At 29.4% G+C, this 103743-nt stretch carries 122 protein-coding genes and 1 riboswitch; of the genes, 111 read left to right on the forward strand and 11 right to left on the reverse strand.

Annotated elements, in window-relative coordinates:
• Positions 1-268 precede the first annotated feature (268 nt).
• Positions 269-406, reverse strand: coding sequence for a hypothetical protein (locus tag KQI38_RS03065; RefSeq protein ID WP_201259725.1), 138 nt, complete (start codon positions 404-406; stop codon positions 269-271).
• Between the two features lie 740 nt (positions 407-1146).
• The gene (locus KQI38_RS03070) at positions 1147-1353 is read right to left on the reverse strand and encodes a hypothetical protein (RefSeq protein WP_216555605.1); all 207 of its coding nucleotides are present in this window, start codon (positions 1351-1353) and stop codon (positions 1147-1149) included.
• A gap of 446 nt (positions 1354-1799) precedes the next feature.
• On the opposite strand from KQI38_RS03070, the gene KQI38_RS22775 reads away from it, so the two are divergent.
• The 3 genes from KQI38_RS22775 to KQI38_RS03085 all read left to right on the forward strand — a co-directional run bounded on the left by KQI38_RS22775 (position 1800) and on the right by KQI38_RS03085 (position 4136).
• Complete coding sequence (locus tag KQI38_RS22775; protein WP_420857127.1) at positions 1800-1898, forward strand: DUF2688 domain-containing protein; 99 nt, start codon at positions 1800-1802, stop codon at positions 1896-1898.
• A gap of 204 nt (positions 1899-2102) precedes the next feature.
• Complete coding sequence (locus tag KQI38_RS03080) at positions 2103-2606, forward strand: hypothetical protein (RefSeq protein ID WP_216555610.1); 504 nt, start codon at positions 2103-2105, stop codon at positions 2604-2606.
• Positions 2607-3218: 612 nt separating this feature from the next.
• Positions 3219-4136, forward strand: coding sequence for a helix-turn-helix domain-containing protein (locus KQI38_RS03085; RefSeq protein WP_216555612.1), 918 nt, complete (start codon positions 3219-3221; stop codon positions 4134-4136).
• A 318-nt stretch (positions 4137-4454) separates the two neighbouring features.
• Here KQI38_RS03085 and KQI38_RS03090 read toward each other — a convergent pair whose 3' ends face one another.
• Positions 4455-4880, reverse strand: a complete 426-nt coding sequence (locus KQI38_RS03090) for a hypothetical protein (protein WP_216555615.1) — start codon at positions 4878-4880, stop codon at positions 4455-4457.
• A gap of 276 nt (positions 4881-5156) precedes the next feature.
• Between KQI38_RS03090 and KQI38_RS03095 the strand changes: the two genes are divergently transcribed.
• On the forward strand, positions 5157-5897 hold the full coding sequence (locus KQI38_RS03095) for a hypothetical protein (RefSeq protein WP_216555618.1): 741 nt from the start codon (positions 5157-5159) through the stop codon (positions 5895-5897).
• A gap of 709 nt (positions 5898-6606) precedes the next feature.
• The gene (locus KQI38_RS03100) at positions 6607-6777 is read left to right on the forward strand and encodes a hypothetical protein (protein ID WP_216555620.1); all 171 of its coding nucleotides are present in this window, start codon (positions 6607-6609) and stop codon (positions 6775-6777) included.
• A gap of 961 nt (positions 6778-7738) precedes the next feature.
• Here the strand turns inward: KQI38_RS03100 and KQI38_RS03105 are convergent.
• Complete coding sequence (locus KQI38_RS03105; protein ID WP_216555623.1) at positions 7739-8443, reverse strand: YhcN/YlaJ family sporulation lipoprotein; 705 nt, start codon at positions 8441-8443, stop codon at positions 7739-7741.
• Between the two features lie 183 nt (positions 8444-8626).
• Between KQI38_RS03105 and aroE the strand changes: the two genes are divergently transcribed.
• The 99 genes from aroE (at position 8627) to KQI38_RS03600 (ending at position 93290) form a co-directional block, all read left to right on the forward strand.
• Entirely contained in the window at positions 8627-9493 is an 867-nt protein-coding gene (gene aroE, locus KQI38_RS03110; protein WP_216555626.1) for a shikimate dehydrogenase, read from the forward strand.
• Positions 9494-9528: 35 nt separating this feature from the next.
• Positions 9529-11211, forward strand: coding sequence for a GspE/PulE family protein (locus KQI38_RS03115; protein WP_216555629.1), 1683 nt, complete (start codon positions 9529-9531; stop codon positions 11209-11211).
• 11 nt (positions 11212-11222) lie between these two features.
• Entirely contained in the window at positions 11223-12275 is a 1053-nt protein-coding gene (locus tag KQI38_RS03120) for a type IV pilus twitching motility protein PilT (protein WP_216555631.1), read from the forward strand.
• Positions 12276-12286: 11 nt separating this feature from the next.
• Complete coding sequence (locus KQI38_RS03125; RefSeq protein WP_216555634.1) at positions 12287-13489, forward strand: type II secretion system F family protein; 1203 nt, start codon at positions 12287-12289, stop codon at positions 13487-13489.
• A gap of 112 nt (positions 13490-13601) precedes the next feature.
• A riboswitch (cyclic di-GMP riboswitch) is annotated at positions 13602-13693 on the forward strand.
• A gap of 218 nt (positions 13694-13911) precedes the next feature.
• Positions 13912-14328 (forward strand): type II secretion system protein, encoded by a 417-nt coding sequence (locus KQI38_RS22230; RefSeq protein WP_216555637.1) that lies wholly within the window; start codon positions 13912-13914, stop codon positions 14326-14328.
• 381 nt (positions 14329-14709) lie between these two features.
• Positions 14710-15165, forward strand: coding sequence for a hypothetical protein (locus KQI38_RS03135; RefSeq protein WP_216555640.1), 456 nt, complete (start codon positions 14710-14712; stop codon positions 15163-15165).
• A 22-nt stretch (positions 15166-15187) separates the two neighbouring features.
• Positions 15188-16792 (forward strand): prepilin-type N-terminal cleavage/methylation domain-containing protein, encoded by a 1605-nt coding sequence (locus KQI38_RS03140; RefSeq protein ID WP_216555642.1) that lies wholly within the window; start codon positions 15188-15190, stop codon positions 16790-16792.
• A gap of 18 nt (positions 16793-16810) precedes the next feature.
• Positions 16811-19222, forward strand: a complete 2412-nt coding sequence (locus tag KQI38_RS03145) for a prepilin-type N-terminal cleavage/methylation domain-containing protein (protein ID WP_216555645.1) — start codon at positions 16811-16813, stop codon at positions 19220-19222.
• A gap of 45 nt (positions 19223-19267) precedes the next feature.
• Positions 19268-20029: a prepilin peptidase gene (locus KQI38_RS03150; protein ID WP_216555648.1), complete on the forward strand. Its 762-nt coding sequence runs from the start codon at positions 19268-19270 to the stop codon at positions 20027-20029.
• A 52-nt stretch (positions 20030-20081) separates the two neighbouring features.
• On the forward strand, positions 20082-21146 hold the full coding sequence (gene pilM / locus KQI38_RS03155; protein WP_216555650.1) for a pilus assembly protein PilM: 1065 nt from the start codon (positions 20082-20084) through the stop codon (positions 21144-21146).
• A 2-nt stretch (positions 21147-21148) separates the two neighbouring features.
• Positions 21149-21727 carry a PilN domain-containing protein gene (locus tag KQI38_RS03160; RefSeq protein ID WP_216555653.1) on the forward strand — a complete coding sequence of 193 codons (579 nt, stop codon included), beginning with the start codon at positions 21149-21151 and terminating at the stop codon, positions 21725-21727.
• Entirely contained in the window at positions 21696-23084 is a 1389-nt protein-coding gene (locus KQI38_RS03165) for a LysM peptidoglycan-binding domain-containing protein (protein ID WP_216555655.1), read from the forward strand. The genes KQI38_RS03160 and KQI38_RS03165 overlap by 32 nt, the downstream gene beginning before the upstream one ends.
• Before the next feature lie 12 nt (positions 23085-23096).
• Entirely contained in the window at positions 23097-25142 is a 2046-nt protein-coding gene (locus KQI38_RS03170; RefSeq protein ID WP_216555658.1) for an S-layer homology domain-containing protein, read from the forward strand.
• Positions 25126-25602 carry a prepilin-type N-terminal cleavage/methylation domain-containing protein gene (locus KQI38_RS03175; RefSeq protein ID WP_216555661.1) on the forward strand — a complete coding sequence of 159 codons (477 nt, stop codon included), beginning with the start codon at positions 25126-25128 and terminating at the stop codon, positions 25600-25602. The genes KQI38_RS03170 and KQI38_RS03175 overlap by 17 nt, the downstream gene beginning before the upstream one ends.
• Before the next feature lie 14 nt (positions 25603-25616).
• Complete coding sequence (locus KQI38_RS03180) at positions 25617-26042, forward strand: type II secretion system protein (protein WP_216555664.1); 426 nt, start codon at positions 25617-25619, stop codon at positions 26040-26042.
• Positions 26008-26577, forward strand: a complete 570-nt coding sequence (locus KQI38_RS03185) for a PilW family protein (RefSeq protein WP_246565557.1) — start codon at positions 26008-26010, stop codon at positions 26575-26577. The genes KQI38_RS03180 and KQI38_RS03185 overlap by 35 nt, the downstream gene beginning before the upstream one ends.
• A 15-nt stretch (positions 26578-26592) precedes the next feature.
• Positions 26593-27624, forward strand: coding sequence for a hypothetical protein (locus KQI38_RS03190; RefSeq protein ID WP_216555669.1), 1032 nt, complete (start codon positions 26593-26595; stop codon positions 27622-27624).
• Positions 27625-27640: 16 nt separating this feature from the next.
• Positions 27641-27907 carry a late competence development ComFB family protein gene (locus KQI38_RS03195; RefSeq protein WP_216555670.1) on the forward strand — a complete coding sequence of 89 codons (267 nt, stop codon included), beginning with the start codon at positions 27641-27643 and terminating at the stop codon, positions 27905-27907.
• Between the two features lie 12 nt (positions 27908-27919).
• A complete protein-coding gene (locus tag KQI38_RS03200; RefSeq protein ID WP_216555673.1) occupies positions 27920-28441 on the forward strand; it encodes a shikimate kinase in 522 nt (173 codons plus the stop codon).
• Between the two features lie 52 nt (positions 28442-28493).
• The gene (gene aroQ, locus KQI38_RS03205) at positions 28494-28928 is read left to right on the forward strand and encodes a type II 3-dehydroquinate dehydratase (protein WP_216555675.1); all 435 of its coding nucleotides are present in this window, start codon (positions 28494-28496) and stop codon (positions 28926-28928) included.
• Between the two features lie 19 nt (positions 28929-28947).
• On the forward strand, positions 28948-29505 hold the full coding sequence (efp, locus tag KQI38_RS03210) for an elongation factor P (protein WP_094900261.1): 558 nt from the start codon (positions 28948-28950) through the stop codon (positions 29503-29505).
• A gap of 43 nt (positions 29506-29548) precedes the next feature.
• A complete protein-coding gene (locus KQI38_RS03215; RefSeq protein ID WP_216555678.1) occupies positions 29549-29878 on the forward strand; it encodes a CD1247 N-terminal domain-containing protein in 330 nt (109 codons plus the stop codon).
• 182 nt (positions 29879-30060) lie between these two features.
• Positions 30061-31047, forward strand: a complete 987-nt coding sequence (gene spoIIIAA / locus KQI38_RS03220) for a stage III sporulation protein AA (RefSeq protein ID WP_216555681.1) — start codon at positions 30061-30063, stop codon at positions 31045-31047.
• A complete protein-coding gene (spoIIIAB, locus tag KQI38_RS03225) occupies positions 31031-31573 on the forward strand; it encodes a stage III sporulation protein SpoIIIAB (RefSeq protein WP_338114437.1) in 543 nt (180 codons plus the stop codon). The genes spoIIIAA and spoIIIAB overlap by 17 nt, the downstream gene beginning before the upstream one ends.
• A 13-nt stretch (positions 31574-31586) precedes the next feature.
• Complete coding sequence (spoIIIAC, locus tag KQI38_RS03230) at positions 31587-31781, forward strand: stage III sporulation protein AC (RefSeq protein ID WP_094900265.1); 195 nt, start codon at positions 31587-31589, stop codon at positions 31779-31781.
• Positions 31782-31804: 23 nt separating this feature from the next.
• Entirely contained in the window at positions 31805-32191 is a 387-nt protein-coding gene (gene spoIIIAD / locus KQI38_RS03235; protein ID WP_216555684.1) for a stage III sporulation protein AD, read from the forward strand.
• Between the two features lie 11 nt (positions 32192-32202).
• Positions 32203-33363 (forward strand): stage III sporulation protein AE, encoded by a 1161-nt coding sequence (gene spoIIIAE / locus KQI38_RS03240; protein WP_216555687.1) that lies wholly within the window; start codon positions 32203-32205, stop codon positions 33361-33363.
• Positions 33364-33371: 8 nt separating this feature from the next.
• A complete protein-coding gene (gene spoIIIAF / locus KQI38_RS03245; protein WP_216555689.1) occupies positions 33372-33998 on the forward strand; it encodes a stage III sporulation protein AF in 627 nt (208 codons plus the stop codon).
• 1 nt (position 33999) lies between these two features.
• On the forward strand, positions 34000-34584 hold the full coding sequence (locus KQI38_RS03250; protein ID WP_094900269.1) for a sporulation stage III protein AG: 585 nt from the start codon (positions 34000-34002) through the stop codon (positions 34582-34584).
• 14 nt (positions 34585-34598) lie between these two features.
• A complete protein-coding gene (locus KQI38_RS03255) occupies positions 34599-35237 on the forward strand; it encodes a SpoIIIAH-like family protein (RefSeq protein ID WP_216555692.1) in 639 nt (212 codons plus the stop codon).
• 73 nt (positions 35238-35310) lie between these two features.
• Entirely contained in the window at positions 35311-35706 is a 396-nt protein-coding gene (locus tag KQI38_RS03260) for an Asp23/Gls24 family envelope stress response protein (RefSeq protein WP_094900271.1), read from the forward strand.
• Positions 35707-35765: 59 nt separating this feature from the next.
• Positions 35766-36314, forward strand: a complete 549-nt coding sequence (gene amaP, locus KQI38_RS03265; protein WP_216555695.1) for an alkaline shock response membrane anchor protein AmaP — start codon at positions 35766-35768, stop codon at positions 36312-36314.
• A gap of 14 nt (positions 36315-36328) precedes the next feature.
• A complete protein-coding gene (locus KQI38_RS03270; RefSeq protein ID WP_216555698.1) occupies positions 36329-36565 on the forward strand; it encodes a DUF2273 domain-containing protein in 237 nt (78 codons plus the stop codon).
• A 36-nt stretch (positions 36566-36601) separates the two neighbouring features.
• Positions 36602-37009: a transcription antitermination factor NusB gene (gene nusB, locus KQI38_RS03275; RefSeq protein ID WP_216555700.1), complete on the forward strand. Its 408-nt coding sequence runs from the start codon at positions 36602-36604 to the stop codon at positions 37007-37009.
• Positions 37010-37027: 18 nt separating this feature from the next.
• Complete coding sequence (gene xseA / locus KQI38_RS03280) at positions 37028-38251, forward strand: exodeoxyribonuclease VII large subunit (protein ID WP_216555703.1); 1224 nt, start codon at positions 37028-37030, stop codon at positions 38249-38251.
• A complete protein-coding gene (gene xseB, locus KQI38_RS03285; RefSeq protein ID WP_216555709.1) occupies positions 38241-38474 on the forward strand; it encodes an exodeoxyribonuclease VII small subunit in 234 nt (77 codons plus the stop codon). Before xseA ends, xseB begins: the two co-directional genes overlap by 11 nt.
• A 2-nt stretch (positions 38475-38476) precedes the next feature.
• On the forward strand, positions 38477-39337 hold the full coding sequence (locus KQI38_RS03290) for a polyprenyl synthetase family protein (protein ID WP_216555712.1): 861 nt from the start codon (positions 38477-38479) through the stop codon (positions 39335-39337).
• A gap of 712 nt (positions 39338-40049) precedes the next feature.
• A complete protein-coding gene (locus KQI38_RS03295) occupies positions 40050-40646 on the forward strand; it encodes a hypothetical protein (RefSeq protein ID WP_216555715.1) in 597 nt (198 codons plus the stop codon).
• Positions 40647-40666: 20 nt separating this feature from the next.
• Positions 40667-41464 carry a TlyA family RNA methyltransferase gene (locus KQI38_RS03300; RefSeq protein ID WP_216555718.1) on the forward strand — a complete coding sequence of 266 codons (798 nt, stop codon included), beginning with the start codon at positions 40667-40669 and terminating at the stop codon, positions 41462-41464.
• A 30-nt stretch (positions 41465-41494) separates the two neighbouring features.
• Positions 41495-43195, forward strand: a complete 1701-nt coding sequence (gene recN, locus KQI38_RS03305; RefSeq protein ID WP_216555721.1) for a DNA repair protein RecN — start codon at positions 41495-41497, stop codon at positions 43193-43195.
• A gap of 166 nt (positions 43196-43361) precedes the next feature.
• A complete protein-coding gene (spoIVB, locus tag KQI38_RS03310; RefSeq protein ID WP_246565541.1) occupies positions 43362-44642 on the forward strand; it encodes a SpoIVB peptidase in 1281 nt (426 codons plus the stop codon).
• 108 nt (positions 44643-44750) lie between these two features.
• Positions 44751-45560 carry a sporulation transcription factor Spo0A gene (gene spo0A / locus KQI38_RS03315; protein WP_094900282.1) on the forward strand — a complete coding sequence of 270 codons (810 nt, stop codon included), beginning with the start codon at positions 44751-44753 and terminating at the stop codon, positions 45558-45560.
• Positions 45561-45692: 132 nt separating this feature from the next.
• Positions 45693-46658: a tyrosine-type recombinase/integrase gene (locus KQI38_RS03320; protein WP_216555724.1), complete on the forward strand. Its 966-nt coding sequence runs from the start codon at positions 45693-45695 to the stop codon at positions 46656-46658.
• A gap of 12 nt (positions 46659-46670) precedes the next feature.
• Positions 46671-46886, forward strand: coding sequence for a hypothetical protein (locus KQI38_RS03325; RefSeq protein ID WP_216555727.1), 216 nt, complete (start codon positions 46671-46673; stop codon positions 46884-46886).
• Positions 46887-47556: 670 nt separating this feature from the next.
• Positions 47557-47694, forward strand: a complete 138-nt coding sequence (locus KQI38_RS03330; protein WP_216555730.1) for a hypothetical protein — start codon at positions 47557-47559, stop codon at positions 47692-47694.
• Positions 47695-48589: 895 nt separating this feature from the next.
• Positions 48590-48772, forward strand: coding sequence for a helix-turn-helix domain-containing protein (locus KQI38_RS03335; protein ID WP_216555732.1), 183 nt, complete (start codon positions 48590-48592; stop codon positions 48770-48772).
• Positions 48773-48857: 85 nt separating this feature from the next.
• Complete coding sequence (locus KQI38_RS03340) at positions 48858-49298, forward strand: hypothetical protein (protein ID WP_216555734.1); 441 nt, start codon at positions 48858-48860, stop codon at positions 49296-49298.
• Positions 49299-49373: 75 nt separating this feature from the next.
• The gene (locus KQI38_RS03345) at positions 49374-50201 is read left to right on the forward strand and encodes a phage major capsid protein (protein ID WP_216555738.1); all 828 of its coding nucleotides are present in this window, start codon (positions 49374-49376) and stop codon (positions 50199-50201) included.
• A gap of 86 nt (positions 50202-50287) precedes the next feature.
• Positions 50288-50509, forward strand: coding sequence for a helix-turn-helix domain-containing protein (locus KQI38_RS03350; protein WP_276515539.1), 222 nt, complete (start codon positions 50288-50290; stop codon positions 50507-50509).
• A gap of 86 nt (positions 50510-50595) precedes the next feature.
• Entirely contained in the window at positions 50596-51498 is a 903-nt protein-coding gene (locus KQI38_RS03355) for a hypothetical protein (protein WP_216555743.1), read from the forward strand.
• A gap of 20 nt (positions 51499-51518) precedes the next feature.
• On the forward strand, positions 51519-51710 hold the full coding sequence (locus tag KQI38_RS03360; protein WP_216555746.1) for a hypothetical protein: 192 nt from the start codon (positions 51519-51521) through the stop codon (positions 51708-51710).
• Positions 51711-51763: 53 nt separating this feature from the next.
• Positions 51764-51940: a DUF5659 domain-containing protein gene (locus tag KQI38_RS03365; RefSeq protein WP_216555749.1), complete on the forward strand. Its 177-nt coding sequence runs from the start codon at positions 51764-51766 to the stop codon at positions 51938-51940.
• Positions 51941-51962: 22 nt separating this feature from the next.
• On the forward strand, positions 51963-52145 hold the full coding sequence (locus KQI38_RS03370; protein WP_216555752.1) for a hypothetical protein: 183 nt from the start codon (positions 51963-51965) through the stop codon (positions 52143-52145).
• Between the two features lie 43 nt (positions 52146-52188).
• Positions 52189-53226 (forward strand): hypothetical protein, encoded by a 1038-nt coding sequence (locus KQI38_RS03375; RefSeq protein ID WP_216555755.1) that lies wholly within the window; start codon positions 52189-52191, stop codon positions 53224-53226.
• 403 nt (positions 53227-53629) lie between these two features.
• Entirely contained in the window at positions 53630-53965 is a 336-nt protein-coding gene (locus tag KQI38_RS03380; protein WP_216555758.1) for a hypothetical protein, read from the forward strand.
• The gene (locus KQI38_RS03385) at positions 53965-54366 is read left to right on the forward strand and encodes a hypothetical protein (protein ID WP_216555761.1); all 402 of its coding nucleotides are present in this window, start codon (positions 53965-53967) and stop codon (positions 54364-54366) included. Before KQI38_RS03380 ends, KQI38_RS03385 begins: the two co-directional genes overlap by 1 nt.
• Positions 54353-55927, forward strand: a complete 1575-nt coding sequence (locus tag KQI38_RS03390) for a phage terminase large subunit family protein (protein WP_216555764.1) — start codon at positions 54353-54355, stop codon at positions 55925-55927. Before KQI38_RS03385 ends, KQI38_RS03390 begins: the two co-directional genes overlap by 14 nt.
• Before the next feature lie 166 nt (positions 55928-56093).
• A complete protein-coding gene (locus KQI38_RS03395) occupies positions 56094-57392 on the forward strand; it encodes a phage portal protein (protein WP_216555766.1) in 1299 nt (432 codons plus the stop codon).
• Positions 57393-58202: 810 nt separating this feature from the next.
• Entirely contained in the window at positions 58203-58439 is a 237-nt protein-coding gene (locus tag KQI38_RS03400) for a zinc-ribbon domain-containing protein (protein WP_216555769.1), read from the forward strand.
• 20 nt (positions 58440-58459) lie between these two features.
• Positions 58460-58822, forward strand: coding sequence for a hypothetical protein (locus KQI38_RS03405; protein WP_216555772.1), 363 nt, complete (start codon positions 58460-58462; stop codon positions 58820-58822).
• A gap of 215 nt (positions 58823-59037) precedes the next feature.
• A complete protein-coding gene (locus tag KQI38_RS03410) occupies positions 59038-59376 on the forward strand; it encodes a hypothetical protein (RefSeq protein ID WP_216555775.1) in 339 nt (112 codons plus the stop codon).
• Positions 59377-59390: 14 nt separating this feature from the next.
• Positions 59391-60620, forward strand: coding sequence for an Ig-like domain-containing protein (locus tag KQI38_RS03415; RefSeq protein ID WP_216555778.1), 1230 nt, complete (start codon positions 59391-59393; stop codon positions 60618-60620).
• 609 nt (positions 60621-61229) lie between these two features.
• Positions 61230-62351, forward strand: a complete 1122-nt coding sequence (gene steA, locus KQI38_RS03420; RefSeq protein ID WP_216555780.1) for a putative cytokinetic ring protein SteA — start codon at positions 61230-61232, stop codon at positions 62349-62351.
• A gap of 11 nt (positions 62352-62362) precedes the next feature.
• Positions 62363-63232 carry a copper transporter gene (locus KQI38_RS03425; protein ID WP_216555783.1) on the forward strand — a complete coding sequence of 290 codons (870 nt, stop codon included), beginning with the start codon at positions 62363-62365 and terminating at the stop codon, positions 63230-63232.
• Positions 63233-63248: 16 nt separating this feature from the next.
• Positions 63249-63941: a glycosyltransferase family 2 protein gene (locus KQI38_RS03430; RefSeq protein WP_216555786.1), complete on the forward strand. Its 693-nt coding sequence runs from the start codon at positions 63249-63251 to the stop codon at positions 63939-63941.
• A gap of 4 nt (positions 63942-63945) precedes the next feature.
• A complete protein-coding gene (locus KQI38_RS03435) occupies positions 63946-64761 on the forward strand; it encodes an MraY family glycosyltransferase (RefSeq protein WP_216555789.1) in 816 nt (271 codons plus the stop codon).
• Between the two features lie 9 nt (positions 64762-64770).
• Complete coding sequence (locus KQI38_RS03440) at positions 64771-65841, forward strand: DUF3866 family protein (protein WP_246565543.1); 1071 nt, start codon at positions 64771-64773, stop codon at positions 65839-65841.
• Between the two features lie 16 nt (positions 65842-65857).
• Positions 65858-66400 carry an NUDIX hydrolase gene (locus KQI38_RS03445; RefSeq protein WP_216555793.1) on the forward strand — a complete coding sequence of 181 codons (543 nt, stop codon included), beginning with the start codon at positions 65858-65860 and terminating at the stop codon, positions 66398-66400.
• A gap of 66 nt (positions 66401-66466) precedes the next feature.
• The gene (spoIIM, locus tag KQI38_RS03450) at positions 66467-67090 is read left to right on the forward strand and encodes a stage II sporulation protein M (protein ID WP_216555795.1); all 624 of its coding nucleotides are present in this window, start codon (positions 66467-66469) and stop codon (positions 67088-67090) included.
• A 35-nt stretch (positions 67091-67125) separates the two neighbouring features.
• On the forward strand, positions 67126-68016 hold the full coding sequence (xerD, locus tag KQI38_RS03455) for a site-specific tyrosine recombinase XerD (RefSeq protein ID WP_216555799.1): 891 nt from the start codon (positions 67126-67128) through the stop codon (positions 68014-68016).
• Between the two features lie 10 nt (positions 68017-68026).
• The gene (locus KQI38_RS03460; protein ID WP_216555802.1) at positions 68027-68845 is read left to right on the forward strand and encodes a purine-nucleoside phosphorylase; all 819 of its coding nucleotides are present in this window, start codon (positions 68027-68029) and stop codon (positions 68843-68845) included.
• 14 nt (positions 68846-68859) lie between these two features.
• Positions 68860-70170, forward strand: a complete 1311-nt coding sequence (locus KQI38_RS03465; protein ID WP_216555805.1) for a pyrimidine-nucleoside phosphorylase — start codon at positions 68860-68862, stop codon at positions 70168-70170.
• 95 nt (positions 70171-70265) lie between these two features.
• Positions 70266-71426, forward strand: coding sequence for a D-alanyl-D-alanine carboxypeptidase family protein (locus tag KQI38_RS03470; protein ID WP_216555808.1), 1161 nt, complete (start codon positions 70266-70268; stop codon positions 71424-71426).
• A 92-nt stretch (positions 71427-71518) separates the two neighbouring features.
• Positions 71519-72106, forward strand: a complete 588-nt coding sequence (locus tag KQI38_RS03475; RefSeq protein ID WP_094900293.1) for a site-2 protease family protein — start codon at positions 71519-71521, stop codon at positions 72104-72106.
• Between the two features lie 11 nt (positions 72107-72117).
• Positions 72118-72864 (forward strand): segregation and condensation protein A, encoded by a 747-nt coding sequence (locus tag KQI38_RS03480; protein ID WP_216555811.1) that lies wholly within the window; start codon positions 72118-72120, stop codon positions 72862-72864.
• Positions 72865-72867: 3 nt separating this feature from the next.
• Positions 72868-73413, forward strand: coding sequence for an SMC-Scp complex subunit ScpB (scpB, locus tag KQI38_RS03485; protein ID WP_216555814.1), 546 nt, complete (start codon positions 72868-72870; stop codon positions 73411-73413).
• A 91-nt stretch (positions 73414-73504) separates the two neighbouring features.
• Positions 73505-74056: a DUF2953 domain-containing protein gene (locus KQI38_RS03490; protein ID WP_216555817.1), complete on the forward strand. Its 552-nt coding sequence runs from the start codon at positions 73505-73507 to the stop codon at positions 74054-74056.
• On the forward strand, positions 74010-74441 hold the full coding sequence (gene ytfJ / locus KQI38_RS03495; protein ID WP_094900297.1) for a GerW family sporulation protein: 432 nt from the start codon (positions 74010-74012) through the stop codon (positions 74439-74441). Before KQI38_RS03490 ends, ytfJ begins: the two co-directional genes overlap by 47 nt.
• Before the next feature lie 85 nt (positions 74442-74526).
• A complete protein-coding gene (locus KQI38_RS03500; RefSeq protein WP_246565545.1) occupies positions 74527-75630 on the forward strand; it encodes a D-alanyl-D-alanine carboxypeptidase family protein in 1104 nt (367 codons plus the stop codon).
• Between the two features lie 79 nt (positions 75631-75709).
• Entirely contained in the window at positions 75710-76417 is a 708-nt protein-coding gene (locus KQI38_RS03505; protein ID WP_216555821.1) for a pseudouridine synthase, read from the forward strand.
• Positions 76418-76434: 17 nt separating this feature from the next.
• Entirely contained in the window at positions 76435-76839 is a 405-nt protein-coding gene (locus KQI38_RS03510; RefSeq protein ID WP_216555825.1) for a GNAT family N-acetyltransferase, read from the forward strand.
• A complete protein-coding gene (mnmM, locus tag KQI38_RS03515; protein WP_216555827.1) occupies positions 76826-77410 on the forward strand; it encodes a tRNA 5-(aminomethyl)-2-thiouridylate-methyltransferase MnmM in 585 nt (194 codons plus the stop codon). The genes KQI38_RS03510 and mnmM overlap by 14 nt, the downstream gene beginning before the upstream one ends.
• A 1-nt stretch (position 77411) precedes the next feature.
• On the forward strand, positions 77412-78812 hold the full coding sequence (locus KQI38_RS03520; RefSeq protein WP_216555830.1) for an oxaloacetate decarboxylase subunit alpha: 1401 nt from the start codon (positions 77412-77414) through the stop codon (positions 78810-78812).
• A 176-nt stretch (positions 78813-78988) separates the two neighbouring features.
• On the forward strand, positions 78989-79189 hold the full coding sequence (locus KQI38_RS03525) for a 4Fe-4S binding protein (RefSeq protein ID WP_216555833.1): 201 nt from the start codon (positions 78989-78991) through the stop codon (positions 79187-79189).
• A gap of 1 nt (position 79190) precedes the next feature.
• Positions 79191-80327: a 2-oxoacid:acceptor oxidoreductase subunit alpha gene (locus KQI38_RS03530; RefSeq protein ID WP_216555836.1), complete on the forward strand. Its 1137-nt coding sequence runs from the start codon at positions 79191-79193 to the stop codon at positions 80325-80327.
• A gap of 1 nt (position 80328) precedes the next feature.
• The gene (locus KQI38_RS03535) at positions 80329-81150 is read left to right on the forward strand and encodes a 2-oxoacid:ferredoxin oxidoreductase subunit beta (RefSeq protein ID WP_216555839.1); all 822 of its coding nucleotides are present in this window, start codon (positions 80329-80331) and stop codon (positions 81148-81150) included.
• Positions 81151-81152: 2 nt separating this feature from the next.
• Positions 81153-81716 (forward strand): 2-oxoacid:acceptor oxidoreductase family protein, encoded by a 564-nt coding sequence (locus tag KQI38_RS03540; RefSeq protein WP_216555842.1) that lies wholly within the window; start codon positions 81153-81155, stop codon positions 81714-81716.
• Positions 81700-82572, forward strand: coding sequence for a MurR/RpiR family transcriptional regulator (locus KQI38_RS03545; protein ID WP_216555846.1), 873 nt, complete (start codon positions 81700-81702; stop codon positions 82570-82572). The genes KQI38_RS03540 and KQI38_RS03545 overlap by 17 nt, the downstream gene beginning before the upstream one ends.
• Positions 82573-82803: 231 nt before the next feature.
• Positions 82804-83421, forward strand: coding sequence for a histidine phosphatase family protein (locus tag KQI38_RS03550; RefSeq protein WP_216555849.1), 618 nt, complete (start codon positions 82804-82806; stop codon positions 83419-83421).
• A complete protein-coding gene (locus KQI38_RS03555; protein ID WP_216555851.1) occupies positions 83418-84638 on the forward strand; it encodes a BaiN/RdsA family NAD(P)/FAD-dependent oxidoreductase in 1221 nt (406 codons plus the stop codon). The genes KQI38_RS03550 and KQI38_RS03555 overlap by 4 nt, the downstream gene beginning before the upstream one ends.
• Before the next feature lie 119 nt (positions 84639-84757).
• A complete protein-coding gene (gene aroH / locus KQI38_RS03560; protein WP_216555857.1) occupies positions 84758-85126 on the forward strand; it encodes a chorismate mutase in 369 nt (122 codons plus the stop codon).
• 47 nt (positions 85127-85173) lie between these two features.
• On the forward strand, positions 85174-85836 hold the full coding sequence (gene cmk, locus KQI38_RS03565) for a (d)CMP kinase (RefSeq protein WP_216555860.1): 663 nt from the start codon (positions 85174-85176) through the stop codon (positions 85834-85836).
• Between the two features lie 4 nt (positions 85837-85840).
• Positions 85841-86437 (forward strand): lysophospholipid acyltransferase family protein, encoded by a 597-nt coding sequence (locus KQI38_RS03570; RefSeq protein WP_216555863.1) that lies wholly within the window; start codon positions 85841-85843, stop codon positions 86435-86437.
• Entirely contained in the window at positions 86437-88401 is a 1965-nt protein-coding gene (locus KQI38_RS03575) for a bifunctional 4-hydroxy-3-methylbut-2-enyl diphosphate reductase/30S ribosomal protein S1 (RefSeq protein WP_216555866.1), read from the forward strand. Before KQI38_RS03570 ends, KQI38_RS03575 begins: the two co-directional genes overlap by 1 nt.
• Positions 88402-88491: 90 nt before the next feature.
• The gene (locus tag KQI38_RS03580) at positions 88492-89268 is read left to right on the forward strand and encodes a CheR family methyltransferase (RefSeq protein ID WP_216555869.1); all 777 of its coding nucleotides are present in this window, start codon (positions 88492-88494) and stop codon (positions 89266-89268) included.
• Positions 89269-89306: 38 nt separating this feature from the next.
• Entirely contained in the window at positions 89307-90362 is a 1056-nt protein-coding gene (locus KQI38_RS03585; protein ID WP_216555873.1) for a M42 family metallopeptidase, read from the forward strand.
• Positions 90353-91372 (forward strand): M42 family metallopeptidase, encoded by a 1020-nt coding sequence (locus KQI38_RS03590; RefSeq protein ID WP_216555876.1) that lies wholly within the window; start codon positions 90353-90355, stop codon positions 91370-91372. The genes KQI38_RS03585 and KQI38_RS03590 overlap by 10 nt, the downstream gene beginning before the upstream one ends.
• Complete coding sequence (locus KQI38_RS03595) at positions 91372-92370, forward strand: M42 family metallopeptidase (protein WP_216555879.1); 999 nt, start codon at positions 91372-91374, stop codon at positions 92368-92370. Before KQI38_RS03590 ends, KQI38_RS03595 begins: the two co-directional genes overlap by 1 nt.
• Before the next feature lie 323 nt (positions 92371-92693).
• Positions 92694-93290 (forward strand): MerR family transcriptional regulator, encoded by a 597-nt coding sequence (locus tag KQI38_RS03600; protein WP_216555882.1) that lies wholly within the window; start codon positions 92694-92696, stop codon positions 93288-93290.
• A 182-nt stretch (positions 93291-93472) separates the two neighbouring features.
• Here KQI38_RS03600 and KQI38_RS03605 read toward each other — a convergent pair whose 3' ends face one another.
• Both KQI38_RS03605 and KQI38_RS03610 read right to left on the reverse strand, forming a co-directional pair.
• Entirely contained in the window at positions 93473-94789 is a 1317-nt protein-coding gene (locus KQI38_RS03605; protein WP_216555886.1) for a pyridoxal phosphate-dependent aminotransferase, read from the reverse strand.
• A gap of 279 nt (positions 94790-95068) precedes the next feature.
• On the reverse strand, positions 95069-95206 hold the full coding sequence (locus tag KQI38_RS03610) for a hypothetical protein (RefSeq protein ID WP_158220210.1): 138 nt from the start codon (positions 95204-95206) through the stop codon (positions 95069-95071).
• Between the two features lie 672 nt (positions 95207-95878).
• On the opposite strand from KQI38_RS03610, the gene KQI38_RS03615 reads away from it, so the two are divergent.
• Both KQI38_RS03615 and def read left to right on the forward strand, forming a co-directional pair.
• A complete protein-coding gene (locus KQI38_RS03615) occupies positions 95879-96115 on the forward strand; it encodes a helix-turn-helix transcriptional regulator (protein ID WP_216555889.1) in 237 nt (78 codons plus the stop codon).
• Complete coding sequence (def, locus tag KQI38_RS03620) at positions 96116-96565, forward strand: peptide deformylase (protein ID WP_216555892.1); 450 nt, start codon at positions 96116-96118, stop codon at positions 96563-96565.
• 1061 nt (positions 96566-97626) lie between these two features.
• Here the strand turns inward: def and KQI38_RS03625 are convergent.
• From KQI38_RS03625 to KQI38_RS03635, 3 genes are all read right to left on the reverse strand, one after another.
• Positions 97627-97794: an aspartyl-phosphate phosphatase Spo0E family protein gene (locus KQI38_RS03625; RefSeq protein ID WP_216555895.1), complete on the reverse strand. Its 168-nt coding sequence runs from the start codon at positions 97792-97794 to the stop codon at positions 97627-97629.
• Between the two features lie 483 nt (positions 97795-98277).
• Positions 98278-98664, reverse strand: a complete 387-nt coding sequence (locus KQI38_RS03630) for a DUF2513 domain-containing protein (protein WP_216555898.1) — start codon at positions 98662-98664, stop codon at positions 98278-98280.
• A gap of 464 nt (positions 98665-99128) precedes the next feature.
• Positions 99129-99269, reverse strand: coding sequence for a hypothetical protein (locus tag KQI38_RS03635; RefSeq protein ID WP_216555900.1), 141 nt, complete (start codon positions 99267-99269; stop codon positions 99129-99131).
• Positions 99270-99803: 534 nt separating this feature from the next.
• On the opposite strand from KQI38_RS03635, the gene KQI38_RS03640 reads away from it, so the two are divergent.
• Positions 99804-99953 (forward strand): hypothetical protein, encoded by a 150-nt coding sequence (locus KQI38_RS03640; protein WP_216555903.1) that lies wholly within the window; start codon positions 99804-99806, stop codon positions 99951-99953.
• A 176-nt stretch (positions 99954-100129) separates the two neighbouring features.
• On the opposite strand, the gene KQI38_RS03645 is transcribed toward KQI38_RS03640, so the two are convergent.
• Positions 100130-100339: a hypothetical protein gene (locus KQI38_RS03645; protein ID WP_216555905.1), complete on the reverse strand. Its 210-nt coding sequence runs from the start codon at positions 100337-100339 to the stop codon at positions 100130-100132.
• Positions 100340-100710: 371 nt separating this feature from the next.
• Between KQI38_RS03645 and KQI38_RS03650 the strand changes: the two genes are divergently transcribed.
• The 3 genes from KQI38_RS03650 to KQI38_RS03660 all read left to right on the forward strand — a co-directional run bounded on the left by KQI38_RS03650 (position 100711) and on the right by KQI38_RS03660 (position 102575).
• A complete protein-coding gene (locus tag KQI38_RS03650; RefSeq protein ID WP_216555908.1) occupies positions 100711-101130 on the forward strand; it encodes a putative ABC transporter permease in 420 nt (139 codons plus the stop codon).
• Between the two features lie 323 nt (positions 101131-101453).
• Positions 101454-102194, forward strand: a complete 741-nt coding sequence (ymfI, locus tag KQI38_RS03655; RefSeq protein WP_216555910.1) for an elongation factor P 5-aminopentanone reductase — start codon at positions 101454-101456, stop codon at positions 102192-102194.
• Positions 102195-102323: 129 nt separating this feature from the next.
• The gene (locus KQI38_RS03660; RefSeq protein WP_216555913.1) at positions 102324-102575 is read left to right on the forward strand and encodes a hypothetical protein; all 252 of its coding nucleotides are present in this window, start codon (positions 102324-102326) and stop codon (positions 102573-102575) included.
• A 253-nt stretch (positions 102576-102828) separates the two neighbouring features.
• On the opposite strand, the gene KQI38_RS03665 is transcribed toward KQI38_RS03660, so the two are convergent.
• On the reverse strand, positions 102829-102969 hold the full coding sequence (locus KQI38_RS03665) for a hypothetical protein (protein WP_216555916.1): 141 nt from the start codon (positions 102967-102969) through the stop codon (positions 102829-102831).
• Between the two features lie 251 nt (positions 102970-103220).
• Between KQI38_RS03665 and KQI38_RS03670 the strand changes: the two genes are divergently transcribed.
• The gene (locus tag KQI38_RS03670) at positions 103221-103577 is read left to right on the forward strand and encodes a hypothetical protein (protein ID WP_216555919.1); all 357 of its coding nucleotides are present in this window, start codon (positions 103221-103223) and stop codon (positions 103575-103577) included.
• The last annotated feature ends 166 nt before the right edge of the window (positions 103578-103743 follow it).

Below are 103743 nucleotides of genomic sequence, written 5' to 3' on the forward strand. Positions count from 1 at the left end.
TAAAAAGAAGAATAGTAGGGAAGTATCCATACCACATTCTCCCTCGCATCCTCTTCTGCCGAATAAGCCACCCATAAATACACCCCCATTCAGTTGAGATTTAGTACTCTTACAATAGGGTATGAATGGGAGTGGCAAAGTGTTCATTATTATTTCTAGGGGTAGAGAATGAAGTTATAGGTTGAATAGACAAGGATTGATAGAAATACTTTATAGGAACAATAGATAAAAAAGGAATCGGGGATGAGCCCCGATTCAATATGGAGATTTAGCACCTTCTACCAAAAAAACCATCACAGTTACAGAAAAGAATTACTAAAAGTAAAAAGAAGAACAATAATGAAGTATCCATACCACAGCCACACTCTTCGTCAAAGCAATTTGTACGTATTTCATTGTCAATCATAATATATACCTCCTATGCAGTAATAAAGTTAGATTTTTTAAAAAAAGCCGTACTACTAGTTACAGAAGCAGAAGAATAAAAGAATTAATATTAAGAATATGAATATGATTGATTCATCAAAACAACCGCCAAAAAATCCACATTGTTTCTCAGCCATAACAGCACCTCCTTAATGTATTAGTAATTGAGAATTAAATATAAGAAAGAATTATTAGGAGAGGGTTTTTTAAATCCTAATATACAATATGAAAGATGATAGTAGATTGTTAATTATTATTTTTACAGAGTTGATACGTTAAATAAAGATCAAATAACAGCAGTGGCAGAATCCAACATGAAAATATTATGATTATATTAGAAAAGCTAAGGAAATGATTAGTAATGACAGAATATGAATATATCTTAAAACTAGAAAGTATTTCATAGAGAGAATGCAAAGAGAGTAAATAATAGTATTAATTTATCATGAACTAAGACATATTGAAAAAGATGGAGACATGGTCAAGCACGATATAGAAGATTAAATAGCATTATAGCAACATTAGGGACTGATTGGGCATCAACTCAAGCAAAAATAAAGAATCTTCTGGAAGAAGAAGTACTTTGGAGAGAGCTAGAACCACTAGCGAAACAGATTGATATATTCAGTCTAGAAGAATTCAGCAATTCATAGATGGGAAAAAGAAAAAATAAATTTAAAATCCTAAATAAAAAAGTATTGAAAATATTCTCTCAATACTTTATAAGGAAATTATTCCTAATAAATCGGCAACTCCAATACCTACTAATAATATACCTATAGTTATATATAGTATAGAGGTAGCGGTACTGCCTATTAATTTTATAAGTCGTGTTGCTTTACGACTTTCCCAATAAAATGCTGGTTTCAAAACAGTGCAAATAATTGCAAATAAACCTACTACAATAAGAAAAATAGGAATAAACATTATGACACCACCTTTATAAGAGTAGGAAATACAAATAATTATAACAGAAAAGATAAATACATTCATATAGTTCTAAAGTACTATTGGTATAAAAACTGAAATATTCTCCTAGGAGGAGGGAAAATAGTGAGTGTGATTTTAATAGAATTTAGGGATTTTAAGGAAAAGATGTCTATGACTAAACAATATTGTGGACGAGCTAAGATGTGCAGATATTTGAAAAATAAGTATATGTGTATTTTGTAATGCAGGGTAAGCAATATGAATGATAGATAGAAGGTAGCTATGAAGAAAATAAGATGTATTAAATGTGGCAGGTTACGAAGGTAAAGGCGAAACTATATGTTCTAGATGCAAGACTAATAATAAATATGATACTAAAGGAAATATCTAGGATAGATAGTGTTATTTAGAAAGGAGAATGAACAATAGCAAGAAGAATATCAATGGTCATGACTACTTGTAAAAGATGTGATAAGCAAATAACAATAGGTAGTAGGTCATTATATGGATTCGATAGTCTAAAGATACGTACTAGCATTTGAAATTAGTCGCATAATACTACCTATATGATGTAACTATTAAACCTTGAAAACCGAATAATACGGTATTGAAAAGTAAGGTATTACTATAAGTTCATTGGTATTATATGGTACGTATGCTATAATTGGCATATAACCAAATTGTAATAATAGAAAACATGATATATGAATTATTTATAGACTAGAATTTGAAAGGAGTAAAGAATGATGCTATTAATAGTTGAATGTATTATAGCTTGCGCCATATTTACATTAATAATATTACCGCCGCTCTATAAGGATCCAATCAGTCAAATTATGTCTTTTCCACCAGAGATTCGCAGGCGTGTTGAGAGTTTACCTCAGTATAAAGTGAATATTGATACTAAGAAGAAACGTCATATAACCATAAAAATCTTTTCAATATTTATATTTGCTATTATGTTAGCATTCGTTGCTTATTATTCTGGAGCAAGAAGTTTTGTTCAGGCATTCAGACATGTGTTTATCATATTTTTTACCATTAACCTTTATGACTTATTTGTCTTGGATATAGGACTGTTCTGCCATAGTAAAAAAACGAGGATTTCTGGTACAGAAGATATGGATGAAGCATATCGAAATCCGAAGCATCACATCAGGGGAGCAATAATTGGAACTTTTTTAGGTATTGTAGTCGCTTTGCTTTCTGGTGGACTTATTCATTTATATAGATTTATTTACAGGATTTAAGATAGATAGTATTATATTATATAGGTAATTTGTAATAGTAGATTAAGACGACAATCTTTATCTTGATAATTAATCTTGTACCACCTTGAAGTAGCCGAACAATCCAAATAAACCAAACAGATTCGTATTGTTTGTAAATAACCCTAGTAAACCTAGTAATCTTAAATAGCCTAGCTTATTCACTTCATTAAACTTTTTCTCATAAATAATCCTCCTTTATTATATTATAGGCTTATATTTATGTCGGATAATTTATATTTAAGGTCATGATTGAAAAAATAAAATGTTTCATTGAAATACCGTATTATTTAGAAAAGAATCTTACGGTATTTTTATTTCGTATTTCAAGTATTTTAAGCAACTAAAGTTATAGATACGACTTACTATTGAAAATGAAGATGTGAATACTGAACCTTGAAAACTGAATAGCATGGTATTGAAAAGGTATAAAATCAATATATAATATAAGAAAATTCCCTAGAAATATACTATAATCGTAGATATAGATTGTACACTTTTATTATTATTTCTTATCTATGGCAAGAATGGAAAAGAAATTTAGCCAAAAAGTATATATATTATAATTACCACGTGGCAAAGAAGGTGAAGAATTTGAAATTAGAAACTATTATATTTGATAGCTTAAAATATATCGAGGAAAATGTTAATGAATCTATAATTATAGAAGATGTAGCAAAAAACTCAGGATATTCATTATATTATTTTTCAAGAATGTTTAAAAAGCAAATGGGATTATCAATTATGGAATATGTAATAGAACGAAGACTGATTAAGGCCTCAGAAGAAATAGCAAGTGGAAAGAAAATAATTGATGTTGCATTAAATTATGGCTATCAATCACATAGTGGTTTTACAAAAGCATTTAAAAATAAATTTGGTTTTTCACCGATACTTTTAAGAGCGTTTAGCTTTCAAATTAATTGTTTAGGAGGTAATTGTAATATGAGTCATGTATTTATGAAAAACACAGCTGTTCATGCTACAAAAGAGGAGCTATACAGATTATTAATAACGAATATAGATGAGAATACACTGGAATTTGACAAGGGAAAGATTAAGAAGGCATATGAATTTGCTTGTAGAGCACATAATGGGAAAAAGAGATATTCAAATGATGATTATGTAACTCATCTGATTAATGTTGCAATTCTTTTAGCAGAAATGGAGGCAAGCGAGGAGACAGTAATAGCAGGCTTGTTGCATGATATTATTTCAGAGAAAGCTAATATACCCCTTGAAGAAGTGAAGAAGGAGTTTTCAGACGGAGTTGTAAATATTATTAAAGGTGTAACAGAATTTAATGGAGATAGTGATATAATAGATGAAGATGTAATAATGGTTAAATTAGCTGAAAGACTTCATAATATGAGAACAATTGAGTTTATGGATGAAAATTGTTGGAAAGAGAAAGCAAAAGAAACATTAGAAATATTTTTACCGATAGCGGTAAATTTGAATAATGAAAAGATAATGGCAGAATTAAATGACCTATCAGTAAAGTATATTTAAAATTTTACCAAAAGATATAACTCTAAAACTGAACAATATGTTATAAAAAATAAAAATGTTTACTATAATATCTCCAATAAATTTATTATATATGCCATAATATTCACATAAGTAATTCATAACAGTAGAAAATGCGAAATAAAATTTGATTTAAATACCGTATTATTCAGAAATGAATAATACGGTGTTTTATGTGGCATGGCAAATTTTAGTGTAACTTATGTTATCCATGCGAAATAACCATTAAAAATGAGGCTGTAAACATTATACACACAGTATTTAAAAATAAAAACATCTACATATAAAATAATATTCGTCTTACTTTAGTTTGAAATCCAAAACATTTGATAATGTACTTATTTGGCTATCAAATGGAAAGCATATCAATCTGTCTTCTGTTTCAAAAACCATAAAAAAGGGTGGATCATTTTCTGGAATTATAAGATATACTTCTCTTACAGTTGTATTTAGCCATTTATTTTGCACTTGAATGGTAGGATCAAGTGGGAATCTAATGGCGTAACCATCATTCTTTATAGGATCAATTTTTGCATAGACTCTATCTATTCCGTTTATCCAACCTACAACCATAGCATTGATTTCTTTGTTTGTTTGAACTGTTTTAACTACTTTATCTTGTTTAGGGTCAAAGATTTCAATGTATTTATACTCTTCAGCATGAATAACTTGTAGATGAAGAAGTATGATAACTAAAAATACTGTTGTTAAAATTTTTTTAATCATAATATATCACCCATAGTTAGTATTCCCATAACAATTTTGAAATTTACTAGGGATAAATTGGTGTATTATATTTATATTAAACGTAGTGATTGCTAACGCTAAATATCTCTATATTGAACTATAGTATTTAATATTATTTATATAAAGTATTTTAGCAAATAGTGGAGATTAATATATAGTAAACATAATATATATGATATAATTTTCATATAAGTAATTCATAGAATTAAAATAGTATGACGTAAGAACTATTTATATTAAAATAGGAGGTAAGATATGAGAAAATCAATAGCATTATGTTTATACTTTATTTTAGCTCTTTTTATCCTTACTTCTTGTAAGGATAAACAAGATGTTGTTCATATGGGAGTAAATGCAGAAATTCTAGAAATTTCCGAACAAGAAAAAACTATGTTAGTGAAAGGTCTAGATGAAAATAGTATCTTAGGTGACAAATGCTATGTGAAATGTGAAAATGCTTACTTTATTGAAGTTATTGATGGCAAACCTATTGATATTACATTTGATGATTTTTCCGTAAAAGATAAAATAACGGTTGATGTAATTGAGGTTTTAGAAACCTATCCATCATCGACAATAACAGAACGTGTACAGTTAATTCAAAGGAATGATACAAACTATGATAAAATAAGTGCGTATATGGAGGAAGAATGTAAAAATGTTTTTTCTCCATACTATGAGTTATTAGATTTTCAAATATCAAATTATCAGGAAGAAGTTGTGAATGAAAATGTCGAAGCTACTTTTTTCTATAAGGTAATACACAAAAATTATGATAAAGATCCAGATACAGTAGGATATATTAAAGAAGCGAAGGAACGTGGTGATAGCAACTATCAGAAAATGTATGATGAATACTTGCAACCAAAGGAAATGAATTTTGAGTTAAAAGCTATTATTGATAAAAATGATTTAATAACTTTATATTCTAATATTTCTCCAAAAGGAATTGAATGGGAAGAAACGAAAATGTCTGATTTTATTCTGAGTAAATAGAAGTGATTTTAAGTATAAGGTTATTACTGAAAGTAGAGTAAAGGGTTATCTAAATAAAGATATTTAAGCACTACACAATATTTATATTAGGCACATTATTAATTTTAAACGTTATGATTACTAAAACAGAATATTAATCGAAATACCGTATTATTTATAAAAAATTTTACGGTATTTTTATAATTATAGCAAATATTAGATATAGTTTTATGCTATTTATGTGACTTAAATATTGAGAATAAAGATAAAAATATTGTACATTGAAAACTGAATAATACGGTATTGAAAAGTAAAACATTTATTAAATAATGGTTGCTAATATATAGTAAATATAATATATATGCTATAAATTTTATATAAGTCTGAGTTATAGAAAAATGTGAATTAAAAATATTTAAAAAAATGAGGTGAAGACTTAAATGGAGACAATGGATAAACATATTAAGCAAATATTAGAGAAAGCAGAAAGTATACCTTAAGGAATATCTAAAGAAGGGTAATGAGGATAAGTATATCCAAACAGTAAGTTTTCAAAAGTAGATGGAAAAGCTATAAATTAAATTTAACTAGGTGTAGTGCTTGGCCTTTTTCTTGGCAAGTTTTTACATGGGAAATATAATTAAATTAATGTATAATCTAGTTATATTTATTTGTAACGGTAAAAATGTATGTAATAAAGAATCGTTTGTATTTTATAAGGAGGCATGAAATGAAGGGGCTGAGTTTAATTAATATTGGATTTTTCATTTTTATTATTTTGCATGTGATTAATCGATTTGTTATAAAAGTTTCAGATCCAATTTATGTGGCTATAATGATACTAGCAAATGCTTTTTTGTTCGGTGGTATGTTAAAGATTAGAAAAGAAGGGAAAAGATAAGTGTAGCTTGTAATTAAGACATCTAATTCTTAGTTTGCGCAATAATCGGAATTAGATATGTTAAATAGAATTGAATATATTTGATGTTAGGACTCTAGAGTAATCTAGGGTATTATTTTATTTATACATAAAAAAGAGACCCCCTTGGAGGTCTCTGCATATATCGAATATGATTGTCTTTACTATTAGCAAAGGAGGAAGGGTAACATAGCTGAGTATAGATAAAAAAGAGATACCCAATACTATTATACTCAATTGATGAAATTATGTGAGAAAAATATTTGTAATATTAATAGATGTTAGTATAGTATTTTTATTTTAAATAAAAATAGCAAATAGACTTTTGGTAGATCTATTTGCTATGATACATGTATTAAGGAGGGAACTAGAACTATAAATAAAATACTTAATATTATTGTACTAAATTATATAAGTTTATTATAATATTTATTACAATAATATTATATATAATTATATTTTCTTATTAATTAATTCACTATGCTTATCTTAAAAAATTATTATTCTTTTTTCATAAAATATAAATTGAAATCAGGAAGAATATGAACAGGGATCATTTTTTTGCATTCCATTGATAAAGAGACATTAGATTAGAAATTAATTCTGATCTTTTTTGTTTAAAAATTTTTAAAAAAAGAAGGAGTTTTGATTTTAATATAGACTTATATAAAAGGTTATAAATAATTGTAGAGGATTTATTATTTATAGTTAGAGATTTATTAAATCAATTAAAGCCTTTGAGTTTCTTACAAATTGAAAGCAATTATATAAGTAGGTTTGATAGATGGCAGTTGTAAGATACAGAGAGAAATTACTGCTATGTTGTATATGTCTAGATTTTATATGTCAAAAATCGAAACAAGAACAGTAAACAAATTAAATAAAACTTTAATGAGTAAATAAATTAATCCAGGTAATTTAATCCTGGATTAATTTACTATACTTATCTAGCGGGAGTTGTTCTAACGGGAGCAGTTATTCTATTAAGAATATCTTCTATATCTCTAGTAAAATTAGATATAGGATTACCATTGTTTATATTTGTACTCATAGTCCTTATTCTAGTGTAAAGAGTAGGGTCTGAAGTTATAGATATATTTTTTATGTTTCTATCAGCAGTCTTTACAGCAGCTTCTACCTTTTGTCTAAGATTAGAACTTATTTCATTAGTCGCACTACCTTTTACGTCACATCCAACAATAGCTGTATCCCCATTGATTACTACAGAAGCTTTATTTACTTCTGGTAGAGCAGCAACTCTATTAGCGATAGCTGTTGCCCTAGTTGATAGATTATTGTTTGTTATATTACCATTATCAGTGGTTCCAGGGATTAAATTGTTACCTCTTAGACTATCATAAGTCATTGGAGTGTTTCTAAGCGCATTGTTGTTAAGATTAGTGTTATCTCTAACCATACCATTGTTGAGATTAGTGTTATCTCTAACCATACCATTGTTTAGATTAGTATTTAATCTATCCCTAGTATTATAAGGTGTATTAGTCATCCAACGATTATTCAAGTTATCGTTATATAGTCTAGTTTGTGTAGACATATTTCTCATATTTGTATTCGCTGGACGACAGCCAGCCATTGCTACTAGTAAAACTATAGATAATCCTAAAATTTTGATTTTATTTTTTTTCAAATCATCCACCTCCTACAAATAGTTTTGCACGGAATAGTTTTTTTATTTAGACTAGTTTTTATCCAATTTGTATAATCTAGCCATATTTAAATTTTTTTGCTTTTATTATTAGATATATAGACAATCATAATATTAGCAGATTGGCTTTTATGGTATAATGGAATTAATGATAGGAGGTAAATAATGGAAATTACTTGGAATACAAAACTTTATTGTTTAATAGGAAAACCAATAAATAAATCTCTATCACCAATAATACATAACAATATTTTTAGCCTTTTAAATAAGAACAGTATTTATTTCGGATTTAATATAGAAGAAACTGATTTAAAAACTACAATTGATGGATTTAAGGCAATGAAAATAGAGGGCTTTAATGTAACTATTCCATATAAGAAATCTATAATTAAATATCTAGATGATATTACTTCAGAAGCCAAAGCTATGGGAGCAGTTAATACTGTAAAAAATAATAATGGAAGATTCATTGGATATAATACAGATGGTGATGGTTTTTTACAAACTTTTCATGATAATAAAATAGATATAAAAGGTAAAAATATTTTGATTATAGGTGCAGGAGGAGCTGCATATGCGATTGCAAATGCATTGGTGAAGAAAGACATATATAGTATAACTATTGCTAATAGAACCTTAGATAACAGTTTCTTATTGCAAAAAAAGATAAATGCAATAAAAGATAAAATTTTAATAGAAATAACGGATTTAAATCTAGATAATATAGATAAAAAAAATATAGATATTATTATTAATTCCACATCCATAGGTATGTATCCTTTAGAAAATATGACACCATTGGAATTAAGTGGATTTTCTACTAATACTATTGTTTATGATATAGTATATAAACCATATGAAACTAAATTAATAAAAGAGGCTAAAGCTAGAGGTATGAAATCATTTAATGGAATATCTATGCTCTTAAATCAAGCTATTTTTAGTCAAAATATTTGGGAGAATTTAGATAAAAAAATAAATTTGGAAATATTTAAAAAAATAGAAGGAATTTTGACTAATTATATAGAATAATACAACGAAGGATAATAATACTTGAAGGTGATGGAATGATAAATAAGAAATTAAAACTGGGAGAATTATTACTATATGCTGGAAAGATAACTGAAACTCAACTTAAAAATGCTTTAGATATACAGAAAAAATCAGGGAAAAAGTTAGGAGAAGTTATTGTTGCTGAAAAATTTACTACTGAGGATGATATCATTGAGGTATTAGAATTTCAGCTAGGAATACCACATGTAGATTTAGATAAATATCAAATAAATTCATCTGTAGCCACAATCATTCCAGAAAATATAGTCAGGCGATATGAACTCATAGCAATAGATAAAAGAGACAATATTCTTATAGTAGCTATGGTTGATCCATTGAATATTTTTGCTTTAGATGATGTTAAAATTTTCGTTAAATCAGAGATTCAACCAGTTATTTCAACAAAGGAAAAACTGCTAAAAGCAATAGATAGATTTTATAGTGGAGAAACTACAAAAAAGGTCTTAGAAGAATTTGAAGAAAGCTTTTCAGCTATTATGACAGAGGATGTAGAGGATTCTGAGTTATTAGAAGTAACTACTGCTCCAATAGTAAAGCTTTTGAACTCTATAATTGAACAAGCTGTACGGGAAAGAGCATCTGATATACATATAGAGCCCTATGCTGAAGACATAAGGGTGAGATTTCGTATAGATGGAGATTTAAGAGAGGTTATGATACTTGCTAAAGGTAGTCTCTCAGGTATAGTTACTAGAATTAAAATTATCGGTAAAATGAATATTGCAGAAAAGAGAATACCTCAAGACGGTAGAGTAGAAACTAAAATAAATGGTAAGGAAATAGATATGAGAATATCTACTTTGCCAACAGTATATGGAGAAAAGATTGTAATAAGATTACTAGATAGGTCTAATTTTATGTTTACCAAGGAAGCATTAGGTTTTAGTAAGGATGACTTAGAAATATTCAATAAGATTTTAGCTCAACCCTATGGAATGATATTAGTTACAGGGCCTACAGGGAGTGGAAAGACTACTACATTATATACTGTTCTTCAAGAGTTAAATCAAATAGAAAAAAATATAATCACTATAGAAGACCCAGTAGAGTATAAATTAAATGGAGTCAACCAAGTACAAGTAAATACAAAGGCTGGACTAACCTTTGCTTCTGGACTTAGATCTGTACTTAGACAAGACCCAGATATAGTAATGGTAGGAGAAATAAGGGATAGCGAAACTGCCGAGATAGCAATTAGGGCAGCAATTACTGGACATCTAGTTCTTTCGACTTTACATACTAATGATAGTCCTTCTACCGTTGCAAGGCTTATTGATATGGGGATAGAATCATATTTAGTATCATCAGCTATTATAGGAGTAGTATCTCAAAGATTAGTAAAATTACTTTGTCCAAAATGTAAGATGTCTTATGAGGCTGGATATTTAGAGAAGAAAATTTTGGGCATGGAAGAAAAAGATAAATTGATATTAAATAAATCCGTGGGATGTAGTTTTTGTAACGATGGATATAAAGGGAGAAGAGCAGTACATGAATTGATGCCAATTAATGAAAATATTAGACAACTTATAGATAAAGGAGCTAATATAGATGAATTAAGGACACAAGCTATAAAAGATGGAATGCATACATTATTACAATCAGCAGCAAATTTAGCAATTAGAGGAGATACTTCCTATGATGAAGTATTAAGAGTAGGATTTACATTGGGATAGGGGGACATACAATGAATATAATTGAACTTGTGAACATAGCTACTTCTAAAAAGGCATCTGACATTCATATAACAGTTGGAATGCCTCCTGTTTTAAGAATAAATGGTCAGTTGATAAACTTTGGTGAAGAAAAATTAAGGCCAGACGATACAAAAACTTTAGTTTACGAAACTTTGAGTGAGCATTTAATAAAAGAATTAGAAGAAAATGGTGAAGTAGATACTTCTTTCTCTAGTCCAGGAATAGGTAGATATAGAGTAAATGCATATAAGCAAAGAGGATCTTATGGTATGGCATTAAGGATAATTCCGTTAGAAATACCTAACATAGATGACTTGGGACTTCCACCAGTGGTGAAAGATTTAGCTAGATTACCTCGTGGACTTATTTTAGTTACTGGTCCTACAGGAAGTGGAAAATCCACAACCTTAGCTACTATGATAAATCAAATAAATAATGAAAGAAAATGCCACATACTAACTCTTGAAGATCCTATAGAATATTTACATAAACATAATCAAAGTATAGTAAATCAGAGAGAAATAGGTACAGATTCTAGGTCCTTTGCATCAAGTCTTAGGGCTGCTTTAAGGCAAGATCCAGATGTTATATTAGTTGGAGAAATGAGGGATTTAGAGACGATATCTATAGCGCTTACTGCAGCTGAAACAGGTCATCTTGTGTTATCAACTTTGCACACCAATGGAGCTGCAAAGACTATAGATAGGATAATAGATGTGTTTCCACCACATCAGCAGCAACAAGTGAGAGTACAGTTCTCATCAGCTATTCAGGCAATAATATCTCAACAATTATTGCCAAAGTCAGATGAATCTGGAAGAGTGGCTGCCTTTGAAATAATGGTAGCAACATCAGCCATAAGAAATTTAATTCGAGAAGATAAGATTCATCAAATAGATACAGCGATACAGACAGGAGCAAAATATCAGATGCAGCCTATGGATTCATCATTACTTGAGCTCTATAAAAGAGGATTAATATCTAAAGATATAGCTTTAATGCAGGCGATAAATCAAGAAAATATTAGAAAATATATTATTTAGGATGTGACCTTATGATATATAAGTATAAAGCAGTATCTCAAGATGGAGAAATGATAGAAGGATATTTTGAAGGAAATGAGAAGTCGGATGTATTAGCAATGCTAAAGGGAAATAACTATCTGACGGTTTCAATAGAGAAGGACATAGAGGCTGAAGCACAGATAGATATCTTTTCTAGCAAAGTTAAAAAGAAAGATCTAGCAGTATTTTGCAGACAGTTTTATACAATGTTAGATGCTGGTATTGGCATAGTAAAATGTATAGAAATATTAGAGAAACAATCTGAAAATAAAAACTTAATTAAGGCATTAGGAGCATTATATGAAAATGTTCAGAAAGGGTTTACCTTATCTGAAGGAATGAAAAAACATCCCAAGGTATTTCCAGCACTCCTTATAAATATGATTGAAGCAGGAGAAGTCAGTGGAAACTTAGATACAATAATGGAAAGAATGGCAGTACATTATGAGAAGGAAAACAAATTGGAAAACAAAATTAAATCAGCTTTAATATATCCAATAGCATTAGCAGTAGTTTCCATTGCAGTGGTTATATTCTTATTAGTAGCTGTTATGCCGACTTTCATAGGTATGTTTGAATCTAGCGGACAAGCATTACCAGTTCCTACGCAGGTTTTACTTAATATAAGTAGTTGGCTAACAAATTTCTGGTATATATTTATAGTAATAGTTATAGGAATGATAGCAGGATTTGCCACTTTTAAGCAAACACCTATTGGCAGGAATTTTTTAGATACATTAAAGCTCAAAATCCCAATAGTAAAAGATACAAATGTAAAAATAATTACATCAAGATTTACAAGGACTTTATCAACTCTAATATCTAGTGGTATTCCTTTACTTCAATCCATAGATGTGGTAGCTAAAGTGGTGGGAAATAAAGTAATACATGATAGATTAGCAATAGCAGCTGAAAATGTAAGAAAAGGAGTTGCTTTGTCTAGAGCAGTTAACGAAGTGGGAGTATTTTCACCAATGGTAGATTCCATGATAAAAATAGGAGAAGAATCAGGTTCTCTTGATGATATATTATACAAGACAGCAGATTTCTACGATGATGAGGTAGAAGTAGCTCTGCAAAGAATGACTAGCTTAATGGAACCTCTTATGTTAGTTGTTATGGCAGTGGTCATTGGGTTTATAGTTATAGCTATGGCAATGCCAATGTTTGATATGGTGAATACCATACAATAATAAATAATTGAAAATGAACAGTTCACAATTAAAGTGAATTATTAATTTACCAAATATTGACAATACAAAGGGATTATTATAATATAAAATAAATTAAATTAGCGAAAAATGAATATTTCCTCGGCAAAGTTAAGGAAACTTAGCGACGCAAAGCTTGAGTCTAAGGTTATCCAATAGGATAATGATGATCGTTCAGCTGCATAAATAGTTGTATTATTTATGCAGCTTTTTTGTACGATAAAACTGTTTTGATAAATTAAACTTGTAAATTTCTTTGTTTACAAATGAACAGAGTCTGCAGATTTTAAATTGTACATTGTATACTGAGCATTGTGAATTGATAGAATGGTGGTGATTTAGGAAAGAGATCATTGTTGTAATTATATAATTATTTTTAAAATAAAAATTAAGGGGGAAAACAAATGTTGAAATGGATTAACAAGAAAAGAAACAGAAAAGGATTTACTTTAGTTGAGTTAGTGGTAGTTATTGCAATATTAGGGATATTGGCAGCTATAGCTGTACCTAAATTAGGTAAGTCAAGGGTTAATGCAGCTATTGCGGCACATAATGCTAATGTTAGAACACTTGAGTCAGCAGCTACAATGGCGGTAGCAGATAATAAAGTTCAAGAAGAAGAATCTTGGAATGGAACAAAGGATGAAGGGTCTGAGGATTATATGCAAGAATGGCCTAAGATATCTGAACAGTTAAAAGGTAAATCAGTCATATTTGAAGACGGAACTGATAATACGGTTGGAGATGAATATACAGTTACTTTTAAAGATGATGGTTCTTTTATAGTTTCACCTGGAAAGATTAAAGAATTAAAGGAGTAAATAGCATCAATAACAGAACTTATAAAATATGGAAATATAAATTGTACTGCAATAAATATTTACTAACTATTTAAATTCGCACAACAAAATAAGCTAAATAAATAACCATGATAATTTGTATATACGGACTACTAATAGATTCATCTTAAAAGGTATGCATATATGAGTGTACTGCAGGGGCATTCCCTTACTCCTATTATCCTAAATGTAGTACAATCCTTAAATGGTATGACTTAGTACTTTATAATTCTAAAGGGAAAATACAGATATTGTAGGGAGATTTTCTCCCTACAGTGTCAAACTACTGTGCTATGTAACGAGATGTCTAAGGACATTTGGTTAGATAGTATAGATGATATAAATTGATTAAAAGGTGATAGGATGAATTATATAAATAAGAACCTAAAAAGAGTTAAAGGTTTTGTATTGCCAGTAGTTTTAATGGTAATGGTAGTATTGTCAATTTTATTTATTTCGATTATAACAATTGCCCAATCAAATACTAAGCAAGTTACAACTCAAGAAGATAATTTAAGAGCATATTATTTAGCTAGATCAGGTATAGATATAGCATATGCGGCTTTGATGGAGGAAAAAGATGGTGATTTAAAGATATATAAGTTTATAAAAGATACGAAAGATACCTTGACTCATAAAAAACTTGCTTTACCTAATGAGATAAATCCTGTTGGATATGTAGATATAGAAATCTCAAAGGAAGATGATGAAATTAAAATTCATGCTGCTGCCAAAACAGCAAAGGGATCTGGAACTTCATCTTTATCACTTTATATTGATAAGAATAATCTTAGTAGGACTAGATGGATAAAAGAATAATATAAGATCAAGAGGGATCTGTATGAATAAAAGAAAAGGATTTACTTTAATAGAATTGATTATAGCAATAGGTATAGGATTTATGGTAATGATTATTGCCTATAATATCTTATTTATAGGAATAAGAGGACATTCGAGTACATTTAAATCCTTTGAAAATCAAGCTGACATCAGATATGCCATTGAAACCACTAATAATGCCATAAGATTTTCAACAGTGGGGTTTATGATAACTGAAGATGATTTCAAACCAATCGTTGAGAATGGTGATATAAAAGGGTTAGTTAAACCTTGGAATTATATAGGATTAGGACCTGATAAAAAATCAATTGTACATTATAAATATGTATCCATTGATGGTAAAACAGGTTATTATAAGATGGATGTTTTAACCAATGGATTAGAAGATTTGATATATGATCTGAAGTTTACTAAACCGAGAGAAACTCAAGAAGATAAAATAATTAGATATATTCTTAATGTCAGTAATAACAGGAAATCTGATACTATAGCTACTGAAGTTGAGGCTATTAATGCACTTCACATTATAGATTGGGGAGATGCAAAGAAGCCAGCCATTGCATTAGCTTATAGAACAGAGGAGACACCGGAAATCCATAAAAGGCCTGTTGCTGCAATATCTATGGTACTAGATACATCAGGAAGTATGAATTGGGGCATGAATGGTGAAGGAACTACAACTACAGGGATAAATGGAAATAATCCCGTTAGGTTAAATCTTTTAAAGAATACATTAAATGATCCAAATGGAGGCTTGTTTTCTATATTTGAAGAATCTGATGTATATGTAAGTCTAGTCCCATTTTCTTATAATGCAAATATGCCACATAGTAACTATAACAGTAAAGATGTAAACAGAATAGATCTATCTAGTTTTTATAATGTTAAAGTCAATGATGAAAAAAATAAATTACAGACTATGGTCAATGCCTTAACTGCAGATGGTGCTACTAATACTGGAGACGGTATGAGGAGAGCATATTATCAATTAAAGAAATTTAATGAAAATAAAAGTAGTTATGGATTAAATTCTAAACAGCAAGTGAAGAACTACATGGTAGTTCTTGTAGATGGTGTAACAACTGCAGGAAGTGCAAATATTAATATCAGAAGGAATGGCTATGGATATTTTGATAGCTTTCTCACTAGTATAGAAGATATAGGCATATTTTATACGAATAATAGAAATTTAAGTGGATATGGCTGGTTAGCAGGCAAACATCCTAGTGGATATAGTTATTATTTAACAAATCAAAAACATTCAGTAGGAAATGGAGTGTCTTTAGACATTACCTATGGTGAGCCATATGTACAAAAAATTGGAGAAATGATACAAGGTTCAAAGACTATAGATCAAGCCTTTATCATTGGATATTCAAATTCTAAGGACAGATATGGAAAATTCTACGAATTAGAAAGCGTGATAAATATAGCTAGATCTTTTGGAATAACTGTAGGAGATAATGAAGCAAATGAAAAGTTTATAAACAATGATTTTGTTTTTGTAGCAACAGATAGAGAAAGCTTAAGGGAAGCGTTTGAAAATATTGGTGGATATATTAATGAGGAATTATGGCAAATAGACGGTCCAAAGTTAAAACCTTAGTAGGGGGCTGGTGAAGGAATGATAAAAAATAAAAGAAGTGGTCTCACACTTATTGAAGTTATTTTAGCAATGCTTATTTTATCTATACTCTTAATCACCTATATTACTGCATTTGGTCAAGGTTCTATTATTGTAAATAAGGGAAAGGGTATTACAAAAGATACCTTTAGTTATCAGGAAATAATGGAAAACCGTATAATTGATAGCAAACGAAATTTTATAGAAAATGATGAAGCCGAAGATTATAAGATAGGGATATTTACAGATTATGGGGATTATAAGACAGCTGTAGATGTAAAAGAAATTAGGACAGACATAAGAGGCAATCGTCAGTATGTATCTTATGTAACTAACTATCAAATTAAAGAACCAGAATCGCCTAAGATAGAGCCGTTTTCTGTAGGAGTTTATGATTCTAAGGGCAATAGAGTTTTTCCATGGTACGATGATGATATTAGAATTAGAGCAAGTTATACGTTACAACCTACTCCATTAATCTTTGAAAATCGTATAAGATGGTATCGATCAAAGGAAGGAATTTCTAATCCGGTTTTTTCAAGTGACTATGATATGGTTTTTGAAGAGATACAAAAAGAACCAAATGCTATAAATTATATAAAAGAATTAACAAAAAACAATAATTTATTATCAAAAAGGTTTTATTATTTTGAAGCTAGACCATATACCTTAGCTGGACGATTAGAACATTTTAGAAATGAAGACCGTATATTGATTTTAAATAGAGCTGGTAGTGAGGAATGGCAGGATTTTCTAGAAGACATTTATTTCAATAGAGAGGCTGTAAAAATATTTGATAAAAATAGCGAAGAAATATATTTAGATATTATGCAAAACCCAGAATATCCTACCCTTAATTTAGATTGGTCTAATAATAAAGATCCTCAAGGTGCATTGATAGCAATGAAGGTTCCAGATATTTATTCTAATACAAACTTTGAAACTAGAGTGAACTTCAGAATAGACCCTAAAGCATCAGTAGAAGTAAGTGACTTATTAGGAATAGGTATTGGATTAATAAATATTAATAATAATGGAATTATGGTGGACCTTGATATATTGAATAGTTTAATAAGTATTAATCAAATTGAAAATGGAGTGTATAAAAAACTAATTGAAAAAAGTAATTTAATAGACAGTTTAGAGTTTAAAAATCTTATAAATGAAAATACAAATAAATTTGATTGGGCTAAAGAATATACGTTGATTTTTCAATACTTAAAAAATAATAATAAAATGAAAATTAGACTAGAGGATAAAGAGGTTTCCAGTGATTTCATTGAAATAGATTTACAAGGATATAATATTTTTCCAAACTATATTGGGCTTAAATCCTATTCTGGTGTAGACTATAAGCCAAATACAAAATATGAAATAATAAGTAAATATGATAGAAATTATTCATCTCATTTTTATGATGTAAGATTTAGTAAAATAAATCTTGATGATAAGCCTATCTTCTTTATGTTTGGTGGAGGTTTGAATATTTCTGCTTCTAATATTATAGGGAAGAATAAAAGTATTTATTTTGATTCAAATCTCAATTTAGAAAATATAAAGAACAATGGACATATAAAAGTAAGTAACATATATGTAAAAGAAAACTTGGAATTTCCTAAAGGTTCACATGAGTTGGGATCTAGTGAAGAACCTGGTGAAATACATGTGAATGGAGATTTTATTGAGATGGGCAATAGAAATATTTACGGTGATTTATTTATTGGCGGCAATTTCATTTCTAAGAGTTCGTCGTCTTCAATATATGGTAATCTTCACGTAGGGAAAGATCTAACTTTATGGGATGGCAGTATGAATATATATGGTGATATATTCGTTAATGGAAACTTTAAATTAAAAGATGCAAGAATTCATAGAAATGTTTACGTAAATGGCAATGTAGAATTAGGTTGGACACCTTGGTTGGGAAATAATTCTAAAGTTTACTATACAGGTACATTAACATATCCTAATAATTATAATCAAGATATTTTAAATAGACTAATAAAAGTAAATGGTGTAGAAGAACCGAAAAAACCTAATATACCTGAACTCAAATATCCTAAATTAAAAGAAGATTCTTGGTATTTAAATAATGGATATGTATCAGGGGGGAAATTAAAAGACAATATTAAAATATATACCAATTCTTATGTTCAAAGCAGTTGGACACAAAGTGTAGAAGACATAATAATTGTAGCTAAAACAGGAGATATTAGAATAGAGAATTTTGGTGGAAGTACCATAAAAGGAATATTGTTTGCTCCAAATGGAAAGGTTTATCTAAATGGTGGAAGTTTTGAAGGTTTAATTATAGCAAAGAACGGAATAGATTATGTTCAAGGTGGAGGGAATATAACGATAAAAGATATTGACGAAATAATAAAAGATTCTAGCAATTATCCTTTTAAATAATGATTTTAAATAATTATAAGTCTAGGACCAAAAAGGAGTATCATAATGCAAATAATAATTCTTATATATGGTTTAATAATAGGTTCATTTTTAAATGTATGTATATATAGGATACCAAGGGAGGAAAGCATTATTTTTCCTTCCTCCCATTGTCCTAATTGTGGTACAAGCCTTAAATGGTGTGACTTGGTACCAGTATTTAGCTTTATAGTCCAAAGGGGGAAATGTAGATATTGTGGTGAAAAAATTTCCTTACAGTATCTTAAAATTGAACTATTAAATGCTATTATATATTTATTTATATATATACAATTTGGATTTACATTAAAGTTTCTTTTCTATACAGTTATTTTTTCTTTATTAATTGTGATTACTGTAATCGATTTACAACACATGATAATACCAGATATTCTTATTATATTTATTTTAACTTTATCTATAATTTATAAAATCTTAACATTTTTATTATATAATAATTCTCTTGATTTATTAAATAGTATTGGAGGACTAGTTTTAAGTGGTTTGCTATTTACTTTGATCATTATATTATCTAGAGGTGGGATGGGAGAAGGAGACGTTACTTTAATAGCTTCATTAGGATTTATTTTAGGTATAAAAAAAATATTTCTTACAATTTTCTTATCATTTATATTTGGTGCAATTATATCAATATTTTTATTGATTATGAAAATTAAAGACAGGAAAGATCCTATACCCTTTGGCCCATTTATTATTCTAGGATTTTCAATAGTGGTTTTTTGGGGGGAACAATTGATAAATTGGTATAAGAACATTTTTTTCACTTAATAAAATAAATACTATATTAATATTCTTATTAACATAAAAGGAGGCAATACCATTGAAATTACCATCAATTTCAAGAAAAGTCCTATCCATAGATTTTGGATCAAAAGAAATTAAATTAATAGAAGGTAGATATACAAAAAATAATATCCAAATATTTAAAGCTATTACAATACCAGTAGAGTCTCATTTCTATAAAGATGGGGAAATTTTAGATAAAGATATATTAGTTACTATGTTAAAAAATGCATTGAAGGAAAATAAAATTTCTACTGACTTAGCTTATGGGATTATAAATAGCTCCAGTATCATAACTAGAGAAATTACAATACCAAAGGTTTCTGAAAAGGAAATAGCATCTATAATAGAATATCAATTAAGTGATTTTCTTCCGATAAATCCTGAAAATTATGTAGTAGATTATCTTCTAATGGGAAATAAAATAGAAGGTGAAGTAGAAAAACTAAATATTCTTTTAATAGGTATACCTAAAGATATGGTTATAAGCCATCTAGAGTTAATAAAGCAATCGGGACTTGAACCACAAATTTTGGATTATCAAGGTAATACAATGGCTAAGCTATTAAAATTTAATGGATTAGTTAATGAATTCTATAATACTAGAGACTTGTCAATAGCTTCAATAGATATGGGATATAGTAGTTCAAAACTTACCATAATAAAAAATGGAAATATTGAAGTAACCAGAATAATAGACGTAGGAGCAGAAACTATATATGAAAATTTATCATCATTTTTTGATTATTCTTGGGAAGATATAGAAAATAAGGTTATAGAAATTGAAGATGTATCTATAGTTAAGGAAGAGTTTACGGATTATTATAGAATGCTTAATATTGTAAGAACGACAATAGCTGATCTAATGGAAAAAGTTGAGATGGTATTTAGATATTATTTAACTCGTGAAATTGGAAATATTATAAATTTTATTTTACTCCAAGGAAGTTTATCAAATATAAAAGGAATGGACAACCTATTTTCAAACTATTTTAATATACCTGCTGTTAAATTATCTAATTTAGATAGGGTAAAGTGGTCTGGAGATTTAAGTAAATTTTCTAATGCAATTGGTGGACTAATTCGTTTTGATGAGGTGTAGACATGAGAGATTTAAACTTTTTCCAAAATTATATAGAGAAAAACGAGTTTAAAATAGATAAAAAAATTATATATTTTACAGTGATAACCTTTATCTTTTTATCTTTAATAGCTTATACAGTATATAATGAAATAATCATAAGACAAGAGAAAAGAATCGTGGTGAGCCTCAGAGAAACTGCTGAAGATCCTAAAACTTTGAAAAAGGTGGAAGAAATTAGAATTAAGGAAGTAGAGGTAAATGAGTTTAAGGAATCTGTAGATAAAATTAAGTTGCTAGATAAAAATATTGAAGAAAGAGATATAGTAGATGAAGCTTTGTTAGATAAAATAAATGATAATATTCCCGAAGAACTATTTCTTACATCCCTAAGTATTCAGGGGGAAGAGATTCATATAGTTGGTATATCAAAAGATAAATGGGCTATTGCAGAATTTCAAAAGGGATTAGAATGTATAGATAATTATGATGAAATCTTTGTATCAAATATATCAAAACAAGAAGATTATTATAATTTTAGTTTAAATATTACATTAAGGGGTGTGAGCGATGATACAGAAGATATGGAAGAAGGAAATTAAGATTAGAGAATTAACTAAAAATGAGAAAATTCTTTTAACCCTTTTAGGTATTATTATATTTATATGGGTAGGTTATAGGTTTATCATCACACCACAAGCTGAAAAAATGGAAAATTTAAGTGAACAAAAGCGGGAGTATCAGGGGAAAATAGATGAAATTAATGAAGTGCTTAGAAAGGAAAGCAGCATTAATAAAGAGTGGGATAGATTACATAAAGAAAAAGAAGATATAGTATCTAGGTATTTCCCCAAATTAGATCAGGCACAGATAATATATCTGCTAAATAATCTTCTGGAGCAAGAGTCAGTATCTGTTGTAGATATGAACTTTAATAGACCAAGCTATGAAGATATAGGAGGTTTTCAGGTAAAGAATATGGACATATCTGTACCATATAATGGCCCCTATGTTGGAGTTATAGATATTATAAAATCATTGAAAAGTAGCCAAAGGAAGATATTATTAGATAGTGTGTCTATGGATAGGGATGCTGATGGAAGGCTAAATGGAAATATGTCTCTAAAAGTATATAGTTTAGAAGGTATCACTGATACTAATTCTGATGTTGTATATATAGATATTGCAAAGAAAGAAAGTAAAAATACTCCTTTTGCTTCTTTTGAGGAGTATAAGAATAACAGTGAAGATGGAGAAGAAGCTAGTGAAATAACGGAAACAAAGCCTTATATAGAGGAAATCTTATTAGATTTTGAAAATGAAAATAGTTATTTTCTACCTTCTCAAGAACTTGTGAAAGGTTTTGTTTCCCAGTCTACTAAAGCAAAATCAAAGAAATATTCCTTAAGGTTTGAATATAATATTGTGGCTATTGAAGAAGAAAATCGTGGATTTATAGATGTTTCTAAGAATAATATACTGCTAAAATATCCACCAAATACTATTGGGATTTGGATTTATTCCTACGACTATTCCCCTGCTACTGTAGGTATTCTTTTCCGTGATCAGATGGGTGAGGAAACTTATGTTCCTCTTGCTGAAGGTATAGGATGGACTGGCTGGAAATATATTGAAACGATTCCTCCAGAGGATTTGAAAATTTATCCTCTTAAGCTGGAAAAATTATATGTAGAAATTCCTAAGGATAGAGATAATTATGGAGTACTTTTAATGGATAGGCTTGAAGCTATATATACTAGAAATATTGATGAAGATGGTAATGATATGAGTGTGGGGGATTATATATTCCATGTAGTAGAAAAGGGCGATAGTGTTGAGAGTATTAGTATTAAATATTATGGAAGTAATAAATATAAAAATGAGATATTAAAGCTTAATGAAATGAAAGCTAGCGATACACTTCCTATTGGTAAAGTTCTTGTACTAAAAAAGCGATAAGAAGGTGAAATGATGGGGAAATATAGATTAATATTGATTGTGTTGATGATTACAATGATTTTAAGCAGTATCTATGTACATGCAGATGAAATCAGCATTGATTATAAAAATGGTTATAATGATGGGATGCAAAAAGGAAAATCTGATGGAACTTCTACTGGAAATTATGATGCTCAAAACAAGACTAATACAATGAGGGAAACTCTAGAAAGTAATATTGATGATTATGAGAGAGAGCTAAATCTTAAGGGAAGATCTAAAGATTATATTGATGGTTTTAAAACGGGATATGAAACAGCTTTTAAAGAAGCATATTATGCCGCATATAGATTAGAAGATAAAGAAACCATACTTATTTATGGTGCAGAAGATTTTGGTACTATAATGGGAAGGATAGATGGCTATATTGCATATAATTCTGGAAATAGAAATAATTGGGAGAGATATGTCCCTAGCGATAGAAAATTAAGCGATATGTTTGAGTTAAATAAGGAATCTAGGGAATATAGAAATGGCTTTATAGAAGGCTTTAGAAGGTCATATAAATTATCTTTTGAAGCTGCATTTCAGGTGGCAAAATTAGGAGAAAAACATAATTCTTATGAACAAGGGTTAGAAGATGGAGATGAATATGCTAGAGATTTGGCTGAGTTAAATGGAAGGAAAGATTATTTACTAGGACTTAGCAATGATTACAGGAGAAATATACCTTCTGACAAAGAGATTATAGATATGTTCAATTTAAATAATGAATCTAATGAATATAAAGATGCGTTTTTGGCAGGATTTGAATTTGGAAAAGACGTTAAAACCACAGAAGGTAAAACGGATGGAGGATATATGCTTTACTATAATGAAGCATATAGAAGGGCAAATAAAGAAAGTATAGAGACACCTGATTTAAATGGTGAAGAAGGTGGAAGGACCATAGGGAAAATGAAGGGTGAATATGCAGCTATTATAGATATTACATTAGGCAAATCTAACTCATGGACTAGCCACAAGGTTGATGATAAAAATATTGTAGATGAATATGGTCTTCAATTTCAGTCTGAAAATTATAGAAATGCTTTTATAATCGGTTATTGGGATGAATTTATGAAGTCATATAATGAAACCTATAAAAAACTTCAACAGGATAGCAATAGAGTTAAGACTCATACAGAAAAGATTTCAATAGATGGTAAGAATAGCATTGGAATACCCGAAGATGATAAGTTCTTAGTAGATATTGAGGCTGGAACATATTACAATGATGTAATTGTAACCATAGATAGTATTCCTACATCCTATGTGAATTCTAACTCTTCAAGACATACCCAAGCTTCAGGAGTATATGGACTAAAGATTATGAACTTAGCAGGCACATTTGATAAGAATAAAAAAATTACTATTAAATTTAAATCTTATGGAAAGGATGTTAAATATGGTATATACAAGTATCATTATAATAAATGGATTTATATACCATCTAAACAAGATGGAGACTATTTAGTTGCAGATATAAATTTAAGTAACATAAATGTGATGGGAAATATTTATGCTGTAAGAGTTGATAACGAGCTGCCAATTTTTCATGAATCTAGGGGACATTGGGCCAAGGATGAAATAAATACTTATGTTAAGAGAGAAATTATATATGGATATCCTGATAAATCCTTTAGACCGGATAAAGAGATTTCAAGAGGAGAATTTGTAACTATGCTAAGTAGATTATATGATTGGTATCCTCCATATGATTCTACAAATGTGACTCAGTTTAAAGATTATAAGGAGTTTGGTTATGCAGAAAAAGCTATATCTTATGCAACTTATTATAAAATAGTAAATGGATATTCTGACAATAATTTTAAACCTCACAATCCAATTACCTATAAGGAGGTAGAGATTATAATGTCTAGGGTATTAAATGATAAAGGTTTTAAATGGGATTATTTTGCTGATAAGATGCTTTATGAGAAAAAGATTCGTTCCAGTAGTAAAGATAGTATGAATAATAAAATAACTAGGGCAGAATTCACATTTCTGCTGCATCAATTAAATGAATGGCAATATTGATAATAAAAATTGTAATAGCGAATATGGCTATACTCTAATTGAATTATTAGTTGTAATAGCACTATTTGCTATTGTTTTATCCATAGGAATACCTAGTACAAAAATTATCTTTAATACTCGTGAGAAAAAAGAATTAATGGAGTTTAAAAGAGATATAATCTTTGCGAGAAATAGCGCAGTGGTGGAGAATTGCAATTACATTTTATATGTTTATGTTGATAAGAATAGGTATAAAATTGCTAAGGAGAATGGATTAATTGTTACTATTATAAAAGATATTAAATTTTGTAATGGAATAATTATCAAAGGAAATAATTTTAATAGTATTATGAAATTTCACCCAAATGGTACACCAAACAACGCTGGAAGGATTTTACTTACTAATAGTAAAAAAGAGAATATAGAAATAACCATAACACCAGCTACTGGTAAAGTTAATCTTTATATTAATAGTAAATGAAACGAGGGGTTATCATGAGCAAAAAAGGATTTACTTTAGTTGAAACTGTATTAGGGTTATTTTTATTAGGGTTGATAGCTGTTACTGTTTTACCTATAATTAACTCATCTTTCATTAGATTAAGAAACAACAAATTAAGAATGGAAATGATATATATTGGGGAAATGGCTGTAGAAAAAATTAAGGCTTTTGACAAAGATAAGGCTTCTTATGATTTTATATACGATACAGATATTGTAGAATTAATAGGGTTATTTAGAGCTCATAATTCTGTTGAAGTTACTATACCTAAAAAAGAAAGTAATGAAAAATATTATTTAAAAATAAAAAAGAATCAAAAGTCAGACTTATTATGGGTGATTTCTATTTTTGTATATCATAATATAGAGGGGAGTAGTGTTGGACATGTGGAGTACAATACATATCTACCACAAAAATAGAGGGTTTACATTAATAGAAATAATTTTATCATTGGCTATTTGTTCATTAATTATTATACCTATTTTTAGTATTTTAGATATTTCTATAGAAGCTTGCACTATAGGAGATGAAAAAGATCAGCTAATGATGAATGGCAGATATGCAATTGAATATATAAAAGGAGATATTAGGGCTGCAGATAAAATTATATCTTCTGATAAGATTAAAGATCTAAAAAAGAAATTTCCTACTAATATTGGATTTATTATTATGATAATTGAAGAAGAGAAGTCTAAAAATATATACAGATATATTACATACCATAGGAAGAACGATAAGCTTGTCAGGATGGCATGTAGTAGAGTAGATGATAAATACCCACTATATACACATTTTGATGGAAATAATGATCTTTGCGAATTTGTAGATAATATTGAAGATACAAAATTTGATACTGAGAATTCTATAATTTATTTAGACTTAAAATTCAAACATAATTATGAGAAATTAGATTTAAAATCTGATATCTATATTAGATGTCCTATAGATTATTAATGGTTTGGAGGACTTATGAAAGCTAGAGAAGGATTTATTTCTATAATATGTTTAATTGTTATGCCTGTATTGATGATTATGATATTGTATCTTGAACATACTACTAGATTAGGGCATTTAATATTGAGATCAACTGAAAATAATATTCAATCCTATTACTTAGCTGAAGGAAAGATTTATATGACCCTCCATGAAGATAAATATTATTCTAACCAATTGTATCCAGCTTTAGCAGAATATTTTAGAAATCTACCTTTTTCCAAGCAACCTAAGGATATAATAATAAATAAGGAAGATTTAAAGTTAGGAGATGAATTAGATAAAGTTAGAGTAATTTTAGTAGACAAAGATAATAAAAAAGAATTGCAACTTGTTGCAAAAAGTAATTTTAATGGATTAATAACTACAGTAACATCCTATATAGAACTGATTAATGAGATTTTTGAAGCAGAAAATCCAATTCTTGATGTAAATTCTATAGAAAATAAATATAAAGAGGATTTAATGGATTTATTATTAAAGATATCAAAGGATATTAATATAAATAACTGTAATAAACCAGAGAATATCTATGGCATGGAATCTTTGAATTTTAACCATATTACTCTAGATAAAAAAGATAACACTTATTTTGAGATAATCTCTTTTAGAGAATCAATGACTTTGCCTTATATAGAAAGATTCAATAATAAAGAAGTGTTTATTATTATAAGAGAATTTGGAGAAAATCCTGTCGATTTCTATATAGGCAACTTAAATACACCAAAGGAAACTATAAAGCTTTCTGGACTAATATATATTGAAGGCAATATAACCATATCTAAGGATTTTGAATTTACTGGTATAATAATAGCTAGAGATGGAGAAATAAAAATTGATGAAAATATAAGAACTAATATCAAGGGAATAATGATTACTAATAACATAATTAATAATGATTTCATTGAAAGAGACGATATTATATATAGTAGACATTCTGTCTATAAATATGGAACGTATTTACCTGGATTTATTGAGCCAAATCTATATTTAATAAAAAGCGACTAATATGAGGGGGATTATTATGGAACTATATAATTTAATGGAGAATGAGGTTTTAAATGCTATTGATAGCATACAAAAAGAAGTAGAAATTAAATGTCAATGTGAAAAATGTAGATTAGATATAGCAGCTATTGCGTTAAATAATTTAAATCCTAAATATGTTGTAACTGAGAAAGGTTATTTATATGCTAAAGTTAATAATATGAACTATCAATTTAACACCGATGTAATAACTGCTGTGACAAAGGCTATTGAGATGGTGTCTGAAAACCCTAAACATGATTAATAGGTGTTAGATATGAAAAATATTGTTTTAATAGGAATGAGTGGAGTAGGAAAAACAACTATTGGTAAGGCATTATCTAAAGTTTTAGATAGAAGATTTGTAGATACTGATGAGCTTATTGAAAGGAAAATGGAAACAGATATAGAGAAAATTTTTTCCTTATATGGAGAACTCTACTTTAGGAAACTAGAGAATCAAATTATTGATGAATTATATCAAGAAGAAAATCTAATAATATCTACAGGTGGAGGTATAGTATTAAATGATAATAATATAGTTAGTCTTAAAAAAAATGGAGTATTAATATTGTTGGAATCTTCAATAGAAAATATAGTAAATAACATTAAGAAATCTAAAACTGTTAGACCGCTGTTAAATGACGAAAGAGACCTATATATAAAGACAAAAATCATGTGTGATAGTAGAAAAGAATTATATTTATCTGCTGCTGATTTTATAGTTTGTGTAGATGGCAAGTCAATCGATGAAATTATCTATGAAATTTTGAGAAAATGTGTTAAAATTAACTCTTGAGGTAAATAATAGAGACTGATATAATAAAGTGGAAAGTAGAGGATATATGATTATGAGAATACTTATTATTCATGGTCCAAACCTAAACCTTTTAGACAAGAGAGATCGTTCTATCTATGGTGAAGAGTCTCTAGAACAAATTAATAGACTTATTGAAAATAAGGCTATAGAGTTAGGTATGGAAGTTGAAATCTTTCAATCTAATCATGAAGGTAAGATTGTGGACAAAATTCAGGAGATTATGAAATCTGGGTATGCAGGACTAATTATTAATCCTGCAGGATTTACGCATTATAGTATAGTTATTAGAGATGCTATAGAAATACTAGGAATACCTGTAATAGAGGTTCACTTATCTAATATTTATGGAAGAGAAGATTTTAGAAAAGAGTCTGTTATAGCTCCTGTTTGTACAGGGCAAATATCAGGTTTAGGATCTATCAGCTATTTAGTAGCTATGGATGCCTTAAAATTATTGAATAAGTAGAATATAGGAGGGTAAAGATATGATATCAGCAAGTGATTTTAGAAAAGGCATAACATTTGAAATGGATGGAGATGTATATCAGATAATTGATTTCCAACATGTTAAGCCTGGAAAGGGAGCAGCATTTGTTAGAACAAAAATAAAGTCCGTAATGTCTGGGGGAACTAAAGAAGTTACTTTTAACCCAACAGAAAGATTTCCAAAGGCACAAATCGAAACTAAGGAAATGCAGTACTTATATAATGATGGTGAATTATTTTATTTCATGGATACTGAAACCTATGAGCAGTTACCTTTAGAGAAGGATGCAGTGGAAGAAGCTATGGTATATTTAAAAGAAAATGATAATGCTACTATTAGGTTTTATCATGGTAAGGCTTTTGAAGTAAATGCACCAAACTTTGTTGAATTAGAGGTTACTGAAACTGAACCAGGCGTAAAGGGTGATACTGCTTCAGGTGCTAATAAACCAGCTACTGTAGAGACAGGTGCTGTTATAACAGTTCCTTTATTTGTAAATATAGGAGATAAAATAAAGATAGATACAAGAACTGGTGAGTATTTATCCAGAGTTTAGGTAATAATGTTTTTTAGAATACAAAATATTAGGAGGGATAAGAATGGAATATTTAATGCAAAAAGTATCTTATTTAAGAGGATTAGCTGATGGCTTGGGAGTTGATGAGAGTTCAAAAGAGGGTAAATTATTACTTCAAATAGTAGATGTACTAGAAGAATTTGCTGATGTATTAGATGAAACTATTGAAAATCAAGAGGAATTAGAGGAATATGTAAACTTCATCGATGAAGATCTAGCAGATGTAGAAGATGAGATTTATGGAACAGATGATGAAGATTATGATTATGATGAAGACTTTGATTTTGATGATTTTGACGATTATTGCGATGACGAAGACTGTTGCTGTCATTTTGATGGAGAAGATGAATAATAAAGTAATTAAAAAAAGTTCTAAGGTTATTTAACCTTAGAACTTTTTTTAATTACTGATTAATAGAGAAAGCTGCTTGTACAATTGTAAGTTAATAATTTAAAAATAAAAGCCTTGGCTTTTATTTTTTTGGAATATATAGATTGTAATTTCATAGAATTGATATAAGGGAGGGACAGGTTGTGTTAAAAAATTCTAGGATATATGACTATGTGGTTAAAAATTTATGCGAGGAATTAAATATAATATTAACTCAAATTCCTTCTATTTATAAGGAAAAAGCAGAGGAAATAAGGCTCCGAAATGGGGGACCATTAACGATTTCATATGGAGCCAGGGATTATTTCATATCTGCAAATGGCAATATTAGCTGTGATCCATCTAGAGCAGTAGTTATTAGAGAAGAGCATATTAAGAATACATTTCAGCTAATTAGTAATTATTCTGTATATGCTTATGAAGAGGAAATCAAGAATGGATATATAACTATAAAAGGCGGTCATAGAGTAGGAATCGGTGGCAAAGTTATATATGGCTCTAATGGAGTTGAAACTATAAAGAATATTTCTTCATTAAATATAAGAATAGGGAGAGAAGTTTTGGGGGTTTCTGATAATATAATTTCCTACTTAGTTAAAAAGCCTAGAATATTTTACAATACTTTAATTATATCGCCGCCTCAATGCGGAAAAACAACATTGTTACGAGATATAGTTAGAAACTTAAGCAATGGATTTGGATCGTTAGACTCTCAGGGATTTAAGATCAGTGTAGTTGATGAAAGATCAGAAATAGCTGGAATGTATAAGGGAATGGCCCAGAATGATATAGGAATCAGGACAGATATTTTAGATGGATGCTTAAAGTCTGATGGTATTATGATGGCGATTAGATCTTTATCACCAGATATAATAGCTGTAGATGAAATAGGTAATAAAAGGGATGTAGAGGCAATTAACGAAGCTTTGAGAGCAGGTATAAAGCTTATAGCTACAATTCATGGAAGCAGCCTAGAAGAAGTAAAGAATAAATCTAGTATGAAAGAGTTATTTGAAGAAAATATATTTGAAAGATTTCTTATACTTGATAGATCAAAGGGAGTCGGAACAATAAAGGAAATAATAGATGGTTTTAGTTTTAAACCTATTTACAGTGGAAAGAGTGATTAAAATGATTTTATTAAAGTTAATATCTGCACTATTGATTTTCCTAACTTCTAGTACTATAGGATATCTTTATGGAAAGACTTTTTCATCGAGATTAGAAAATCTAATATATTTTGAGCAGTGCATTAAGATGTTGGAAACAGAAATAGTATATGGAGCGACACCACTACCAGAGGCCTTATCCAATGTATCTAAAAAAGGAAAAAGTAAAGTTTCTTATATATTTGAAGAGATAAAAAGTGATTTACTACTAAATAAGAGGGAGGGTGTATATTACAGTTTTTTATCAGTTGAGGACAAATTATATGAAGATTTTCATTTAATAAAAGAAGATGTAGAAATATTCTTAGCTTTAGGTAGAGTTTTGGGAACGTCCGATAGAACTGATCAGCAGAAAAACTTTATACTGATTTTAAATCAGATAGCTGCTCAAATTTTAGAGGCAAGAATTGAAAGAAATAAGAATGAGAAATTATATAGAAGCCTAGGAGTCATAACTGGAGCAGGAATAATAATTTTACTGATATAGGGAGGAAAAGGGTATGGAAATAGATCTAATTTTCAAGATTGCGGGACTTGGAGTAGTTATAGCTGTTTTAAATATGATATTGGATAAGTCAGGAAAGGAAGAATATGCTTTTTTCACTACCTTATTAGGGGTAGTCATTGTCTTAGGTATTGTAATAAATCTAATCAGCAAGCTCTTTGATAATGTAAAAGTATTATTCAGATTGTAATACTGTTATAAGGGGAATATGAGATGGAAATTATTAAAATAGTAGGTATTGGAATCGTGGCTACAGTATTTATCATTATTTTAAAGAGTACAAGACCAGAATTTGCTTTATATATAAGCCTATTAACTGGTGTAGTTATTTTCACCATGATTTTAGGAGAATTATCTTATGTAATCCAAACTTTAAATACTTTAGCTAGAAGAGTAAATATAGAATTTGCATATTTTTCTACAATTCTCAAGATAATTGGAATGGCTTATATAGTTGAGTTTGGAGCACAGATATCGCGAGATGCTGGAGAAGATAGTATTGCTATGAAAATTGAACTAGGTGGAAAAGTTATAATTATGGTTCTTGCAATTCCTATCCTTTTAGCTCTTATGGAGTTAATTATAAAAATACTTCCGTGAAGGTGAAACATATGAAAAAAACCTACATTATTATTTTTATTATATATTTACTAATATTTGGAGGTGCAGTTTATGCTGATAATGGTAGTTCATTTATTATGGATGAACAAATAGATATTTTAAATATTGGTGATTTAGAAAAAATTGTAGAAGATACAATGAAAGAAAATGAACTTTTGCCAAAGTTCAATACCAAAGATTTTTTACTAGGTTTAATAAAAGGTGATGTGAAATTTACTTTTAAAGATATCGTTAAAAATATTGGATTACTATTTTTTAAGGAACTGAGAACATCATTAATTTTATTAGCTAAAATTCTTATTATTACACTAATTTCTTCAATATTGACTAATCTTCAATCAACTTTTGAGAATGCTTCTGTTGCAGAATTAGCAAATTACATTTCATATGTTTTAATTGCGATCTTGGTAATCAGTAGTTTTACTCAAGTAATGGAACTTGCAAAGGAGACAATAGATAGAATGGTTGGGTTTATGCAAGCAATTCTTCCAATTTTACTTACTTTACTCACTGCAGCATCAGGACCTAATACCAAAATGCTGTTTCATCCAATGATACTTATGACGGTAAATCTTATTGGAATTTTAATAAAAACTATAATTCTACCTTTGATTTACTTCTCATTTATTATAAGTATTATAAGCAATATATCAAATAGAGTAGAGTTTAGTAAGCTATCTGAATTAGGTAGACAAGTAATAACCTTTATAATCTCTGGTGCTCTCACTTTATTTATAGGAATAATTACTATCTATGGTTTAGGAACAAAAATAGATGGATTAACTATAAGAACAGCAAAATTTGCTGTAGATAAACTAATACCTATTGTAGGAGGCTTTTTATCTGATGCTGTTGAAGCTGTAGTAGGTTGTTCTGCAATATTAAAAAATGGTCTTGGATTTATTGGACTTCTAGTCTTATTATTTATATGTATTTTACCTGTTATTAAGATTTTAGTATTGTTGTTTACTTATAAATTAATAACAGTAGTTATACAACCAATAGGGTCTAGTAATTTAGTTGAATTTTTTAATCAAGTAGGAAAATCTTTGCTACTTATTCTAGTTAGTCTTATTTCTACTGGAACAATGTTTTTTATTACTATAACTATTATTGTTGAGGCAGGAAATAATTTACTAATGTTAAGGTAGGTGAATATATGTATGCAATATCTTTTATAAGTACATGGTTAAAGGATATAGTAGTTTTATTTATACTTATTTCAATTGCAGAGCTTATAATGCCTAAGGGGAATATGAAAAAATATATTAATATGGTAATAGGTTTGCTAATCATATTTACAATTATCAGTCCATTTGCAAAACTTTTAAAATTGAATTATAACTTTGAACAATCAGTATTTAACTACTCTAAGCCAAATATTTTTGATAATGAGCAAGATAATGAACTTTACACCCAGCAGGAGAAACAAATAGAAAAAATATACAAAGAAAAAATATCAAAGGAGATAACAGGATTGATTGAAGAAAAAACTGATTACAGAGTAGTAGATATTGTAGTCGGAATAATAGAGAAGGAAGAAAATTATGGAGAAATAGACCATTTAAATATTCTTGTAGGGGAAAAGGAACAGATTACAGATAAAAGTAAAATTTATGTTGAAAAAGTAAAAACTATTGAAATACAAAACAATATAAAGGATACAAAATCATTAGATGAAGATCATAAAGATTTAACAGACTTAAAAGATTTAATATCTAACAACTATTTAGTGGATAAGGATAGGATAAATATAGAAATAGATAAAAAGGGGAAAGGTGAATAAAATGAACGAAATATTAGATAAAATAAAAAAATATCTAGAAAAAATGAATAATAAAAAGTTTATTAATAATTTATTCATAATACTGCTTATATCCATCATATTTTTAATTGTGGCTAATGTTTTTCTAGGTTCTAAAACTGAAGAAATTGATAACAGTAATGATCAATATCTGAAGGAGACTGATTATAACTTAGAATCAGATTATAGTGGATATCTAGAAAGAAAATTAGTTACTATTCTTAGCAAGCTAAATGGTGTAGGGAAAGTAAGTGTCATGGTAACTTTAGAAAATAGCATAGAGAAAATAACTGCTGCTAACACCACAAAGACTACAGAAAATACTGTAGAAAATGATTCAGAGGGAGGGACTAGGGAGGTACATAGGGAAGATATAACTACTCAAGTAGTAACTAGGGGGAATGATGGTTCACTGTTAGTAGTTAAAGAAATCAAACCCACTGTACAGGGCGTTATTGTAGTTGCAGAGGGTGCAAATGACCCTGAAATAAAAGAAATGCTTTATGATGCTGTGAAAACTGTATTAGGAATAAAGGGGAATAAGGTTCAAGTATATTCAAGTAAATAAGGGGGAGAATAATTATGTTTAAAATTAAAAGACCTGCAATTATTGGATTACTAGTTGTATTGTTAGTATTTACAGGATATTTAAATCATCAATTAACACAACAAGCTCAACGTAAATCTTCAAAAGATTATCAAAATCATGAATTAATGGAATTAGCTAAAAATGAAAAATATCAAGAGGATGTAGAAACAGGTATGACTGAGTTAAATATTGACCCTGCTGAAGAAGTAGATATAATAGATTCAACAAAGACTGAGGGAAATGATGCACTTGAAACAATGTATACAGAAGCTAGTAAAAACATTAAAAATTATTTTGTTGAGTATAGACTATCTAGGGATAAGCTAAGAGCCTCTTTAGTTGATAGATTAGATATAATCGTTAATAATAAAAACACATCTGAAGATGTAAGAAAAGAGGCTCAAATGGAAATAATGAAACTTGGAAACAACTCGGAAAAAGAACTTCAAATTGAAGGGCTGATAAAGGGTAAAGGTTTTGATGATGCAATTGTGTTTTTAACGGATAAGGATATAAAAATAGTTGTATCAAGTGCAGAACTAACAGAGCAAGATATGGTAAAAATCCTGGATATAGTAAAATCAGAGACGGATTATGATAATAATAATATTAAAATAATGAAAAAGCAATAGAAATGTTTGTAAATGATATTATCCTCTGATATAATAGCCTTAAGAACTTATAGTTGTATGGAGGTGTTTAATTTTGGCTGATAATTATAATGATGAGAATATTGAACATGGTACAGTAAGAATCTCAGATGATGTTATTGCAATCATTGCTGGAGTTGCTGCTACTGAAGTTGATGGTGTAGCAGGTATGAGTGGTGGTATTACTGGCGGAATTACTGAGATGTTAGGTATGAAGAACTTATCTAAAGGTGTTAAAGTAGAAGCTGGTGAAAAAGAAGCTGTCATAGATTTATATATTATTGTAGAATATGGTTCAAAAATCTCTGAACTTGGTAAGAATGTACAGGAAAATGTTAAAAATACAGTAGAAACTATGACAGGCTTAAATGTTGTAGAAGTAAACGTAAATATTCAAGGTGTAAATATTCCAAAGGAAAGAAAAATAGAAGTAGAACCAAGAGTAAAATAGTATATTTACCCTCTGTAGACCAGAGGGTAATTTTAAATACTAGGAGAGGGGATATACTGATGAAGATATTAGATAGGTTAATTATTGCTTTATTTGCTTTATGTATATTAGTATTGTCTTTTTGCATTATTGTAATTCCTTTTAATATTTCTGGGCCTTTATCTATAAATAGTATTATTAATATGGTTGCTAATATGAATAGAAACTATTATTATACTTTGGCAGGGATAGTTTTACTTATTGCTAGCATAAGAATTATTTTTTCTGGTTTTTCTAGAAAAGATAATAAAACTGAAGGTTCATATTTAGTTACAACAAATGAATATGGTGAAATTATTATTTACTCTAACACAATAATTGGACTAGTACAGAATGTAGTTGATAAGTTTTCAGGGATGAATAATATTAAAACTAGTGTAAATCTTTTAGAAGGACAAATTAAAATTGAGCTTATGGGAGATGTTTTACCAGAGATTAATATTCCAGATGTTACCAAAGAGTTACAAGCTATGGTGAAAGAACATATTGAAAATGCAACTGGGGCAAAGGTAGCAGAAGTAAAGGTAAGAGCAAACAATGTAGCGGCACCTACTAGGGTTGTAAGGTAAATGGGGTGTTGTATATGGGTAAACAAATGTTAAATGACCTTTTAGAATTAATTAGTAATAATAAAGGAAAATTTTTTGGTGCTTTATTAGGATTCTTGTTAGGTGTTGTAATTCTTATTATTGGTTTTTTTAAAACTATGTTTATTTTTATATGTACTTGTATAGGATATACTTTAGGAAGCAAATCTTATAAAAATATTAACTTTAGAGAATTGTTGGAAAAAGTACTTCCTCCAGGTGGCAGAAGTTAATATATTATTATAGTTTTAGATTTGTAGGAGGGAAAAATGGGAAGAAAGCAAGCAAGAGAAGGAACAATGAAGATACTCTATCAAATGGAAATAAATGAGGATTTTTCTGATGAAGCATTAGAACTATATTTTAATAATTTTTCTTTTGATGAATTGGAAAAGGAGTATATTTTAGATGCGATGGCTAAAATAAAAGAAAATTTAGAGTCAATTGATAAATATATTGAATTATATTCAGAAGGATGGAATTTAAATAGACTAGCAAAAATTGATTTAGCAGTTTTACGCATAGCTGTATATGAAATCCTATATAGAAAAGACATACCAATAGAAGTGTCTATTAATGAAGCCATTGAAATTGTAAAAAAGTATAGCACAGAGGAATCTTTTAAGTTTATCAATGGAGTATTAGGTGGATTCGTTAGGAATATTGATAAAAAATAAATACTATGGAGGTAAGATATGGATATACGGCCTCTAAAGGTAAGTGAAGTAAATTCTTATATCAAAAGAGTATTTCTAGGAGATATGATTTTATCTAATTTAAGTGTTGAAGGTGAGATATCAAATTTTAAACATCATTACAGCGGACATATGTATTTTAATCTTAAAGATGAAAAGGGTAAAATCAAAGCTGTTATGTTTAAAAGTGATAATGAGAATTTAAAGTTTAATCTTGAAGATGGGATGAAGATTATAGCAACAGGTTATGTTTCTTTATATGAAAAAGAAGGAGATTATCAACTTTATATTAGACATATTAAGGAAAGTGGATTAGGGAATTTATATAAAGCTTTTGAGGAGCTAAAGAAAAAATTAGAATCTGAAGGAATGTTTTCAGAATCTGACAAGAAGCCTATTCCATTTATGCCAAAGAAAATAGGCGTTGTTACTTCGTCTACTGGTGCTGCTATAAGAGATATAATTACTGTAATTAAAAGAAGGTTTCCACCATGTAATATACTTATATATCCATCTTTAGTACAAGGCTCACAAGCACCTATGGAAATTTGCAAGGGCCTTAATTATTTAGATAGTAGAGAAGATATAGATCTTATTATAGCGGGCAGAGGTGGAGGCTCTATAGAAGAACTTTTTGCTTTTAATGATGAAGAAGTGGCTAGAACAATTTATAAATTAAGGACTCCTATTATATCTGCTGTAGGTCATGAAACAGATTTTACTATAGCAGATTTTGTTGCTGATTTAAGAGCACCTACGCCATCAGCAGCGGCAGAACTTTCGGTACCAGATATTTGCCATTTAAATAGCGAATTGGAAAGCAAATACAATAGATTAACTAAGTTAATGCTTAATCTTATAGAAGATTATAGAATAAAGATCAAACATTTAAATACAAATCTTAAGTTCTATAATCCTATGAATCAGCTAAGAGATAAGAGACAAGAAATAGATAGTTTATTTAGAGATTTAAATTATATAGTAGAAAAAAAATTTATGGATAAAAAATCAGAGCTATTAGGCTTGAAAAATAGTCTTGATTTGTTAAATCCACTTTTAGCTTTAGATAGAGGCTATGGTATTTTAATTGATAACCAAGGGAATTTAATTAAATCTATTGATGATACTACAATAGATGAAGAAATTAATATACTACTGAAAGATGGGAAAATAAGGTCCATAATAAAGAGTATTGATAAGGGGGAGCTCGTAGTTGAAAAATAAGGATTTAACTTATGAGGAAGCTATTTTAAAATTAGAGTCTATACTAAAAGAATTAGAGGAAGAGAATTGTACTCTTAATGATTCCTTAGATAAATTTAAGAAAGGCATGGATATATATAATTATTGTAATGAGTTATTGTCTAAGGCAGAAGGTGAGATTAAAATTTTATTAAAAGATGATAATGGGAATATTGTAGATGTTGAGTTCCCTGTGGAGGGATAAATATGGAAAATGAACTAAAGAATTTAATTTCAATTATTGATCAGGAACTTAGGAAAAGATTTAAAGATAGAAATGGTTATCAAAAGAGAATCTTTGAAACTATGGATTATAGCTTATTTACAGGAGGTAAAAGGCTAAGACCTATAATGGCTATTAAATCCTATGAGATGTTTGGCAAAGATATTGAAGAAATATTACCCTATGCAATAGCTATTGAGATGATACATACATATTCTTTAATCCATGATGATCTTCCAGCTATGGATAATGATGACTTTAGGAGAGGAAAACCAACTAATCACAAGGTATTTGGTGAAGCTATGGCAATACTTTCTGGTGATGGTTTGCTGAATTCTGCTTTTGAGACTATTGCAGATTATATGGAAGAACTTAAAACTATAGATAACTATAAAAAACATATAAGGGCATTTAAAGAGATTAGTAGATATGCAGGTGTATATGGTATGATAGGAGGACAAGTTGTTGATTTGTTTGCCAATCATGATACTATGGCAGAAGATAAACTAATGTTTATGTATAAAACAAAAACTGCCGCTTTAATTCAATCTGCTTTGGTTACAGGTGCCATTATTGGAGAAGCTAAAGAAGAGGAAATTGAATCCATGAGAGAGTTTGGATTAAATCTTGGATTAGCTTATCAGATTAGAGATGATATTTTAGATATGAATCAGGATAAAGATATAAAAAAACTAACATATTTAACATTTCATGACATTAATAAGGCTAGAATTGCCGCCCGTGAATATAGCAACAAGGCTATTGATGCTCTAATGACATTAAAAAATAGAGATATTAATTTTTTCGTTGATTTAACAGAAGGACTGGTTAAACGTGATAATTAGTATAATCTCAATTGAATTTTAGGATAAATTATGCTATAATATTTTTAGCTTGAGTGGTACAGTATTCTAGTCAGCACAACTATTCTAGAGGGCGGGGCTAAAAATCCGTCGAAGGGCATATCGATGAAGTTCTTTGTTTCGGCTCGCGACGCCCAGTCGTGGGTCCTTACAGGGAGTAAGAGGGATGGGGCGATCTGCAATGGCATGCAGGCGATGACCCTACTCTCGTGGAGACATGATATTCCATATTTTAAAAGACATATCATGATAAACCTGCTATGTATATATTACTAGAAGCAGAGTAGCCTGCCTTGAGTGAAGTATGGCGGATGATAAGTTCAACTTAAGATATTAAAGGGCCCGATATATCCTAAGTTCTGTTATCGAAACCTATTTTGCAAAAGAGGCTAAGGAATAGAATGGCTGTAGAGGAAAACTCCTAGACTGTTCTAAAAGAGGTAAGTTGTGGATTACAGTGCGGACTAAGTGGCAATCCAGTTTTATCTTTGGCGACAAGATGATAATAGAATTAAAGGGAAACCGCTGTTATGGCGACAGACAGTTTTTATTAGGGAAATCCTGCTGGACCTAAAGCCGTAAGATTTACACAGTTTACTACCACTCTTATAGCTGATAGCTTGTAGCTATCAGCTTTTTGTGTATATACTGTTATTAGTTTTCGTATAAAGGGTCATGGAGGGAACACTAATATATGAATAAAAAAGAAGAAGAAGGAATTTTTACTAGATATAATTTAAAATGGGTGTTTTTTATAAGTATATGGACTTTTATTATGTCTATTATTGTTTCGGTTATTACTGAGAATTTAGTTACAAATTTAGATATTGTAGCAGCATTCATCGTTTTAATTGTTATTATTTTAATAGGAATTATTTTTGATATTATAGGCATAGCTGTAACCACAGCAGAAGAAAAACCTTTTCATGCTATGGCAGCTAATAAAGTTGAAGAAGCAAAATTTGCAATAAAACTTGTTAGGAATGCAGGACAGGTATCGAATTTTTGTAATGATGTTATAGGAGATATTAGTGGTATCTTATCTGGCGCAGCAGGTACTACAATAATATATAAATTGATGAATAGATATAGTTTAGTAGATGGCACGGTGCTTACAATAATAATTACTTCTTTAATAGCTGCATTTACAGTAGGAGGTAAGGCTTTTGGTAAATCAATAGCACTATTTAACTATGAAAGAATTATTTATAGTATTGCTAAAATATTGAATCTAATAGAGAAAAGGCTAGGGATTGATATATTTCCTAATAAGAAAAAAAATAAAAAGTAATTTATTTGGAGAGATGATAAGTGAAAAAAAGAGCGGATGTAATTTTATATGAAAAAGGTCTAGTTGATTCTAGAGAGAAGGGAAAGAGAGTAATAATGGAAGGTTCAGTCTTTGTTGGTAATCTTAGAATTGATAAACCTGGAGAAAGATTAGATGAGGATGTAGAAATTATTATTAAAGAGAATCCCAATATATATGTGAGTCGTGGTGGTTTAAAGCTTGAAAAAGCTATTGATAGCTTTGATTTACTCTTACAAGATAAAGTAACCATGGATATTGGAGCTTCTACGGGAGGTTTTACAGATTGCATGTTAAAAAATGGAGCCTCAAGGGTTTTCGCTGTTGATGTAGGTTATGGTCAGCTGGATTGGAAGCTACGAAATGATTCCAGAGTAGTAGTTATGGAGAGAACCAATATAAGAAATGTAACAAATGAAGATATCGGAGAAAGAATAAACTTCATCTCTATTGATGTATCTTTTATCTCTTTACGTTTAGTTCTACCTGTGGCAAAAAATTTATTAGATGAAAGTGGAGAAGTTGTTGCCCTAATTAAGCCACAGTTTGAAGCTGGAAAAGATAAAGTTGGAAAAAAAGGTATCATTAGAGATAAAAAAATACACTTTGATGTAATAAAATCTGTAATAGAATTTTGTCTTGAGATTGATTTGGGTATTTATGGATTAACATATTCTCCTATAACTGGTGCAACAGGAAATATTGAATTTTTAATTTACTTAAAAAACAATATAAGTAATATAATAGATGATGAATCAATTTTTGCAGTTATTGAAGAAGCTCACAGTACTCTTAGTTAAATGTAATTTTATTAATTTGGGGGTTTTTACATGCTAGTTGAGTTAAGTATTAAAAATTTTGCAATTATTGAGGATTTAAAGGTGAATTTTACTAAGGGATTAAATATTATTACTGGAGAAACTGGATCTGGTAAATCTATTTTAATAGAAGCTATTGGTATTATCTTAGGATCTAGATGTAATAGAGAATTTATACAATCTGGCCATGAAAAGGCTATACTAGAAGGGGTTTTTTATATAGAGAACCCATCTATTATAATGCCCATTTTAGAGGAATATTCTATAGATATGGATGATGATAATATTATAATTATTTCTAGAGAAATTTACTTAAATAGTCCTAGTTTATCTAGGGTTAATGGAAGAAATATTACCTCGAGTATGCTTAAAAATATAACAACAAAATTAGTTGATATATTTGGACAGCATGAGCATCAGTCATTGTTAGATTCTTCTAATCATGAAATTTTAGTAGATTCTTTTGGAGATAGTGAGCTACTAGAATTAAAAGAAAAAATTAAAGTGTATTATGATGAATGGATAAATGAGAAAAAAAAGATAAAAAAATTATCTATAGATAGTAGTGAAAGAGATAGAGAGATAGATATACTAAAATTTCAACTTCAAGAAATTGATGATGCAAAACTTAATAATGATGACGAACTAAATATTGAAAATGAATATAGACGATTATCTAATACAAATGAAATATCTCGTTCCATAGAAGAATCGCTGGCTTATTTAAATAATGAATGTTTCGGATCACCTGGAATATTAGATTTAATGAATAAGAGTATTTCACTTATTGCTAATGTAAAAAAATTTGATGAAAAACTTGTAAATTTACATAAGCAGTTTGAAGGTATTAATTATGAATTGCAAGACTTATATAGAGAGTTAAGGAATTATTTAGATAATATAGAGGTGGATTCAGAAAGACTAGATTTTTTAACTGATAGGATTAATCTTATAAATAAATTAAAAAAGAAATATGGGAATACTATAGAAAAGATTTTAGATTTTAAAAATAAATCGCAAGAAAGATTAGATGAATTACTTAATTTTGAGAAAGAGCTTGAAGAAACAAATAAAAAGATATTAGAATTAGAAAAGAATCTTGAGATATACTCTGAAAAACTATCAGTTAAAAGAAAGAAAATTTCAAATATTTTAGAAGAAAATATAAAAAGGGAATTAGCTGCCTTAAATATGACGAAAGTTGATTTTAAGGTTGATTTTCAAAAAAAATCTCAATTTACTTCAGAAGGTAATGATAAAATAGAATTTCTTATATCCACAAACTTAGGTGAAGAGTTGAAACCTTTATCTAAGATTGTATCTGGTGGAGAAATGTCAAGAATAATGTTAGCATTTAAGAGTATATTAGCATTTTTTGATCAGATACCTACTATGATATTTGATGAAATTGATACAGGAATCTCTGGAAGAACAGCTCAAATTGTGGGGGAAAAAATACATAATATATCAAGAAATCATCAAGTTTTATGTATTTCTCATTTACCACAAATTGCGGCTTTAGCAGATAGTCATTTTGTTATAAATAAAGTGATATTAGAAGATAAAACCAATACTGTAATCTCTAAATTATCAGATAAGGATCGTATTGAAGAAATGGCAAGACTATTGGGAGGTGTTGATTTAACTGATACAACTCTTAGACATGCTTCGGAAATGATTGAGATGTCTAAAAAAATTAAAGAAAGAATATAAGTGTTTTGACATGAAGTCAAAGCACTTTTTTATTGGTAAAACTTAAATCAGTTGTCATTTAAAAATTTTTTAATAGAGAATAATTAATTTAAAAAAAGGCTAAATTATATATGAAATTGAAAATAGGAGGTGAGTTTGACAAAGTCAGTTAGGAGAGTGATAATGTTTGGGTAAATTAAAATTTAGCCGTAAAATTATAGTTTCTATTTTAATATTAGTTGTATTAGGTTTAAGTATACAGACCAACAAAATTTTATTTTATCCTTCAAGTATCAATATTGTTAAAGGAGAAAATAAGAATCTAGATATATCATTTCCTTTTTTCTTGGATATTAGCCAAGAAAAAGAGAATGTAGTAGAGGCCAGTTACAGTGAAGCTGAAAGTATTAGGTTTAAAAAATCTTATCAATTAAATGGAATAGATGCAGGAGAAGCAGAGCTACAGCTAAAACTCTTAGGATTTATTCCTGTTAAAAATTATAATGTAAATGTCATCAATAGACCTGAGTTGGTTCCAGGTGGAAATGCTATTGGAGTTAGACTAAATACCAAAGGTGTTTTAGTAGTAGCTGTAACAGATGTTATTGATATTAAAGGACATAGATCTAGCCCAGCTAAAGAGGCAGGTTTAAAAGTAGGAGACAGTATTATTGAAATAAACGGTACGAAGGTGCAAGATGCTGAACATGTGGTTAGTATTTTAAATAATATTAAAGACTCAAATGTGAAAATAGTAGTACAAAGAAATAAAGTAGAATTTGTTACTGAAGCTAAACCTATACAGAGTATACAAGATAATTGCTATAGGCTTGGTATTTGGGTAAGAGATAAGACCTCTGGCATTGGAACCTTAACCTATTATGATAAGGATACCAATGAATTTGGTGCTTTAGGTCATGGGATTGTTGATATGGATACAGGAGGACTGTTATCAGTAGAAAAAGGTAAGATAATGAATGCCAAAATATCAAAGATAGAGCAAGGTAAGAAAGGTACTCCTGGAGAAATTAGAGGTGTATTCTACGAAACAAATAATCTACTTGGAGATATAAGTATTAATAGTGCATATGGTATATATGGAACTATTAATCAAAATAATATAAAACCTATACAGAATAAACCGATACCAATTGGATTTAAAGAGGAAGTAAAAGAAGGAAAAGCACATATTTTAACTACTATTGAAGATAATAAGGTAGAAAAGTTTGAAATTGAAATAATAAAGGTACAACCACAACTGAAAACAGATCAAAAAAGTATGATAATAAAAATCACAGATCAAAAACTTTTAGAAAAAACTGGTGGGATAGTACAGGGGATGAGTGGTAGTCCTATAATTCAAAATGACAAATTAGTTGGCGCTATCACTCATGTTTTTGTAAATGATCCTACTAAAGGTTATGGTATATATATTGAGTGGATGTTAGAACAGATAAATAAGCCCTAGGGGCTTATTTTTTTCAAAAAATTTATAAAAAAAGAAGGAGTTTTAATACATTTGTCGAATTAATATATATGTATTATAATAAATTATACAAAAACAGGGGGATTAAGAATGAAAAAAACAAAAGTTATGATTGCAGATGATAATAGAGAATTTAGTGAAATATTAACTCGATTTATATCATCTTATGAAGAGTTTCAAGTTGTTGGGGTGGCTAAAGATGGCATTGAAGCATTAGAGGTTATAGATAGAGAGAAACCAGATGTTTTAATTTTAGATATTATTATGCCCCATTTAGACGGATTAGAGGTATTGGAAAGGCTAAATAGTTTTGGAGATAGTAATTTTCCTAAGGTAATAGTACTATCAGCTGTTGGGCAAGATAAAATTACTCAAAGAGCTATTGAACTTGGAGCTCATTACTATGTTGTCAAACCATTTGATTTCCAAGTTTTTATGAAAAGATTAAGACAAATAGCTGGCATGGAAGAAAGTATAATTAGGGTTAAAGAGAGCTCAGAAGTATTTTCATCAAATAGACCTGTTTTTGCAGAAAAGAATTTAGAAGCCCAAATAACTAGAATTATTCATGAAATTGGAATTCCAGCTCATATTAAAGGTTATTTATATTTAAGAGAGGCTATAGCTATGGTTATTGAAGATATGGATTTTTTAGGTGCAATAACTAAAGAGTTATATCCCACCATAGCAGCTAGATTTAACACAACTCCATCTAGAGTGGAAAGAGCAATTAGGCATGCAATTGAAGTAGCCTGGACAAGAGGAAAGATAGATACTATAAATAGATTGTTTGGATATACTATAAGTAATAATAAAGGGAAACCAACGAACAGTGAATTTATAGCACTTATTGCTGATAAATTGAGGCTAGAACAAAATGAATTAATGGCAAGTTTTTGATAGGGTTTGAGGGTTGTGTTAAGATATTAACGATATAATTAAAAACCTATAAATCTTAAATCATACCAATAAAGCATATACTATATACCAACTAACTTTTTTGTCCTCCGATACAAAAAACGGAGGGATAAAATGAAGGATTTTGATTACTATGTAGAGGATTTTATGTTGTATTGTACTTCAAAAAATCTATCTAAAAAGACAATGAAAAGTTATGAGCAAACATTAAAACTCTTCCAACTGTATATGGAAGATGAACATGAGGTTAAAGAAGTCCATGAGGTAGATACAAAACAAATAAGACAGTATATTGAATATTTAAAAGAACGTGGCAAATATACAGTTCAAGTTGCTAATGCAGATATTAATAAACCACATAATCGCACCGATAGAAATAAACCTATATCTGTTAGCACCATTAACAACTATATCAGAAATATTAAAGTGTTCTTTAATTATCTTGAAGAAGAAAAAATTATAAGAGATAATCCTATGGATAGGATTAAACAGTTAAAAAATGTTCAAGAAAAGAAAGAACCATTAACAAGAGAAGATATAAGGAAGATGTTTAAGGCATTTGACATTACTACCTTCACTGGATATAGAGATTTTGTAATAACTAAGTTACTACTTTCTACAGGTGCAAGAATTGGTGAAACCTTAGCACTTAATGTTGATGATGTGGACTTAAATAATAACACTATAATTTTCAAGGACACCAAGAACAAGAAAGAGAAAATATCCTACTTGAATAATAAGTTGTCTTATGAATTAAAGAAATGGATTAGATATAAGGATAGATATATAGATACTGATATATTATTTCCGACAAATAGAAAGAATAATATTTCTATAACAGGGTTTGAGAGTAATTTAAGAACTATAGGAAAAAATGCAGGTATAGAGAATTTACACCCACATAGACTAAGATATACATTTGCTGTGGAATTTTTAAAAAATGGTGGGAACATTTATGTGCTGTCTAAATTATTCGACCATAGTTCAGTGCAAATTACAGAGATATACTTGAACATGGATAGGGACGATATAAGAAGAGAGTATATGAAACATAATCCAGTAGACCTAATTGATTTTTAGGAGGCGCTGGATATGAAACTGGGTATGATTATAATGCAAGGAACAGAAAAAGAAGTAAGAGAAGAATATGAAAAATTATTAGAGAAAGCAAAAAATGGTTATGGTGATATGGTATATGAGTTTGAAGATGTAATGGGTACATTTAAAATTCAAGACCAGAATATGAAGGTTACATTTTCAATGAGTCAATATTTTAAAGAATATGCTATATATCAAATATTAGAATAGTCGGCTGATGGGTCGGCTATTTTTTTACTTGTGTCAATCTTCTCGTTTTGTCCATTTGGGCAAGACGAGGGTGATTGCGTTGAGTGTGGTTGTAAGATTGAGATAACAACGTCTAATAATAAGTATTGTAGAGATTGCGCTAAAAAAATAAATATAAAAAAACTTTAGAGAAATATCATCAAAATAAAAGTTGATTTTTTTGAAGCCAGAGCACTACTCAAATATAGTCTGTGACCAACTTACATCAATCGTTGTCTATTTTGTATAATGAAGAGGAAATAATGTGAAGGAGCCAACACACCACTCAAACCCAGTCATAGACCACCTTACATCAATCGTTGTCTATTTCCTATAATGAAGAGAAAACAAAGTAAAATCTAAAAACAAAAAATATTATCACAATTTAGGAAAATAGAAAACGGCTATACTTTAGTCACGGACTAGTTTGTAACAGTCGATGTCTATTTTCTATAATGAAGAGGAAACAAAGTAAAATCTAAAAATAAAATTTTATACAGTTTTAAAATCGATATAACACAGTCCACTACTATATTACAGCAATCGTTGTCTATTTTCTATAATGAAGAGGAAATGATGATGGGTGGATTATGTGTGAAGTATGTGGGAGGAGGGTGGGTCAAACTGTAAATAATAAAAAATACTGTGATGGGTGCTACAAAGAAAAGCAAAAACAGTGGCAGCGAGAAAGCATGAGAAAAATGAGAAAATCAGTGAAGTAGCAAGCACTTCCTGTACTCTAGCATTTCCAATACTTACAGCGATTTCGCAAACTATAAAATCGCTGTAAGTCACTAAAATGCCCAAAGGTTAATGGTCACTAAGGGAGGATACTCATCTATATAAAATCATAGATTTAATGTGATAGTAGTTTGGGGGAAATAGACTGCTGAGAATGGGTGTTTCATTAGTTAAGAAGACTATATAGAGAGGGGTATGTTTATTGTCAAAACAATTCAATATAAACACCTTGGTTTAGTGGTACAGTATAATGTAAGGAAGGAGTAATAGAAAAAATGAGTAGTTTAAGGAAAATAGACTGCTGAGAACGATGTCTACTCATGCCTATAAGACTAATAGAGGGGTAGTATTTTATTGTAATAGATTATTACGTCAAAAGGGGTTGTAAATCCAATATTTCGGACAAATATAGTGAGGGTATATATGTTTATAAATTTGGCTAAAAAATGCATAAAAACACCTTGGTTTAGTGGTACAGTATAATGTAAGGAAGGGGTATAGGTTAGACCAAAATTACACGAAAAGGGGTTGACAATCCCACATTCCGTACAAATATAGTGAGAGGATTAAAATGAGTAAAAAAAGACTTTTAGGGGGGTAAAATAGCCACTTTCCGACAAATATAGTGAGGAGGTATTTTTTAAGTAAGTCGTATTTAGTACATTTACCCAAGTGTATTAAATAGGGCTTATTTTTATGAGTCCAACCTAATTTAATATTTTATCTGTTAGTTATAACATTATCAGTAATTTTGCTAGTTTGATGTAGGGGCAGAACCTACCCTCCTCTAAAACGAAAAACTAGACGCAGACATGGGAGTAATTAACCATCGGTAATCTGGCGTTAGAAGATTACCCTTTTTGATTATAAAGACAATTGTCTTTTATATATATTTTTTTAGTCAAGATTTCTTGATAAATAATAAAACTAAAGAAGGGGTGCAAATGGTAGATGTGAATTTAAGAGAACTATTGCAAGAATATGTTCAAGAAAAAGGTATCAAATATAAGTACATAGCAAAAGAAATTAATGTGTCGGAGTCAATGCTAAGTCATTGGAGAGCAGGGCGAAAAAAGTTATCAGAAAGCAATTTAAGGTTGCTAGAACAAATAATAAAAAATAACTAGGGTAATTGTCTATGCAACATATAAAACGTCTTAAAAACGATTGTATGGGGTGTAAGCAATATAAACTAGAAAGGAGAATGGAAGAATGGAATGGAAAGAAAATTTAACTCAAGAGGAATATGAAAAGGCAATACAAGGGGCGGAAGATAGAGTGCGAACTGAATACTCTAAAAAAATAAAGCAACTTGAAGAAAAATTGCCAGTTGAAAAATCTGAAAGAGAAATTGAACTTGAACAAAAGGAAAAGGAACTTCTTGCAAAGGAAAATGAGTACAAATTAAGAGATGCACTTGCTGAAAAAGAACTACCTTCACAACTTGCTAAATTTTTAAAGGTTGAAGATTTAGAAACTGATATTGATGAGGTTGTAAGTGTATTAAATCAATACTTATTGAACAATTCACATAAACCAGTTAATAAGAAAAATAATGATGGAGTCACTAAAGATCAATTTAAGAAAATGAGTTATGCAGAAAGAATGAAACTGGAAAATAGCAATCCAGAGTTATATAAAAAATTAATCTAATATTCAAGGCACTTACAATTAAGTAGGTGTCTTTTTTATATAGATAAAAATCTAATTTAGAAAGGAAGATGTAAAATGAGTTTTATAAAAGCAAATATTTATGCAGACATGGTAAGAGAAAAATTTGAGGGTAGAATTAAAGTTCTACAATTAGCACAAGACTTAGGAAATTTAGAAGGATTAGGCAATGGAGATACTATCAGTTTTCCTAAGTGGGCTTTAATCGGCGATGCTAAGGAAATGGAAAAAGGTGTTGCATTAGTACCAGAGGAACTTCAATCAACTGAACAAACTGTAAAAATTAAACAAGTAGGTAAGGCAGTAAGAGTTTATGATTCAGAAAACTTGACTTCTATTGGTAATCAGATGGACGAGGGAGCAACTCAAACGGCTATAGTTATGGCTAGAAAAATAGATGCAGACCTTATCGCAGATATGGTTAAAGCACCGTTCCAAGCACCAACAGTTGCAGGAGATGCAATAACAAGTGCAGAGATTGAAAAAGCAATGTTAAACTTTGGTGATGATAGAGATGTTGAAGATTTTTCAGGTATCGTTATTAATTCATTATTAATTCCAAGTTTCTATGAAATGAAAGAATTTACTGATGCAACTAACACAACCACAGTTGCTGGAAATGGTATCTTATCAAATGGTATGTTAGGGTTCTATAGGGGAATACCTGTGTACGTAAGCGATAAAGGTACTTATGATGACAATGCACAAACTTGTATTACTTTCATAATCAAGAAGGGTGCTATTGGTTATAAGATGGCTAAAGATATTGATATAGAGTTAGAAAGAGAAGCAAAATTAAAGGCAACTGACATAGTTACAGATGCTTTATATGCTACAGCATTGGTAAAAGATGACGGTGTTGTTGTACTTAAACTTAATGCTTAATAAATAATTAAAGGGGACTTTGTGTCCTCTTTTTATTATTTTTTTTAAGTGACTATTTTGTAAATCAATAGAAAGGAAGATGAAAAATGCTTAGAGGAAGTCAACTGAAAAGAATGAGAATTTTAAAAAACATTACCCAAGAAGAAGTTGCTGATGCACTAGATGTAAAAAGAAATTACATATCAATGTTAGAAAATGAAACTAGAGCAATTCCACAGGACAAGTATGAAAAATGGCTTGAATACTTAAATAGTAAAGAGGCACGAGCAATTAGAGATAAAAGATTAGAAAAAAAGGTAAAGAAATAAACTTAAAATAACTTAGTAGAGGAGAGAAGATAGTGGAAGATAATGGCTTGAGGGGGACATAATCGTTTACCACATAATCGAATTAAATGAAAAAGGAATACAAAGACAAATTTCCAGAGTTTTGCAGTGATTTTACAAAGGCTTATGATTTATGCTTATCAGATGATAGTGATAGCATATTAGTAAATAATTTCTTAGAGTTAGAAACATGGAACTCCACAAGGTTCTTCTATGATTTCAATATGTTGTATATAGAAAAAGGATATAAGCAACAAAATCCTATGGTTGGTTGTGATATATCATTTGTTGATGGTAGGTGCTGGGATAATCATGTAACGGCAATATCAAGTAAAGATATTATTAATCCTAACAGTGCTAATCTAAATAGTATTGATAAGATAAACTCTAAAAACAACTATACAAGCAAATATGCAGGTTCTACATTGGCAACCGTATTATCTTATTATGACTATGACATTAGCCAATTATCTGAACAAGCAAAAATGCTTATAATGTGTATTGATAGTCACTATTATGGATTTTATAGTGATAGATTTCACAGTACACAAAAGAAATGGCTAGTAGATGTTTTGGAAATGGATGAGTTATATGATATAATTAAGACACATACTGAACAAGATTTCATTGACTTAGCAAGAAGTTTAAACATCAAAATACCTAGACAAGGTAAAAAAGATAGAGATGGCAAGATATGGATTAATAAAGATGGTTATTTAGAAACTGAAATAGATTTAAAAGGTATATCTGATATACTAGGAACTGAAATTACATTACCAAAACAACAATTTGAGCCATTCTTTAAACAAAAAGAAGATGAAGAATATTTGATATTAAAAACAGGCTATGCCAAAACAGACTACATAAGTAATAGAGAACAGGTGCAAAAGAATATATTTTCATATTCACAAACTTTCAAGAACAGTGCATCGTATACATATTTATACAAAGTAAATCCAAAACAAATATAAACATAGGAGAGGGTGACTTAGTGAAAAAAATTAACTATAGGGTAAGTGTAGTAGGTAGAAAAACAATTAGAAGAACAAGTCTAAAGAGGGCTAAAATTAATAGGAAGATGGTGCAAGGTAGGGTTGTAACAAGTCAACCCCTCCTAAGACAGAGTAGAGAAGAAATTACAAATATGAAAGAATATCAAAACTTAATGAATTTATTGAAGTAAAGGACTGACGAAATGTTTAGTCCTTTTTTAGTGTTGAAAAGGAGGTATATATGATGAAGGATATTGTAATTTACAATGCAAAAGTGGTTAAAAGTTTACTGAAACATGGTTTTAATATTATTGATATAAGACCTAATCCACAGGATAATAAACGAACCGTATTTCTATTTGCTGATACAGAAGAAATTAGAAGATATTTAGAGAAGGAACACAATATTATATTTAACTAATAAAAACTTAGGAGGTATTACAATGGAAAATAAAGATATAGCGATATTTAGTGGTAGGATAGCAAAACAATTAATTAGAACCAAGAGGTTTGAATTAAATGATATAACGGCAGATAAGAACAACAAGGATAAAACGGTGTTCTTCTTTGCAGATACCATTGAGTTAAGAGAACATCTAAAAGAAGTATTTAATATTGAAATCTAGCACAACTAAACTAATTAAACTAAATTAATCGGAGGTATGAGTGATGAATATAAATAATATAACCGAAGGGCTAATAGTTAAGAATTACAGAGAAATGTGTAAATTACTTGATGAGAAAGTAAAAGATGGTAAAAGTAAAAGATTACAATTAGAAGATTGGAAAAGGTATTTTGACTGGAAAAATGAAAAATATAAATTTATAATTACTGAAATATATCCAGAGCCAAAAGAAAAAATAGATGGTAGGGTTAATAATGGTGGAAACATAGCCAATACAAAATATGATGAATTGATGGATAAGTTAATTATAAATTTACTAGTTGATTATGTATATATAGAAGAATCTTTTTCGCAAGTAATGGACATATTGGATTTATTTAGTAGGAAGTACGTTGACTTAAATAAGTCTGGATATAAAACATTTGCAGAGATTAATAAAATTGGTGTTGGTGTAACTCTTACATATCAACAAAAATTAAATAATATAGTTAAAAAGTGTTTTGAAACATCTTTGAATAGATTGGCAAAAAACGGTGTTATTACATATGAAAAAAGAATAATGATGATGGATAATAAATTAGAAAAATCTCTTGCAGATATTGAAATGGAAGAGAAAATAAAAGAAACTGAACAAAAAATGTATGAAGAAATGGATATAAAGCACTACAACAGAATAATCATGGATGTTAATAGAAGGTTTAAGAGTAAAGTTGGTAAGGAACTAGAAATAATGAACTATTGGAATGTATATTGCTTTGAGTTAGTAGATAAAAATACTGATTATGTGGAAGAAGATAGAGATGAATTAATGAAAAGGTTGATTAATTCAGTTGTCGAGAGTGTCAAAGGGCAGAAATATAAAGATGATGCTGGAGAAGCATTTCAACCATATGGGTATGAAAAATACCAAGAACAAATTGATAAATTAACTAGGTTATTATGGAAATTACCAGAAGAATATAAAACAGAAACGGAAATTGCTACAGCAATGGAATCTCTATTTGGCAATGGTGGAGAAGTGGAAGAAGAGCAAGAACAAGATACATCTTATTATATGCAAGATTTTAATACACCATTTTGATACTAATCAATAAGACAAATTATCACTCACTGTCGTTCGTGAATATATTATTATTGATTTATTATATGAGATAAAAATGTTGGCACTAATCAATGGAGTTATATATTATATATATTATAATACCTTTGAATAGTGCCAACATTTTAGGTTATCATAAACATTGAATTAAAATATAAAAATTTGCATAGGACTTGATTATTTGCGAACGTAGTGAAGCAAATAACAAGGCATATGCGACTCTTTTGACTTTAACACCGTAGGCATAGTTAGTAATAATAATTAAGTTCACGTAGTGACAATTTGTACCATTGATAAGTGTATACGTTTCTTGATGTATCTGTGCTTGTTGCAGGTACTTTTTTATTGTAAAAAACTAAAACTAAACTAAGGGAGAGTGTATATTATGTTAAATGCAAAAAATGATTTCATAGGTGCTAAAGGATTGGAATTGTTCAGAGGTAGAGAAAGAGAAGAAAAGGAAAATAATACATTAGAACAGATGATAAAAGAGTTAAAGGAATTTACAACTAAGTATGAAGAAGATAATAAATTATTTTATAAAAAGGTAGACGAACAACTCGCCGAAATAAAAGGATTGATTAAGTATACATTGACAGAACAAGAAAAACAACGATTTCAATCTATGAGTATGTCAGAGTTAATTTTAGAAATGAAAAATAATATAAACGATATGAGTAGTAAAATGGATATGTTAATTGAAAGGGTGGAGGATAAATAATGACTAGAGTTTATAAAAAGTCGGCAGTGGGAAGGTTAGATGATATTACTGGAAATAATAAATATTCTAGGTTTGTGGTTTGGTATTGTACACCAGAAACTGAAAGAGAACCATTTGAAGAATATGCAAGTAAAAACGGCAATAACAATGTTTCATGGGAACACGTAAATAAGTATTGGCTAACAGATGAAAATGTCCTTGAGGGCATTAGATATTATATGAAAATAATCCATACACAGAAAATGAAAAATATATATGATACCATGTATGAACAGGCATTAAAAGGCGATGTTCAATCGGCTAAATACCTTATTGATTTTGCCAAGGACTTCTTTAAAGATGATAAGACAAGTGAATTAGAGAGTCTTTTACAAGGAATTGATTTAGATGAAGAAGAATAAAATGACCCACAAGCAAAAGTTACAAAGGATATGGAATGATCCAAAACTGTTTATAGAGAATTTCATACAGATAGTTGATAAGAAAGGTGATGTAGTACCTTTTAAATTAAATATAATGCAAGATGATTTCCTTAAACAGATGGAAAATGAAAAATATACAATTTTACTTAAATCGCGGCAAGTTGGAGGTTCTGTGTTGTGTATGGCTTATGCAATATGGATAGCAATTACAAAACCTAATAGCACTTGTCTATTAATGAGTTTTAGCAAGGATTCGGCAGCGGGTATATTTGCTAAGTTGAAACAGATGTATTTTTCTATTCCAGATGTGTTAAGACCAAAATTGACTAACAATTCTAAAGAGGAATTACGTCTAGCAAATGGAAGTCGTATAGTTACGGCTACTTGTGGAACTAAAGATGTTGCCAGAGGGCTTACACTTAGATATGCCCACCTTTCAGAAGTTGGACTAATGAACGAGAACGTTGAAAGGCAACTTGTAGCAATAGAACAGGCACTAGCACCCAATGCAAAAATAGTATTAGAAAGTACAGCACAAGGTTATAATCATTTTAGTAATATTTGGAATAAGGCAAAGAATGGCGAGAATATGTATAATCCTTATTTTGCTAATTGGATTGATAATAAGGTTATGTTTCAAGATGATTATGACTTGGCAGTTGATATGTGGAAGGCAAGAAATAACGGTAATGTTTTAACTGTGGCTGAACTAGATGTAGAGGAATTAGATTTATATAATAATCTGGGTGCAACAATAGAGCAGTTGATGTGGAGAAGGTTGATAATTGCCAATAAAGGTGGTGGAGAAAAAGGATTGGGATATTTCCATCAAGAGTTTCCAAGCACTGATACAGAAGCATTTATCAGTACAGGTAATTCAGTATTTGATAGTAAGAAGATAGAGGAACGATTAAGATATTTACCTAAACATCTAAATAGAAATGAATTAAAGGACTTGAACGAGATATTAAAACAATATCTTAATCAGTCCTTATTTTTATGGGAAAAACCTAAACCAGATATGAAATATTATCTAGGTGTTGATAGTGCCGAGGGAGTGGGCAGCGATTTTAGTGTCATTGAAATATTTAGTGAAGAAGGAATACAAGTTGCAGAGTTCAGAAATAACAAGATAGCACCACATATCTTTGCACAGGTAGTCTTTGAACTAGGAATGTATTACAATTATGGACAGTTAATTGTTGAAAAAGCATCGGCAGGGCATACAGTTGTATCTAAGTTAAGGCATGATTATAGATATAGGAATATGTATATGCACAAGGAATATGACCAACGAGGTAGAGCAAAGAAGAAAGTCGGCTATGTCACTAATAGTAAGACTAAACCATTAATGATAAATAAATTTAGAGAATTGTTTGAAGAAAATCAAATTGTAATAAATTCTAAGACACTACTTGAGGAAATGAAGGTATTTAAAATAGAAGGTGACAAAATGGGTGCTATAAGTGGTATGCACGATGACTGTGTAATGGCAGCGAGTATGTGTTTAATGGGCTTTGATGGGGTTTGGTATGTGTAATTAATTCGAGGTCGCTTTAAGTGACCACGAAGGACTTAGAAATTTGAATCACTGTGAGTGATTTGTTTAAATGTTCATCTTGCACATTTAGAAAATAGGTGTCCCTAAGATTGGGGAGTGGGTAACGATATGAACGTTAGCAAAAAATAGAAAGGGTGGTAATTATATGAAGTTAGAAAGATATATAAGTGAAATGTATAGCAATAATCCTTATTGGTTTGCAGAAGAAGTACAACAGGCACATCACATTAGTAGAATTAGTAAAGTATTAGATAATAAGAACTATTTGAACGGGCGACACAAGATATTAGAAAAAGAGGATAGTAAGTATAAGGATAAGGAATTAATAACGGCTAAGACGGTGCTACAGACGGCTAAATCAATAATCAAGTTCCATAACAGTTATATCATTGGTAAAAGACCTAACTTGAGTGGTTCAGATAATATGGTGGCTGAATATAATAAAGTCTTTAGACGTGGTAAGTTTAATTTAATTAATTATAAGATAGTTGACGATCTTAATTGCTATGGAGATGCCTTTGAATATGTCTATTATAATAATGGCAGAATTACAAGTAAACTAATAGAAAGTTCTGATGGCTTTCCAGTATATGATGATGAGGGCGAGTATATCGCATTTATAGAGCATTGGACAGATTCATTAAGTAATATCAGTTATTATTACATATACACAGATAATAAGGTTGATAAGTGGACTAATTTAGGTGGTAACTACATATTAGAGGAAAGTGCTATTAATCTAACTGGATTACCTATACATTACATTAATGGTGAGAATAAGGAAAATGAACTATTTGGTAGAAGTATATTAGATGATATAAGACCTATATTAGATAGGATAGAGTATTTACTTAATAAGATGGACGATGCAATAACTGTATTGTCATTAAATCCAATTGCTTATACAAGTGGACAGCATATAGAAGGTACTATATCGGCTGATACAGTAGGACATTTGTTGAGTTTAGAAGATGGTGACTTTAAGTATGCAGTGGCTAATCTTGATAGTGCAAGTATTAAACTACTATATGATGCACTGATACAGAACTTACAGATGGTGGCTAGTGTTCCTTCTATTGCATTTGGGCAAACTAATATAGCCAATGTATCAGAGGTTAGTTTAAAGTTGATATATCAAAATATAGATAACCATGCTAGGCAAGTTGAAGTATATCTTAGAGATGGGCTTAATGAGAGATTTGATAAGATAGAGAGACTATTAAATAAGCAAGGTATTACATTCAATGCAGAGGATTATGTTGATGTAGAGTTTAACTATAATAGACCGATTGATACTTCCGAGGTTATAGACCAATTAAGTAAACAATATAATGATGGTGCAATGAGTAGAAGAACTTATATAGAAAAGAGTACATTAACAACTGATGTAGATATAGAGTTGCAAAGGATAGAGGAAGAAGGAAACAAAAACACAGTGGAATAGCACAGTATAGAGTGGGCTGATGCAGATGGTAGGAGTAGAGATAATGGGTGTGTTGAGGTGTATGAGGTAGGTGGTACACCTTAGCAATACTCTATAATTGTAACTGATTTGTAACTATTTTGTAATATATGTGTAACAATTTTGTAATATGTTTGTAATAATTCAGTTACGAAAAATCGGCTGTTACTATATATAGTGGATAAAATACACATATACACAATATAGAGTATGCCATATTACAATTATATTACAATTATCTCAAATTAGACACAATTATATTATGTTTTGTTGGATTAATATGTATCAATCTACTTTATTACGTGAAAGTTAGAGTAGAAATATGATTTATAACAGCAAACATCTATACATTAGTAATTTCAACGGTCATAGAAATACTTTAGTATACTAAATAATGCAGTATAATATACGTTATACGGCATTATTATAAAATCTAATGCAATAAATACTACATTTGTTGGCTTAGGACTAATGGATATACAGTATGATGTAAGGTTATAGCAAGTAGGAGTGCATCATTATATATTTCAGTACCCCTTTTCAAGAAAATTGATTATAGCAAGTACACATTTTTTCTGCCAACAATTTTTTCACCTTTACCTTATTATTGATTTTAACAAACCTAGATGTAATCACATCTTAGGGTGTATAAAGTGTCTACTTGGAGTTCAGTGTAATTACACGTATAATTACCTATCCTTTTATATAACTTATAATTTTTATCAAAATAAAGTAGTACAAGGATAACAATATGGTATAATATAGAAAAAAGGGGATAAGGGGGATAAGTATATGGCTTTGGTAAAGTGTCCTGCGTGTGAGAAGATGATTTCTCCTAATGCAGAAGAATGTCCTAATTGTGGAGAACCTATGAAAAAAGGGGTAATAAGTTGCCCTAATTGTAGGTCGACTAATGTAAAGAAAATAAGTGGGACAAGTAAGGTCGGTTCAGCAGTTATGTTTGGAGTTTTTTCAATGGGGAAAATAACTAAATCTTATGAATGTAAGAGTTGCAAACACAGATGGTAAGTTAAAAGGGAGATGAGCGTGTGGATAACATTAAAGAATTAGAAAATGCTTTAGAGAAAACGAAGAAAGAAATCAAGGGAAGAAGAATAAATCGAGAAAGATTACTAGGGTCACTTTATTCTACTTATTTTAATAGTGCAACTGGTGAACTAAGTATCACATATAATGATAATATAAATGAAAAAAGAAACTTTTTCTATTTACTAGATAAAGGATACTTTAAAACCATCAGAGAAAATGTAGATGGTATGACTTTTCGTCTAAGTGCTGATGGTATTGACTATATAGAAAATTTGCAAATAAGTGAATTAGAAAGTGACATAAATAAAGAAAAGGAAAAAAATGAAGTAAATAATCACGATTGTAAACCACTTGTCAATTAAACTAAACACTAAAGGTCTAGGTAAACACCTAGTCCTTTTTTATTGCAGTAGTGGTCATAATGTCCACCCCTCGACAAAGTGACGAGTAGTAACCAAGTTGATGACAACTAAAGTTCTAAAAGGACTTATGTTGGGGGTTACCCAATTGGTACTACCCATTAGGTGTACTGTATTTCACCATACACCTAAATTTAAAATAGAAAGGAATTGATATTATGAATAATATAGAGAGATTAAAACTGGAATTAAATAATAGAGAGTATTTTACTGATGGAGAATATGCAATATTTCTTGAAGAAAATAATCTAAATTCAATAGATGAATATGATAAATCAACAATGCAACGTGATTTACTGTACACTGTAATAGATGTACTTGAATCATTAGCAAATGATGTAGACTTAATGAGAAAGATCGAAACTGAATTTACTACCACAAGTGAAGCCGTTAAGTTTATCAATGATAGGATAGAACGTATAAAAAATAGAATAGAAAACATAAGAGATGATGCTGGAGAATATTCAAGTTTCCAATTACTATTTACTAGAAAATAAGAAAGGGTGAGAATATGTATAATCCTTTACAATATCAGTTTAATAATTCACTTGACAAATATGGCTATGATATAAAAGTTAATACAACAGTTGATGTAAGAGTCATGTTCAAGGAATATGAAGAGGGTTCAAGTACAACAGATTACAAATATATGTTGGTTGCCAATGGATTAATTAATCAGGGCGACATAATAACATTATTTGATGAGCAGTGGTTTGTGCTAGGCAAGAATGTAAGTATAAATGATGTATATACTAAATTTGTAATTAGAAGATGTAATTTTGACATTAAGTTTATACTAGGCGATAAACTATATCAGTTTCCCTCTATCATTGAGGGTGACAAGTTCTTTATCGGTGGAGATAATATATTACCTTTAAGTGCCGATACCTTACAAGCAACTCTACCACTGACAGATGTCACAAAACAGTTGCAAGAATTAAATTGTTTTATCAAGTGGGGGAAAAAATGGGAAATCCAAGGAGTTGACTATACAAAAGAAAATCTTGCAATACTACATTGTAAAGTTACTGGAACAAGCCATCTTGATGATAAAGAAAACGAGATTGCAGATAGATATGAGCAAGTAGGCAGTGAAAAGGTGGATAAATTAAACGGTAATATTACACCTATATTGCCATTTGAAGAGTCAACAAAGCCATTACCAAACATTGTAAGTGTTGCTACCTTTGATAATATTCAAGTTGATTATGGTACTTTAATTGATGATATAGTATTACCTTCAACAGTGGCAGCAACATTAAATGATGATACAGTTGTTGATTTAGTGGTCACGTGGGACACATCTTCCTATGATGGAGAAGTAACAGCCATTTACACATTTGGTGGTACTCTTGAACTTGTGGAAGGAGTTACAAATACTAATAATGTAATGGCTAGTATAAAGGTTGTAGTAGGTGAAGCACCACCTGAACCAGAGCCAGAGGTTACAAGATATGAAATTACACCAATTTTACAATACCAAGACGATACTCCTTATGAGATATGGTACAATTCATGGCAAAAATATTCAATTAAGAAGTTTATTGATGATGCTGAAGTTGTAGGTAATTTTACCTTTGAATTGAGTAGCACCAAGGCAAATATATCAGAAATCACCAACAATTCATGCAAAGTAAGTGTAGCAAGTATAGTAGGAAAGTATGTTGCAAATTTAATAGTAACCGATACGGATACAAATGTAATTGTCATTGAGAAAGAAATAAATATAAAAGGGAAGTAGGTAAAAACACAAAGGGTAGGGTATCTATTTCGTGAAAAAGTGCCTTCTGTAAGCATTGGAAACACTACATCACAGAAAGCCATTTTCGTACAGAATGCCCTATTTCGTTTTAGACATGGAATAGGTCAAATGAAAAATTATCGTGCCTTAAATCGCCTTCTACAGAGAATTGATATTCTATCAAAATAATAATAAAAATCTTTTTAATAATCCTTCAGTTTATCTAGTTTATTGGGTATAATATATATAATTAAGAGCCAATAAATATTTCAATGTTAGACCAACAAACATATTGGTTTTTTGATTAAAAAATAGGAGGGAAAAAAGTTAGTAAGTAATTAGTAATAGGTTGAAGCCATTGCAATCACAATATATATGAGAGTTCCAGTAATAATTGTAATATAGTATTTTTGTAAAATTTACAGTGAATTTATAGCACTTATTGCTGATAAATTGAGGCTAGAACAAAATGAATTAATGGCAAGTTTTTGATAAAACATCCTCCTAATTATTTAGGGGGTGTTTTTAAGAGTATCGGCTACAAATCTTTTATGATATAATATATTTTATTTTGTCAATAATAGTTATATATATTTTATGGAGGTTATTATGTACATAAAAGGAATTGTGAAAAGGGATAGAAAAACTAAAAATTTAGTTAATAGACTAGAATACAAAGATATTGCTATTATCTCTCATAGAGATTTAGATGAGATAGCTGCAAATTCTTTAGCAGATAAAAAAGTTTCTTGTATAATAAATACAGAAAAGACAATAAGTGGAAAGTACCCTAATCGAGGACCAGCTATTTTAATGGAAAAAAATATACCTATTTTTGAAGTAGAAGATATTGAAATCTTTGATTCAATTAAAGAAGGTGATGAAATTGAAATTAATGATAATGATATAGTATTCATGGGAAAGAAAATTGGAAAATGTACTTATATTGATCATAGTATGATTGAAGAATTGACAAAATTAGGTTATGATAATATTGAAAGTGAATTAGATTCTTTTATCGAAAATACATTGGAATATGCAAAGAGAGAAAAGGGACTAGTTACTGGAAAAATAGAAATTCCGAAGATAAATACAAATATAGGAGAAAGACATGCTCTTGTTGTTGTAAGAGGGATAGATTATAAAAGAGATCTAATAACTATTAAATCATATATCAATGAAGTAAAGCCCATACTAATAGGAGTAGATGGTGGCGGGGATGCTTTATTGGAGTTTGGATTTATGCCAGATATAATAATTGGGGATATGGATAGTGTATCTGATGATTGCTTATTAATGGCTAAGGATGTTATAGTACATGCATATACTGATGGAAGAGCTCCGGGATTAGAAAGAGTTAAAAGTCTTGGAATAGAACCTAAGTTATTCATAGCGCCTGGTACTAGTGAAGATATAGCTCTTTTGTTGGCTTATGAGAATAATGCAGATTTAATTGTAGCTGTTGGAACTCATACAAATATGATTGATTTCCTAGAGAAGGGAAGAAAAGGAATGTCCAGTACATTTCTCGTAAGATTGAAGGTAGGGGGCAAATTAGTAGACGCCAGGGGTGTAAATAAACTTTATAGCTCTACATTCAAAACTAAATATCTAGTGTTAATCTTGATAGCTGCTCTTATTCCAATATTTATTTTGATTCTTATTAATCCTATAACTAAATCATTTTTAACATTATTAAAAATTAGGCTTAGATTATTATTTGGCCTTTAAGGAGTGATAGTGTGTTACCCAGTATGAGATTTTATATAATTTCTATTGTTTCTATTTTTGTGGCTCTGGGCATAGGAATATTTATTGGCTTTACCATGGATACTCAAGAATTTGTTATTGAACAACAAGAAATTATTAATGAAATAATAGAATCACAATTTGAAACTTTAATTAATGAAAATAAGGAACTTAAAGCTAATGTGAATACATTAGAATCAGAGAATGAATATAAAGATGAATATATAAATCTAAGTTATGAATCTATTATAAAAGGAAAATTAGAAGGACTTAAGGTAGGAATAATTGAAACTAGTGAAGACTACGTCACATCAGGAATAGGTAGAGATTTGGAGTTGGCAGGGGCTAAAGTAATAAATGTTACTACTTTAAATAATAATATAATAGATAAGGAAAAATTAAATAATTTATATAAAAGATTAAATATCAACGTATCTAAAAATCCTGTAGAAACCACCATTACGACTATAACTGAGTCTATAATATCTGGTGTATCATCTCCAATATTTGAGGATTTAGAGAAGGAAGATTTTATTGAAACTATAGGTAATTATGAGGAAGATATTGACTATTTGATTATTTGTGGAGGAAGTTATAATGATAACTCTAAAAGAATTAATCAAGTTGATAGGATTATTGTTGGAATAGCTAAGAAATATAATATACCTATAATGGGTGTGGAGAAATCTAATGTTAATTATTCTTATATATCAGGATATAAGGACTTAGATATCTCTACTGTTGACAATGTTGATATGACCATAGGCAAGGTTGCCATGATATTAGCTATGGAGGGTATAGGAGGACATTATGGTATTAAGAATACTGCAGACGGTGTAATCCCTTACTTCAATAAAGAATGATTTTAGGAGAGATAGTATGGAAAAAAAGGGAAGACTTGTATGTGTAGTTCCAGTTTATAATGAGGCAGATCTAATAGTGAATACTGTAGAAGGGCTAAAAAAGATAGAATTGATTGATGAAATTGTTGTAGTAAATGATGGTTCAAAGGATAATACATTAGATGTGGTTAAAACATTGAATATATCTATTATTGATCTAGATAAAAATTATGGTAAAGGCCATGCAATGAAAAAGGCAATAGATACTTTAGAATATGATTATATTGCATTTATTGATGGTGATTTAGGTGAAACTAGTATACAAGTAGAGAGCCTTATATTGCCAGTGATTAATGGAGAAGCTGATGTATCTATTGCCAAATTTCCTAAAAGAAGTGATATGACTCATACTAAAGGTGGATTTGGGGGAGTAAGGGCATTAGCTAAAAAAGGAGTCTATTTCTTCACTAAGAAAGAAATAGATACTTCTTTATCTGGTCAGAGAGTATATAAAAAAGAAGTTATAGATAAAATAGACTATATACCTGATAGATATGGTATAGAAGTTGCCATGACTATTCAGACAATCAATAATGGATTCTCAATAATAGAAATACCAGTTACTATGAACCATAGATATAGTCAAAGAAATTTAAAGGGATTTATACACAGAGGAAAACAGTTTAGAGATATTTTAAAAACATTTATAACTATGTATTTGAGAAGGTGAGTTTATGAATTACTATTATCTAATCAGCTTGATATTATCTTTTCTTTTAACTTATGTTGCATTACCGAAGGTTATGGATATGCTATTGAGGTCTAATATTGTATGTGAAAATTTTAAATCTGATTTAATACCTACATCTATGGGTATAGTATTTGTTTTTATTCAAGTGATTAATTTAGGTACTCTACAGATTTTGTTTGACTTTAATAATAATTTTAATTTAGTATATCTTGTGGGATTTATTTTTATAGGCTTACTAGGCTTATTTGATGATTTAACTGGGGAAAAGAAAATAAAAGGATTGAGAGGACATATAAAGGCTTTTTTTAAAGGTACTCTTACAACGGGAGCTATAAAAGCATTTATGGGTTTTTTTATTTCATTAGTTGTTAGTTCATATATTTCTAATTCATTAAAGGATTTTATTATTAATTCCTTATTAATTGGTCTATTCACTAACTTTGTAAATCTTTTTGATTTGAGACCTGGTAGGGCGGCTAAGTTGTTTATTGCTATTTCTTTAGTATTTATAATAACTAATTTTACTAAAGATAATAACTATATTTTATTTTCTTTTTTGGGAATACTTATTCCATATATAATTTTAGATTTAAAATCTAAGGTGATGATGGGAGATGTTGGTTCCAATACTTTGGGATTTACTTTGGGTATATATGCTGCAACAAGTTTAAATCCTATGGTTAAATATACGATTTTAATATTACTTATAATTTTTCATATTATAGCTGAGAAGGTTTCTTTTTCTAAGATAATTGATAATAATAAATTTTTAAGATTTTTAGATAACATTGGAAGGTAGTGAGATATTTTGATTAGTTATAAAAATGGAATTGTAATATCTATAATTAGCGAAAATGAACATTTGGCTATAATTAGTGTTAATGTTGAAGATTATACTTATAATGCTGTAAATTACAAGGATTTTACTGGTGATGTTAAAGTAGGAGATGAAGTTGTACTAAATACTACTGCTGTCGATTTATCATTAGGAACAGGTGGGTATCATTTTGTTATATATAACTATAGAAATAGATCTATGGAACTTAAGGGACCTGGACATATTATGAAATTGAGATATACTCCATATCAGATGAAATGCTTGGCTGCAGAAGAAGAGGCCAGTCCTTATCATGATTTATTTAATGAATTTAAATCACTAGATAATCATATATTTGTTGTAGCAACTTTACATAGCATGATTGCTCCAATTATGGCTATGATTAAATATCTTAATAAAGAAGCAAAAATTAATTATATTATGACAGATGGAGGTGCATTACCTTTACATTTTAGTAATACAGTGATTGAATTAAAGAATAAAAAAATTTTAGATAATACTATCACTGTAGGACATGCATTTGGAGGTGACCTAGAATGCATTAATATATATACAGGATTAATTGCTGCTAAAGAAATACTTAAAGGTAATGTTACTATAATATCTATGGGCCCAGGGATTGTAGGCAGTGGAACAAAATATGGTTTTACTGGTATGGAGCAAGGATATATAATTGATGCTATAAATAATCTTGGAGGATTAGCAATTTCTGTACCAAGAATTAGTTTCAAAGATAAAAGGGAGAGGCATTGTGGTATAAGTCATCATACAATTACTACATTGTCTCAAATTACGAATACTAAATCTAATTTGATTTTACCTTATTTAGAAGAAGATAAGCAAAACTATATTATGAGACAGATAGAAGAGTCAGGGATCAAGAAAAAACATAATATTATATTTGAGGATGGAGAAGAAATTATTAAGGTAATGAATGAATTCAATTTAAAAACAACTTCTATGGGTAGAACCATAGAAGATGATATAGATTATTTTACTAGTTTAGGTGCTGTAGGAAAATATGCAGCAAACTTATTTTAAGAAAGGAGGATATTAAATGGTATTTGAAGAAAAAACCATGAAATCTGATAAGTTATATGAAGGAAAATTACTTAATTTAAGAGTAGATACAGTAGAAATACCTGATAAAAAATATTCTAAAAGAGAGATAGTTGAACATCCGGGAGGAGTAGCAGTCATACCTGTGACTGATGATAATTCAATTATATTGGTTAAACAATATAGAAAAGCTGTTGAAAGGTTTTTACTAGAAGTTCCAGCAGGTAAATTAGAATTAAATGAGGAGCCAAGAGAAACAGCCGTAAGAGAGTTAAAAGAAGAAACAGGATATGAAGCTAAAAAACTGGAATATTTATTGGAGTTCTATACTTCTCCAGGGTTTTCTAATGAAAAAATATATTTGTTTTTAGCTACTGATTTAGTCGAGGGAGAACCTACTCCCGATGTTGGAGAGTTTATTGAAACTGTAAAATATAACATTGAAGACCTCATTAAAATGGTTGAAAGAGGCGAAATAACTGATAGCAAAACTATTATAGGTATAAATTTTGCAAAAAAATATATAGACAAAAAACAATAAGTGATAATATCCTTCTTTTTAGCATAATATTTCTATAAGGCTTGTATACAAAAGGGGGAAAATATATTGATATCTACAAGAGCTAGAAATTTAAGTAAAAGACATTTTCAAAATAATTTTATTGTATATTTTATATTAGTTATTTTCTTTGTGATTGGCATAATTATTGGTGCAATACTTATAAATAGATTAAGTGCTGAGGAAAAGTTAAAAATTGCCAATTATTTTAGTTGGATTTTTAAATATATTGGAGAAAAGAACTATAGATCCATAGATATATTTAAACTATCTTTATTTTCCAATGTAAAGATAGTATTTGTTATTTGGGTTATAGGGTTTATTGGATTAGGTGTATTAATTATACCTCTAATTCTTTGCTGTAAGGGTGTAGCAATCGGATTTACCGTTGGATTTTTAGTAAAGGAATTTGGAATAAAAGGTTTTATTTTTGCGTTATCAGGGCTTTTGCCCCATTATTTGATAATTATTCCTGGGTTCTTGGCTATAGGAGCAGTGGGATTATCTTATTCTATGTATAGAGTAAAAAGTAAGCGGAACAGAATATACTCTAAGGATATAGCAGATTATTCAATTTTAATTTTATTATTTTTTATAATTGTTATAGTTGGATCTTTTGTGGAAGGATTCATTACACCTTATTTTTTAAATTTAATTAGATTTAGTTTATAATATTTTTAAAATCGTTATTACAAAGGAGAAGTAAGATGTCGGACAGGATTATGGTAGATTATTTAGAATATATTAAAAACGAAAAAAAACTAAGAAATAATACATTAGAGGCATATATTAGAGATGTCTTGCAGTTTAAAGAGTATTTATCAGAGCATGATATTGACGAGTATAAAGAAACAAATAAAACTATTATAATTACATATTTAATGAACTTGCAGAAAAATGGAAAAGCGACTTCAACCATATCTAGAAACTTAGCTTCCATTAGATGTTTTTTTCAATATCTGTTAAATAACAATATGATTGATGAAGATCCTACATTAAATTTAAAGTCTCCAAAATCAGAAAAAAAGATACCATCTATTTTGACCACAGAAGAAGTTAATCTTTTACTATCACAGCCAAAATCAAGTAACTTCAAAGGAGCTAGAGATAAGGCTATGCTTGAACTGTTATATGCAGCAGGACTTAGGGTATCAGAAATAATATCTCTTAATATTAATGATATAGATTTAGAACTAGGTTTAATCAGTGTTAAGGAGAATGATAATAATCAGAGAGTTATACCTATTGGAACTTTAGCACTAGATGCATTGACCCATTATATAGCTACATATAGACCAGAAGATCCTGAGAGTGGAAATGAGCCTCTTTTTATAAATTATAGTGGAAGCAGACTTACAAGACAAGGATTCTGGAAAATAATTAAGCATTATACAAAGAAATCTAATATAAATAAGATTATAACTCCTCATACTTTGAGGCATTCATTTGCTGTTCATTTAATAGAAAATGGTGCAGATATTAAGACGGTGCAGGAAATGTTGGGGCATTCTGATGTATCTACTACTCATATATATTCATTTGCATCAGATGATAAAGAATTGAGAGAAGTATATAAAAAATCACATCCAAGAGCTTAGGAGGAAAAAGATGGATTATATGAAAAAAATTAAAGAAGCTGTTGATTTTATAATTTCGAAAACCACTTATTTACCTAAAATAGGTTTAGTATTGGGGTCAGGATTAGGAGGTTTAGCGGATAGAATTCAAAATCCTACTATAATAAGATATGAAGACATACCTGGATTCCCAAAATCAACTGTAGAAGGACATGCTGGTCAATTAGTTATAGGAGAATTATCAGGAAAAACTGTTGTTGCAATGCAAGGGAGGTTTCATTTCTATGAAGGCTATTCTCTAAGAGATGTTACATTCCCTATTAGAGTGATGATAGGAATAGGTATAGAAAGTCTAATAGTAACTAATGCTGCTGGAGGAGCTAATACTGATTTTACTCCTGGAGATTTAATGATTATTCGTGATCATATAAACTTTACAGGACAAAATCCTTTAATTGGTGAGAATTTAAGTCAATTAGGACCTAGATTTGTTGATATGTCAAAACCTTATAATAGAGAATATATTAGCTTGGCTCAAGAAACAGGTAAAAAGTTAGGATTAGATCTTAAAGAAGGAGTATATATGTGGTTTACTGGACCTACATATGAAACACCAGCAGAAGTAAAATTAGCTAGAATTTTAGGTGCTGATGCTGTTGGTATGTCTACAGTCCCAGAAGTAATAGTTGCTAATCATCAAGGAATAAAGATCCTAGGCATATCATGTATAACTAATATGGCATCAGGTATTTTAGATCAGCCTTTAAATCATGAAGAAGTTGTGGAGACATCTATGAAAGTAAAAGATAATTTTGAAAAGTTGTTGATTGATATAATTTACAATATATAATTGGAGTGATATCTATGAGAATGTATGATATTATCAAGAAAAAGAGGGATGGATACTCTCTTACAACAGAGGAAATAAATTATTTTGTAAAAAATTATACTAATGGAAATATTCCAGACTATCAGGCTTCGGCTTTGCTAATGGCTATTTATTTTAATAAAATGGATAAAAGAGAAACTTTAGATTTAACTAAAGCTATGATTAACTCAGGGGATACTTTTGATTTATCTAGTATAAATGGAATAAAGGTTGATAAACATTCAACTGGCGGAGTAGGGGATAGTGTTACTTTAATTTTAGGTCCTATGGTTGCAGCTTGCGGAGTTCCCTTCGTTAAGATGTCTGGTAGGGGATTAGGTCATACAGGAGGAACTCTGGATAAATTAGAATCGATTAAAGGTTTTAAAGTTGCTTTAAGCAATGAAGAATTTGTCAGAAATACTAATGATATAAATATTTCTATTTGTAGCCAAACGGGAAACATTACACCCGCAGATAAAAAACTTTATGCTTTAAGAGATGTCACAGCTACTGTTGAAAATCTATCACTGATCGCAGGGAGTATTATGAGTAAGAAACTTGCCATTGAATCGGATGCAATAATTTTAGATGTGAAAGTTGGATCAGGAGCTTTTATGAAAAATATAGATGATGCTATTGCTTTGGCTGAAGAAATGGTTACTATTGGGAACTCATATGGTAGAAAAACAATTGCTGTAGTTACAAATATGGATGAACCCTTGGGAAAAGCTGTTGGAAATGCTTTAGAAGTAAAGGAAGCCATTGAGACTTTAAGGGGTCAAGGGCCGGAGGATTTATTTGAATTATGTTTAGTTCTAGGTTCTAAACTACTAGTTCTTGCTAAGAAAGCAAAGGATGAGGTAGAGGGACGAGCATTGCTAATAGATACTATAGATTCGGGAAGAGCATATGAAAAGTTGATTGAATTAGTTGAACATCAAAATGGTGATATTTCATATGTAAAAAATCTAGATTTATTACCTAAGGCTAAATATATTTTAGAGGTAAAGAGTATTAAGGAAGGGTATGTTAAAGCTATTGATGCTGAAGAAATAGGAAAAACTGCATTAGCATTAGGTGCAGGTAGAGAAACCATAGAATCTCAATTAGACTTAGGAGTTGGAATTTTATTAAATAAAAAAGTAGACGATAAGGTTGAAAAGGATGATATATTAGCTTATATTCATGCAAATGATTTAGAAAAGGCTAAAGAAGTTGAAGAAAAATTATTAGACATATTTATCTTAGGTGATAAGAATATAGAAAAGAAAAAGTTAATATATAAAGAGATCGATCATATTTAAAATTATAACCAATTATTGTAAATTATTAATACTCAGTATAACTAAGGAATTTTGTGGATAATATAAAAGCAAATACATGAAATGGAGGTAATAGGTTGAAAAGAAGACTTGTATCCATTATATTATTGCTTATAATATTAATCATTTCTATTCCATTAGGAGTATATGCTGATATGGATTTAAATGTGAATGCAAAATCTGCATTGCTAATGGATGTTAATACAGGAGCTATAATTTACAAGTTAAATGAAAATGATAGATTAGCTCCTGCTAGTATAACTAAGGTAATGACTTTACTATTAGGAATGGAAGCACTAGATTCAGGTAGAATTAAATTAACTGATAAAGTAATGGTCAGTGAACATGCCTCTAAAATGGGAGGATCTACAGTTTTTCTGGAAGCAGGAGAAACTCAAACTGTGGAAGATTTGTTTAGAGCTATTGCTATTAGATCTGCGAATGATGCTTCTGTTGCATTAGCAGAGCATATTGCAGGTTCAGAAGATATTTTTGTAAAGATGATGAATGAGAAAGCTAAATCATTAGGTATGGAAAATACTGAATTTTATAATTGCAGTGGATTACCTAATGAAAATCACTATGTTTCTGCCTATGATGTAGCACTAATGTCTAAAGAGCTATTAAAATACGATAGAGTTCATGAGTGGTTAACTACTTATATGACTGATATGCAAGTAGGTAAGACTAAATCTAGTACACAAACCATGGTAAATACTAACAGATTGATTAAGGAATATGAGGGTGCTAATGGAATTAAAACAGGTTCAACTAATGAGGCAGGATTCTGTTTATCTGCATCAGCTAAACGAGGGAATTTACAATTAATAGCAGTAATTATGGGGGTGAACAATTCTAAGCTCAGATTTGATGAAGCTAAAAGAATGTTAGATTACGGTTTTGCAAATTATGATTCCATCTCTATAGGAAAGAAGGGAGATATCATTGCTACGTTGCCTGTGGAGAAGGGAAAGGCTCAAGAGGTAGAACTGATGCTTGCTAGAGATTCTTATATATTATTACCAAAAGGAGAGAAAGGTAATATTAGTAAAGAACTTGTTTTACCAGATATGATTGATGCACCAATATTATCTGGAGATGAATTTGGTGAACTGGTAGTTAGTATAGATGGTAAAGAAGTTGATAAAATTAAACTAGTTTCTAAAGCGAATATAGATAAGGCTAATTTATTCAATATGCTAAATAGAACCATAAAGAGTTATTTAAGAGGAAGATAAAATTAGAATAAAGATTTCTTTATAACCTCGACTTTAATAGGTCGAGGTTGTATAATGTTATAGTATAGGTTATTAGAAAGAGGGTTATAAAGATGGATATTATTTATAATTTACCAGGGCTTTTTACGGCTATTATATTTCATGAGTTAGCTCATGGCTTCACAGCATACTTGCTAGGGGATAATACAGCAAAAGATTCAGGAAGGTTGACCTTAAATCCTTTTAAACATATGGATCTGACAGGATTTCTTTTTTTACTTATATTTAAATTTGGTTGGGCCAAGCCTGTGCCAATAAATCCATTTAATTTTAAAAATAGAAAAAGAGATACTATTTTAGTGTCTTTAGCTGGACCATTATCAAATTTTATAATTGCTATTATTATCGGGTTCCTTTTGTCTTTGAATATAATAACTAATTCTATACTTTTTAAAATCTTATTTATAACTTTATGGTATAATATTATGCTAGGAGTATTCAATTTACTTCCTTTTCCACCCTTAGATGGCTCTAAGATTATTGCATCTTTACTTCCTAAGAAGTTAGAATACTATTTCTATAAATATGAGAAGTATCTGTATGTAATTCTTATTATTCTTATAGCAACTAATACTGTAGATCGAATAATGGGACCTATCATAGATGCTGCACTGAATATTTTAATTTTAATAATAGGATAGGAGTATTATAAATGGACTATAAGATAACAATAGATGCATTTGAAGGACCTATGGATTTGTTGCTGCATCTCATTGATAAGGCAGAAATAGACATATATGATATACCAATTAATCTCATAGCTGAGCAATTTATTGAATATATTGCACAAATGGAAGAGTTGAATTTAGACGTAGCTAGTGATTTTTTAGTGATGGCTGCTACATTATTGGAGATTAAATCTAAATTACTTCTTCCAAGTAGAAACAACTCTATGGATACTCAGCTAGAAATGGAAGAAGTAGACCCTAGAGCAGAGCTTGTTAGAAGGTTAGTTGAGTATAAGAAGTATAAAAATGTAGTCGAAGATTTACGATCATTAGAGATTATTCAATCCCAAGTTTATTATAAACCTAAAGAGGATTTATCAGATTTTGAAGATGAAAAATTTGAACTGGAAGGATTAAATATAGATTTATTACTAAAATCTCTTAATAATATTATTAAAAAAAGAAATAAGGAAAATTTAAGTTTAGATATTAATGAAATACAAAGAGATGAATACACATTAGAAGAATGTATAAAGGATATAAAACAAAAGCTGGATGCAGTTAATATTTTAAGATTTAGCTCTTTAATTCAGAAAGACAGCACTAAAAAAGAAATTATAACATACTTTTTGTCAATTTTAGAATTGATTAGAATGAAATATATATACGCAAATCAAGGAGAAGATTTTTCTGATTTAATTATTAGTAGAAGATTAGAAGAGGAGCAGTAATTTATGGACATTAGAGAACTTAAATCTATAATTGAGTCATTATTATTTACTTGGGGAGATCCTCTAGATATTAAGGATATAGCATCTATTGTGGAGGCAGATGAGGAAGAATTATCTAAGATTATGCAGGAAATGATAGATGAATTTGATTATAATATGCGTGGAATTAGAATAATAAAAGTAAATGATACTTATCAGTTTGGAACAAGACCGGAAAATTTTGAATGGATTAAGAAATTATCAAGTCCTAAAATAGCAAAGAATTTATCAAATGCTGCATTAGAAACACTATCCATTATTGCCTATAGACAGCCTATTATTAAATCAGATATAGAGGCAATAAGAGGTGTAAAATGTGATAAGGCAATAGAAACATTGGTTGAAAGAGGACTAATCACAGAACTTGGACGTTTGGATAAGGTAGGTAGACCAATACTATATGGAACTACTGATGTTTTTTTAAGATGCTTTGGATTAGAAAATTTGGAAAGCCTGCCGCCTTTAAAAGATATTATTGATGATATAGATAACATGAAGATAGAAAAATAATACTAAATTTAGTATTATTTTTCTTTTTTTTGGCAATATATAGATAATGATTCCAAAAGGAAGTGATATCATGTTTTATTTTTTTATTTTTTTGTTATTTATATTTTTGATTCTATTTTTAATACCCTTTAAATTTAAGATTTATTATGAGTTTACTAATCAGTCTAAATATAAAATAATCATTACATATTTATTTGGTCTTATAAAAAAAGAAGTAGATTCTACAAGTAAGGATATTGAGCAAAATAAAAATGGTGAAGATAATAGCTCAAAAGTAAATTCCATTGATTTTATTCGGTATATTATTGATAAAGGAGATATTAGAAAACTATATTTTAGAATTAATATTGGATTCAAAGATCCTAGTTTATTGGGTATAGCAGTAGGTATTATTTGGGCTGTAGTCAATAGTATATTTGCATATTTTATTAATTCCTATGATATAGATGATATTGACGATAAGGATATACAAGTAATTCCAATATTCAATGATGATATCTTTCAATTATTTTTTTTATGTATAATTAAAGTAAATTTGGTTTATATTATTACTGCGTACATTAGGAGTTTAAAGATTAAAAAAGGTGGTGATAGTATTGCCAGAACATCCAATAGAAGGATTAATGAAAACTACAATGAATAGCTTAAAAGAGATGGTAGATGTAAATACTATTGTAGGTGATGCTGTACATGCGGCAGATGGATCTGTAATAATACCAGTGTCTAAGATATCTTTTGGATTTGCATCAGGAGGTAGTGAATTTAACAGAGATAAAGATAGAAGAGATACTTTAACAGAAGAAAAATTTCCATTTGGTGGAGGAAGTGGAGCAGGTGTATCTGTTTCACCAGTAGGTTTTATTGTAGTAGGTAATGAACAAATAAAATTATTGACAGTAGATGAAGGTAATAGTGCCTTAACAAATTTATTTGGATTTGTTGAGAAAATGGCGGATAATCTACAGCAATCCTTTGCTAGCAAAAACAATAATACTCAAGCAAATACGAATTATAATGAAATGCAGTAGAATTCTATAAATTGTTTGTGTACTAGGAGCAGGATATATATCTTGCTTCTTTTAAATTACTCTATTATAGAGGAGGGTTTGCTTAATGAAAATATATAGATATATAAGTTTAATACTAATAATTATTTTAAGTTCTAGTATTATTGCTCATGGTGAAAATTTAGGCTTAAGTGCAGAATCTTATATTTTAATAGATGGCAATACAGGGAGAGTACTTTATGAAAGAGATGCTCATAGAAAAATGCCAATGGCAAGTACCACAAAAATAATGACAGCACTAGTTGCATTGGAAGAAGGCAGTGTTGAGGATAAAGTAACTATTAAAAGAGAATGTGTAGGTATTGAGGGGTCCAGTATATATTTAAGAGATGGGGAAATCATTACTTTAAAAGATATGCTTTATGGCTTGATGTTAAGATCAGGAAACGATGCTGCAGAAGCTATTGCTTTGCACATTGGAGGAAGCATAGAGAATTTCGTCTCTTTAATGAATAAGAAAGCTCAATCAATAGGTGCATTAAATACAAATTTTGTTAATCCACACGGCTTACATGATGATTTACATTATTCCACTGCTTATGACCTAGCTTTAATAACAAAGGCAGCATTTTCTTATGATGAATTTGCAAATATTGTAAAATCTAAATCTTATATTGCCGATAGGGAGGAAAATAATTATTTTTATAATAAGAATAAAACTCTATGGCAATATGAAGGCGGAGATGGAGTAAAAACAGGATATACGATTAGATCTGGTAGGTGTTTAGTTTCATCGGCAAGTAAAAATGGAATGCGTCTTATAGCAGTATCCCTTAGAGCTGGAGACTGGTTTAATGATAATTATAAGTTGTTAGATTATGGGTTTAATAACTATAAACAATCTTTTATATACGACAAGGGTCAGTTTGTGAAGAAAATAAACGTTACTAAAGGGAATAAAGAACATGTTAATTTAGTTGCTGAAGAAAGCTTTTTCTATCCATTAAAAGAAGGGGAAAGGGAAAAAATAAAGATTAGTATAGATGTACCTAGTGATATTGAAGCGCCTATAGAAAAAGGAGATAAAATAGGATATATTAACACATATCTTGACGGTCAGTTAATAAATAAAGGCAACTTAATAGCTAAGGCTTCAATAAAAAAGATTAATGCTTTTGAGAGATTTTTTAACAAGATTAGGTTTAAATAGAATATATATGCAATATGAATTTACTTTCCAATAAAAAAAAGGTAATATAGTAATACAAGATGGTGAAAGGGGCTTTAAAATGAGACTACAAAAATATATTGCATTATGTGGTGTAACTTCAAGAAGAAAGGCAGAAGAGCTAATATTAGAAGGTAAGGTAAAAGTAAATAATAAAATAATAAAAGAATTAGGTACTACTATAGATCCAGATAAAGATATAGTTAAAGTTAACGACAAGCGTATCCAAATGGAAGGAAGAAAGGTTTATATCATGTTAAATAAACCTGTAGGATTTGTAACAACTTTGAAAGATGAGAAGGATAGAAAAATAGTAACAGATTTAATTGAGGGAGTAAAAGAAAGAATTTATCCTGTAGGAAGGTTGGATGCTGATACTACTGGTCTATTAATTTTAACTAACGATGGAGATTTAGCATATAAGCTTACTCATCCAAGTAAAGAAATACTAAAAAGATATATTGCCATTGTAGAGGGTGTACCAAATAAATGGGAATTAGAGAAATTTAGACGTGGACTTATAATAGATGGACGTCCTACTGCTGAAGCTTATATTAAGATAGCTAAGAGATATGAAAATGAATCTATTCTAGATATTTCTATACATGAGGGAAGGAATAGACAAGTAAAAAAAATGTGCGAGGCAATAAATCATCCTGTTAAAAAATTGAAGAGGATTTCCATAGGTGAATTAGAAATTGGAGGTTTAGATATAGGTAATTGGAGATATTTAGAAAGTGATGAAATAGAATATTTGAAAAAGCTGTAATAGTAATGGAGGAAAATATGTTATTGTTACGAGAACATACCATAGATGAAATTGATAAAATTATGAGCATTTTAAAAAAAGAAGGGATCGAGGATTTAAATTTAGATGGGATTGTATATGTAGTTTTAGATGATAATGATCTAGTTGGTGTAGGAAAGGTAAGGCTAAGAGATGAAAAGTGGACATTAGAATATTTGATAATTAGAGAGGACAAAAGAAACCAAAGTTTAGGTGATGCTCTCCTTAGGGCAATACTTAACAAGCTTTTCAATCAAGGCATTGAAAATGTCTATTATAGAACAAATAGTACTTATTTAATTAAAAAAGGATTTATTTTAGGTGGTAATCAGTTAGAGTTAAATATACCTGAATTTTTCAATAAAGGTTGCAAAGGTTGTGGAGGACGTAATGAATTACAATGAAATAGTAAATACTCTGAAGATATCTAGAGATATAATTTATGAATATGTAAAAGAGGGACAAACTGTAGTTGATTGCACTGTAGGAAATGGAAACGATACAGTATTATTAGCAAGACAAGTAGGTTTAACAGGAAAAGTTTATGGATTCGATATACAAAAAGAAGCTTTGGAAGCAACACTTAAAAATTTGACTTGTGAAAATCTAGACAATAGGGTAAGATTAATAAAGGATGGTCATGAGAATATTGATTTATATATTGATGAAAAAATAGATTTTATTATTTATAATTTAGGGTATTTACCTAAGGGGAATAAGAATATTAAAACTAATAAAAACACAACTTTAGTATCTTTAAAAAAATCACTTGATTTATTAAATGATAATGGTATAATCCTTATCACTTGTTACATAGGCCATGAAGGTGGAATTGAAGAAAAAGATGCAGTAGAAGAGCTTTTAAAGGGCTTGGATCAAAAAAAATATAATGTAATAAAATATGATTTTATAAATCAAAAAAATTTCCCACCTATTTTATATGGGGTGGAGAAATCTAAAACTAGGAGGGAGTAAAATGGCAGGTGTAAAAATTACTGACACAATTTTAAGGGATGCTCATCAGTCTTTGATAGCAACAAGGATGAGATTAGAGGAAATGCTACCCATAGCAGAAAAGTTAGATAATGTTGGATTTTATGCATTGGAAGTATGGGGAGGGGCTACATTTGATTCTTGTCTAAGATTCTTAAATGAAGATCCATGGGAAAGACTTAGAGCGCTTCGAAAAGTTTTTAAAAAGACAAAGTTACAAATGCTATTAAGAGGGCAAAACCTTTTAGGTTATAGACATTATCCAGATGATGTAGTAGAAGAATTTGTAAAAAAATCTCTAGAAAATGGAATAGATATTATTAGAGTATTTGATGCATTAAATGATATTAGAAATATAAAGACATCTATTGAAGCGACAAAGAAATATGGCGGACATGCCCAAGCTGCTATTTCATATACTACTAGTCCTATACACAATACTAAATACTATGTAGATTTAGCTAAGGAAATGGAAAAAATGGGTGTAGACTCAATATGCATTAAAGATATGTCAGGAATTCTTTTGCCATATCCTGCAGAAGAACTAGTTAAAGAGATGAAAAAAGTAGTAAAAGTACCAATAGAAATACATTCACATTTTACTAGTGGAATTGCAAATCAAACTTATATGAAATCTATAGAAGCAGGAGCAGATATAATAGATACCGCAATATCACCTTTAGGAAATGGTACATCTCAACCTGCAACGGAGCCAATGATTGCATCCTTAGAGGGTTCACCTTATTATCCTAATGATATTAATATGGAATTACTACTAGAAGTATCAGATTACTTTAAGAAATTAAGAGATAAATATTTGGAAGAAGGGCTGTTAAATACTAAAGTATTAAATGTTGATGTAAATACATTAGTATATCAAGTTCCTGGTGGTATGCTTTCTAACCTAGTATCACAACTAAAGAGTCAAGGTAAAGAGGATGAATTTGATGAAGTTCTAAAAGAGGTTCCTAAAGTAAGAGAAGACTTTGGGTATCCGCCTTTAGTTACACCAATGAGTCAAATGGTAGGAACTCAAGCAGTATTTAATGTTATACTTGGTGAGAGATACAAAATGGTACCAACAGAAGCAAAAAATTATGTAAAAGGTCTATATGGTAAGCCAACTTTACCTATATCTGAAGAAATAAAGAGGAAGATCATAGGAGATGAAGAGGTATTTACGGGAAGACCAGCTGATTTAATGGAGCCACAGCTGCAACAGTTTAAGGAAGAAATTAAACAGTATATTGAGCAAGATGAAGATGTTTTGACATATGCCTTATTCCCACAAATAGCATTAGAATTCTTTAAACAAAGACAAGCAGAAAAATATAAAATAGATACTGAGTTATTAAATGAAGAATTTCAAACATATCCAGTTTAAAACAAGCCTTAAAAGGCTTGTTTTTTTGTTAGATCATTATATAAAAATTATCAATATGAAGTTAAACTTGCAAAATAAATATTAATTGGATAAAAAATGAAATAAATCTTGCAATAGATATTTCCTTTTGATATTATTGTATTAAGAAGAAATAATTACATAAGGGGGAAATTAAAGTGTCAACAAAGGCAGAAAAGTCTCTTACGGTAGATAAAAATTGGTGTAAAGGATGCGGCATCTGCGTTGCATTTTGTCCTAAAAATGTGCTTGAGATAAAAGATGGTAAAGTTAATATTAAAGACTTAGAATCATGTATACAGTGCGGACAGTGTGAGCTTAGATGTCCAGATTTTGCTATTTATTTAGGAGGTAAATAAGATGGCTGAAAAAACAATTAAATTGATGCAGGGGAATGAAGCTTGTGTAGAAGGTGCTATTGCTGCTGGTATGAAATTTTATGCGGGATATCCTATTACACCATCTACTGAAATTGCGGAGCTTTCAGCTGAAAAGCTACCGAAGATTGGCGGGAAATTTATTCAAATGGAAGATGAAATAGCAAGTATTTCTGCTACCATAGGTGCAGCTATATCTGGTGCAAAGGCGATGACAGCTACTAGCGGACCTGGATTTTCTCTTAAGCAAGAAGGAATAGGGTATGCGGTAATAACTGAAACTCCATGTGTAATTGTAAATGTTCAAAGAGGTGGTCCAAGTACAGGATTGCCGACTGCTCCAGCTCAAGGTGAAATTATGCAAGCTAGATGGGGGACTCATGGGGATCATTCTATTATAGCTTTATATCCATGGTCAGTAAAAGAAATTTATGACATAACTATTAGAGCCTTTAATCTGTCTGAAAAATATAGGACACCTGTAATTCTTCTAATGGATGAAGTAATTGGACATATGAGAGAAAAAATTGAGATATCTGATAAAAATGAAATTGAAATTTATAATAGAAAAAAACCTAATTGTCCGCCAGAAGAGTATAAGCCTTACAAAGTACAAGAGGGAGATATAGTTCCTGAAATGGCTGGCTTCGGTGAAGGATATAGATTCCATATCACAGGACTAGTACATAGTGAATCAGGTTTTCCATCTGGAAATGAAAAAGTAGCGGAATCATTGATTAATAGATTAATAGATAAAATAGAAGATAATGTAGATGATATTGTAGATGTACAAGAATATTTATTAGATGATGCTGATGTTGCTATAGTTGCTTTTGGTTCAACAGCTCGTTCCGCTAAATCTGCTGTAGATGCTTTAAGAGCAGAAGGTATAAAGGCTGGATTATTTAGACCTATTACTATTTGGCCACTAGCAGAAAAACAATTAATTAATTTAGCAAATAGAATTAATCGTATAGTGGTAGTAGAAATGAACATGGGTCAATATTTCTTAGAAGTAGATAGGGTTGCGGGAAAACATGCTAAGGTAGAGAAATATGGTCGACTTAATGGAGAACTTATAACTCCAGAAGAAATTATTTCTTTTATTAAGGAGGTTTAAAATGCCTAGTCAATTAGTTAATGAATATTTCAGAACTGAAAATTTGCCACATATTTGGTGTCCTGGATGTGGTAATGGTATAGTTACAAGATCTATAGTTAAGGCTATTGATAATTTAGGATTAGATAAAGATGATATTTGTATAGTATCTGGTATTGGATGTTCTTCAAGAGCATCTGGGTACTTAGACTTCAACACAATACACACTACTCACGGAAGAGCTCTTGCTTTTGCCACAGGTATTAAGCTAGCTAACCCAGAATTACATGTAATTGTCATAACAGGTGATGGTGATTGTTCTGCTATTGGTGGAAATCATTTAATTCATTCTGCTAGAAGAAATATAGATATTACTACTATTGTATTTAACAATAATACTTATGGAATGACAGGTGGACAATATTCACCTACTACTCCTACAGGTGATAAAGGTACCACTGCTCCTTATGGAAATATTGATGCTAACTTTGATTTGTGTGAACTTGCCAAGGCAGCAGGTGCAACTTATGTAAGTAGAGGTACTATATTTACTGCTAATATGTTGATTAAGCAGGTGGAGGAAGGAATAAAAAATAAGGGATTTTCTTTTATTGAGGCTGTAACAACTTGTCCGACTTATTATGGAAGAAAAAATAAAAAAGGTGAAGCAATAGATATGATGAAATATCTAAAAGAAAATGCTATAAATATTGCAGCTTATGATAAATTAACCGATGAGCAGAAAATAGGTAAATTTGTTATTGGAGAATTGTATAAGAATACTAGACCAGAATATGTAGAAGAATACCAAAAAATAATTGAATCTTTTTCAAAGGAGAGATAAGTATGGTACGTCAAGAATTAAGATTAACGGGTTCTGGAGGTCAAGGGCTTATATTAGCTGGAATTATATTAGCTGAGGCTGCTTTATATGATGGTATGAATGTAGTTCAATCTCAGTCCTATGGACCAGAAGCTAGAGGTGGCGCTAGTAAGGCTGAAGTAATAATTAGTAAAGATGAAATTAATTATCCTAAGGTGAATGAATGTGATATAATGCTTACACTTACACAAGCTGCATGTGATAAGTACATAAAATCATTGAAACCAGGGGGAACATTAATAATTGACAAATCTTTGGATAAGAAACCTGAAAGAGATGATATAACCATATATACAGTTCCTATATTAGAGACTGCAACTGATAAACTAGGTAAACCTATGGTAGCTAATATTATTGCTTTAGGTAGTGTATATGAATTAACAAAGATAGTAAGTAAAGATTCTCTTGAGAGAGCAGTATGTGATAGAGTGCCAAGGGGAACAGAGGAATTGAATAAAAAGGCTCTAGAGGAAGGTTTTAACCTAATAAAAGAACATAAGGAAGAGTGCTATGGAGACGTATGTTGATCTTATTAAAAATATCCAAAATAATTTTAACAACTTAAGTAAAGGGCAAAAACTCATAGCAGAGTTCATTATAAACAATTATGATAAAGCAGCTTTTATGACTGCAGCTGCTCTTGGCGATACTGTTAATGTAAGTGAATCTACTGTTGTAAGATTTGCTAATACCTTAGGTTATGCTGGATATAGGGAACTTCAAAAAGAATTGCATGAGCTAATAAAAAATAAACTTACTACTGTTCAAAGACTTACAATGACAGATGAATATTCCAATAAAGAAAATGCCTTAAAAAAGGCTATGGAAAAAGATAAGGAAAATATTGATAAAACAATAAATGAAACGGGTTATAAAGCTTTTCAAGATGCTATAGATTTAATACTTAATGCTGAAAATGTATATATTCTCGGACTAAGATCATCCTCCTTTTTAGCAGGTTATTTAGGATTTTATCTTAGCTTCTTGATAAAAGATGTAAAAGTTATTACTTCAGGCCCCAATGATGTATTTGAGCAATTATTAAAGTCAGATTCTAAGGATATAATTATTGGAATTAGTTATCCTAGATATTCTAAAAGAACTCTTGAAGCACTAGATTTTTGTAAGGAAAAGGGATGTAAAATTATTAGTATAACTGATAGTTTAATTTCACCAGCAGCTAAGTACTCAGATATATCTCTTATTGCAAGTTCTGACATGCTTTCATTTGTAGACTCATTAGTTGCTCCAATGAGTTTAATAAATGCTTTAATAGTATCTATAGGTATGGAGAAAAAGAATGATATTAGGTCTTCATTTGAAGATTTGGAAAATATCTGGAAAAAATATAATGTTTATGATGTAAATAATAAGGATAAATAAAAACTATATTAGTAATACCATTTTTGAAACCCATAGGGAAAAGACTAAGGTCTTTACTATGGGTTTCAAAAATGGCTTCTTTAATTTATCTATTTTGTATAGAAATTCTTTTATTTATGAAACTGTATCATAACAAATCTTATCATAAATGATATATTTTATTATCTAATATATTTGTTATAATATATAAATAAGTATAAATTTAGTTACTATTGTTGAGAGGTGTTATTGTTGACAAAATTATTTTTGATAAGACATGGGCAATCCGAATGGAATAAGCTTAATATGATTCAAGGACAAAAGAATACTATATTAACTGACTTAGGTAGACAACAAGCTCTTAGCCTAGGAAATAGGTTAATAAATGAAGATATAGATATAATATATGCTAGTGATTTGTCAAGAGCATATACTACGGCTAAAATCATATCTGATGTAATCCGTAAGCCTCTAATATCTAGTGAATCGCTTAGAGAAATAAATTTTGGTCCATGGGAAGGCTTGAGTATAGGGGAAATACAGGAAAAATATAACTCTGAGTATTCAATTTGGCTTAGAGAACCTCAAAGTTTAAATATGAAAGGTGCTGAAACTCTTCAAATATTGCAAGAGAGAGTTATGAAATATATAGATCACATTATTGATGAAAATAAAGGTAAAAATATTGCTGTGGTATCACATGGTGCAACATTGAAGGCACTTATTTTAGGGTTACTAAATATTGATATTTCTCACTATAAGAACATTTCATTAAAAAATGTTTCACTGAGTATAATTGAATTTAGAGATTACAATAGGGTGCTAACATCCTTAAATGATATATCCCATTTGAAGGAGTTGTCTAGATGAAAGAAAAAATTTGTATAGTAGGAGCTGGACCAGCTGGTATTATTGCCGCTGGCATCGCAGGTTCTAGAGGTAAAGATGTGACTTTAATTGAGAAAAATGAAAGGATAGGTAAGAAACTTTTTATTACTGGAAAAGGAAGATGTAATATAACTAATAATGCTCCTATTGAAGATTTTTTCGATAATGTAATGAAAAATAAGAACTTTCTTTATAGTAGCTTTTATAGTTTTACAAATAGAGATATAGTAAATCTACTTGAATCATATGGATTAGAAACAAAAGTTGAGAGAGGGAATAGGATATTTCCATTAAGTGACAAGTCCTCAGATGTTATTAAAGCTTTTCAAAAATTTTTAGTAGCTAATAATGTTAAATTATTGTTAGATACTAAAGTGAATTCTATCGATATAAAAAATGAAAAGTTTATTTTAAGAACCAATAGAGATGAAACAATTTTTGATAAGCTAGTTATTGCTACAGGAGGCAAGTCATATCCTGCTACTGGATCAACAGGTGATGGATATATTTTTGCTGAAGGATTAGGTCATAGTATTACTAAAATAAGACCATCTTTAGTTCCTGTGGAAGTTAAAGAAAGTTGGATTAAAGATTTACAGGGGTTATCTCTTAAAAATGTAACATTATCAGCCTATGCTAAGAAAAAAATCATATACGAAGAATTTGGAGAAATGATTTTTACTCATTATGGAATTTCAGGCCCTATAGTTCTTTCTATGAGTAATTATTTGTATAGATATATTAATGATGGAATTCGTCTATCAATCGATTTAAAGCCTGCTTTAGATGATAAAAAATTAGATGATAGAATTCTACGGGATTTTGAATTAAATAATAATAAAAAAATGAAAAATGCTTTAGATGATTTATTACCTCAAAAATTGATACCAATTATATTATTTTTATCAGACTTGGACCCTGAAAAAATAATAAACCAAATTACAAAAGAGGAAAGACTAAAATTATTAAACTCTATTAAAGAATTTCCTCTTACTTTTAAATTCTTTAGACCAATAGAGGAAGCTATAGTTACATCAGGAGGGGTATCTACTAAGGAAATAAATCCATCCACAATGGAATCAAAGAAAGTTCCTGGGCTATATTTTGCAGGGGAGATTATCGATGTAGATGCCTTAACTGGAGGATATAATTTGCAAATTGCTTATTCTACTGGATATTTAGCAGGAAGTAATGTATAGTTTGACTTATCTTTGTCTTTTAATTAAGCTAATAAATCATTAAAATATTGTTTCTAATTAAACCAAAATAGCTTGTTTACTACAAGGATTTAATATATAATTATTAAGGGAGTGATGCTATGAATATTGTAACTATTAGAGGAGCTATCACTGTTCCTGAAAATTCAGTTTCTAGTATACTAGAGGGTACTAGAGAGTTATTAATTGAAATCGAAAAAGAGAATAATATAGATCGGGATAAGGTTATTAGCATAATATTTTCTTGTACTAATGATTTAGATAAAGTCTATCCTGCTAAAGCAGCTAGAGAGCTGGGGTACATAAATGCTGGGTTGATGTGTTTTAATGAGATGTATGTTAAAGGAAGTCTTGATAAATGCATTAGACTAATGGTGCTTTATAACTCGATAATAAATCAAAAAGAAGTTAAACATATTTATTTGAGAGATGCGAAAATTTTAAGGCCTGATTTGTCAAATAATGCCTAAGCCACCCAGAGGTGGTTATTATTTTGTAACTGGAAACGAGGGATACTATGTTAGGTAAAAATATCACTATTGCCATAGATGGACCAGCAGGTGCTGGTAAGAGTACTATTGCAAAAAAGGTAGCAGAAGATTTATCTATTGAATATATAGATACAGGTGCGATGTATAGAGCTTTAACTCTAAAGGTATTAAAGCTGGGATTAAATCCTGAGTCGATAGACGATGTTATTGATACTATGAAAGATACTTCTATTGACTTTAGAAACAATCATATCTATCTTGATGATATTCAAGTGGATAAAGAGATAAGAGAAAATATAATTAATAAGAATGTTTCTTTTATTGCACAGATCAAAGAGGTAAGAGAAGGTATGGTTAAAATCCAACAGGAATTAGCTAGAACAAAGTCAATCATTATGGACGGTAGGGATATAGGTACTGTAGTTTTGCCAGATGCAGATTTTAAGTTTTTTCTTACAGCAAGTGTTGAAGAGAGAGCATGTAGAAGGTATAAAGAATTACTAGAAAAAGGAGAAAGTGGAATATCCTATGAACAGATAAAGGAAGAAATAGAAAATAGAGATAGGATAGATAGTACTAGAGAAATTGCTCCTTTAACGGAAAGTAAAGATGCCTATAGACTTGATACTACCAACAAAACTATAGATGAGTGTGTAAAGGACATTATATCTATAGTTAAAAGGGGGTAGTAATATGTATCTTTATAATGTAGTAAAATTAATAGCAAGTGTAGTTTTTAGATTATTATATAGAATAGAGGTGCATGGGAAAGAGAATATAACTAAAGAAGGAAGACTAGTATTGTGTTCTAATCATATAAATAATTTAGATCCCATTCTTATATCTATTGTATTTCCAAGACAAGTCTGCTGGATGGCAAAAAAACAAATTTTCAAGAGTAAGATACTATCTTATCTATTAAATAAAATGGGAACATTTCCTGTAGATCGTGAAGAATCAGATTTATCTGCAATAAAAAACTCATTAAAGGTTCTTAAAAAAGAAGGAGTATTAGGAATTTTTCCAGAAGGAACTAGGGTTAAAGAAGCTAATATAGAAAATGCAAAACCTGGAATTGCATTGATAAGTATAAAAGCTCAGTCACCAGTTTTACCTGTCTACATTGAGGGTAGTTTTAAGCTTTTTAGTAAGATAAAAATTAGTTTTGGTAAACCTATTGACTTCTCCCATAGCTATGATAAAAAATTAACCACTGAAGATTATCGCTTATTTAGTAAAGACATTCTACAATCAATATATTCAATTAAGAATAAAGAGGAGGGAATATAGTGGAAATAATTATAGCTGATAATGCTGGATTTTGTTTTGGTGTGAAGAGAGCGGTGGATATTACAAGTGATGAACTTTTAAGTGCTAATAAGGACATTTATTCGCTTGGTCCCTTAATTCATAATTCTCAAGCGGTAAAAAAATTTGAAGAAAAGGGCTTGAAAACAATTGATAATATAGAAGGAATCCAAGATAGTAGGATTATTATTAGATCTCATGGTGTAAGTAAATCCGTTATTGATAAAATTAATAAGATGAATTTAGATATCATTGATAGTACCTGTCCTTATGTAAAATCTGTGCATAAGAGGGTTGAAGAATATCAAGATCAAGGATATAATATAGTAATAATTGGAGATCCAGATCATCCAGAGGTAATAGGAATAAATGGTTGGTGCAATGACAAGGCATTTATTGTAAATTCTTTAGAAGAGGCAACAAATTTGCCTAGAATGGATAAAATATGTGTAGTTTCTCAAACTACAAATACACAAGAAAAATTTGAAACTATATCAAAGCTAATCAATGAGAAAGGTAATGAAGTAAAAATATTTAATACAATTTGCAATGCTACTAATATTCGGCAGGAATCTTGTAAAGAAGTAGCGAGCAAGGTAGATGCTATGATTGTAATAGGTGGATATCATAGTTCAAATACAAATAAGTTGGTAGAAATTAGTAAAAAGTATTGCAATAATGTATATCATATTGAAACTTCAAAAGAATTACCTTTACAAATGCTATCAAAATTTAATAAAATAGGAATAACAGCAGGTGCTTCTACACCTGATTGGATAATTAAGGAGGTAGTTGAAATAATGGACAATATTAACAACAATGAAATGATGGAGGCAATTGAAAATTCTTTTACTAGGATTCATAGGGGAGATGTGCTGAAGGGTGAAGTAATTTATGTTACCAATAATGAAGTTATGGTCAATATAAATTATAAGTCTGACGGTATTGTTAATAGAGAAGAGTTATCTAATGATCCAGATGTAAAACCAAAGGACTTATATAAAGTAGGAGATGAAATAGATGTTTATGTGGTAAAGCTGGATGATGGTGAAGGAAATGTCGTGCTTTCTGCAAAGAGAGTAAATGATTTTAAAAACTGGGATATTATTGAAAAACTATTTAATGATAAAGAAAGAGTTGAATGTAAGGTTTTAAATAGCATTAAAGGCGGACTTTCTGTACTAGTAAACGGAGTTAGCGGATTTATGCCTGCTTCTCAAGTTTCTACTAATTTTGTATCTGATTTAGGTGTATATAAAGGCAAGACTTTAGTAGCTAAGATTATTGATTTTGATAAAGAGAAGAAGAGAATTATATTATCTAGAAAAGAAGTGGAAAGAGAAGAATTAAATAATAGAAGAAAAGAATTATGGGCAAACCTTGAAGTAGATCAAATAGTAGAAGGTGTTGTACAAAGATTAACTGATTTTGGAGCCTTCGTAGATCTAGGAGGAGTTGATGGGTTAATTCATATATCAGACTTATCTTGGAATAGAGTAAAGCATCCATCAAATGTTGTTAAAGAAGGTCAAAAAGTTTTAGTTAGAATATTATCTCTTGATAAAGAAAAAAATAGAATTTCTTTAGGATTAAAACAAACCGTTGAGGAGCCATGGTCTGCTTTTTCTAAAAATATAAATGTGGGAGATATAGTTGAAGGAACAGTTGTAAATCTATTAGATTTTGGAGCATTTGTTAGATTAAAAGAGGGAGTAGATGGATTACTTCATGTTTCACAGATATCTAAGGAGCATATTAATAAACCTTCAGATGTATTAAAAGTAGGCGAAAAAATTAATGTAAAAGTTATTGATATTAATGAAGAAGATAGGAAAATTAGCTTAAGTTTAAAAGATGCTATAGAAACAAATGATGTTGTTGAAGAAAATATTATCTTAAATGAAGAACCAGAAGTAACTATTGGAGATATTGTAGATAAAAATTAATAAATTGAAAAATATTAAGGGTTTTGATGTAATATAATTACATTGAGGCCCTATATTGCATTTTTGCTTAAACAATTTTGGGAGGTAAAAATGGACAAGTATGAAATATTCAAGAAAAATGTGAATGAATTAATAAATATAGACTTGAACTATTATAAAGAAAAACAAATGAAGAGAAGAATATCATCTCTTCTAACTAGAAATAGTTTTAAAGATTTTGATGATTATTTTATTGGATTAAAAAATAATAGGGATCTTCTAGAACAGTTTATTAACTATTTAACAATAAATGTTTCTGAATTTTATCGTAATCCCTCTCAATGGGATGTGTTGGAAAAAGATATCATTCCTTCTTTAATGGCAAAGAATAAAAGAGGATTTAAAATTTGGAGTGCAGCTTGCTCAACTGGAGAAGAGCCTTATTCTTTAGTTATGATGTTATCTAATTTTTTTCCTTTAAAGGATATAAAGGTATTAGCAACAGATATTGATGAAGAAGCCATGAGTAAAGCAAAGTTGGGACTTTATAGTGAAAAGTCACTAGCAAATTTACCACGAGGTTTTAAAGAAAAATATTTTAGTAAAATTGAAGGTTCATATAGAATATCAGAAGATATTAAAAAATGTGTTGAATATAAGAAAATGGATTTATTAAAAGATAGATTTCCTTCAAATATAGATTTAATAACTTGTCGTAATGTAATGATTTATTTTACTGAGGATGCAAAAGAACTTCTATATTCTAAATTTTATAATTCTTTGAATGATAATGGAATATTGTTCGTGGGAAGTACTGAACAAATAATTATGCCTGAAAAACATAAATTAAAGGCAGCAAGAACTTTTTTCTATGAAAAAATAATTTAATTATTAAATAAAATTATCAAATAAAGGAGGGCATAAATTTGGATACCAAGATATTTTTAGAACTATTGTGTAATAATAAAGGTGTTTCAGGATATGAGCATACTTTAAAAGATGCAATAGTCTCAGCTTTTAACGAATTTACTGATGATATTACAGTAGATAAGCTTGGAAACATTATAGCACTGAAAAAAGGATCATCCGATGAAAATAATGTAAAAATAATGATTGCAGCTCATATGGACGAAATTGGTTTGATGGTAAAAGATGTTGAAGAAAACGGATTCATTAGATTTACTAATATAGGTGGATTTGATCCTAGGACCATATTAGGACAAGAAGTTATTGTACATGGTAAAGAAGACATTTTTGGTGTTATAGGCTCTAAACCACCTCATTTACAAGAAGCATCTGAACATGATAAGGCCATAAAAATGGAAGATATGATTATAGACATTGGATATTCAAAAGAAAAAGTGAATGAACTTGTAAGTATAGGGGACTCCATAACCATTAGGAGGACAATGGCTAATTTACAAGGGACAAGAATAGCAGCAAAAGCTTTAGATGATAGGGCAGGAATAGCCGCTATTTATGAGTGTGTTAAAGAGTTAAGCAAGATGAAACATGAAGCTGATGTATATTTTGTTTCTACAGTTCAAGAAGAAGTTAGTATGGCAGGAGCATTGGTTAGTTCTTATAAGATTAATCCAGATATAGGTATTGCTGTAGATGTTGGATTTGGGACAACTCCTGAACTTTCTAAGTCTGATTCAATAGAGTTAGGAAAAGGACCTGGCATTACATTGGGAGGAAATATTCATCCTACATTAAGAAAGAGACTTACTGAAATAGCTGGAGAATATAATATTCCATTTCAAATGGAAATATCTCCAGGGCCAACTGGTACTGATGCAAGGGCTATGCAAATAACTAGAGAAGGGATTCCTTCCTTAGTTTTATCTATACCACTAAGATATATGCATACATCTGTTGAGGTGGTAGATATGGTAGATATAAAGCATACTGCTAAGTTATTGGCATTCTTTATCGCTTCTATTTCAAATGAGAATTTGGAGGGATTATTATGCTATTAAAACAACTAACAGAATTGTCAGGAGTATCTGGTAATGAAAAAGAAGTTAGGGATTTTATAATCTCTGAGATAAAAGATTATGTTGACAGTTTTAAGATAGATGGAATAGGGAATATTATTGCATATAAAAAAGGTAAGAATACTAATAAAACATTAATGGTTACTGCACACATGGATGAAGTTGGATTACTTGTTAAAGAGATTGATAATATAGGTTTACTTAAATTTACTACAGTAGGTGGAATAGATAAGAGAATTTTAGTATCAAAGCCTGTTTTAGTTGGAAAAAATAAAATTATGGGTGTAATTGGTGCAAAGCCAATTCACTTACAAAAAAGAGAAGAGTGGGTGAGAGCTTTATCTATAGATGAACTATATATAGATATAGGTGCTAAATCCAAAGAAGAAGCTGAAAAATTAGTGAGTATAGGTGATTATGTATCCTTTGCATCTGATTATGTAGAGTTTGGTGAAAGTCTAGTTAAGGCAAAAGCACTTGACAATAGGGTTGGATGTTCAATTTTAGTTAATTTAATTAAAGAGGTAAAAGATGTTAGTTTCTATGCAGTTTTTACAGTAATGGAGGAAGTAGGACTAGTTGGAGCTGGACCAGCTGCTTATGAAGTTAATCCAGATATTTCAATAGTTTTAGAAGGAACACTATGTTATGATATGCCAAAGCTTGATACACATTTAGTTCCTACTTATCTTAACAAGGGACCTGCAATATCTTTAATAGATAGAACAACAGTATTTAATCACGAATTTAGAAAAAAAATAGTTAGTATTGCAGAAAAGAATAATATTCCATATCAATATAGAAAAACTTCTATGGGAGGAAATGATTCTGGGAAAATTCATACTACTAAGGAAGGCTCAATAACCACTACTATATCGGTACCTTGTAGGTATATACATTCACCAGCATCTGTAATGAGCAAAAATGACTATGATAATACTTATTTACTTCTAAAGGCAATTTTATCTGAATTTGAAAGGGAGGAATTATAATGAATATAAACTTTAACTTATTAAAAGGGCTAGCTGGAATCTATGGTCCAGCAAGCAACGAAAAATTAATAAGAGAATACATTATAAACGAGATCAAGGATTTTGTAGATGAGACCTTCGTAGATGCATTAGGTAATTTAATTGCTAGAAAAAAAGGTAACGGGAAAAAAATCATGATTTCTGCTCACATGGACCAAATCGGACTTATGGTAATTGATATAGACGAAAAAGGGTTTTTAAGATTTACAAATGTAGGTGGAATTTCTCCTGCTGTTTCCATAAGTCAACAGGTTATATTTGAAAATGGAACTATTGGAGTTATTTATGCTGAACCTGTAGATGATATATCCAAATTAAAACTAGAAAATATGTATATAGATATTGGTGCTTTTAGTAAAGAAGAAGCAGAGGAAAAGATAAGTATAGGTGATATTTGTATATATAAATCGGAATATGTGGAAAATCAAAATGTTGTATTTACTCCTTATTTAGATGATAGAGTAGGGTGTTTCATTGCTATTGAAGCTCTAAAATCTATAAACAATCCGGTTAATGACCTATATTTTGTTTTTTCAGTTCAAGAAGAAGTAGGCCTCAGAGGAGCTAAGACTGCAGCATATAGAGTTGATCCTGATGTAGGTATAGCTTTGGATGTAACTAGTAATGGTGACACACCTAAGGCAAAGAGATTTGCAATAGGCTTAAATAAAGGAGCTGCTATTAAAGTAAAAGATAATTCTATTATTTGTCATCCAAAAGTAAAAGATTTACTTGTTTCTATAGCTAAAAATAATGAAATTCCTTATCAAATGGAAGTATTAGAATTTGGAGGTACAGACTCAGGGGCTATTCATATTAATAAAGAAGGAGTTCCATCAGGAGTAATTTCTGTACCTACTAGATATGTTCACTCTACTGTAGAAATGGCATCTAAGAATGATATAATTAATTGTACAAAACTTTTAGTAGAATTTTTAGAAGATAATTTAAATATATAATAAAAAAACGGCTGATAATTCAGCCGTTTTTTTTATAATGAATAGAAAGTTCTACTTTAACATTTTAAAATTTAGAACTTTCCTTCAATGAGTTTTAAGCAGATTGGCGAAATCTTTGATTTAGTGCAAGTCACTTATGCAATCGCCAATAAAAGCTTCATTAATTATACTTTATTAGAAAATTTTATTATATTATATACAATTCTGTTTTTAATTGTTTTATTTTAGGGGAATTTGTATGAAAAAGTTTTTCAAAAATTAGAGGAATTAAAAATTATTTGGAGAATTATATAGTAGTAGATTGGATTTGAGGGGGATTTATTATGTTAGATTTAAATCATGAATACACTATATCAGAAGTATCTGAGATTACTGGATATGCTCCACATGTTTTAAGATATTATGAAAAAGAATTTGAAATTGATGTTCCTAGAAATAATTCAAATCATAGATATTTTACATATAAAGAGATTGAATTAATACAATATATAAAGACTCTACAAGATAAAGGTTTTACTAATAAACAGATAAAACTTATAATACAGTCTCCAGAAATTATGATGAATAATCAGGAGACGACAGATGTAGTTCCAGTTGATGACAATATATATTTTGATACATATCAATTGGCTAAGGAAATAAGTACGACATTGGAGGAAGAATTTTTTGATAAATTGTTTAATCATATTAATGAAGGTTCAGAGAAAAATATTAAAGTAATAGAGGAATTAAAAAATGAAGTTGCAATGCTTAGAAATGAATTGAACTCTAAGGAACGTGATGTGCTTATATGTGAAAACGCTAAGCTTAAAATGAAGGTTAAAGAAAAAACTTTTGAAAATATAGAATTAATAGAAAAGCTAAAGAAAACAGAAGAAAAACAAGTAGGATTATTTAGCAAGATATTTAAAACTAAATAATAAGTGGCACATGTCTCATTCTTATCTCTATTTAAATTTTTAAATTTATTATATTTTTTACTTAAGAATAAAAGAAAAAGTTAACTGAAATCAAAGTTCTATCAAAGCAAAGGATCTAAATGAAGATAAATATTTATGCATAATAAAAGTCTGCTAATTTTAGCAGACTTTTCTATTTTGTACTATCTTTGTGCCTCATATTGTCTTAAAAGTTTAACGAAAAGTTCAGGAATTTTATCCATGTTTTCAGGTGACTCAACAAAGGAAATTCTAAATTGAGTTTTTCCTGGATTATCGTCATCATTCTCAACATCATAGAAACCTTTCATTGGTGCTACGAGAAGAGTTGTTTCGACTCCATTCATTTCAACGGAGCCTTGTCCTGCACAATATAGAACGAACTCAATTGAATCAAATCCTGGCTTTACAACGTTTCTTACATCGATTACTGAATAAATTGATGCATCTGGACTTGAAACAATAAGACCTGGTTCCTGTTCTTTAAGGCCATTGTAAACTTTTACTATTTGGTCTTTATAATAGTCTCTTTGTTGTTTACACCATCCAAGGATACTTTCTTTACTTTCATGTGCTAATGCTCCGAAAATATATTGGCCAATTACATTAGCACAAAGATTAGCTGTATATTCTGCAACAGAACGATTGTTAAATTCTGGATTATCCGTAATTACTGCACCTATTCTTAAACCGCATGCATTCCATACTTTTGATGCTGTTTCAATACTAATTCTTCTTCCTTCAATTCCTGGAACATCTGCATCCGTTAGTCCCCAAATACTTACAAGTTTTTCCTCTTCATTATAATATAATTCACGATAAGCTTCATCACTTACCATCCACATATTATACTTAACACATAGTTTAGCAAGATCTTTTAAAATGTCATATGTGTAATATTGTCCTGTTGGATTATCATAAGGAATCACTAAAAGTGCTCCAGGATTATTTGCTTTTATCATTTCTTCAACTTCGTTCATATTTGGTAAATTGAATTTTCCATCTTCACCCATATGACGTTTTATAGTTGCAGTTTTACGGCCGATTCTCTCTGCAAATGAAATATAGTTTGTATAAGCAGGATCAATCATCATAAGAGGTCTTTCATCAGTTCCAGCTGGTCCACAAACCCCTAGAAGTAATAATTCCATACCTGATGAACCACCATCTGTTATTTGAACATAAAGATTGCTTGTGTCAAATCCTTCACTCTTTAAGATATTCTTAAAAGCATTTTGTGCTTCAACAGTACCCGCTGTTCCTGAATATCTAATAACTCCATTTGCAAATGGACTTTCAGGTGAATTAAGCTCAAACATTCTTTTTTGCATAGCCGGATTTGTCGGTAAAGATACGTTTCCTATTCCAACGTTTATTACTGCTTCAGGTTTTACTTGACGCTCGTCATATTTCATTTGAGCCAAACGAACATCTGATGGTTTTCTTGATTCAAAATGTGCTGATAATATTGGTTTATTCATTATACTTTCCCCCTCTTATAGATTTATATAAAATTCTGCTAATAAATTTAATTAGTGCACTTACATATATTATACACTAATTAAAATTTATTTCATCTTATTCTTAATTTTTTATTTAAATTATTTACTCTTGTTCATCTATAGTCTTATACTAGATAATACATTCAATATAAATAAAAGTATTTGTTTAGGAATAATAAAGGATAGCTAAAATAATTAGGCAGAAAGAAAATTTAAAAAGAAAAATCGGGGACAAGAAGCCCCGATTAGTGAGATGGCTTAGCATCTTCCTCTACCAAAAAAGCCACCAAAGAAATCATTATCGCAGAAGCAGAAAATGATTATTAATATTATAAAGAAGAATAGTAGAAAATTATTATTATCGCACTCTCTTCTGCAGCCTAGTGATTCACCCATAAAAACACCTCCTATTTAAGTGAGAGTAATGACCTCATAATAGCATATGAGTAATAGATGTAAAGTGTTAATTATTATTCTCAAGTATATGGCTAAGACTTTTAGATAGAAGGTTTGAAATTATTTTAATGATTTTATGAAAAACATTAAAAATAAAATGTATAATATTTTGGATTCTTCACATAATAATCATGTAAGGTTCGTAAATAGAATTCGACTTTCAGTTTTCACTGTAAGAAAAATATGTTCTCCTTTCATAAGGTCCGTAATGGATTTTTATGAATATAGACATATTGCTCGAATCCATTACGGACCTTACTTTTTATTTTGTTGTTATATAGTTATAATCTGTATATTCTATAAATCAAGAATAAAAGATAGAGACATTCAAGGAAATCTAGAAAATTGTCTTCATATTCTTTTTTACCTAATAAGTCAAACATAAAAGTACATCCCTTTTAAATCCTAGTTGGGAAAACAAAGGATGCAATAATCAATAGTTAGAAAATATTAATTGTTATTTTCTAGAAATGATATGGTAAAAATGAAGAGCCAGAGTTTGAATCTTGAAAATCTAAAGTATTCATTATATGTTATGTAAGGTTAACTTGACATAAAAATATAATAATAATATACTAGTAATGTAAGGTTAACATTACAGGAGGATAATTAATGAAGAATAGATTAAAAGAGTTTCGTGAAATTTTTAAATTAACTCAAGAACAATTAGGAGAACTCGTAGGTGTATCAAGACAAGCAATTAACTCTATAGAAACAGAAAAATTTGAACCGTCTATATGGTTAGCTTATGATATTTCTAAAGTATTTAATTGCTCTATAGAGGATATTTTTCTTTTTGAAGATAGTGAAAGAAAATCAAGATCACAACAAAGCAGAGGTGTAATTTAAATGGCATTAAGGCAGATTAGATTTTTTGGTGATGAAATATTGAGAAAGAAGAGTAAGGTAGTTGAAGTAGTAGATGATAGAATAAGACAAATACTAAATGATATGGCAGATACGCTGTATAGTATAGAAAATGGTGGAGGGTTAGCTGCACCACAAGTCGGGATATTAAAGCGGTTAGTTGTAATAGATATGGGACAAGGACTTATAAAATTAGTCAATCCAAAGATAATTGATCAAGAGGGAACTCAAGAAGTCATAGAAGGATGTTTGAGTATCCCAGATAGATTAGGAAAATTAGTAAGACCTGCAAAAGTAATAGTACAAGCACTAGATGAAAATGGTGATGAAATTGTATTGACTGGTACAGGAGATTTAGCGAAATGCTTTTGTCATGAAATAGATCATTTGGAAGGTATTCTTTTCACAGATCTAGTAACTGAGTATCTATAGTAATACTATTAATATTACTATATCGCGAATATTTTATTTCAATACCACATTATTTAAAGATAAATATTGTGGTATTTTTACGTTATGCTTTAAATAATTAAATTTTAATATTTATGCAGCATAAATATTAAAATTTAAAAACTGAATAATGCGGTATAGAGTGACAATATTCACCGTATACGGAAATTATCTATTATAAAAATAAAAAAATCCAGCAGTTGATGATAGACTATGCTGGTTTAGATTTATTAACAAGTATTAAAATTCTAATGATCTCTATAGAAAATAGTCATATAGAGCATATAGCAGAAGAAAATTTTATAAAGTATACCTTGAATTATTAATTTACTTAATAGGATAAGATAATGAACAAATTTTATAAAGATAAGAAATATAAAAAGAATCGGGTACAAGCCCCGACTCAATTATTTTAATTTAGAAGAAATCACAGTTACAGAAAATAATTACTAGAATTAGAAAGAAGAATAATAAAGAGTCGTCCATACCACATTCTCTCTCGCATCCTCTTCTGCCGAATAAGCCACCCATAAAGACACCTCCTATTAAGTTGAGATTTATTATCCTTACAATAGGATATGAATGATAGTGGTAAAGTGTTAATATTATTTATTAGAGATATTGAATTATTGTAATAACTACATATAATTATTCTATTGCACCGAGGCGGATTATCTTATTGGTTATTAAATAATATTGTGGAAAATTTTATTGATGATTATTATATTATTACACCAATTATTGATGGTCATGGGGATGACGGGAAGAATACCTTTATAAGTATTGAAGATTCATCATCAATACATTGATGATGAATGTAATGGACAAGTATTCGCAATCGTCAGTTTTTCATTTATTTTGCTATCATCTTAATAGATATACTCATAAATGATAACAAAATAAATTCTAAAATATATAATTTATAAATGACTAACTAATGATATTTCAAATAGAAACAGAGAGGTATCGAGATGATATTTTTTTCATGTAAATCTATAAAAAATTAAAATAAGTGCAACAGGTTAAATATATTTAATTAATAACTATTTTAAATCATGATACTGAGACAAGAGTTTGTCTAGCAACTGACTTAATTTGATTACCTCTGAATCAAGAAGGTCGTATTTCTTCTCCAATATTAAATTGTGAAGCTTAATTCTAGTGTCTTCAATTTCCTTAACAAGCTTTTCAATAGTAGCTTTATCATGCAAGTTGCATACCCCTTTTCCATAGCTGATTTATTTAACCTGTTACACTGATACAAGTTTACAAAAAAATATAAAGTAAGTGGTGATATGATTAAGAAAAAAGATGGAAGATTTAGTAAAAATGAATCAGAGCATAAGGAAAAATTAATAGTTATATAAGGATGGATAGGAAGTACACTTATAGATGAAATAATAGATAAGAATATTGGATTAATATTAGTATATTGCGAAGTATTTGGAAACTTTGGAGGCTCCATGGTGGCTAAAGAAAGAGTTATTAGGAAAGATATAAAAGCATAACTTATGAAATACAATGAAATGGAATGGTTTCTAATTGATGATAGATTTTCATTAAAGATAGGCGGTGCGATAAGGAAATACTAAACATTTTAGAGTATTTCTTTACCGCACTAGGAGGAAATGAATGGATAAAATTAAAAAGACAACTTCTTTGAAAATACTTTTATTAGTATAAAAGATGCCAAATTACTTTAAACCAAGTTGAGTTTCTATAACTGATGAGATTATCTGAGTAGCAACGTTATTAACTATTCCAATGGAAACTGATGAAAAATTAGATAAAATACTTTTGGTATTTTCCCATACCTTGTTATCACGTACGTTATCAAGGAATTGGTGTCCCTCCCATGTAATAGATTTAATATTGATCTGAGGTATCCCTTTACCTCCTATGGCGATTCTTTTATCCGCAGAAATATATCCTGCTTCATATAATTTATCAGCAGAATACAATATTTCTTGTTGAGAATAATTATTGATTTGGATGGAATCAACATCAATATAGAAGCCGTATTGTAATTTACCTTCAATAAATAGAAGTAAATCTCTAATGCAGTCATAATTAAGTTTCAAATTCATCACCTCCTTATAGGTAAATTTTACCATAGTGTGAAGATTAGGACAATTAAGAATATGAAATCAGAGACGATTTATATGAGTGAAGAACTTTTTTAGATAAGTATGAAGCATTCCTAAAACATAACATCCCGTAGAATTTATAGAAGGAAATACATAGACAAGTATAGTATATGTAATTTATGATATTAGATAAGATTAATATAAAAGTAAAAGAAGACCATTTAAAATATATGAGATATCAAGATAATTGAGAAAAACATTAATATTTGCTAAGGTAGGATAAGATAGAGAAGTATTCTAGATATAATACTAATCACCATATATAAGACTCAGTAGTTAGTAAATTTAATGGTAGAAAATAAAGTATTAATAGATAAATAATTGTAATATTTTTGTAATATATTGATATAATAGAAAGTAAGAAGATTTATAGGGGAGGTGCCAGCTCCCCTATGAAGCTAAACATCTTTTTGTGCAGAGAACTCTTCATTTGTAGTTGAGTTCTTTGTATTTTTTTTAGTAGAATTAAGAGTGATTATGCTGATTATTAAATTAAGTAGAGCTGTTAAAATTGTTAAAAGTTTCTCCCAAAATAGCATTTACATCACCTCCTATATATAAACTCAAATGAGTTAAATATTTCATAGAGATGAGATTAAACTGGGTAGGGATATAAGAAATAAATAGCCAATATATGTCTCAATATTATTCTATGAGCTTGTTTACATAAATATTCTTATTTTATTAAGAAAGTTGATATATAGTAAAATTACTAAATTGTATTATAATAACAAATAGAAATACATGAAAAGTAATTGATAATATTTAAGAAAATATTATTATTTTAAATAAATTAAAATATCAAAGAGACCCTATAAAAGGTCTCTTTATATATGGGGGTGTTTTTGCTTATAAACAGATAAACTGTTGATAAGGCATGTTTTAGTGCCTAATAATATTATATTAGCTTAATTAAATTAGGTGATATAAAGATGAAGAAAAATATAATAGTCAATATTAAAGTAGATTTTAAAGTAGCATTTATTTTTATATTTTAAATTCTTCAAAAAGAAGGATTTCTTCAATCACATATAGAATTATATAAGTAAATCTTATACAAAGGGTGATAAATAATGGTAGAGGACCTGTTATTTATAACTAAAAATTTATTAGCTCAATCAGAGTCTTCAAAGTTTTCACAAGCTGAAAGAGAATATATAATTAGAGTAGTCAGAAAAGCAGTATTTATATTACTTATTGAGTTCAGCAAGAGTAATAGCTAGGATTAGATATCCTAGTCTTTTTTTGCGGCCTATGACTGATTTGCATAAATGTACTTATAAAAATAAAAAGGAAAATCAAGTTTTATATAGAATACAAATAATAAGAAGTTAAAACAGGCGAATTTATGTCAGTATGACAGAACTTCAGGTAAGACTTAATTCTATCGTTTTTTACATTATTTGAACATATTACTAAAAGGTATATATACCGTGATATATAGAAATATCAAAAAACTTATTCCTATTATTAAATATTTAATAAGATTTTTATTCTGTTCATTTTTTTTCTTTTCCCCATCAAGTTTCTTTCTTCTTTCAATTTCATCCAACCTAGCTTTTTCTCTAATAGTTTCCTCTTGGTAAATAGGATCATTTTTAATATCCATACTATCACTCCTAACATTTTATTAAAATATATTCTTCTTAAAGGTGGATTATCCGAAAAAGAAAGTTTTTATAGAATTGTTCCTATCTTAATAAAGTTAAAACTAAAACTACGTTGAAATTTTTTCTTTTAGCCATGAGTTCGATGTTTTCAACATATGCCTTAATAACTTCACTAATATTTACAGCTATAGTATGTACAATGATTATTTTAGAAAAATTAAGAAGTATTATAATAAAATCTGATAATAAAAGCGATTAATTCTGCATCTTATAATCTTCTTTAATACCTTCAACTGAATATTTAAAGAGAAATCTTTTACACTATATAAGGTAAAAAGTATTATTCTAAATAGTATAAAGGATGAGGAAAATGAAGCAGTTAATTAAATATTCAATCCTATTCATAATTGGAGGAATATCCTATTTTTTTATTGAGATATTGTGGAGAGGATACTCTCATATGACAATGCTTATTCTAGGTGGATTATGTTTCGTATTAGTGGGTTTAATAGGTGAACATTGTTTCGCATTTAATAAGTCTTTATTGCTACAGCAAGTTATATCTTGTTTAATTATCACAGTATTAGAATTAGTATTTGGATTAATTTTAAATGTAGGGATGGGATTAGATATTTGGGATTATAGTAATTTAAAATTTAACTTTATGGGGCAGATATGTTTAAAATATAGTATGCTATGGTTTTTTCTTTCTTTACCAACTATAATCCTTTACGACTATATAAGGTATTGGATATTTGGAGAAGAAAAACCATATTATAAGTTTATCTAAGTTATAAAAAAACGAATAGCTTGTAAAATACCGTATTATTTACAAAAAAATTATACGGTATTTTATATTTTAAGCAATTAGAGGTATTTATGCTAAGTAATTATTGAAAATTAATATTTTAACTATGAACATCAAAAACTTAACATAGGTTATTAAAAAATAAAAATGTTTATTCTACAATCCGAATAAATTAATGATATATGTTATAATGTCTATATGAATAATCTGCAATAGTGGAACTTCATAAATTGAATCAAATATGTATTTATGTCACAAAAGCTAGTAGGTAATATATAATTAAATATAGAAGGAGACTTTAATATATGTCGCATTTAAAAACTGTTATCATAACTGGTGCTTCGAGAGGTATTGGACAATCAATGGCAGAATTATTTGCCAATAAAGGATATAATGTATTAATTAATTTTAACCACTCTGAAAAAAATGCTTTATATTTATATAATAAACTTAGGAATCAAGGATTATCTGTAAAGATATTTAAGGCAGATGTTTCTAAGAGGAATGAGGTAGAATTGATGGTGAAGTTTTGTGTTGAAGAATTTGGAGGACTTGACGTACTCATAAATAACGCAGGAATAAGTCAAGAAAAGATATTTACAGATATTACAAATGAAGATTTAGATGAGATTTTGAATGTTAATTTTAAAAGTGTATTTTACTGTTCTCAGAGTGCATTAAAATATATGCTTCCTAATAAGAAGGGAAAAATTATTAATATTTCTTCTATATGGGGAATTGTTGGAGCTTCTTGTGAAGTTCATTATTCTGCCTCAAAGGCCGCTATAATTGGGTTAACCAAAGCATTGGCTAAGGAACTGGGACCATCGAATATTCAAGTGAATTGTATTGCACCTGGAGTCATTCAAACAGATATGCTTTCTCCATATAATGAGGATGAATTATGTGTTCTTAAAGAAAATACACCATTAATGAGATTAGGAAATCCTAATGATATAGCCGGATGTGCACTTTATTTAGCGTCTTCATACTCCGATTTTGTAACTGGGCAGATAATTAGTCCAAATGGAGGTTTTGTAATTTGAACCTCAAAAACTGAATAACAGGGTATCAAAAAATCAAGATTCTATTACGGCAATATAGGAAATATGGTATAGTTTTCTTACTGAATACATGAAACTAAATAAAAAATATAATATAGAATTAAGAAATTTATGAAAGGATATGAAATAATGAAATATACTTTAGAAAAAATCCTATTTGGTATTGGTATTATATTGCTGATATGTTTTTTTGGAGGTTTAGCATATATACGTTATGATTATTATACTAATACAATTACTTCGTATGCTTCTACACCATTATCTGTTTATAATATAATTCATGGGATAATATTTTTGGTACCAAGTATTATATGCTTTATAGTATCGCTGGTGTTACGTTCAAAGTCAAAAAATAAATCTTAATTTATATGTGTCTGTTTTATATAAAATGTAATAATTACATAACAGAATATTTATTTTAATACCGTATCGTTCAGTGCACATAGGTAATTCACAATTGTAATACTTCGTTGAAAGTATAAAGAATATGATAGTTTTCAAAATTCTAAGCAGAAAAATCCAAATAAATAAGCAAATAATTGTAATATTTTTGTAATACATTGATATAATAGAAAGGAAGAAGATTTATAGGGGAGGTGCCAGCTCCCCTATGAAGCTAAACATCTTTTTGTGCAGAGAACTCTTCATTTGCTGTAGAGTTCTTTGTATTTTTTTTAGTAGAATGAAAATTACTTATACTGGTTATTAAATTAAGTAAAGCTGTTAAAGTTTTAAAGAGTTTCTCCCAAAATAGCATTTACATCACCTCCTATATATAAACTCAAATGAGTTAAATATTTCATAGAGATGAGATTAAATTAGATATGGATATGAAAAATAAATAATTAATGTATGTCTTAATATTATTTTATGAGATGGTTTACATAAATATTCTTGATATTAAATGATATGCCCATTCTTTCTATTTTATAGTAACACTTGTACAAACTCATAATATACTAATATTGGGAAAGAAATTCCTAATACAAAATAAGGAAGGCGAAAGCAATGGATTACGAACAAGTGGCTAGCGGAAAACCAATATGCAACGATCCAATTATGATAGGTGCAACATGCGTAGCCCAAATAGATGGAAGATTTTTCTTGCTTATAGAAATAGAAATAGACGTTATGGGTAATGAGAGAGAAGAAGTAATCATATTTGAGATAACAGCAGCACAAGCAGCAACACTAATAGCATCGGGAGTTATGCGTTGCCAAATAGTTACTACAATTCCTACAGGAAGAGAAGTAAATCTTATTTGCGTGTTTGTAGTAGGTCAAAATGCATTCTTGGTGTTTAATGTTGAAAATGCAGCTGACCGTCTAGTTCTAGTTAGAGTACCTTTGTGTACTATTATTTAATATAATAAATAATTACGCCTATAAAGCGATTAGACCAGGATTAATTTTTGCACTAGTCAAGTAAAAGTAGACACAATAAAAAAACTATTCAAAGCCTCGTTCGATACGATACTGAACTGGGCTTTGATAATTTAAAGCATATGCAGGTCTTATATTATTATAGTAA

This window comes from Tissierella carlieri, assembly GCF_018917285.1.
Taxonomy (GTDB): Bacteria; Bacillota; Clostridia; order Tissierellales; family Tissierellaceae; genus Tissierella; species Tissierella carlieri.

Coding starts and splice junctions, on each gene's coding strand:
- KQI38_RS03415 (WP_216555778.1), top strand. CDS start 59,391: ATGTATAATCCTTTACAATATCAGTTTAATAATTCACTTGACAAATAT.
- KQI38_RS03400 (WP_216555769.1), top strand. CDS start 58,203: ATGGCTTTGGTAAAGTGTCCTGCGTGTGAGAAGATGATTTCTCCTAAT.
- KQI38_RS03095 (WP_216555618.1), top strand. CDS start 5,157: ATGAGAAAATCAATAGCATTATGTTTATACTTTATTTTAGCTCTTTTT.
- KQI38_RS03165 (WP_216555655.1), top strand. CDS start 21,696: ATGATACAGAAGATATGGAAGAAGGAAATTAAGATTAGAGAATTAACT.
- spoIIIAF (WP_216555689.1), top strand. CDS start 33,372: ATGTATGCAATATCTTTTATAAGTACATGGTTAAAGGATATAGTAGTT.
- KQI38_RS03380 (WP_216555758.1), top strand. CDS start 53,630: ATGTTAAATGCAAAAAATGATTTCATAGGTGCTAAAGGATTGGAATTG.
- KQI38_RS03555 (WP_216555851.1), top strand. CDS start 83,418: ATGAAAGAAAAAATTTGTATAGTAGGAGCTGGACCAGCTGGTATTATT.
- KQI38_RS03545 (WP_216555846.1), top strand. CDS start 81,700: ATGGAGACGTATGTTGATCTTATTAAAAATATCCAAAATAATTTTAAC.
- KQI38_RS03065 (WP_201259725.1), bottom strand. CDS start 406: ATGATTGACAATGAAATACGTACAAATTGCTTTGACGAAGAGTGTGGC.
- KQI38_RS03570 (WP_216555863.1), top strand. CDS start 85,841: ATGTATCTTTATAATGTAGTAAAATTAATAGCAAGTGTAGTTTTTAGA.
- aroE (WP_216555626.1), top strand. CDS start 8,627: ATGGAAATTACTTGGAATACAAAACTTTATTGTTTAATAGGAAAACCA.
- KQI38_RS03295 (WP_216555715.1), top strand. CDS start 40,050: ATGAATAAAAAAGAAGAAGAAGGAATTTTTACTAGATATAATTTAAAA.
- KQI38_RS03150 (WP_216555648.1), top strand. CDS start 19,268: ATGCAAATAATAATTCTTATATATGGTTTAATAATAGGTTCATTTTTA.
- recN (WP_216555721.1), top strand. CDS start 41,495: ATGCTAGTTGAGTTAAGTATTAAAAATTTTGCAATTATTGAGGATTTA.
- KQI38_RS03445 (WP_216555793.1), top strand. CDS start 65,858: ATGGTATTTGAAGAAAAAACCATGAAATCTGATAAGTTATATGAAGGA.
- spoIIIAD (WP_216555684.1), top strand. CDS start 31,805: ATGGAAATTATTAAAATAGTAGGTATTGGAATCGTGGCTACAGTATTT.
- KQI38_RS03185 (WP_246565557.1), top strand. CDS start 26,008: ATGTGGAGTACAATACATATCTACCACAAAAATAGAGGGTTTACATTA.
- KQI38_RS03365 (WP_216555749.1), top strand. CDS start 51,764: ATGAAGGATATTGTAATTTACAATGCAAAAGTGGTTAAAAGTTTACTG.
- KQI38_RS03215 (WP_216555678.1), top strand. CDS start 29,549: ATGGAATATTTAATGCAAAAAGTATCTTATTTAAGAGGATTAGCTGAT.
- KQI38_RS03520 (WP_216555830.1), top strand. CDS start 77,412: ATGGCAGGTGTAAAAATTACTGACACAATTTTAAGGGATGCTCATCAG.
- KQI38_RS03320 (WP_216555724.1), top strand. CDS start 45,693: ATGAAGGATTTTGATTACTATGTAGAGGATTTTATGTTGTATTGTACT.
- KQI38_RS03590 (WP_216555876.1), top strand. CDS start 90,353: ATGCTATTAAAACAACTAACAGAATTGTCAGGAGTATCTGGTAATGAA.
- KQI38_RS03270 (WP_216555698.1), top strand. CDS start 36,329: ATGGGTAAACAAATGTTAAATGACCTTTTAGAATTAATTAGTAATAAT.
- KQI38_RS03480 (WP_216555811.1), top strand. CDS start 72,118: ATGGACTATAAGATAACAATAGATGCATTTGAAGGACCTATGGATTTG.
- KQI38_RS03325 (WP_216555727.1), top strand. CDS start 46,671: ATGAAACTGGGTATGATTATAATGCAAGGAACAGAAAAAGAAGTAAGA.
- aroH (WP_216555857.1), top strand. CDS start 84,758: ATGAATATTGTAACTATTAGAGGAGCTATCACTGTTCCTGAAAATTCA.
- def (WP_216555892.1), top strand. CDS start 96,116: ATGGCATTAAGGCAGATTAGATTTTTTGGTGATGAAATATTGAGAAAG.
- KQI38_RS03385 (WP_216555761.1), top strand. CDS start 53,965: ATGACTAGAGTTTATAAAAAGTCGGCAGTGGGAAGGTTAGATGATATT.
- KQI38_RS03115 (WP_216555629.1), top strand. CDS start 9,529: ATGATAAATAAGAAATTAAAACTGGGAGAATTATTACTATATGCTGGA.
- KQI38_RS03350 (WP_276515539.1), top strand. CDS start 50,288: ATGCTTAGAGGAAGTCAACTGAAAAGAATGAGAATTTTAAAAAACATT.
- KQI38_RS03660 (WP_216555913.1), top strand. CDS start 102,324: ATGAAAGGATATGAAATAATGAAATATACTTTAGAAAAAATCCTATTT.
- KQI38_RS03460 (WP_216555802.1), top strand. CDS start 68,027: ATGGATTATATGAAAAAAATTAAAGAAGCTGTTGATTTTATAATTTCG.
- KQI38_RS03370 (WP_216555752.1), top strand. CDS start 51,963: ATGGAAAATAAAGATATAGCGATATTTAGTGGTAGGATAGCAAAACAA.
- KQI38_RS22775 (WP_420857127.1), top strand. CDS start 1,800: ATGGTCATGACTACTTGTAAAAGATGTGATAAGCAAATAACAATAGGT.
- spoIIIAE (WP_216555687.1), top strand. CDS start 32,203: ATGAAAAAAACCTACATTATTATTTTTATTATATATTTACTAATATTT.
- KQI38_RS03140 (WP_216555642.1), top strand. CDS start 15,188: ATGAATAAAAGAAAAGGATTTACTTTAATAGAATTGATTATAGCAATA.
- KQI38_RS03335 (WP_216555732.1), top strand. CDS start 48,590: ATGGTAGATGTGAATTTAAGAGAACTATTGCAAGAATATGTTCAAGAA.
- KQI38_RS03070 (WP_216555605.1), bottom strand. CDS start 1,353: ATGTTTATTCCTATTTTTCTTATTGTAGTAGGTTTATTTGCAATTATT.
- KQI38_RS03595 (WP_216555879.1), top strand. CDS start 91,372: ATGAATATAAACTTTAACTTATTAAAAGGGCTAGCTGGAATCTATGGT.
- steA (WP_216555780.1), top strand. CDS start 61,230: ATGTACATAAAAGGAATTGTGAAAAGGGATAGAAAAACTAAAAATTTA.
- KQI38_RS03475 (WP_094900293.1), top strand. CDS start 71,519: ATGGATATTATTTATAATTTACCAGGGCTTTTTACGGCTATTATATTT.
- KQI38_RS03255 (WP_216555692.1), top strand. CDS start 34,599: ATGTTTAAAATTAAAAGACCTGCAATTATTGGATTACTAGTTGTATTG.
- KQI38_RS03090 (WP_216555615.1), bottom strand. CDS start 4,880: ATGATTAAAAAAATTTTAACAACAGTATTTTTAGTTATCATACTTCTT.
- KQI38_RS03535 (WP_216555839.1), top strand. CDS start 80,329: ATGCCTAGTCAATTAGTTAATGAATATTTCAGAACTGAAAATTTGCCA.
- KQI38_RS03125 (WP_216555634.1), top strand. CDS start 12,287: ATGATATATAAGTATAAAGCAGTATCTCAAGATGGAGAAATGATAGAA.
- KQI38_RS03395 (WP_216555766.1), top strand. CDS start 56,094: ATGAAGTTAGAAAGATATATAAGTGAAATGTATAGCAATAATCCTTAT.
- KQI38_RS03540 (WP_216555842.1), top strand. CDS start 81,153: ATGGTACGTCAAGAATTAAGATTAACGGGTTCTGGAGGTCAAGGGCTT.
- KQI38_RS03605 (WP_216555886.1), bottom strand. CDS start 94,789: ATGAATAAACCAATATTATCAGCACATTTTGAATCAAGAAAACCATCA.
- KQI38_RS03175 (WP_216555661.1), top strand. CDS start 25,126: ATGAATGGCAATATTGATAATAAAAATTGTAATAGCGAATATGGCTAT.
- KQI38_RS03290 (WP_216555712.1), top strand. CDS start 38,477: ATGGAAAATGAACTAAAGAATTTAATTTCAATTATTGATCAGGAACTT.
- KQI38_RS03145 (WP_216555645.1), top strand. CDS start 16,811: ATGATAAAAAATAAAAGAAGTGGTCTCACACTTATTGAAGTTATTTTA.
- KQI38_RS03170 (WP_216555658.1), top strand. CDS start 23,097: ATGGGGAAATATAGATTAATATTGATTGTGTTGATGATTACAATGATT.
- KQI38_RS03600 (WP_216555882.1), top strand. CDS start 92,694: ATGTTAGATTTAAATCATGAATACACTATATCAGAAGTATCTGAGATT.
- KQI38_RS03580 (WP_216555869.1), top strand. CDS start 88,492: ATGGACAAGTATGAAATATTCAAGAAAAATGTGAATGAATTAATAAAT.
- KQI38_RS03670 (WP_216555919.1), top strand. CDS start 103,221: ATGGATTACGAACAAGTGGCTAGCGGAAAACCAATATGCAACGATCCA.
- ymfI (WP_216555910.1), top strand. CDS start 101,454: ATGTCGCATTTAAAAACTGTTATCATAACTGGTGCTTCGAGAGGTATT.
- KQI38_RS03500 (WP_246565545.1), top strand. CDS start 74,527: ATGAAAATATATAGATATATAAGTTTAATACTAATAATTATTTTAAGT.
- KQI38_RS03665 (WP_216555916.1), bottom strand. CDS start 102,969: ATGCTATTTTGGGAGAAACTCTTTAAAACTTTAACAGCTTTACTTAAT.
- amaP (WP_216555695.1), top strand. CDS start 35,766: ATGAAGATATTAGATAGGTTAATTATTGCTTTATTTGCTTTATGTATA.
- KQI38_RS03345 (WP_216555738.1), top strand. CDS start 49,374: ATGAGTTTTATAAAAGCAAATATTTATGCAGACATGGTAAGAGAAAAA.
- scpB (WP_216555814.1), top strand. CDS start 72,868: ATGGACATTAGAGAACTTAAATCTATAATTGAGTCATTATTATTTACT.
- KQI38_RS03465 (WP_216555805.1), top strand. CDS start 68,860: ATGAGAATGTATGATATTATCAAGAAAAAGAGGGATGGATACTCTCTT.
- KQI38_RS03530 (WP_216555836.1), top strand. CDS start 79,191: ATGGCTGAAAAAACAATTAAATTGATGCAGGGGAATGAAGCTTGTGTA.
- KQI38_RS03180 (WP_216555664.1), top strand. CDS start 25,617: ATGAGCAAAAAAGGATTTACTTTAGTTGAAACTGTATTAGGGTTATTT.
- KQI38_RS03375 (WP_216555755.1), top strand. CDS start 52,189: ATGAATATAAATAATATAACCGAAGGGCTAATAGTTAAGAATTACAGA.
- KQI38_RS03100 (WP_216555620.1), top strand. CDS start 6,607: ATGAAGGGGCTGAGTTTAATTAATATTGGATTTTTCATTTTTATTATT.
- KQI38_RS03250 (WP_094900269.1), top strand. CDS start 34,000: ATGAACGAAATATTAGATAAAATAAAAAAATATCTAGAAAAAATGAAT.
- spoIIIAC (WP_094900265.1), top strand. CDS start 31,587: ATGGAAATAGATCTAATTTTCAAGATTGCGGGACTTGGAGTAGTTATA.
- KQI38_RS03410 (WP_216555775.1), top strand. CDS start 59,038: ATGAATAATATAGAGAGATTAAAACTGGAATTAAATAATAGAGAGTAT.
- KQI38_RS03195 (WP_216555670.1), top strand. CDS start 27,641: ATGGAACTATATAATTTAATGGAGAATGAGGTTTTAAATGCTATTGAT.
- KQI38_RS03160 (WP_216555653.1), top strand. CDS start 21,149: ATGAGAGATTTAAACTTTTTCCAAAATTATATAGAGAAAAACGAGTTT.
- KQI38_RS03640 (WP_216555903.1), top strand. CDS start 99,804: ATGGTAGAGGACCTGTTATTTATAACTAAAAATTTATTAGCTCAATCA.
- KQI38_RS03080 (WP_216555610.1), top strand. CDS start 2,103: ATGCTATTAATAGTTGAATGTATTATAGCTTGCGCCATATTTACATTA.
- cmk (WP_216555860.1), top strand. CDS start 85,174: ATGTTAGGTAAAAATATCACTATTGCCATAGATGGACCAGCAGGTGCT.
- KQI38_RS03355 (WP_216555743.1), top strand. CDS start 50,596: ATGAAAAAGGAATACAAAGACAAATTTCCAGAGTTTTGCAGTGATTTT.
- aroQ (WP_216555675.1), top strand. CDS start 28,494: ATGAGAATACTTATTATTCATGGTCCAAACCTAAACCTTTTAGACAAG.
- KQI38_RS03645 (WP_216555905.1), bottom strand. CDS start 100,339: ATGGATATTAAAAATGATCCTATTTACCAAGAGGAAACTATTAGAGAA.
- spo0A (WP_094900282.1), top strand. CDS start 44,751: ATGAAAAAAACAAAAGTTATGATTGCAGATGATAATAGAGAATTTAGT.
- KQI38_RS03615 (WP_216555889.1), top strand. CDS start 95,879: ATGAAGAATAGATTAAAAGAGTTTCGTGAAATTTTTAAATTAACTCAA.
- KQI38_RS03390 (WP_216555764.1), top strand. CDS start 54,353: ATGAAGAAGAATAAAATGACCCACAAGCAAAAGTTACAAAGGATATGG.
- KQI38_RS03340 (WP_216555734.1), top strand. CDS start 48,858: ATGGAATGGAAAGAAAATTTAACTCAAGAGGAATATGAAAAGGCAATA.
- nusB (WP_216555700.1), top strand. CDS start 36,602: ATGGGAAGAAAGCAAGCAAGAGAAGGAACAATGAAGATACTCTATCAA.
- xseA (WP_216555703.1), top strand. CDS start 37,028: ATGGATATACGGCCTCTAAAGGTAAGTGAAGTAAATTCTTATATCAAA.
- KQI38_RS03200 (WP_216555673.1), top strand. CDS start 27,920: ATGAAAAATATTGTTTTAATAGGAATGAGTGGAGTAGGAAAAACAACT.
- KQI38_RS03190 (WP_216555669.1), top strand. CDS start 26,593: ATGAAAGCTAGAGAAGGATTTATTTCTATAATATGTTTAATTGTTATG.
- KQI38_RS03435 (WP_216555789.1), top strand. CDS start 63,946: ATGAATTACTATTATCTAATCAGCTTGATATTATCTTTTCTTTTAACT.
- KQI38_RS03635 (WP_216555900.1), bottom strand. CDS start 99,269: ATGCTATTTTGGGAGAAACTTTTAACAATTTTAACAGCTCTACTTAAT.
- KQI38_RS03510 (WP_216555825.1), top strand. CDS start 76,435: ATGTTATTGTTACGAGAACATACCATAGATGAAATTGATAAAATTATG.
- efp (WP_094900261.1), top strand. CDS start 28,948: ATGATATCAGCAAGTGATTTTAGAAAAGGCATAACATTTGAAATGGAT.
- xerD (WP_216555799.1), top strand. CDS start 67,126: ATGTCGGACAGGATTATGGTAGATTATTTAGAATATATTAAAAACGAA.
- KQI38_RS03610 (WP_158220210.1), bottom strand. CDS start 95,206: ATGGGTGAATCACTAGGCTGCAGAAGAGAGTGCGATAATAATAATTTT.
- KQI38_RS03650 (WP_216555908.1), top strand. CDS start 100,711: ATGAAGCAGTTAATTAAATATTCAATCCTATTCATAATTGGAGGAATA.
- KQI38_RS03430 (WP_216555786.1), top strand. CDS start 63,249: ATGGAAAAAAAGGGAAGACTTGTATGTGTAGTTCCAGTTTATAATGAG.
- KQI38_RS03120 (WP_216555631.1), top strand. CDS start 11,223: ATGAATATAATTGAACTTGTGAACATAGCTACTTCTAAAAAGGCATCT.
- KQI38_RS03135 (WP_216555640.1), top strand. CDS start 14,710: ATGAATTATATAAATAAGAACCTAAAAAGAGTTAAAGGTTTTGTATTG.
- mnmM (WP_216555827.1), top strand. CDS start 76,826: ATGAATTACAATGAAATAGTAAATACTCTGAAGATATCTAGAGATATA.
- KQI38_RS22230 (WP_216555637.1), top strand. CDS start 13,912: ATGTTGAAATGGATTAACAAGAAAAGAAACAGAAAAGGATTTACTTTA.
- KQI38_RS03505 (WP_216555821.1), top strand. CDS start 75,710: ATGAGACTACAAAAATATATTGCATTATGTGGTGTAACTTCAAGAAGA.